Annotated in this window: 88 protein-coding genes, 1 tRNA gene, 3 pseudogenes and 1 riboswitch; of the genes and pseudogenes, 43 read left to right on the forward strand and 49 right to left on the reverse strand. The window is 43.7% G+C overall.

All coding sequences use genetic code 11. The annotated features are described in order from the left end of the window. The 3 genes and pseudogenes from ACH0AB_RS05330 to ACH0AB_RS05340 all read right to left on the reverse strand — a co-directional run. A pseudogene (locus tag ACH0AB_RS05330) lies at positions 1-140 on the reverse strand (IS701 family transposase); the annotation flags it as partial. A gap of 154 nt (positions 141-294) precedes the next feature. Further along, entirely contained in the window at positions 295-1,749 is a 1,455-nt protein-coding gene (locus ACH0AB_RS05335) for a phosphohexomutase domain-containing protein (protein ID WP_406877456.1), read from the reverse strand. 83 nt (positions 1,750-1,832) lie between these two features. Next, positions 1,833-3,032 carry a nucleotide sugar dehydrogenase gene (locus tag ACH0AB_RS05340; RefSeq protein WP_406877457.1) on the reverse strand — a complete coding sequence of 400 codons (1,200 nt, stop codon included), beginning with the start codon at positions 3,030-3,032 and terminating at the stop codon, positions 1,833-1,835. 329 nt (positions 3,033-3,361) lie between these two features. Between ACH0AB_RS05340 and mazG the strand changes: the two genes are divergently transcribed. The 10 genes from mazG to ACH0AB_RS05390 all read left to right on the forward strand — a co-directional run bounded on the left by mazG (position 3,362) and on the right by ACH0AB_RS05390 (position 13,229). Next, entirely contained in the window at positions 3,362-4,186 is an 825-nt protein-coding gene (gene mazG, locus ACH0AB_RS05345; protein WP_406877458.1) for a nucleoside triphosphate pyrophosphohydrolase, read from the forward strand. Between the two features lie 307 nt (positions 4,187-4,493). Further along, positions 4,494-4,793, forward strand: coding sequence for a hypothetical protein (locus tag ACH0AB_RS05350; RefSeq protein ID WP_406877459.1), 300 nt, complete (start codon positions 4,494-4,496; stop codon positions 4,791-4,793). 193 nt (positions 4,794-4,986) lie between these two features. After that, positions 4,987-5,334 (forward strand): ComEA family DNA-binding protein, encoded by a 348-nt coding sequence (locus ACH0AB_RS05355; RefSeq protein WP_406877460.1) that lies wholly within the window; start codon positions 4,987-4,989, stop codon positions 5,332-5,334. Positions 5,335-5,572: 238 nt separating this feature from the next. Beyond that, on the forward strand, positions 5,573-7,825 hold the full coding sequence (pcnB, locus tag ACH0AB_RS05360; protein WP_406877461.1) for a polynucleotide adenylyltransferase PcnB: 2,253 nt from the start codon (positions 5,573-5,575) through the stop codon (positions 7,823-7,825). After that, the gene (gene folK, locus ACH0AB_RS05365; protein WP_406877462.1) at positions 7,822-8,316 is read left to right on the forward strand and encodes a 2-amino-4-hydroxy-6-hydroxymethyldihydropteridine diphosphokinase; all 495 of its coding nucleotides are present in this window, start codon (positions 7,822-7,824) and stop codon (positions 8,314-8,316) included. Before pcnB ends, folK begins: the two co-directional genes overlap by 4 nt. 206 nt (positions 8,317-8,522) lie before the next feature. Next, entirely contained in the window at positions 8,523-9,392 is an 870-nt protein-coding gene (gene panB, locus ACH0AB_RS05370; protein WP_406877463.1) for a 3-methyl-2-oxobutanoate hydroxymethyltransferase, read from the forward strand. A gap of 19 nt (positions 9,393-9,411) precedes the next feature. Beyond that, a complete protein-coding gene (gene panC / locus ACH0AB_RS05375) occupies positions 9,412-10,380 on the forward strand; it encodes a pantoate--beta-alanine ligase (protein WP_406877464.1) in 969 nt (322 codons plus the stop codon). A 2-nt stretch (positions 10,381-10,382) separates the two neighbouring features. Continuing rightward, positions 10,383-11,258: an RNase adapter RapZ gene (gene rapZ, locus ACH0AB_RS05380; RefSeq protein ID WP_406877465.1), complete on the forward strand. Its 876-nt coding sequence runs from the start codon at positions 10,383-10,385 to the stop codon at positions 11,256-11,258. Between the two features lie 51 nt (positions 11,259-11,309). Continuing rightward, the gene (gene yjgA, locus ACH0AB_RS05385) at positions 11,310-11,819 is read left to right on the forward strand and encodes a ribosome biogenesis factor YjgA (RefSeq protein ID WP_065253902.1); all 510 of its coding nucleotides are present in this window, start codon (positions 11,310-11,312) and stop codon (positions 11,817-11,819) included. A gap of 177 nt (positions 11,820-11,996) precedes the next feature. Continuing rightward, positions 11,997-13,229, forward strand: a complete 1,233-nt coding sequence (locus tag ACH0AB_RS05390; RefSeq protein WP_406877466.1) for a sugar transporter — start codon at positions 11,997-11,999, stop codon at positions 13,227-13,229. Positions 13,230-13,314: 85 nt separating this feature from the next. On the opposite strand, the gene glnD is transcribed toward ACH0AB_RS05390, so the two are convergent. Both glnD and hemA read right to left on the reverse strand, forming a co-directional pair. Beyond that, complete coding sequence (gene glnD, locus ACH0AB_RS05395; protein ID WP_406877467.1) at positions 13,315-15,993, reverse strand: [protein-PII] uridylyltransferase; 2,679 nt, start codon at positions 15,991-15,993, stop codon at positions 13,315-13,317. 129 nt (positions 15,994-16,122) lie between these two features. After that, complete coding sequence (gene hemA / locus ACH0AB_RS05400) at positions 16,123-17,481, reverse strand: glutamyl-tRNA reductase (RefSeq protein ID WP_406877468.1); 1,359 nt, start codon at positions 17,479-17,481, stop codon at positions 16,123-16,125. A gap of 547 nt (positions 17,482-18,028) precedes the next feature. Between hemA and ACH0AB_RS05405 the strand changes: the two genes are divergently transcribed. Next, a complete protein-coding gene (locus ACH0AB_RS05405; RefSeq protein WP_406877469.1) occupies positions 18,029-19,900 on the forward strand; it encodes a tetratricopeptide repeat protein in 1,872 nt (623 codons plus the stop codon). Between the two features lie 263 nt (positions 19,901-20,163). After that, positions 20,164-20,844 (forward strand): lipoprotein insertase outer membrane protein LolB, encoded by a 681-nt coding sequence (gene lolB, locus ACH0AB_RS05410; RefSeq protein ID WP_406877470.1) that lies wholly within the window; start codon positions 20,164-20,166, stop codon positions 20,842-20,844. A 73-nt stretch (positions 20,845-20,917) separates the two neighbouring features. On the opposite strand, the gene ACH0AB_RS05415 is transcribed toward lolB, so the two are convergent. The 3 genes from ACH0AB_RS05415 to ACH0AB_RS05425 all read right to left on the reverse strand — a co-directional run bounded on the left by ACH0AB_RS05415 (position 20,918) and on the right by ACH0AB_RS05425 (position 24,137). After that, on the reverse strand, positions 20,918-21,679 hold the full coding sequence (locus ACH0AB_RS05415) for a PAP2 family lipid A phosphatase (RefSeq protein ID WP_406877472.1): 762 nt from the start codon (positions 21,677-21,679) through the stop codon (positions 20,918-20,920). Between the two features lie 110 nt (positions 21,680-21,789). Further along, positions 21,790-23,481, reverse strand: coding sequence for a phosphoethanolamine transferase (locus tag ACH0AB_RS05420; RefSeq protein ID WP_406877473.1), 1,692 nt, complete (start codon positions 23,479-23,481; stop codon positions 21,790-21,792). A gap of 191 nt (positions 23,482-23,672) precedes the next feature. After that, positions 23,673-24,137 carry a type IV secretion protein Rhs gene (locus ACH0AB_RS05425; RefSeq protein WP_314027295.1) on the reverse strand — a complete coding sequence of 155 codons (465 nt, stop codon included), beginning with the start codon at positions 24,135-24,137 and terminating at the stop codon, positions 23,673-23,675. Between the two features lie 210 nt (positions 24,138-24,347). Here ACH0AB_RS05425 and ACH0AB_RS05430 point away from each other — a divergent pair, with 210 nt between their 5' ends. Together ACH0AB_RS05430 and ACH0AB_RS05435 are read left to right on the forward strand one after the other, a co-directional pair. Then, a complete protein-coding gene (locus ACH0AB_RS05430) occupies positions 24,348-24,746 on the forward strand; it encodes a hypothetical protein (protein WP_406877475.1) in 399 nt (132 codons plus the stop codon). Between the two features lie 122 nt (positions 24,747-24,868). Then, positions 24,869-24,944 (forward strand) — tRNA-Phe (locus tag ACH0AB_RS05435). A 91-nt stretch (positions 24,945-25,035) separates the two neighbouring features. Here the strand turns inward: ACH0AB_RS05435 and ACH0AB_RS05440 are convergent. From ACH0AB_RS05440 to tyrS, 5 genes are read right to left on the reverse strand one after another with little or no spacing between them, the layout of a single operon-like run. Then, positions 25,036-25,257, reverse strand: coding sequence for a DUF1653 domain-containing protein (locus ACH0AB_RS05440; protein WP_406877532.1), 222 nt, complete (start codon positions 25,255-25,257; stop codon positions 25,036-25,038). Continuing rightward, positions 25,253-25,651 carry an FKBP-type peptidyl-prolyl cis-trans isomerase gene (locus tag ACH0AB_RS05445; protein WP_065253909.1) on the reverse strand — a complete coding sequence of 133 codons (399 nt, stop codon included), beginning with the start codon at positions 25,649-25,651 and terminating at the stop codon, positions 25,253-25,255. The genes ACH0AB_RS05440 and ACH0AB_RS05445 overlap by 5 nt, the downstream gene beginning before the upstream one ends. A 12-nt stretch (positions 25,652-25,663) precedes the next feature. Continuing rightward, positions 25,664-26,617 (reverse strand): D-2-hydroxyacid dehydrogenase, encoded by a 954-nt coding sequence (locus ACH0AB_RS05450; RefSeq protein ID WP_062333174.1) that lies wholly within the window; start codon positions 26,615-26,617, stop codon positions 25,664-25,666. Between the two features lie 5 nt (positions 26,618-26,622). Further along, positions 26,623-27,156 carry a hypothetical protein gene (locus ACH0AB_RS05455; RefSeq protein ID WP_406877476.1) on the reverse strand — a complete coding sequence of 178 codons (534 nt, stop codon included), beginning with the start codon at positions 27,154-27,156 and terminating at the stop codon, positions 26,623-26,625. 51 nt (positions 27,157-27,207) lie between these two features. Then, positions 27,208-28,428, reverse strand: coding sequence for a tyrosine--tRNA ligase (tyrS, locus tag ACH0AB_RS05460; RefSeq protein WP_406877478.1), 1,221 nt, complete (start codon positions 28,426-28,428; stop codon positions 27,208-27,210). 224 nt (positions 28,429-28,652) lie between these two features. On the opposite strand from tyrS, the gene ACH0AB_RS05465 reads away from it, so the two are divergent. The 3 genes from ACH0AB_RS05465 to ACH0AB_RS05475 all read left to right on the forward strand — a co-directional run bounded on the left by ACH0AB_RS05465 (position 28,653) and on the right by ACH0AB_RS05475 (position 32,556). Further along, positions 28,653-29,882, forward strand: coding sequence for an anhydro-N-acetylmuramic acid kinase (locus ACH0AB_RS05465; RefSeq protein ID WP_406877533.1), 1,230 nt, complete (start codon positions 28,653-28,655; stop codon positions 29,880-29,882). A gap of 269 nt (positions 29,883-30,151) precedes the next feature. Continuing rightward, complete coding sequence (fabF, locus tag ACH0AB_RS05470; protein WP_095356280.1) at positions 30,152-31,459, forward strand: beta-ketoacyl-ACP synthase II; 1,308 nt, start codon at positions 30,152-30,154, stop codon at positions 31,457-31,459. A gap of 128 nt (positions 31,460-31,587) precedes the next feature. Beyond that, complete coding sequence (locus ACH0AB_RS05475) at positions 31,588-32,556, forward strand: hypothetical protein (RefSeq protein WP_406877480.1); 969 nt, start codon at positions 31,588-31,590, stop codon at positions 32,554-32,556. On the opposite strand, the gene ACH0AB_RS05480 is transcribed toward ACH0AB_RS05475, so the two are convergent. From ACH0AB_RS05480 to ACH0AB_RS05495, 4 genes are all read right to left on the reverse strand, one after another. After that, positions 32,553-32,909: a YkgJ family cysteine cluster protein gene (locus ACH0AB_RS05480; protein WP_314027289.1), complete on the reverse strand. Its 357-nt coding sequence runs from the start codon at positions 32,907-32,909 to the stop codon at positions 32,553-32,555. The genes ACH0AB_RS05475 and ACH0AB_RS05480 overlap by 4 nt on opposite strands. Positions 32,910-32,976: 67 nt before the next feature. Beyond that, positions 32,977-34,815, reverse strand: coding sequence for an excinuclease ABC subunit UvrC (gene uvrC, locus ACH0AB_RS05485; protein WP_406877534.1), 1,839 nt, complete (start codon positions 34,813-34,815; stop codon positions 32,977-32,979). A gap of 206 nt (positions 34,816-35,021) precedes the next feature. After that, positions 35,022-35,378 carry a hypothetical protein gene (locus ACH0AB_RS05490; protein ID WP_040403802.1) on the reverse strand — a complete coding sequence of 119 codons (357 nt, stop codon included), beginning with the start codon at positions 35,376-35,378 and terminating at the stop codon, positions 35,022-35,024. A gap of 42 nt (positions 35,379-35,420) precedes the next feature. Then, positions 35,421-35,804, reverse strand: coding sequence for an HNH endonuclease (locus ACH0AB_RS05495; RefSeq protein ID WP_406877481.1), 384 nt, complete (start codon positions 35,802-35,804; stop codon positions 35,421-35,423). Between the two features lie 107 nt (positions 35,805-35,911). On the opposite strand from ACH0AB_RS05495, the gene ACH0AB_RS05500 reads away from it, so the two are divergent. Beyond that, on the forward strand, positions 35,912-36,475 hold the full coding sequence (locus ACH0AB_RS05500) for a DUF4442 domain-containing protein (RefSeq protein WP_406877482.1): 564 nt from the start codon (positions 35,912-35,914) through the stop codon (positions 36,473-36,475). Between the two features lie 10 nt (positions 36,476-36,485). Here the strand turns inward: ACH0AB_RS05500 and ACH0AB_RS05505 are convergent, their stop codons facing one another. Genes ACH0AB_RS05505 through hemN form a run of 3 tightly spaced genes read right to left on the reverse strand, consistent with a single transcriptional unit; the run spans position 36,486 to position 40,556 of the window. Then, positions 36,486-37,091, reverse strand: coding sequence for a class I SAM-dependent methyltransferase (locus tag ACH0AB_RS05505; protein WP_406877484.1), 606 nt, complete (start codon positions 37,089-37,091; stop codon positions 36,486-36,488). Positions 37,092-37,099: 8 nt separating this feature from the next. Then, positions 37,100-39,058 carry an AAA family ATPase gene (locus ACH0AB_RS05510; protein ID WP_406877486.1) on the reverse strand — a complete coding sequence of 653 codons (1,959 nt, stop codon included), beginning with the start codon at positions 39,056-39,058 and terminating at the stop codon, positions 37,100-37,102. A 19-nt stretch (positions 39,059-39,077) separates the two neighbouring features. Further along, positions 39,078-40,556, reverse strand: coding sequence for an oxygen-independent coproporphyrinogen III oxidase (gene hemN / locus ACH0AB_RS05515; protein ID WP_406877488.1), 1,479 nt, complete (start codon positions 40,554-40,556; stop codon positions 39,078-39,080). Between the two features lie 208 nt (positions 40,557-40,764). Here hemN and ACH0AB_RS05520 point away from each other — a divergent pair, with 208 nt between their 5' ends. Further along, positions 40,765-42,258, forward strand: coding sequence for a YifB family Mg chelatase-like AAA ATPase (locus ACH0AB_RS05520; RefSeq protein ID WP_406877490.1), 1,494 nt, complete (start codon positions 40,765-40,767; stop codon positions 42,256-42,258). A 39-nt stretch (positions 42,259-42,297) separates the two neighbouring features. Here the strand turns inward: ACH0AB_RS05520 and ACH0AB_RS05525 are convergent, their stop codons facing one another. From ACH0AB_RS05525 to phoU, 3 genes are all read right to left on the reverse strand, one after another. Beyond that, positions 42,298-42,858 carry a DUF4385 domain-containing protein gene (locus tag ACH0AB_RS05525; protein ID WP_406877491.1) on the reverse strand — a complete coding sequence of 187 codons (561 nt, stop codon included), beginning with the start codon at positions 42,856-42,858 and terminating at the stop codon, positions 42,298-42,300. Continuing rightward, positions 42,845-43,579 carry a phosphoglycolate phosphatase gene (locus tag ACH0AB_RS05530; protein ID WP_406877492.1) on the reverse strand — a complete coding sequence of 245 codons (735 nt, stop codon included), beginning with the start codon at positions 43,577-43,579 and terminating at the stop codon, positions 42,845-42,847. Before ACH0AB_RS05530 ends, ACH0AB_RS05525 begins: the two co-directional genes overlap by 14 nt. A 140-nt stretch (positions 43,580-43,719) precedes the next feature. Further along, complete coding sequence (gene phoU, locus ACH0AB_RS05535) at positions 43,720-44,490, reverse strand: phosphate signaling complex protein PhoU (RefSeq protein ID WP_406877494.1); 771 nt, start codon at positions 44,488-44,490, stop codon at positions 43,720-43,722. A 347-nt stretch (positions 44,491-44,837) separates the two neighbouring features. On the opposite strand from phoU, the gene pstS reads away from it, so the two are divergent. Further along, on the forward strand, positions 44,838-45,842 hold the full coding sequence (gene pstS / locus ACH0AB_RS05540) for a phosphate ABC transporter substrate-binding protein PstS (protein ID WP_406877495.1): 1,005 nt from the start codon (positions 44,838-44,840) through the stop codon (positions 45,840-45,842). An 80-nt stretch (positions 45,843-45,922) separates the two neighbouring features. Here the strand turns inward: pstS and ACH0AB_RS05545 are convergent, their stop codons facing one another. After that, positions 45,923-47,263, reverse strand: coding sequence for a TolC family protein (locus tag ACH0AB_RS05545; RefSeq protein WP_406877496.1), 1,341 nt, complete (start codon positions 47,261-47,263; stop codon positions 45,923-45,925). A 161-nt stretch (positions 47,264-47,424) separates the two neighbouring features. After that, positions 47,425-47,527, forward strand: a riboswitch (TPP riboswitch). A gap of 108 nt (positions 47,528-47,635) precedes the next feature. On the opposite strand from ACH0AB_RS05545, the gene thiC reads away from it, so the two are divergent. Then, on the forward strand, positions 47,636-49,654 hold the full coding sequence (gene thiC, locus ACH0AB_RS05550) for a phosphomethylpyrimidine synthase ThiC (protein ID WP_312116042.1): 2,019 nt from the start codon (positions 47,636-47,638) through the stop codon (positions 49,652-49,654). A 42-nt stretch (positions 49,655-49,696) separates the two neighbouring features. Here thiC and ACH0AB_RS05555 read toward each other — a convergent pair whose 3' ends face one another. From ACH0AB_RS05555 to dnaJ, 3 genes are all read right to left on the reverse strand, one after another. Beyond that, complete coding sequence (locus tag ACH0AB_RS05555; protein ID WP_007116600.1) at positions 49,697-50,836, reverse strand: restriction endonuclease; 1,140 nt, start codon at positions 50,834-50,836, stop codon at positions 49,697-49,699. 59 nt (positions 50,837-50,895) lie between these two features. After that, a complete protein-coding gene (gene dapB, locus ACH0AB_RS05560) occupies positions 50,896-51,702 on the reverse strand; it encodes a 4-hydroxy-tetrahydrodipicolinate reductase (RefSeq protein WP_406877498.1) in 807 nt (268 codons plus the stop codon). A 220-nt stretch (positions 51,703-51,922) separates the two neighbouring features. Further along, positions 51,923-53,089, reverse strand: a complete 1,167-nt coding sequence (gene dnaJ / locus ACH0AB_RS05565; RefSeq protein ID WP_406877499.1) for a molecular chaperone DnaJ — start codon at positions 53,087-53,089, stop codon at positions 51,923-51,925. A 253-nt stretch (positions 53,090-53,342) separates the two neighbouring features. Between dnaJ and ACH0AB_RS05570 the strand changes: the two genes are divergently transcribed. Then, positions 53,343-54,002, forward strand: coding sequence for a DUF2939 domain-containing protein (locus tag ACH0AB_RS05570; RefSeq protein WP_406877500.1), 660 nt, complete (start codon positions 53,343-53,345; stop codon positions 54,000-54,002). On the opposite strand, the gene ACH0AB_RS05575 is transcribed toward ACH0AB_RS05570, so the two are convergent. Continuing rightward, the gene (locus tag ACH0AB_RS05575; protein ID WP_076775626.1) at positions 53,999-54,703 is read right to left on the reverse strand and encodes a pseudouridine synthase; all 705 of its coding nucleotides are present in this window, start codon (positions 54,701-54,703) and stop codon (positions 53,999-54,001) included. The genes ACH0AB_RS05570 and ACH0AB_RS05575 overlap by 4 nt on opposite strands. Before the next feature lie 49 nt (positions 54,704-54,752). Between ACH0AB_RS05575 and ACH0AB_RS05580 the strand changes: the two genes are divergently transcribed. Both ACH0AB_RS05580 and ACH0AB_RS05585 read left to right on the forward strand, forming a co-directional pair. After that, positions 54,753-55,349: a YigZ family protein gene (locus ACH0AB_RS05580; protein ID WP_406877501.1), complete on the forward strand. Its 597-nt coding sequence runs from the start codon at positions 54,753-54,755 to the stop codon at positions 55,347-55,349. A 162-nt stretch (positions 55,350-55,511) separates the two neighbouring features. After that, positions 55,512-56,495: a YheT family hydrolase gene (locus ACH0AB_RS05585; protein ID WP_406877502.1), complete on the forward strand. Its 984-nt coding sequence runs from the start codon at positions 55,512-55,514 to the stop codon at positions 56,493-56,495. Positions 56,496-56,586: 91 nt separating this feature from the next. On the opposite strand, the gene gdhA is transcribed toward ACH0AB_RS05585, so the two are convergent. Further along, positions 56,587-57,921 (reverse strand): NADP-specific glutamate dehydrogenase, encoded by a 1,335-nt coding sequence (gene gdhA / locus ACH0AB_RS05590; protein WP_406877503.1) that lies wholly within the window; start codon positions 57,919-57,921, stop codon positions 56,587-56,589. Positions 57,922-58,214: 293 nt separating this feature from the next. Here gdhA and mpl point away from each other — a divergent pair, with 293 nt between their 5' ends. The 4 genes from mpl (at position 58,215) to ACH0AB_RS05610 (ending at position 62,094) form a co-directional block, all read left to right on the forward strand. Beyond that, on the forward strand, positions 58,215-59,648 hold the full coding sequence (gene mpl, locus ACH0AB_RS05595; protein WP_406877504.1) for a UDP-N-acetylmuramate:L-alanyl-gamma-D-glutamyl-meso-diaminopimelate ligase: 1,434 nt from the start codon (positions 58,215-58,217) through the stop codon (positions 59,646-59,648). Positions 59,649-59,732: 84 nt separating this feature from the next. Further along, positions 59,733-60,575, forward strand: coding sequence for a ParA family protein (locus tag ACH0AB_RS05600; protein ID WP_406877505.1), 843 nt, complete (start codon positions 59,733-59,735; stop codon positions 60,573-60,575). 259 nt (positions 60,576-60,834) lie between these two features. After that, the gene (locus ACH0AB_RS05605) at positions 60,835-61,092 is read left to right on the forward strand and encodes a GlsB/YeaQ/YmgE family stress response membrane protein (RefSeq protein ID WP_036601338.1); all 258 of its coding nucleotides are present in this window, start codon (positions 60,835-60,837) and stop codon (positions 61,090-61,092) included. Between the two features lie 255 nt (positions 61,093-61,347). Beyond that, positions 61,348-62,094, forward strand: a complete 747-nt coding sequence (locus tag ACH0AB_RS05610; protein WP_309596084.1) for an enoyl-CoA hydratase-related protein — start codon at positions 61,348-61,350, stop codon at positions 62,092-62,094. A gap of 95 nt (positions 62,095-62,189) precedes the next feature. On the opposite strand, the gene thrC is transcribed toward ACH0AB_RS05610, so the two are convergent. From thrC to fmt, 3 genes are all read right to left on the reverse strand, one after another. Next, positions 62,190-63,605, reverse strand: coding sequence for a threonine synthase (thrC, locus tag ACH0AB_RS05615; RefSeq protein ID WP_406877507.1), 1,416 nt, complete (start codon positions 63,603-63,605; stop codon positions 62,190-62,192). Between the two features lie 67 nt (positions 63,606-63,672). Further along, entirely contained in the window at positions 63,673-65,025 is a 1,353-nt protein-coding gene (rsmB, locus tag ACH0AB_RS05620; RefSeq protein WP_406877509.1) for a 16S rRNA (cytosine(967)-C(5))-methyltransferase RsmB, read from the reverse strand. A gap of 15 nt (positions 65,026-65,040) precedes the next feature. Beyond that, positions 65,041-66,057 carry a methionyl-tRNA formyltransferase gene (gene fmt / locus ACH0AB_RS05625; RefSeq protein ID WP_406877511.1) on the reverse strand — a complete coding sequence of 339 codons (1,017 nt, stop codon included), beginning with the start codon at positions 66,055-66,057 and terminating at the stop codon, positions 65,041-65,043. Between the two features lie 136 nt (positions 66,058-66,193). On the opposite strand from fmt, the gene ACH0AB_RS05630 reads away from it, so the two are divergent. Continuing rightward, complete coding sequence (locus ACH0AB_RS05630) at positions 66,194-69,016, forward strand: response regulator (protein WP_406877512.1); 2,823 nt, start codon at positions 66,194-66,196, stop codon at positions 69,014-69,016. A gap of 124 nt (positions 69,017-69,140) precedes the next feature. Here the strand turns inward: ACH0AB_RS05630 and ACH0AB_RS05635 are convergent, their stop codons facing one another. From ACH0AB_RS05635 to rpmH, 8 genes are all read right to left on the reverse strand, one after another. Beyond that, a complete protein-coding gene (locus ACH0AB_RS05635) occupies positions 69,141-69,809 on the reverse strand; it encodes a riboflavin synthase (RefSeq protein ID WP_312534330.1) in 669 nt (222 codons plus the stop codon). Between the two features lie 467 nt (positions 69,810-70,276). Continuing rightward, on the reverse strand, positions 70,277-71,356 hold the full coding sequence (gene ribD, locus ACH0AB_RS05640; protein ID WP_406877514.1) for a bifunctional diaminohydroxyphosphoribosylaminopyrimidine deaminase/5-amino-6-(5-phosphoribosylamino)uracil reductase RibD: 1,080 nt from the start codon (positions 71,354-71,356) through the stop codon (positions 70,277-70,279). 8 nt (positions 71,357-71,364) lie between these two features. Then, positions 71,365-71,889, reverse strand: coding sequence for a transcriptional regulator NrdR (gene nrdR, locus ACH0AB_RS05645; protein ID WP_406877515.1), 525 nt, complete (start codon positions 71,887-71,889; stop codon positions 71,365-71,367). Positions 71,890-71,921: 32 nt separating this feature from the next. Continuing rightward, positions 71,922-73,313, reverse strand: coding sequence for a tRNA uridine-5-carboxymethylaminomethyl(34) synthesis GTPase MnmE (mnmE, locus tag ACH0AB_RS05650; RefSeq protein ID WP_406877516.1), 1,392 nt, complete (start codon positions 73,311-73,313; stop codon positions 71,922-71,924). A 160-nt stretch (positions 73,314-73,473) separates the two neighbouring features. Continuing rightward, positions 73,474-75,165 carry a membrane protein insertase YidC gene (gene yidC / locus ACH0AB_RS05655; RefSeq protein ID WP_406877517.1) on the reverse strand — a complete coding sequence of 564 codons (1,692 nt, stop codon included), beginning with the start codon at positions 75,163-75,165 and terminating at the stop codon, positions 73,474-73,476. 181 nt (positions 75,166-75,346) lie between these two features. Further along, positions 75,347-75,646, reverse strand: coding sequence for a membrane protein insertion efficiency factor YidD (yidD, locus tag ACH0AB_RS05660; RefSeq protein WP_406877518.1), 300 nt, complete (start codon positions 75,644-75,646; stop codon positions 75,347-75,349). A 63-nt stretch (positions 75,647-75,709) separates the two neighbouring features. After that, a complete protein-coding gene (gene rnpA, locus ACH0AB_RS05665; protein ID WP_406877519.1) occupies positions 75,710-76,147 on the reverse strand; it encodes a ribonuclease P protein component in 438 nt (145 codons plus the stop codon). 227 nt (positions 76,148-76,374) lie between these two features. Beyond that, positions 76,375-76,509 (reverse strand): 50S ribosomal protein L34, encoded by a 135-nt coding sequence (rpmH, locus tag ACH0AB_RS05670; RefSeq protein ID WP_050326012.1) that lies wholly within the window; start codon positions 76,507-76,509, stop codon positions 76,375-76,377. Positions 76,510-77,010: 501 nt separating this feature from the next. On the opposite strand from rpmH, the gene dnaA reads away from it, so the two are divergent. The 5 genes from dnaA to ACH0AB_RS05695 all read left to right on the forward strand — a co-directional run bounded on the left by dnaA (position 77,011) and on the right by ACH0AB_RS05695 (position 84,296). Continuing rightward, positions 77,011-78,351, forward strand: coding sequence for a chromosomal replication initiator protein DnaA (dnaA, locus tag ACH0AB_RS05675; RefSeq protein WP_076776921.1), 1,341 nt, complete (start codon positions 77,011-77,013; stop codon positions 78,349-78,351). Between the two features lie 103 nt (positions 78,352-78,454). Next, positions 78,455-79,630: a DNA polymerase III subunit beta gene (gene dnaN / locus ACH0AB_RS05680; RefSeq protein WP_076776923.1), complete on the forward strand. Its 1,176-nt coding sequence runs from the start codon at positions 78,455-78,457 to the stop codon at positions 79,628-79,630. 52 nt (positions 79,631-79,682) lie between these two features. Next, positions 79,683-80,855: a DNA replication/repair protein RecF gene (recF, locus tag ACH0AB_RS05685; protein ID WP_099833301.1), complete on the forward strand. Its 1,173-nt coding sequence runs from the start codon at positions 79,683-79,685 to the stop codon at positions 80,853-80,855. Positions 80,856-81,117: 262 nt separating this feature from the next. After that, the gene (gene gyrB / locus ACH0AB_RS05690; protein WP_406877521.1) at positions 81,118-83,610 is read left to right on the forward strand and encodes a DNA topoisomerase (ATP-hydrolyzing) subunit B; all 2,493 of its coding nucleotides are present in this window, start codon (positions 81,118-81,120) and stop codon (positions 83,608-83,610) included. 95 nt (positions 83,611-83,705) lie between these two features. Continuing rightward, positions 83,706-84,296, forward strand: coding sequence for a manganese efflux pump MntP (locus ACH0AB_RS05695; protein WP_406877522.1), 591 nt, complete (start codon positions 83,706-83,708; stop codon positions 84,294-84,296). Between the two features lie 540 nt (positions 84,297-84,836). On the opposite strand, the pseudogene ACH0AB_RS05700 reads toward ACH0AB_RS05695, so the two are convergent. Beyond that, a pseudogene (locus ACH0AB_RS05700) lies at positions 84,837-85,199 on the reverse strand (glycine zipper domain-containing protein); the annotation flags it as partial. A 66-nt stretch (positions 85,200-85,265) separates the two neighbouring features. Continuing rightward, a pseudogene (locus ACH0AB_RS05705) lies at positions 85,266-85,730 on the reverse strand (hypothetical protein); the annotation flags it as partial. 488 nt (positions 85,731-86,218) lie between these two features. Between ACH0AB_RS05705 and guaA the strand changes: the two are divergent. Next, positions 86,219-87,802, forward strand: coding sequence for a glutamine-hydrolyzing GMP synthase (guaA, locus tag ACH0AB_RS05710; protein ID WP_406877523.1), 1,584 nt, complete (start codon positions 86,219-86,221; stop codon positions 87,800-87,802). 75 nt (positions 87,803-87,877) lie between these two features. On the opposite strand, the gene ACH0AB_RS05715 is transcribed toward guaA, so the two are convergent. Beyond that, entirely contained in the window at positions 87,878-88,402 is a 525-nt protein-coding gene (locus tag ACH0AB_RS05715) for a disulfide bond formation protein B (RefSeq protein WP_406877524.1), read from the reverse strand. A gap of 134 nt (positions 88,403-88,536) precedes the next feature. After that, a complete protein-coding gene (gshA, locus tag ACH0AB_RS05720) occupies positions 88,537-90,102 on the reverse strand; it encodes a glutamate--cysteine ligase (RefSeq protein ID WP_406877525.1) in 1,566 nt (521 codons plus the stop codon). 35 nt (positions 90,103-90,137) lie between these two features. Here gshA and ACH0AB_RS05725 point away from each other — a divergent pair, with 35 nt between their 5' ends. Next, positions 90,138-90,269 carry a hypothetical protein gene (locus ACH0AB_RS05725; protein WP_256999080.1) on the forward strand — a complete coding sequence of 44 codons (132 nt, stop codon included), beginning with the start codon at positions 90,138-90,140 and terminating at the stop codon, positions 90,267-90,269. Between the two features lie 48 nt (positions 90,270-90,317). On the opposite strand, the gene ACH0AB_RS05730 is transcribed toward ACH0AB_RS05725, so the two are convergent. After that, the gene (locus ACH0AB_RS05730; protein WP_050326054.1) at positions 90,318-90,674 is read right to left on the reverse strand and encodes a roadblock/LC7 domain-containing protein; all 357 of its coding nucleotides are present in this window, start codon (positions 90,672-90,674) and stop codon (positions 90,318-90,320) included. A 364-nt stretch (positions 90,675-91,038) separates the two neighbouring features. Then, the gene (gene erpA / locus ACH0AB_RS05735) at positions 91,039-91,371 is read right to left on the reverse strand and encodes an iron-sulfur cluster insertion protein ErpA (protein WP_065253985.1); all 333 of its coding nucleotides are present in this window, start codon (positions 91,369-91,371) and stop codon (positions 91,039-91,041) included. Between the two features lie 134 nt (positions 91,372-91,505). Between erpA and ACH0AB_RS05740 the strand changes: the two genes are divergently transcribed. After that, positions 91,506-93,479: an ATP-binding cassette domain-containing protein gene (locus tag ACH0AB_RS05740; RefSeq protein WP_406877526.1), complete on the forward strand. Its 1,974-nt coding sequence runs from the start codon at positions 91,506-91,508 to the stop codon at positions 93,477-93,479. 47 nt (positions 93,480-93,526) lie between these two features. On the opposite strand, the gene ACH0AB_RS05745 is transcribed toward ACH0AB_RS05740, so the two are convergent. Beyond that, positions 93,527-94,258, reverse strand: coding sequence for a glutathione peroxidase (locus ACH0AB_RS05745; RefSeq protein ID WP_406877527.1), 732 nt, complete (start codon positions 94,256-94,258; stop codon positions 93,527-93,529). A gap of 294 nt (positions 94,259-94,552) precedes the next feature. Between ACH0AB_RS05745 and ACH0AB_RS05750 the strand changes: the two genes are divergently transcribed. After that, positions 94,553-95,041: a YajQ family cyclic di-GMP-binding protein gene (locus tag ACH0AB_RS05750; protein WP_036591734.1), complete on the forward strand. Its 489-nt coding sequence runs from the start codon at positions 94,553-94,555 to the stop codon at positions 95,039-95,041. A 79-nt stretch (positions 95,042-95,120) separates the two neighbouring features. Here the strand turns inward: ACH0AB_RS05750 and hisB are convergent, their stop codons facing one another. After that, entirely contained in the window at positions 95,121-95,723 is a 603-nt protein-coding gene (hisB, locus tag ACH0AB_RS05755) for an imidazoleglycerol-phosphate dehydratase HisB (RefSeq protein WP_007117432.1), read from the reverse strand. 22 nt (positions 95,724-95,745) lie between these two features. Then, positions 95,746-96,276 (reverse strand): peptide deformylase, encoded by a 531-nt coding sequence (gene def, locus ACH0AB_RS05760; RefSeq protein WP_099807357.1) that lies wholly within the window; start codon positions 96,274-96,276, stop codon positions 95,746-95,748. A gap of 381 nt (positions 96,277-96,657) precedes the next feature. Between def and ACH0AB_RS05765 the strand changes: the two genes are divergently transcribed. The 5 genes from ACH0AB_RS05765 to dnaK all read left to right on the forward strand — a co-directional run bounded on the left by ACH0AB_RS05765 (position 96,658) and on the right by dnaK (position 102,693). After that, entirely contained in the window at positions 96,658-97,761 is a 1,104-nt protein-coding gene (locus ACH0AB_RS05765) for a LysM peptidoglycan-binding domain-containing protein (RefSeq protein WP_050326049.1), read from the forward strand. 169 nt (positions 97,762-97,930) lie between these two features. Further along, positions 97,931-99,160, forward strand: a complete 1,230-nt coding sequence (dprA, locus tag ACH0AB_RS05770; protein WP_406877528.1) for a DNA-processing protein DprA — start codon at positions 97,931-97,933, stop codon at positions 99,158-99,160. A gap of 49 nt (positions 99,161-99,209) precedes the next feature. Then, entirely contained in the window at positions 99,210-99,815 is a 606-nt protein-coding gene (locus tag ACH0AB_RS05775; protein ID WP_406877529.1) for an L-threonylcarbamoyladenylate synthase, read from the forward strand. A 212-nt stretch (positions 99,816-100,027) separates the two neighbouring features. Continuing rightward, a complete protein-coding gene (grpE, locus tag ACH0AB_RS05780) occupies positions 100,028-100,609 on the forward strand; it encodes a nucleotide exchange factor GrpE (protein WP_406877530.1) in 582 nt (193 codons plus the stop codon). Between the two features lie 161 nt (positions 100,610-100,770). Continuing rightward, on the forward strand, positions 100,771-102,693 hold the full coding sequence (dnaK, locus tag ACH0AB_RS05785) for a molecular chaperone DnaK (protein WP_406877531.1): 1,923 nt from the start codon (positions 100,771-100,773) through the stop codon (positions 102,691-102,693). Positions 102,694-103,099 lie beyond the last annotated feature (406 nt).

Consider the following 103,099-nt stretch of genomic DNA (forward strand, 5'->3'; position numbering starts at 1 on the left):
AGTGTTTCACTGTTTAGAAAGCGGGTGATGCTGTCATGGTAGATGCTCCCTTGTAGTAGATTGGCAAGTCCTGTGGCAGTGGTTTGCCCAAAACTTGCAATGAGGTAGTCGCTGTAGAGTTCTATCATGTCTTTGTTCATTTGTTTACTCTCTCTGACTGCTTTTTTTGTTATGATAGCGCTTTTTTAAAGGGCTGCGTAACTTCAGTTAAATAGTAAAAAAGCCGTTTCATTGAATTAGCATTGAAGCGGCTTTTTTTATAGGAGCGGCTTTTTTTATGGTAGTTAATAAAACCTAGTGGTCGGCTGGCGTGCCGCCTTGTGCCACAATCCAATTTTCTAGCTGTTTGGTTTTTTCATCCAATAGCATTTTATCACCGCTTGCTTCGACATTGAGACGAATCAGTGGCTCAGTGTTGGAAGCGCGGACATTAAAGCGCCAGCGTGGAAAATTGACCGACAAGCCATCGAGTTTATCAAGGGTCGCCGTTTGGCTATCAAATTGTGGGTAGATTTCTTCAAGTTTTGCCAACACCGCAGGCGCAGTGATACCGTCTAATTTAAAGTTAATCTCACCTGAGATGGGAAAAGCGGCAATCATCTCATCAACCAGTTGCGACAGTTTTTTTGGCGCTTCTGTTTTGCCTGATTTTGATAACAGCTCAATCACCAATAACCAAGGAATCATGCCACTATCACAGTAGTTAAAATCGCGAAAATAATGATGCGCAGACATCTCACCGCCATACACTGCATTGTTTTCACGCATGACTTGTTTGATAAAAGAATGCCCTGACTTACTGATGGTCGCTTTGCCACCGGCCGCCGCGATGACGCTTTCGGTATTTAAGATATTGCGCGGGTCATAGACAATCGCCTCGGCAGGATTTTTATCCAAGAAAGCTTTGGCAAGCACCCCCACTACATAAGTGCCTTCCAAGAATCGCGCGTTTTCATCAAAGAAAAAACAGCGGTCAAAATCGCCATCAAACGCAATCGCTAAGTCTGCTTTCTCTGCCAACAGCGTGTCTGCTGTCACTTTACGGTTGGCAATAATCATGGGATTGGGAATACCATTGGGAAAACTGCCATCAGGCACATGATTGATTTTGATAAATTTAATAGGCGCGTTGGCAGCTTGTAGACGCTGCTCAAGCAAATCAATCGTTGGCGCAGCACTACCGTTGCCACAGTTGACGACCACTGTCAAAGGTCGTAACGCGTTGACGTCAATATAGCTTATCAGATGGTCGATATAGGCGGTTTTGTCTTCTTTTAACTGGTACTCGCCTCTACTGGCTGCCGCTTTGAACGCGCCTTTTTCTGCGATTTGTTGAATGTCTGCCAAGCCGGTATCCGCGCTAATAGGTTTTGACTGTTCACGCACCAATTTTAGCCCGTTATAATTGATGGGGTTGTGACTGGCGGTCACTTCAATACCACCAATCGCGCCATAGTGGCTGGTGGCAAAATACACCTCTTCAGTGCCTGTCATGCCCAAATCAATCACATCGATGCCTGCATCTAATATACCTTGAATGGTGGCTTTTTTAAGGGCTTCACTACTGGGCCGAATGTCACAGCCAACCACAATCGCTGATTTTTGCTGATTTGATAGCGGTTCACTTAAAAATTGGGCGAAAGCACGTCCGATACGGTAGGCGATGTTCTCGTCAAGGTTGTTACCGAGTTCGCCGCGGATGTCATAGGCTTTAAAAGACGAAATTGTGATGGGAGAAAAATCATTCATATACGTGGCTCATTGGATTAAGAATTAAGAATGTCATTTAATTAACTGTTAATTATTCACAATCAGTTATTCACTAGCAATGATCAGCTATCACCAAACACATCGCGGCTATACACTTTTGTCTTGACGTGCGCTAATTCGGGATGTAATCGGTTCGCGACAATCACATCGCTCGTTTCCAAAAAACTCGCTAAATCATTGACTACGGGACAATCCATAAACTGCGGTGACGACAGACTGGGCTCATAGATTTTTACATCAATGGCATGTTGTTTGAGCAGTTCAATAATGTCCAAAATTGCAGAATCTCTAAAGTTATCGGCATCTTTTTTCATGCTCAAGCGGTACACACCCACGGTATTAGGCTGCTTGGCGATAATTTGACGGGCAACAAAGCGTTTGCGGGTATTGTTGGCATCCACCACCGCATGAATCACATTGGCAGGAATCCCTTCATAATTGGCTTTGAGCTGTTGAGTATCTTTGGGTAGACAATAGCCACCATACCCAAATGATGGGTTGTTGTAATGCATGCCAATCCGCGGGTCTAAGCTCACACCGGTGATAATCGACTCACTATCAAGCCCCATGCTTTCGGCAAAGCTATCTAACTCGTTAAAAAATGCAATGCGTGTGGCAAGGTAGCTATTGGCAAATAGTTTGACCGCCTCTGCCTCAGTAGGCGGCATGATTTGGCTTGGGGTGTGGTTTTGTTCGCTGGCAGTTTGGTATTGGACGATTAGTTGGTGACAAACATCTTGCAGCGCTGGCACATGGTTTATATCACAGCCAACGATAATACGTGATGGATGCAGGTTATCATATAACGCTTTGCCCTCCCGCAAAAACTCCGGCATAAATAAGATACGCGTATCAAATTTTGTTTGCATGTCACGGGTAAATCCAATCGGCACAGTCGATTTGATCACAATCGGTACTTGTGCGTTGTGAGCGCGTACGGTTTGGATACTGGCTTCCACCGATGAGGTATCGAATTTGCCCGTGGCGACATCGTAATTGGTCGGTGTGGCAATAATCACCAAATCTGCGGTTGAAAAATCCGCCTCACTTACCAACTGCGCCGCTAAATTCAGTGACTGGGTTGCCAAGAACTGCGCAATCAACGCATCGTCAATCGGCGACTCTTGCTGTTGTAATTGGGCAATCTTTTGGGCGTCGATATCGACCAAGGTGACTTGGTTAGCGAGTTTAGGTTGGGCTAATAAGACAGCATTGGACAGACCGACATAGCCTGCCCCAATGACAAAGATGGTTGTAATCATGGGTGATGGAACCTTACAAATCGCAGCAAAAATTAGCGAAGCCGTCGCGTATTTTTAGCCTTGATATTTCTTGTATTTATAAATTAAGTAAGTTTTTGCCAATATCACTATAGTTTGACAAAATGGCATAGCGATGACAACGATTATTTTGCAGCATCTGTATTTTAGGTATTTGTATTTGAAGCCTCTGTATTTTAGGCATCTAGACTGTCAAGGCAAATACTTACCAATGGACTTAGATTGCGACGTCAAATGCGCTAAAATAGCTAGGTCAATGTTATATTGTGAATTTTTCATCATTTACCATCAATCACCCTTCAGAGATAACGATGCAACCGACTTCCAATTTTGCTGACCTCATTGCTTTAATGGCACGACTGCGCCAAGACTGCCCTTGGGATAAAAAACAAACCAACGATAGCCTCATTCCTTACGCCCTAGAAGAAACCTATGAGCTTATCGAAGCCATACAATCAGGCGACATTGACGACATCAAGGGTGAGCTTGGCGATGTGCTGTTACAAGTGGTTTTTCACGCTTGTCTATATGAAGAACAGCAGCAACTTGATATCAGCGAGGTGATTTTCACCTTGCAACAAAAACTCATTCGCCGTCACCCGCATGTGTTTGACAAAGAAAATCTAAAAACCGATGAAGATGTCAAAAAACGCTGGGATGAAATCAAAGCCTTGGAAAATGCCGAAAAAGCCAAACAGGGTAAACTGGTAAACCATCGCCGCACCCTTGATGCGGTCAAGGCAGGCTCAGCGTTAATGCAAGCGCAAGAACTACAAAAAACTGCCAATAAAGTCGGTTTTGACTGGGATGTGGTGTCGGGTGCGGTGGACAAATTGGATGAAGAAGTGGCAGAGCTCAAAGAAATCTTACCAATCGATGGTCAAAAACCGACGCCTGAGCAAAAAGCGCTGCTAGAAAAAGAACTGGGTGATTGTTTTTTTGCCCTAGTCAATATTGCCCGCAAACTGGGCATTGATAGCGAAAAAGCGACTTTGACCACCGTACATAAATTTCGCTCTCGCTTTGGCTTTATTGAAGATGAGCTCGCCAAAATGGGTAAAACCCCTGAAACTGCGAGCTTAGAGGAAATGGATAACTTGTGGGATTTGGCAAAACAGCATGAAAAATTTGCATGAGGGTTTTTGAGCACGGGCTAGGTTTTAGGGTCTAGTGTTATTGACAGCTAATACCCTGTTTACATGCCGTGTACATTTTTTTGGTAAAACAGTTTTTTAGCTAAGTTTGTGCTAAGTTTGGGGTGGCATAATAGCTCACATCAACTCATTAAACCCATGTATTAAACCAATTTGGTTAATAACATTGATTTAATAGCTTTGATTTAACACAAGGTTTGATTCGTTTGTCATTGAATCTATCTTATTTATTCAATCTTGTTGATCCATTACATAAATAGGTATAACAATAATATTTTAAGAGACGACTATGAAAAAAACGCTATTTGCATCCGCCCTAGCCTTGGTATTTGCTTCAACAACCGCTTTTGCAGCACCGGCTGTACCAGCTGTACCTGCCCATAAAGCACATAGCAAAACTGTGACTCATAAAAACGTCACTCATAAAAAAGTGACGCATAAGAATGAGCTACGCCATAAACCTGTCAAAAAAATTGTCAAAAAACCTGTTAGAAAACAGGTGAAAAAACATTATGTCAAAAAACAGGTCAAAGTAAACCGTGGTCACCGTCATATAAAAGGAGAGCATGCAAAAGGTCAGCCAAGATAATTTCTCGTTATCGCCACAAGCCTTTAGTGCATAGTAAAAGCCGAAACCTAACTGGGTTTTGGCTTTTTTATTGCCCAAGATTGATTGTTCCAGAGGTGTTGGCAAGGTATACTGAGTCAACAGGGATTTGACCGTTAAAGCAATGATTTTTCGATTATTATTTGGCTTAGTTTTCGCTAGTATAGGGTTAGCCATGCTAGTTTTAGCCCTATGGGCAATGCCCGCACAGGCGCAAGTATGTACCCCAACCTTGACGCCCGAGCAGGCTTTTTTGGCAGTGACAAATTTGACTGGGACTAACGGTAGTACCACAAAACCCTCTGCAAATCTCCTTGCCAATTCACCCAAAGTGATTAATATCAATACAGCCAGTGAAGCCGAGCTTACACAGCTTGATGGTATCGGTGCCAAAAAAGCCCAGCAAATTATTTTATACCGGCAAATGATGGCACCGTTTGCCACAGCAGATGACCTAGCCAACGTCAAAGGTATCGGTAAAGCAACTGTCGATAAAAATCGCCACCGCATTACCACCCAATAGTGATAGCAAAGCATTGGCAATCATCGCAAGCCTATTGTCATGTTTTATACACGCTGTACTAGCAAGCAAACCGTCTCATCCTATACCGCTAACGTCCTACAAATAATCAATCAGTAGACAATATTTTTCGCTCACTGGATTTTTTGTAACCGTGAATTAATATCCCTAGTTAGGCAGAAATTTGGTACACTAACCGCTAATAAATTTCTGCCGTTTTCATGGATTTTGGTTACTATACATGGCAAAAAAAACTCGCAAATCACCTAGCACGGCAACCGCTGCTGGCAATACCCAAACTGATTATGTTTTAGATAGACAGTCGGCTCGCCGGGATGCCAAAAAACTGGGCTTAAACAAAGCTGATTTACCCAACTCTATCAAAGAAGTGATTAGCACACTGACGCAGGCGGGTTTTGAAGCCTACATCGTCGGTGGTGGGGTGCGTGATGCCTTGTTAGGCTTAAAGCCCAAAGATTTTGATGCTGTGACCAACGCCACCCCCAACCAAATCAAAGAAGTATTTGGCAAACGCTGCCGCATCATCGGACGGCGTTTTCAGCTGTGTCATGTGTATTCTGGTCGCGATATGATTGAAGTTGCGACCTTTCGCGCGCCACCTAAGGATAACAATCATCTCACCGAAGACGGCATGATTATGCGTGACAATGTGTGGGGTGATATCTATCAAGATGTGGTGCGCCGCGATTTTAGTATCAATGCCCTGTATTATCAGCCATTTGACGATATCGTTTATGATTTTTGTGGTGGGCTAAAAGATGTTGAAAACCGCACCATTCGTCTGCTCGGCGACACCCAAAAACGGGTGGAAGAAGACCCTGTACGTCTGCTACGAGCGCTGCGTTTTAAAGCAAAATTGCAGTTTGATTTTGACAATGCCTTAAACCAACAATTTAACGCGCAAAACTGGGCATTATTGGCGCAAGTATCCCCTCACCGCTTGTACGATGAAACGCAAAAAATGTTCACAGGCGGCTACTTGGTGCCGATGTTACCACTACTATTTGATTATGGTGCGTTTTCCCAGTTGTTGTTTTATCCACCGACAAGCGTGACACCGCTACTCAATCAAGTCACCATCAATACTGATAGGCGCATAGGTAGTGGTAAAAGCATTAACCCTGCGTTTTTTTATGCGACTATTTTGTGGGAAAACTATCTATATTTATTGGATAAGTTTAAAAAGAACACACCGTTTAGCGACGCGCAAAACCAAGCCGCCAATAAAGTCTTGGACAAGCAGCGCCGGCACACGGCCATGCCCAAGTTTGCCGAGCAGTTTATTAAAGATATTTGGCTCATGCAGCCAAGACTTGCCCAGCCGCGCAAAAAAAATCTGCAAAAGCTGTTTGAAAACCCGCGTTTTCGGGCCGCCTATGACTTTTTGATGATGCGTGAGCAGGTAGAAGCCAAAAACCAAGCGCTTGCCAAACAACATGGCGCAGCAATTACGTTGGATGATGAAAGCACCAACGGCATGGGACATTGGTGGGCGTGGTTTCAAACTCTAGGTGCTAAACAGCAGCAACAAGCGATTGATGAGTTTGACCTTGAATCAGTACGTTTGCGCTTTGCCAATATTGTCAATCAGACCAATTTTGAAGATGATAGTGTTGCTTACCAAACTAGCGATGCGGTGCATGATAATGAGGCAGGCAGGGGTAGCGATTTGAGTCATGGAAAGCGCCGCCGCGAACGACGTCGTTTGCCGTTTGCAGCAAATAGCCAAATCGAGCATGAACTGGTACAAGATACAGCGCTATCTACCAAAGCACACAAACTAACGCAGCAGCAGCAACTTGAAAAAGCCCAACTGCAGCAGTTATCGCTTGCCAGTCACACCAACTCAGCACCGGCTAAATCACTTATCGTAGCGCCAATCACAGCGCAAAAAAACGATGACCACCCTTATCAGCCGACAGTTTCTGCTTCAGTATCAGCTTATACTGAGACAAGTGCACGCCCAAATAGTTCACACTCAAATGATTCGAACCCAAATAATTCACACCCAAACGATTCGAACCTAGGTCGCTCACGCAAACGCGATAAAGCTTATTTATCGGTAGCCAGTGTACCTGCCAAACGTGCGCGACGCACCCCCAGCTCAAACTGGTCGATTTTGGAGCAACGCCAGCAAGCGGATATCACAATATCCGCTAGTGATTTGCGTGGCGAACCTGTCAGCCCAACACCCGTCAGACAAAGCACCGACAATCAGGCGGTGACTCATACCGATACTGATATTGGCACTGACATTCGCACTAACACTGACACCGTCAATCATTCGGCTTCCAATAAATTAATGATTGACAATGGCGTGGTACAGCCAAAGCCAAAGCGAGCGCCACGGACGCGTAAAAAAGCGGTTACTGATAGCAAAGTCTTAGCAGAAGCGGTGACTGATAGCGAGGCAGCGGCAGCGCCAAAACGCACCCGCAAACGCGCGGTCAAAATCGACGGTCATCAGCCATGATTACGTGCTATATCGGTTTGGGTGGCAATATCGCAAACGCGCTTGGTACGCCAAGGCAGCATATAGCCAACGCCATTGCGGCGTTTTACGCATCGCCACACTTTGCCAATGTTACAGCATCATCACTGTATCAATCCAAAGCCTTTGGGGTCACCGACCAGCCCGATTTTTTTAATGCGGCCGTAAAAGCTGATACCGATTTGGCACCCTTAGCCCTGTTGGATTTTTGCCAAAGTTTGGAGAGCGCTGCCAAGCGCACGCGTTTGCGCCACTGGGGTGAGCGTAGTTTGGATGTCGATGTGTTGTTGTATGGTGATGACACAATCAACAATGCGCGTTTAACAGTGCCACATGAAGGCTTATTTGCGCGTAATTTTGTGCTAATTCCGATGCTAGAGCTTGAGCCAACCCTGATGGTAAATGGACAAAAATTGGCAGATTTGCCGACCAGTCAAGATTGGCAAGGCTTGGAGAAATTAACCGTGCTTTAACCCATATCAGTTAACATGGATTTTTGTAAAAATTAACAAATTATGGGTGCTATGGATTTGAAATCGCAAAAAATTAAACCATTGATAAAGTAACGTTTTTTGTTTTCCCTATTTCTTGTTTTTGCCTGTTTCTTTTGCCCTTGCTTCTTTTAGTTTTACTTCTTTTACCCTTGATTCTTTTAACCTTGCTTTTTAAAGGAAACCGCATGAGCTACGTTAGTAACCTAGAATCTAACCCTGAGTCAACATCTGCCGCAGCGACGACCAAGCCTAAATTACCTGTCACCTTGTCCACCTTAAACAAACTCAAAGCCAATGGTGAGACGTTCTCGTGCTTGACATGTTATGACGCCAGTTTTGCAGCAGCCATGCAAGTTGCAGCGATTGATACGATTTTGATTGGCGATAGCCTTGGCATGGTGGTACAAGGACAAACCTCAACCTTGCCGGTGACAATCGCAGACATGGTATATCATACCCAAAACGTGGCTCGTGCCAACAGTCATGCACTGATTTTATGTGATTTACCTTTTATGAGCGTTGCCACGCTTGAGCGCGCACTCGATGCCAGCCAAGCGGTGATGCAAGCAGGCGCCCATGTGGTCAAAATCGAAGGCGGTGCCGAGCTTGCCAAAATCGTGTCAGTGCTTGCCAACAACGGCGTGCCGACCTGCGTGCATCTAGGCTTGACGCCGCAATCAGTGAATGTGTTTGGTGGCTACAAAGTACAAGGCAAAACCGATGCCCAAGCGGAAAAACTCATGGCTGACTGTCAAGCAGTGGTAGAAGCGGGCGCAGCCATTTTACTACTCGAATGTGTCCCTGCTGAGCTTGCCAAAAAAGTGCGTGACACTTTCCCCGTGCCAGTGATTGGTATCGGTGCGGGCGTGGATTGTGATGGTCAAGTGCTGGTCATGCACGATATGCTTGGGGTATATACCCGTAAACCTGCCAAGTTTGTCAAAGACTTTTTGACCGACGAGCATAACGAAACCAAAGATATCACCGGGGCGTTTAAAGCCTATCATAAAGCGGTCAAAGACCGTACGTTCCCAACGCCAGCCCATAGTTTTTAGTAATTATAAAGGCAAAAAAATGCAAGTATTTCATACCATCAGCGCATTACGTGACACCTTAAAACCTTTACGCCATCAAGCGGCTGTGCCAAAGATAGCGCTGGTTCCCACGATGGGCAATTTGCACAGCGGTCACGTGACCCTTGTCAAAAAAGCCAAAGAACTTGCCGATATCGTAGTCGTCAGTGTGTTTGTTAACCCAACCCAATTTGGTGTGGGTGAAGACTTTGATACCTACCCACGCACGCTAGAGGCTGATGTGGCAAAACTTACCGATGCGGGGGCAAATTTTGTATTTGCCCCAAGCGTGGAAGAAATGTACCCGACCTACCCTAACAACGTGCAAGTGCTATCAGGCGATATTAGCAAAATCTTGTGTGCCAACACTCGCCCCACCCACTTTGACGGTGTCGGCTTGGTGGTGAGTAAACTGTTTAATATCGTCCAACCTGACATCGCTGTTTTTGGCAAAAAAGACTATCAACAACTTGCCATTATCCGCCAGTTGGTCGCTGAGCTAAATTTCCCGATTGAGATTGTCGGGGTGGATATCGTGCGGGCTTATGACGGGTTGGCATTATCGTCTCGCAATCAATACCTAAGCGAAGCAGAACGTCAACTTGCCCCTACCTTACAAAAAAGCTTGCAACAGCTTGCCAATGAGTTAAAAACTGCCAATTTTGCCGATTTTGACAAAATTATTGCCGGCGCAATCGATAAGTTAAATCGCGTGACGGTGGCTGATTTAGGCTTTAAAGTGGATTATTTGGAAGTTAAAAATCGCTTATTACAACCGCCAAAGCCCACTGATAAAGATTTGGTAATTTTGACCGCCGCTTTTTTGGGCAAGAAAACACGGCTTTTAGATAACCTAGAATTTAGTCGGGAGTTAAATCAGGAATTTAGTCCGGAATTGAATCAGCAATTGGGTCAGCAATCGGCTAGCGATTTTAATCAACAACCTACCACCGCATCTGTAAAGGATTAACTATGTCAAAGCTGCAAGTTATCATTGTTTCAGGACGTTCAGGTTCGGGTAAGACATCGGTTCTCAATATCATGGAAGACTTTGGCTATTATCCAATTGATAATTTGCCACTCTCGCTAGTCCCTAGTGCCATTGATAAACTTGTACATGACAGCCAAATTTATAAAATCGCCATTGGTGTCGATGTACGCTCGCCACAAGCGGACTTATCGCGGTTTGCTGAGGTCTATCATAAGCTGATAGAAGCTTATAGCAAACCGGCGATTAAAATACTGTATGTGACTGCCCAAGAAAGCGTACTCGTGGCACGGTTTGACGCCACGCGCCGTCTGCATCCGTTAATGGCGGTATCGGGTAATCTACCCAATGCCATCAAAAAAGAAATCGATATTTTAGAGCCGATTGCCATCCGCGCTGATATCAAAATTGACACAAGCCTTCTTAATATCCACCAACTCAAAGAAGTCATCCGCGATCATTTGGGTGTGGATAATGCGGTAACCGTCAATATTTTATCCTTTGGGTTTAAATATGGGGCACCGATTGATGCTGATTTTATTTTTGATGTGCGTACCCTGCCAAACCCCCATTGGAAGATTGAACTGCGCAACCAGACAGGGTTAGACGATGATGTCAAAGCATTTTTTGATGACTATAGCGAAGTAGATGACATGACCAATGATATTATCGCTTTTTTTAAAAAATGGTTACCGCCTTTTTTGCACAACAATCGCCATACCGTGACCATCGCCATCGGCTGTACTGGAGGCAAACACCGCTCTGTATATATCGCAGAAAAGTTGGGCGAGTCACTGGCCCAGTCGCTACCCAAAGAAATGGTAGTACGTATCAAACACCGTGAAAAAAACCGCTGGTAGCACGTTCTGAATCAACTTTGTACTGATGATTGATAACTTTGAGATTGATAAATGATTAATTTTGCTGAAATGGATATGGCGGTTAGCCGTACCGAACTAAAAAAAGCCCATGAGCGCCTACAGCGACTGGCTGAGCCGCTTGCCAATTTGTCAAAAAAACAAATGAAGGCACTGCCTGCCAGTGAGTTTTTTTTGGATGACTTACTGCAGCTTGCCGATATCACCAGCCATGAAGCACGTAAACGTCATATCAAGCGTTTGGGCAAATTGCTGGCTGAAGAAGAACCGCATGCGATTGTCGAATTTTTATTTCGCCATACCTTTAGTCCTGAGCAACAAGCCAAAATTGAAAGTTGGCAAACGCGCCTAAATTTGCAAGATGACAATACCTTAAAACAATTTACCAAAACTTTTTTTGACAGTGAATTCAACACCATCAAGCAGCTGCTGATTTGGATTGCCTATGCTGAATACACCCAAGATGATGAATTGATGGAAGAAAGCGTGGCTGATTTACACACTTATATTCGCCAAGTGGCGATTTTGTCCAAAGGTAAATAGTCGGACTGATGGCCAGTTTTCTAGCCACTTATCCCTATATTGCTTGGCTAGTGGGTGTTGCTTTTTTGGTGAGTTGGGGTTATCGCGCTATCCTATGAGTCGATTTTTTACTGCCAAAGCTATTTTCATCATAATAATGTAAAATTGCTTTTATTTTATAGAGTGAGCCGCTAAGGTATGCCATCAGCCTTAGCCATCCTACCCGCAATGAGTCATTTTCACCAGTTACGCCAACACACCCAGTCCAATCCCAACTATCCCAACCAAATTCGCCAGTGGCGCGTGATTGTCATGGCGATTTCGGCATTTATTTTTAATACCACCGAATTTGTGCCGATTGCGCTGCTGTCCGACATTGGTCATAGCTTTGCCATGCCGGTAGAAACGGTGGGGCATATGATCACCATTTATGCTTGGATTGTGGCTATTTTGTCGCTCCCTGCCATGCTTGCTACTGCCCATATCGAACGGCGTAAGCTATTGATAGGGTTATTTGTTATCTTTATCGGGGGGCATGCGGTATCGGTGATGGCGCAAAGTTTTGCCATGCTGTTAATTGGGCGGGCTTTGATTGCGCTAGCGCATGCGGTGTTTTGGTCAATTACCGCAAGCCTTGTGGTGCGTGTGGCGCCCAAAGATCGTCAAACCAAAGCCTTGGGGCTATTGTCGATGGGTAGCGCGCTGGCGACGGTGCTTGGGTTGCCGTTGGGTCGGATGATTGGGCAGTGGCTTGGGTGGCGGATGACGTTTGGCACGATTGGCGCGGCTGCGCTCTTGGCAATGATTATGGTGTGGTGGATTTTGCCAAAACTGCCGAGCAAAGATGTCGGCTCAGCGGCAAGTTTACCCAGTATTTTTAATAACGTCCCATTGCTCACTGTCTATACACTCACTGTGCTATGTGTGACGGCACACTTTACGGCGTACAGTTATATTGAGCCTTATATGCTGACGATTAGTCAGTTTAGTCAACAATTTGCTACAGTGATTTTGCTGAGTTTTGGGGTAGCAGGGTTGCTAGCGAGCTGGCTATTTGGGCACTTTTATGACCGTTTCCCACGGGCGTTTTTGATTAGCGCGATGGCAACGCTGCTGTTTTCGTTGTTGGCATCCGCTTGGCTGCCTCATGTTCCAATCTTGTGGCTTGCCCTAGCGATGCTATGGGGCTTGGCAATTACGGCGATTAGCCTTGCTTTGCAGCTACGCGTATTGCAGCTTGCGCCAAATGCCACTGATGTAGCGATGTCAATTTTTTCAGGAATTTATAACATCGGTATCGGCGGCGGCGCGTTTGTCGGTGGATTGGTGATTGCAAGCCTAGGACTGGCTATGATGGGTTATGTGGGGGCAGGTATCGCGCTCATTGCCATGGTTTGTCTAATGATGTATTTGGCACGCACCCAAAAGTAATTAGACCCCGTAGCTTACTTGTAATTGGGCTTGCGCTTAGACTTACGATTGGGCTTGCTTGCAGCCGACTTTTCCCACTGACAAGTTAACTGACATTCAGCGTTTCTACCAATGCCTGTTTGAGTTTTTCTAGTCGCTCATCCGATAGCGGCTTGTCTTCATGGTCAGTGATAAAGAACATATCTTCGGCGCGCTCACCCAATGTGGTAATGCGGGCAAAATGCACTTCAATATCATGCGCCAAAAACACCTGCCCCACACGCGCAAGCAACGCTGGCTGGTCAAGGGTTTCCAAAATCATCATATGCTGATTGGATTGCGGGTTAAAACTAAAAGACACTTTGGTGGGCACATGAAAATGCTTGAGCTGTCTGGGCATGCGTCGCTGCGCCACTTCAGGCAACGTTGGACTCATAAAGGCTTGTTTTAAACGCTCTATGAGTTCAGTTTGGCGCTCGGTATCGGTGAGCAGCGTGCCATGTCTATCAAGCAGTACGTAAGAATCTAGGGCAAAATCTCGCGAGGCGGTGATAACGCGCGCATCGAGTACGTCCAAATCCATTTGGTCAAACACGGTCATGGTCACCGCAAATAAATTGGATTGGTCATGGGTGTAGATAAATACTTGCACGGCATCGAGTGCCAACTCGCGATGTTCACGCAAAATAATCAGCGGCTCAGGTTGCTCGCTCTCTGTGCGTTGTTTTTGTACCTCATCATGCGCCATGATGGCTTTAGAATGCCAAACAATATCGCTTGGGACTTCACGCAAAAAATACTCTTCCCCTAGCCCATCCCACAGGCTTTCAATGTCAGACAAGCCATTATCAGCTGCTAGCAAATCACGCGCGCTTTGCTTGTTGCTGGCAATCATGTCTTGGCGGTTCATCGGCGCGTCAATATCAGCCCTCAGGATACGGCGAGTTTGGGTATATAGTTGACGCATCAAGGTTGCGCGCCAACTGTTCCAAAGCTGCGGGTTGGTGGCATTCATATCGGCAACGGTAAGCACATACAAATAATTCAAATAAGTCACATTACCGACTTTATCGGCAAATGCTGCGACAACTTCGGGGTCAGAGATGTCTTTTTTCTGCGCGGTCATCGACATTAATAAATGCTGAGACACCAACCAGCCGACAAGCTCAGCATCGGCTTGGCTCAACCCATGTGACAAGCAAAACTTGATGGCATCCTGCTCGCCAAGTTCACTGTGGTCACCGCCCCGACCTTTGGCAATATCATGGAAAATCGCTGCCAACACCAGCATCTCTTTACGGTCAATACGGCGGTAGATACCGCTGACAAGGGGATAAGTATCAACATAATTGTCATCGGTAAAGCGGTGCAACATACGTATCAACATCAAAATATGGGCATCCACCGTATAACGGTGAAACAAGTCATATTGCATCAACCCAGTAATTTGCCCAAAAGCAGGCAAATAGCTACCTAGCACGCCATAGCGCTTCATGACTCGCAGTCGCCAAAATAGCAGATTTTGCTCTTTGAGATTGTCCATAAACATGGCTTTGTTGGCAGGGTCATTGCGAAAATGCTCATCAATGCCGCGCGCAGCGATTTTCAAAATCCGTAGCGTGCGGGTACGAATATGGCGAATATTTTGCTGACCCATCAACAAAAACATTTCTAAAATCGCGGTCGGATGCTGGGCAAACACCCGCGTATGCGTCACCGCAATGCGATCACCGACCAGTTTGAAGCGCTCATTAATCACCTTTCTCACCGGGCGCTGTTCATCGGGTAAGCGCGCCTCAATCAACGTTTCATAGTAGTGCTGGGTGAGCATTTCAGACAATGTTGAGTTTGACATGGCATAACGGTAATAATCGCGCATAAAATGCTCGACTGCGGCATTGGGATGCGAATTGTCACGGTAACCGATACGCTCAGCAATCAGGCGCTGATAGTCGAATAAAACACGGTTTTCATTGCGTTTGGCAATTTTGTGCAAATGATGGCGAATCAACCACAAAAAATCTTCCGCTTGTTGCAGCTCATCAAATTCTTTTTCGGTAATAAATTCTTGCTGCACCAGTCCAAACAAGTTTGTCACGCGAAAATAGCGCTTACTAATCCAGCCGACAGTATGAATATCTCGCAAGCCCCCAGGCGCGTTTTTCAGGTCAGGCTCTAGGTTATACTCCGTCGAATTATGTTTAACATAGCGCTCTTTAGCTTCTGCCATTTTGGCCTCATAAAACTTGGTTTGTGACCAGTTTTTATTGAGTAGCTGCATCGGCAACCCAGCTTGGGCAACGTTGCCCGCCAAAATTCGTGCTTCTAACAGACTTGTTGCGACCGTGATATCATCGTGACAAGCCTTATCACATTCTTCAACGGAGCGCACCACCAAAGCAGGATCAATCCCAATATCCCAGAGCTTAGCGACGAACGGGGAAATTTTTTGGTTCAAGGCCTCATCAATCGGGTTTGGACTTAACAGCAATAAATCCACATCGGAAAACGGGTGTAACTCCCCACGCCCATACCCCCCTGTGGCAAACAGCGTCAAATCGGTTTGATCAAGTTCATACAACTCAAATAAGGCTTCCATCATGCTATCAATCGCACAGCAGCGCCCCATGACGACTTGGCGAATCGGTATGCCAGATGCCAGCGCCTTATCCAAGTCCGCTTCCACTGCGGCTAACCAAGCGGGTATGCCAAGATTGGCTTCGCCTTGCAGGCTAAGCGCAGGCAGTGGGGTAAAATACGGTAGTATCGGTGGGCAAGTAAACATAGCAAATCCTAATCGACGCCATTGTTATCAGAGTTAGCAGAGCAATTTTAAGTATTACAAATTTGATGCAAAAAAGCTAGCCGCCGCTTGTAGCGAAAACTTGCGCTTAAAAGCTCAGCGATAGGAAAATTATTGATTGTCAAAAGACGGTGACGCTGGCTCATCATCAAGCAGGGTGTTGTTATGGGTGAGATAGGGGCATTTGTCTTTGCGAAAGGCATGGGTCAGATGTTGTGCCACAAAATTGACAGTTTCTACGGGCTGTTCGCTAGCCGTTTCTCGCAATAGTTTGGACGGTGCATGGGTTAACGTTTGGGTGAGTTTACGGGTCAGTTCGGTTAACACGGCTTCGGCTGCATGACCGTCGGCAAGCTGCTGTAAGGATTGGCTTAAAATCATATCCGCATGGTGTTTGGCTTGCTCACGGTACTGCTGAATATCCTGACCCACTTGGCGTACCAAGTATTTGCGCTCAATCGCCACCACGATTTGGCTCACCAATAATTCTGCTTCTACGGCAGCTTGGCGACGCTGTTCAAGGTTGCCTGCAATCACATGTTGTAAGTCATCGATTGAGTATAAATACACGTCATCTAGCTCACTGACGATAGGGTCAATATCGCGAGGCACGGCCAAATCAATCATTAACATGGGCTGATGACGGCGCTGTTTTAACGCCTGTTTTACCATGGTTTTATCAATCAAGGTATATAAGCTACCGCTACAGCTGGTTACAATATCCGCTTGCGGCAACACGCTCGGTAATTGATCAAGCGGGGTAATCTCAATGTGCGGCACAATCGTTTCAAGCTCAGAGGCAAGCAGCGCGGCACGCTCAGGACTACGATTACAGATGATGACTTTGCCGACACCTAAACCTGCGATATTGGTCGCAACCAACCGATTCATCTCACCTGCCGCGACAACAAGCAAAGTGTTGTTGCTAGGTTTTTGAAAAATTTGGGTAACCAATTTGGCAGCGGCAAAGCCTAACGATACCGCTTGTGAGCCTACCCGCGTTTCGTTACGCACTTGTTTGGCGGCGGCAAATACCTGCTGAATCACCCAGCTAAGCTTACTCGAGATAGCTTCTTTGGCACGGGATTGGCGCACCGCCTGTTTGATTTGTCCCAAAATCTGCGGCTCGCCCAAAATCATCGAGTCTAGCCCAGACGCTACCCGCACCCAATGTAGCAGTGCATGGTTATTTTGATATTGATACAGGTGTGGCGCGATTTTTTGCATGGGCGTGTTTTTAAAAGCCGCTAGCCATTCAATCACTTGTGACATCGTGCTAGTGAGGTTCTGTCCTTCGGGGGCTAGGGCATAGATTTCAGTGCGGTTGCAGGTCGATAAAATCACCGCGCCTTGGGTGATCGCTTTGAGCGAATCTAGGGCAATCGGCAAATCTTCAGCAGCAAACGCCAATTGCTCACGCATGGCAACTGGCGCTGTTTTATGATTTAACCCAATAACCAGAAGCTGCATATAACGTACTGACCTTAAAAATGACCGCGTTTATCAAAGCCGATTTTTGTGAACCTAACTGGTGCTAGCTAAGCGACATCCAGCCCATATCAGCCTATCGACATTTGTCATGTTTGATAACACAGGGGGAAAAGTGGCAATATAAAGAAACCTAAAGCAACTTAATAATAAACACTTAATAAAAGTAAAGTAGAAAAGTGGATTATTATACCATTGCTAATAACAAATGAAAAACATCCGGCTTTTTTGATTCAGGAAAATTCTTTAACCACGTTTTAAAGCATTACAATTTAAAGCATTACCTTATCTAGCATGCCTAGCATTTTGGACAGTCATTCGAGCTATCATCATATTTTTTTACTTAACTCTGCCACATCTGCTCGTTTGGTTGCTATTTACCCATACGATTTAACCATAATTCTACATAGTTTAATCCGTCGCAGCCTTATAATTCAATTTTATTTATGAACATTTTGTTACATCTTACTTGTCATTGACTGTAATACTGACTGTAATTTTTAGGTACGTTACTGTCCAAGCGAGCTAAATGCGAAAGTTGTTTCCAGCGGTTATTTCATCGGCTTGTTGCGCTGTGCGTGGTTGTCCCCTCAATCCACGCTTTTTTGCGTCGAAATATGTCAAGCCTTATTGTTTATCGATTTATTTACCGATGCATTTATCAACACCGCATCAGCTTTTTGTCAATCTAAAGCCTAACCTAAAGCCGCTTGATGTATTTAAACCTTTTATCGCTTTAGGCAAAAAGGTCGTCGCGACTACGCTCACGTTGGCAAGTTTATTGTTTAGCCCAGCAGTTTTTAGTGCGGAGGCAAATTTTGCATCCGCTAGTCAGTCTGTGAATCAGTCTCTTAGCCAGCCAAGCCTGTATGCGATTTTGATGGCAGAGTTTGCCGCAGATCGCGGTCGTATCGATCAGGCATTAGCGACCTATAAGCAGCAGTCTTTTTTGGCGGATGCTGCCCCGGTATTTGAACGCGCACTGGGTTTATCTTTACAAAATGAACCCCCACAATTATCACTCGCTTTTGCCAATGCGTGGCAACAGCAAAATCCTGACCATGTGCCGGCGATTTTTTATGTGACCCATCTGGCACTCAAAGCGCACGAGTATGAATTAGCCGGCGAAAAGCTTAATCAAATTTTGCAGTACGATCCTGACGCTGATTTAAGTCAGATTTTGATTGGGATTTATCCCACGGAAACCCGTGACCAAGCTGAACTGCTCGCTACGCTCAATCGATTAGATATCAAAAACAACCCTTCACTACTGGTCATGAAAGCGGGTCTGCTGCTACAGTTTCAACAGCCCAAAGCCGCGTTAGTGGCGATTAATCGGGCGCTTAAAACCAACCCCAAAAGCCCGGCTTTTTTGACGTTAAAAGCAGATATCCTACAAGCCTTATCGCCCAGTAATCAAGTGATTGCGTTTATTGCGCAGGCGCGTAAAGCCGTCCCTGACAATAAAGCGCTATTTGTTTATCAAATTCGCTATATGCTCAAACAAGGCAAAAGCGCGCAAGTATGGCAACAGCTCAATGCCCGTGCTAATCAGCAGTTTTTGGCAGATGAAGAAATCAAACTACTGGCCGCTTTGGTAGGTATTGATTTAAAAAAATACGCCGCAGCAGATCGCTTGCTCAAAGCGTTGATTGCCAGCCCCAACTTTAAGGACCAAGCCAATTATTACTTGGCTGTCAGCGCCGAACGCCAGAACCTACTCAATGATGCGATTGGCTACTATGGCAAAGTGATGCAACCTGACTTGGTGCTCAAAGCCAGACAGCAACAGATTGATTTGTTAATCTCGCAAAGTCGTTTTGATGAAGCGATTGCCAGTAGCATCAAATTACGGGAGCAATTTGACAGTTTTGCGCCGCAAAGCTACATCATGCAAGCCAATATTTTGCAAAAAAATAACCAAACCGCGCAAGCGTTAGCCTTGCTTAATAGCGCACAAACCAGTTTACCCAATAATACCGATATCTTATTTGCCAAGGTATTGTTACTGCCCGATGATGATGACGCCAGTAAACTGCGATTATTAAAAGAGTTGATTCGCCTTGCACCGGCAAACGTGGATTATCAACTCGAATATGCGCAAACCTTGGTCAATTTAAAACAAAATAATGAAGAAGTGACCGCCCTACTGACGGCATTAATTAATGATAAAGAAGTCGGTTTAAGGGCGCGTCAAATACTGTCGCAACAAGCGCTGCATCAGGCTAATAACGCCACCGTCATTAGTCTGTTATCAGATAATTTTGATATCGTACCCGATGTGATTAGCGGCCTGCTGCTGCAACAAGCCTACTTAAATTTGGGCAACCAAAAAGAAGCGGCTCGCATCAACCAAATCTTGGTCCATGAACTCGGTTATCAACCCAAAAATCTGCAATAGCGCTGCCTAAAATCGTCTCTAAGCGTGACGACTTGCGAGCAATAAAGGTTGTAAAGCAGATAGATGACAGGTAAATGGCAGATAAACAAACAACAGATAAATAATAACCGCTTTTTCACCAATTTGAGCAGTTAAGCAAAACAGGCTTAACAATGGCTATTTATAGTTTACCCATTAGTTTTTTAAACCATCATTCTTGAGCAAAACCAGTTAACACTTGATGAAAACTTGATTAACAAATTTGATTAACATTTGAGGATATTATGCATTTATTACCAGCGGTCAAAAGCAAAATCACGGGGTTAAGTATTGCCTGTTTGGGCATTAGTAGTATGCTGCTAACAGGCTGTCAGTCAGTACAGGCTACAACTAAGCCCATCACAGCCAAGCCTATCGCCACAGGGATGACGACCCCTGTGGTCAATACCCAAACAGCCACGGCGCCATCGACCACCACTACTGAGCAAGGGGCTCCAAGTACGCGACCAAGCGCGCAATTTACTATCAATGGTAAAATTGGCATGACCACGCCACAGCAGGCAGGTAGCGCGTTTTATATTTGGACACAGCAAGGTCAAAACTTTGCCATTGAGATTGCCGGTGCGATGAATGCGGGTCAAACCAAAATCAGCTACAATGGTCAATCTGCGACGTTAACTAATGAAAAAGGCACCATTAATGCCGCTACCCCTGAAGAATTGCTATTACGTGCAACCGGTTGGCAAGCGCCCATCTCACAGCTGCCTTACTGGATTCAAGGTCAGCCAGCACCCAGTGATGCCAATGGTAAAAAAGACAGCACTAATCGCCTAGTGAGTGCCCAAAATGGCGATTGGACAGCCACCTTTAGCTATAGCAACAGTAACGATAAACTGCCTTCTCGCTTAACTGCCAGTCATCCGGGTGGCTATAAAGTGGTGATGACCATCAATCGGTTAAGCTAGTCATGCAACCGAAAAGAAGCGTGGGGTGTTCCTCAACGCTTTTTTATAGCTTTATACCATGAAGTTATTAGCATTATGAATTTTTTGCGGACGTATTTTTAGCATACAACCGACACCAAGCCCATGCCACTGCCGCGCAAATCCCCCATGCCAAGCTCATAGATACCAGCGTATGACTGAAAAAATGGTCACCTATCAACATTTTATACCCACCCATTAGCCAAGCTATCACCGTCACCATCGCTGCGATTTGCCAGCGCTTGTGCCAAAGACTTGGGATAAATGCCCAAGCATACAGGGCAAACCCAGCACTGGCGTGCGCCGCAGGGAAGCATTTTGAGCGGGTTCCGGCTTGGATGTCTTCTAGTATCGTGAGATAAGGATATTCACCGCCAAAAATTTGCAAGTGATTGGGACACACCACATGCGTCACCCCTTTAAGTGATGCGATAATCAAAGGTACTAACACCATCACGAAGAATAGATAGCCTATTTCAGTCAGTGATAGTGGGCTAAAAGGCTTAAACCATGCCTGTTGCTTGGCAAGCCAGTGACTTGATAGATGGTGTTGTAATAAATAGCGTTGTAGCCATGCGATTGCCATATAGATTTCAAACGCAATTAATAGTCTTTTGGGAAGAGTATAAAAAATTAAGTTAGGGAGTAGTGATTCTTTGGCAAGCAGCCAGCCATCTTTGGGGGAATAAAAATACTGGCTGATGGCTACATCAATGGCGCTGTGCTCAAGCGTTAGCGTAAAGATAATCGCCAGCACCAGTCCGAGCACGGTCTGCCTACTGGCAAAATTTTTTAATTTAGCGATCTGTATACTCATCTATTTTGAACCATCTATCTTGCCGTCACTGTCGCTGGAGTTGGACGCACTTGTTATGTCTAACATTACTTAAATGGCTCTAATTACCCAAATAGCTTTACTGGATAACTTTACTTGATAAATAATGGTTTGCCTTGTACGGTTTGCGCACGCACATCAAACAGTTTTAACAAGGTTGGGGTAATGGCATCATGGGTGAGCTCAGTATTAGATGGCACTGCTTGAATGCCTGAGTGTTTACCTGCCCAAAACATCGATGCGACGTGTTTTTGCGCTTTAGGCGCGATTTTATAAGGCATACCATGTAAATAGATGCCGTTTTCGCCCAAACTTTCACCGTGGTCACTGACATACAGCATTGCCACTTGGTGGGTGCTGTCGTATTTGTCTAACCAGTTCACCGTTTTTGCCAAAAAGTCATCCGTGGCAAGTAGCGCATTGTCAAAGGCATTAATCACGCTTTGTGGGTCGCATTTGGCAAGTTCATTGCTTTGACAGACTGGGGTGAATTTTTCAAATTGCTTATCATATCGTTTAAAATACGCAGGTCCGTGATTACCCATTTGGTGCAGCACAATTAGGGTGTCCTGGTTAAGCGTATTCTGGTTGGCTTGTTGTTTGACGTAGTCATCTAAGCCTACTAGCATACCCACATCACGGCACTCGCCATAGGGGTTGGTATTACACATCGTATTGTTGCGCGCGGTTTTATAATCGACAAAATCCGCCGCGGGCAAACGATTAGTGACGCCTTTTGAGCTTGAGTTGTTATCACGCCACAAGATATTGACCTTTAGGCGATGTAAAGTATCAAGTACGTTTTCTTGGTAGTTGGCGGTATCCACATCGTAGTCTTTCATACCGACATAACTAAACATACAGGGCACCGAATAAGCGGTTGAGGTACCGCAGGCGATGACTTGGTTAAAATTAGTTACCCCAGCCGTCGCTGCCATCTGCGGGAAGGTGGCTCGGTTATAGCCATTTAGCTGCACATGGTCGCCGCGCGCGGTTTCTCCGACCACCAATACCACCAGCTTTGGCTTACGGGTGGTGGGATTGCTCACCTGCACCGCATCGGTGGCATGCATGATTTGGGTTTTGGGTGCCTGTGCTTGTTTGAGCTGTATACTGGCAAGTTTACCCATTGCATATACAGGGGTTGCAGGATTGGTATAGCTACGAAGCTGTTTATGTTCACGGAAAAAACTGGCGTAATTTTTACTCATCGCCAAAATCGGTAACACCACCAAGCCGAGGCTGACCAAATACGTCAAGCCGCGCTGCAATAGACTGCGCTTGATGGGGGGAAATGTGACCTTTTGCCACGCCACCCACGCACTAGGCAATACCCCAAGCAATAAAATGCGTAAGATAAAATTGACATTAAACAAATCAGCGCTTTCTGCTTTATCGGTTTGTAGCGCGTTTTGTAGCATATTGACATCATAGACAGTGCCATAAGTATCAGTAAAATATGCCGTGACTGCCGCGGTCAATAGCAAAAAAATCAATACCGCTTTAAGGGTGTAACGATAGCTAAGCAGCACAATAACCAGTAGCATCACACCGCATAGCACCAATGGCAATGAGCCTATAAACCCAATATGCTGGGCAAACGGATAGACGTCAGTGGCTTTATCAAAGAAAGTAACGTTAGCGGTCAGGGTCAAAAATAGCGCGACAATACCCATCATCACGTAAGCATTGATACCTTGAGTACTGACACTTTTAGTACTGACACCTTGAGTATTGCCACCTTGCTGACGCCATGCTACCCATCGAGAGTTATTCACTGACATACGATTACTCACCTTATCCAAATGCACCAAAAAATAGCCATTATATAATAACCAAATTTAGGATGAGGCTATCATACAGATTTAGCTTAACTGAACCTTAAGACACCCATCTATCAAGCAATTATGCCAAAAAAACCACCGCCATCGCTACAAACATTGGGTGGTGACAGCGACACAGAGAGTTGATAACGCTAAGCGGTGGCAGGCTGTAAACTGGCAAACGGAATAAAGGCGAGTAATGGCTCATAATCCTGTTTGAGCTCACGTTTTCGATAATAATCTTCCACCATACGCGCTTGCTGCTCTATGCCATAACGACCAAATGGCTTATTGGCTTGCAGCTCGTAGCTATAGCGCCGATTGAGCAAGGCGCGGCGAAACACCTTAATGCCTTGTTGGATTTGCCAGACATGGGTCAATTCATGCACCAGCCACGCGCGCAGATAAACATTTTGCTGACTAAAATCATCACAAAAATCTGCTGGATGAAAATATACATGACCATTGGGACTGACCGCATATCCCTTGAGCACCCACCATGCAGTTTTTAGGCGTATACTATCAAGCTGTAACGTATCACCAAATACGCTACCCGCGATGGCTTTTTCGCCCGCCGTTAGTGGACGGCATCGAGCAGGTTGTTTTGAAAAACACATTATCATTTCACAGAGTTTGTCCAAGATTTGGTTAAGCCAAAAAAGCCATCACGCCTTGCCAACGCCTTGCAAGCTTTTATTTTTAGCAAAAAACACGGAATAACAATTACAAGTTTGTCGGTATCCTAGTTACTATTTTATACTAAATCACCATGCGCTAATTAAAACGTGCGCTAATTAAAACGTGAGCTAATTAAAAAGGAGGGCTTTATGCCATTAGAATCCGTTGCCATCAATAACTTTGAAAACAACAGCATTGACGATCCTGAACTCAAATTGCGGGTCGAAAAATTGTACGACAGCTCGCCTGAGTTTACTACAGGTCGTGATGCTGTGGCGTTTTTTGAAAAGGCCTTCGCCAAAGGTGATATCCTGTATTTGGGGATGTTTAATGAAAAACCGATTGCCGCGATGGGCTGCTTTAATGAAGGCATCGAGTCTAGCCGCTTACTACAGTACATCGTACTACATCCTGCCAATCGCGGGCGCGGTCTTGCCCCCAAATTCGTCAAACAAGTCACCGATATTGAGCGCAAAAAAGGCAATACCAAGTTTGTACCTGGCTGCGGCGCAATTCATCGTATTTTAGCCATGTACGAGTTGATATAACTTCATATAACTTGGGATTTTGCCAGTTACTAGCAACTTTTTGCAAAAAGTTTGAAATAGTGCTTGACACCTTTGGCAATTTTTAGTTTAATAGCCGCTCAAATACTGATGCTGACAAACATGGCGCGGTAGCTCAGTCGGTAGAGCAACGGATTGAAAATCCGTGTGTCGGCAGTTCGATCCTGCCCCACGCCACCATTATTTGTCTTAGGTATAAATCGATTAACCCCAAGCTTATTAGTTTGGGGTTTTTTGTTGTCGGTTATTTTTATATCAATTACCGCCAAACTTAACTGTCTAGCGGTTTTATCAGCTTAAATCTTGGCACAGCTTCGCCATTGACTTCCACCGTTTCGGCAAACATCACAAGCGGTCGCACCCACACCCCATACGCTTGGTAGAGCGCACGGTAGACGACCAACTCCTCTTCAGTTTCGCTATGTTTGGCGATGTGCAGCACTTGATACAGATTGCCTTTGTAGTGCTGATAAATACCCAATGTAATCTCAATCACGAGTTTTAACATCCAATAATTCAATTTCAAAGGTTAAGTCTGAATTTGGCGGGATTTTACCGATTTGGCGCTCACCATACGCCAAGTGACTTGGCACGATGAGTTGGCGCTTACCACCGACTTGCATGGCTATGAGATTGGCAGGGTCTTCAACTTGGGCTTGATAGCCGATTTTTTGCGCGTATTCGCCACCCAAAACGCCCACGTCCCAACCTTTAATCACCCGCCCTGTGCCAATCACGGCTTCAAAGGGTTGTCCGCGGTGATGCGATGAGTCAAATACCGTGCCATCTGGCAAATAGCCTGTGTAATGCGCGGTAATCAGTGCCCCACGCTCGGCAGTTTTACCAGTGCCAATAGTTAGGTCCTGAAATTGCAGTTTACTTGTCATATTTATTGTCCGTTATTTTCCCTTATGGGATAGTTGGGTAAACTCTTGCACTTGCTGACACAATATATCCCATAGGTTAAGCTGGGCATTGACGCTGCCCCACGCATTATGGGGGGTAAAAATCACTCTTGGGTGGTCTTTAAGTGTGAGTAATGGGTCGTTGTCTTTAATTGGTTCATGTTCAAACACATCTGCCCCATAGCCTAATAATTTACCTTGTGTAACGGCATCAGCCACCGCCTGACTATCGACCACGCCACCGCGCGCGACATTGATAATCAATGGTTTTTTTGTCATCTTGGCAATGCTATTGGCATTCACTAAATGCTGCGTTTGCTCCGTCAATGGACAATGTAGGGTAATGACATCGGACTGAGCGAGGACATCATCAAACGCGCTATAGTCGCTATTTCTTGGCGGTTTGTTTTGGTGTTCGGCTATCAATACCGTCATACCAAAAACTTTGGCAATTTCCCCAACCCGTTTGCCAATTGTGCCATAGCCAATAATGCCCAGCGTTTTGCCTTCAAGGTCAATGAGTGGCGTGTCTAGCAGACAAAAGCGACCATCTTTTTGCCAGTCACCCTTGACTACTTCATGATGATAGTGGCGAGCCGCTCGCATGGCTGAGAGTATCAGCATAAAGGTATGTTCGGGGACGCTTTTGACCGCATAGCCTGCGACGTTTTTAACAGTAATGCCGTGTTTGTCACAAGCGTCTTTATCGACGTTGTTCATCCCTGTGGCGGTCAGTTGGATGAGTTTGAGTTTTGGGAGCTGCGCGATAATTTCGGCGGTAAGCTCAACTTTATTGGTGATAACAATATCCGCGTCTTGGCAACGCTCAATGATGATTTTGGGGTCATTGGGCGTTTGCGCATAGACTTGATAGTCGCTCAGTCCGTGTGGGGGTGTTAATGCTAAATCAGCGGAAAAGGTGGCTCGGTCGAGGAAGATGGCTTTCATAATTTTTATTTCTTAGTGGCTTTATTAAATTTTTGGTCTAACAATTTAAAAGACTTAGTTTTATCATCCCATAGCAAGTAATGGTCAAGATAAACGTCTGTATCATCTGTTCCGCAATATTCATGTTCAATCATTAAGCGACTATCTTTTTTTGATAAAAATTCACTTGTGGTGATATTTGAGCCCAATGCTAAGTCTGTACAGGTTAATTTTGCATTTTTTCTAGCACGGTAAGCTAAATCTGCTAACGCATAGACATTGCCTGTCCTTCTATCTATCATTGCATAATTCACGCAAGCTGTGCCACAACCCCATGAAACGGTGTTATAACTACCTGCAAAATCTGGATTTGGGCTTTGATAGCTCTGTTGAATTAACGTTTTAAACGCTTTTGCATATTGATGACTGTTATAGTTGATGGGAGATTTTTTACCGGTATAAAGTTTAACAGTGTAATCTTTAAAGGTAACTTCTTTGGCATGGGCTTGGAGCGCTAATAGACTAGTGAGCCCAACCAATACGTAGTTTATCGATTTCATTTTAATCTCCCTACCAACAAGGCTAAGTGGAAAACTTAGCCTCAAATTTAGTTACGCCACCGTCACTTTGGCATACGCTTTTTTGCCTGCTTGAATCACCACCGTTTGTCCTGCAGTGAGGGCAAATCCTGCATCCACCACCTGCCCATCCACTTTCACCGATTGGTTTTTCAAAAAGTCTTTCGCTTGCGCTGAGTTTTTTACCAAATTGGCTTGGTTTAACACTTGGGTGATAAATAACTGCGCTTGCCCATCAAGGCTAATCGTCACTTCTGGCAAATCCACTGGCAACTCACCTTCTACCAAGCGATTGCCTGCTGATTTGTGAGCATTTTCGGCGGCTTCTTTGTCATGGAAACGCTCAATCAGCTCTAGTGCCAAAATACGTTTGACTTCTTGCGGATTGCGCCCGTTTTCGATGTCTTTTAGCAAGGCTTCGACTTCATCCATGGGTTTGAAGCTAAGTAACTCAAAATAACGCGCAATTAAAGTGTCTGGCATGGACAAGATTTTTTGGTACATGGAGCCTGCGCTGTCATAAATGCCGATGTAATTGCCAAGCGATTTACTCATTTTTTGTACGCCGTCTAAGCCTTCCAAAATCGGCACGGTGATACAGACTTGTGGCACTTGACCGTAGCGAGATTGCAAGGTACGACCCATGAGTAGGTTAAAGGTTTGGTCAGTACCACCTAGCTCAACATCGGCTTGCATGGCGACTGAGTCATAACCTTGCACCAGTGGGTACAAAAATTCATGAATCGAAATCGGCGTTTGTGAGGCATAGCGTTTTGAGAAGTCATCGCGCTCGAGCATACGCGACACGGTTTGCTGGCTTGCCAAACCAATCATGTCGCCTGCTGACATTTTACTAAACCAATCGGAGTTAAACATCACTTGGGTTTTGGCAGGGTCAAGGATTTTAAATACTTGCTCTTTATAAGTTTGGGCATTCTCCAGGATTTTTTCTTCAGACAATGGCGGACGCGTGGTATTTTTACCCGTTGGGTCGCCAATGCGCGCGGTATAATCCCCAATCAAAAACAACACTTGGTGTCCCAAATCTTGAAAATGCTTGAGCTTATTGATTAAAACCGTATGACCCAAGTGCAAATCGGGTGCGGTCGGGTCAAACCCTGCTTTGACTCGCAGTGGGCGGTTCTCTTTAAGTTTTTTAATTAAATCGTCTTGCGAAATAATTTCGTGCGTACCACGTTGGATGAGTTTGAGTTGTTCTTCTGCTGCTAAAAATCTATGAGTAGACTCGGTCATGCTTACCTCGAAAAAAGCGCGGGTTAAAACGGCTGAAAAAAAGTGAAGTTTAGCCATTATAGCAAATTTGCAGATAAAATAAGGCAGGCTTTTAGTATGCTATAATCAAGGCACTCTCTACTTTGACAGCCCGAACGAGAATAATTATGAGCCAAACGTTGCCGACTGGACTACCTGCAAACCTGCCTTTTGATGAAGGATTTTTTAGCCATTTTACCGACATCATGGATGATATGATGACCAGCAAAGAAAACCCGCTTGCCGACTCGCCGTATGTGATTGGCATGATGGGTGGCACGAGCCTTGACGGACTCGATGCGGTGCTGTGCCAGTTTTATGAGATTGACGAAGACAATGATGAGCCTGTCGAGATTTTGGCGACGGTGAGCGAGCCGTTTCCTGATGATTTACGCGTCGTGTTGTTAGCACTCACCCAACCAAACGGAGTGGCACAACTCATCGCTGATGATAATTTGGCGTTCCAGAGCGAACTTGATGTATTTGGTTGGGCGAGCGTGTTTTATGCTGAGTTTGCCGCAAATTTGGTCAATCAATTGCTCGACAAAGCGCAGGTCACCCCTGATGAAGTAACCGCGATTGGTTGTCATGGGCAAACTGTGCGTCATCGCCCGCAGTGGTCATTTAGCTTGCAACTGCTTGACCCGAATGTACTCGCTGAGCGCACAGGCATTGCAGTGGTGAGTGATTTTCGGCGCCGTGATATGGCAGTGGGTGGGCAAGGCGCGCCACTAGTGCCTGCGTTTCACCAAGCCATGTTTGCTACACCGCCTTATCATGCCGATAAAGTTATGCCAAAAGTGATTTTAAATTTAGGCGGTATCGCCAATATCACGGTACTTGATGGCAGCGATGAGGTGATTGGATTTGATACAGGGGTGGCAAATTTGCTCATTGATGCTTGGTGTCAGCGTCATACCGAGCAAAGCTATGATCACAATGGCGATTGGGGGAAATCGGGGCAAGTGCTTGAGCCGCTATTAAATTTGCTTTTGACCCACCCATTTTTTGCCAAGCCGTTCCCAAAAAGCACTGGGCGAGAGGAGTTTAATTTGGCTTGGCTTGACGCTATGCTAGAACAATTGGGTCAGCAATTCCCCAATTTGGCGTATTCACCTGCCGATGTGCAAGCGACGTTGGTGGCGCTTACGGCTAAATCCGTCAGCGATGCCATTGTGTCCGTCACTGATGGTGCGCAAGGCGAGTTGTTTGTCTGTGGTGGTGGGGCGTTAAATGCCTATTTAATGAGCCGTTTACAAGATAATTTAGCCACTTGGAACATACAAACTACCGACAAAATTGGGCTATCGCCGTTGTGGGTCGAAGCCGTGGCGTTTGCGTGGCTGGCTCAGCAGACGATTTTGAACGTACCGAGTAACTTGCCCAGTGTCACAGGGGCAAATAAAAAAGTGGTATTGGGACAGGTGTGTTTTTAACACGGCGTGTATTTTTTATGTCGACAATGATATTGATAGCACTTACTTATAGCATTGGCATATAGCGCTTATCTTATAGCACTTAACTTATAGCCTTTATACTGGGCTTCGGTCATCTTTGGGTGAGGGCTAATGTTGTTCAATGGGCTAAAGATATATACAATCAACCTAAAGACGTTAAAGTTATTGTGTTTACACTCGTACACTATTTTTGCTAAACTTTCATAAAATGTTATTCAAAAAATATTATTCAAAAATTCGAGCATAAAATGACCACAAAAATTAGACCAAAAAAGCCCCGCTACGACGAACGCCCTGACCATGAGCGTATTGTTATCACAGGCATGGGAGCCATTACCCCGCTAGGACTGGATGTAGAGAGCACTTGGCAACGGCTCATTAATGGCGAAAGCGGTATCAAAGCGATTAGCCATTTTGACGCCACTGACTACCGCGCGCAAATCGCAGGTACAGTGGATGGGTTTGATATCGGCTTGTACATGAACGCCAAAGACGCGCGTCGGTATGACACCTTTGTACAATATGGCGTTGCCGCAGCAGCACAAGCCTTGAAGCAAGCAGGCTTTATCAGTGAGTTGCAAGCCGCGCCTGTACAGCAGGTTGACCCCGACCGTATCGGGGTGATTATCGGCTCAGGGATTGGCGGTATTACCACCATTGAAGATACAGCGGTAAAACTTAATAGCGAAGGTCCGCGTAAAATCTCGCCGTTCTTTGTGCCCTCAGCCATTGTGAATATGGCAGCTGGGCAAGTGGCGATTCGTCATGGCATTAAAGGGTTAAATCTTGCCACTTCTACCGCTTGTACCACAGCGACTCATGCGATTGGCTTGGCAGCACGATTGATTGCGTATGGCGATGCCGATGTGATTGTAGCGGGCGGCTGTGAAAAAGCCTCAAGCCAGCTCGGTATTGGTGGCTTCTCAGCAATGCAAGCGTTATCAACGCGCAACGATGCACCGACCAAAGCCAGTCGTCCATTTGACAAAGACCGTGATGGTTTTGTGCTGGGTGATGGTGCAGGGGTGCTAGTAATGGAAAGCCTTGCCCACGCCAAAGCACGCGGTGCGACGATTCTGGCAGAGTTTGTCGGCTTTGGCATGAGTGATGATGCCAGTCATATCACTGCGCCACCGGAAAATGGTGAAGGTGCGGCTATGGCGATGCGTCACGCCTTGAGTGATGCTGGCATTGCCCCCAGTGACGTTGGCTACATCAATACCCATGGCACCAGTACCCCAGCGGGTGATGTGGCAGAAAGCCGCGCGATTGCGGGTATCTTTGGGGAGAACATGGTAGTAAGTTCCACCAAATCGATGACCGGTCATCTATTGGGCGCTGCAGGCGGTATCGAAGCGATTTTCACCGTTAAGGCGCTACAACAACAAATATTGCCACCGACCATCAATTTGGATCATCAAGACCCTGAGTGCAAGCTTGACTATGTACCGCATACTGCCCGTAAAGTTGACCACTTAACCCATGCGATTTCTAACAGCTTTGGGTTTGGTGGTACCAACGGCTCGCTGCTGTTTGCCAAATGGCAGTCACGATAAATGGTAATCACTGCGATGATAGCATTAATATTTTAACGGTGTGAATTTTGAAAACGGCTATTGAAATTATAGCCGTTTTTTCGTTAAATGAAGCTATCCTATTTCATCCTTAACGCTGGACACCATTCATGTCAGGATTTGCCTTCTCCCACCAATTTTCAAAGCGCTGGCTTGCCACCCCTACCCCTGTCAAACACGCCATTATTCAAGAACTTGATGATATCGTTACCTTGCTTTATCCCGATACCGACCTTGATGAGTATCAATTTAGCGTGCCCAATCTGCATGATAAAGTCGAGGAATTGCTGGCTATCGAGCGTGACCACCAAGAAAAATTACAAGCGCAACTACGTGAGCGCGAGCTTGAAGAACAACGCCTAGAACAAGAAAGATTGGAAAAACACAGGCTAGAACAAGAACGCTTAGAAAACAAACGCCTAGAAACCGAGCGCTTGGAAAAAGAGCGCCTTGAGCAACAACGACTTGAACAACAGCATCTTGAACAAATACAGTTAACACAAGAAAACGAAAAAGAACGTCAAGCGCAAGAGGAACGTCTACAACGCGAACGCCAAGCACAAGATGACGCAGCCATTGCGCTACTCGAGCAAGAACGCGCCATTGCCAAACAAGCGCATCTGGCAAAACAGGCAAATCCTCCCCAACCAGCGAAGCAACTATCAACTGGCTCAATCGAGGGTGCAAATCACCAGCTAGATGAACAAGCGCAGTCCACGGATACCGCAACCAGCGATGTCACGATTGAGCGCCATCGCAGTGAGATGGTCTATGCCATTGATCACACTGACACCGCTGATAACACTGATAACATTGCTGAGCCATTAGCTGATGACCCAACAGTGGCCGTGATGACCCATGAAACGAGCGTTACTGACCCACTTGTTGATATTGCCAACCCATCTATCGCCACCACGCCCGCTATTGAACAAATCAAACAAGATATCGTCAAACAGCTGCAAGGCTATATCGACAACTATTTGCTCGAATCAATGACGCTGATGAATGAGGATTTGAATCAATGGCTCAAAACCGAAGTGGAAAAACAGCTGACTGTTCGTTTATCACAAAGCCATTAAACAGGCACTTGACTAAAGATATCGTTAGATAACTCATAATGATGACGGGCTTTGATACATTGCTCGTCACCGACTTGTACCGATTGGCAGGTGCTTGAACGTTTATCATAGATTTGGCAAGCCACCGAGTTACCAACTTCGCCCGCTAATGCAATACATCTGACCGGCTTTGTTTCGGTACCTTTCATACAGGTATAAAAATCATTGACTTTGACCGTCATATCCTCGGGGATACCGAGTGTCTCGCCTTCTGCCCAATAAAAAGACACCCGATAGTTAGCGCAACATGCGCCACAGTGCATGCAGGTATCGCTATCCGAAGCTGCGCTTGATTTAAAAAAAATTTCTGCCATTGTTACAATGCCATGTCATTATCATTGTTAACTACCCATTTCAGCCAAAACGGCTAAAAATTTAATATCAGCCATGCAACACTTTATAAATGGTATTGGCCATCACCTTGCCAATGCCATTTACTTGCCCAATTTCATCTTGTGACGCACCAAGCAGCTGCTGCAAGCCGCCAAAATGATTGAGTAACTCTCGGCGCCTTTTTTCCCCCAACCCAGGGATGGCTTCTAGCACTGAGCTTGAGCGGCGTTTATCGCGTTTTTTGCGGTGTGCGGTAATGGCAAAGCGGTGCGCTTCATCACGGATATGCATAATCAAATGCAGTGCTTTGCTATCAGCCGGCAAATCGAGTGGCTCACGGTCAATAAAATGCAGTACCTCAAGCCCAGCCTTGCGACCTTCGCCTTTTGCCACCCCGACGAGCAAAGTTTGGGTTAAAATCCCCAGCTCGCTTAGTACGTCTTTTGCCATATTAAGCTGCCCTTTACCACCATCAATCAGCAATAAATCTGGCAGCGGCTGTTTGCTATAGCGGCGGTTTAGTACTTGCTTCATGGCGGCATAGTCGTCACCGCCCGTGATGCCATGAATAGCATATTGGCGATAGTCGCGTTTGCGAAGTCCACCTTGGTCAGCGACAACGCAGCTGGCGATGGTGGCCTCACCCATGGTGTGGGAGATATCAAAACATTCGATACGGTCGAGCGATTTGCCTTGTAGCGCCTCTTTTAATACCTCATTGAGCGCGTTAAAGCGAGATTTGACTTCCAAATAATCGCCCAATTTGGTTTGCAGGGCGTTGTTGGCATTCATTTGGGCAAGGGTGAGCCATTCGCTCCGCTGTTCACGGACTTTGGTTTTTAGCGTCACCTTTTTGCCAAAGGTTTCAGTTAAGGCTTCTGTCATCGCGGTTTGGTCGGGCAACTCATGACTTATAATCAGCTCTTCGGGTAAATCATCACTGACTTGAAAATAAAACGAGCTGACAAACTCAGACAAGTTATCCGCTATGTCATTTTCGCTATCCACATCAGGAAAATAATTGTTACCACCCAAAACCTGCCCATTACGCACATTCATGACATGCACACAGGTAATGCCTGCTTGACTGGCGATGGCGATGATATCAGCTTCACCTTTGACCGTATATACCGCTTGTTTGGCTTGTACTTCGCGTAGCATCGAGAGTTGGTCTCGATACAAGGCGGCTTGCTCAAAGTTCATGTCTTCAGCCGCTTGCTCCATTTTACCCACCAATTTGACTTGCAAATCCGTGCCTTCCCCTTTTAAAAATCGAATGGTATTGTTGACGTCATCGGCATACTCTTCGGGCGATACCAGTCCGACACACGGCGCTTTACAGCGTTTGATTTGGTACTCTAGGCAAGGGCGTTGACGCTGGGCAAAAAATGCATTGGTACATTGGCGCACCATAAACATTTTTTGCATCATTAACAAGGTTTGCTTGGCGGCATGCGCCGAAGGAAAAGGTCCAAAAAATCTGCCTTTTTGGTGCTGCCCTTTACCGCGCCCATAGGCAAGTCTTGGATAAGGTTTATCGGCTGAGATAAACACGTACAGATAAGATTTATCATCACGCAGTAGCACGTTGTAGGGTGGGCGATGGAGCTTGATGAGGTTTTGTTCAAGCAGCAGCGCTTCGGTCTCAGAGCGGGTTATGATGGTTTCGATATTGTCGATACGTTGCACCAGCGCCCGCGTTTTGGGATGGTCGATGGTTTTGGCAAAGTAGCTATTGACGCGACTTTTGAGCGATTTGGCTTTGCCCACATAGATGATGTCGCCATTTTTGCCCAGCATTTTGTACACGCCTGGCAAGTTGGGCAGGCGCTTAATCAAGTGATCCAATCGCGCTTTGCGGTCGGCAGTCGCTGCAGCAATTTCAATGGTTGCAGGGTCGATGGCTGGATTCACGCTGCTTTTTCTTTCTTTGGGCATTTGATTTAGTTTACTTTTATATGGTTTTGCTACTATATTTAGTTGTTTTCATTGATTTTCAATCTATATTATAAAATAGTAGCTGAATGTAGAATTCACTGTACTTATAAGAATAACATTTTAAGTAACCCTTTCTACTATAGTTCAACTCACTATTAGTCAATTGCAAAACCCATTAAACAAAAGTCTGTTATAAAACACTCTCTATCTTCGCCTTCTAATTGATTCATTAGATGTCTTAAGTTAAATGGGATACTCTGTGTGATATCAGATTTCAATAATTTCGATACATAAGCATCCTGAAATAAATTTTCGGCTAGAACGAAAATACAAAAATTAATAAGTAATCTTTGTGCTTTCGAATAATTAGATTCAAAATCATATATTAGATAATCAAGAGAGCTTCTTGAAATTTGGTCATTATTCGCATTTTGAATCAAATGTATGTATAAACTATCCAAAATCTCTAGTCTAGTTTCTTCATAACTTAAAGGCATTTGATTTATACTCATATATCACTGTTTTGACTTTTAAGTAATTTCAATCTTAAACTACTAATCCGAACCGCCACTTTTGACACGAATAGTTTGTCCTGCAGGGCGTTTTTTTACCCAATTGATAAATTTTTGCATCTCGCTATGCTCGGCAAGTCGCTCAACCGTATGGTAGTAGCTGGATAATTCTTGGTTGCTAAACACTTCATGCACCTGCGCATGACAAGCAGTACACAGCATGGCGATGTCGTTTTTCATTTCATCACGGCTAAATTCGCGTTTGGTACGGGCTTTGTCGTGGCGGGATTTGGGAATCAGATGATGCTGGGTTAATTCAACTTCATCACGTCCACACAATTCACAAGGTGGCGATGGCGCTTTTTCAGCCAAAATCGCCTCCCAGAATGCTGCATCTTCGTTATTTTTTGCTTTACCTTTTGCCATTAGTTTGTCACGCTTTGCTATCAGTTGTATCCATCATACAATAGCATTGTTGCCTTGCCAATGGCGTGTTGTACCATATCTTTTTTCATGTTAAAAACGAGTCTGCCATGTTATCCAATTTACCCAATTTATCCAAGCTATCTAAGCTAAGCCAAACCTTTCAATCTCAAGCCAAAGACTACCTTAATCCTTTTAATAACCCCAAGTTGTTAAAGCAGTTTTTTAACTTTTATCCGCCATATTTTGGGGCGGGTATCCGTGTTGAAAGCCTTGATTTCGCCACCCATCATATTCGCGTGCGTTTACCCTTAAACAAACTCAATCAAAACATCGTCGGCACCCAGTTTGGGGGCAGTTTGTATTCGATGACTGACCCATTTTTGATGATTTTGTTGATGCAAGCGTTGGGCAATGCGTACGTGGTATGGGATAAGTCGGCGAGCATTGATTTTGTTAAAGCGGGCAAAAGCGATGTGTTTGCCGATTTTCACCTGGATGACACCGAAATCGATACCATCAAAGCCTTAGCAAAGGCTGGTAAAGCGGTATTCCGCAACTATGAGGTACAGGTGGTTGATGACCAAAATGAGGTGGTCGCCACTGTCACCAAGACCCTATACATCCGGTTACGAGCCTACAGTAAATCAAAAACCCAAACGGTGAGAATTTAGCTGAAGGGCGTTAGTCTTTGACCGCCATGGTGATGGTATAAGTTTTACCTTGCTTGATTTTATCTGAGTTACCAAAAACTTCGGTAAATGAGCGTTTCATAAAGTCTCGCAAGCCGTTGATGGTTACCACGTAAAACCGTGCGCCACTCTCCATCGCATTGTAGGCATCGAGCAAATACAGATAATGCTGTTCTTTACTGGCTTTGGCAGGTAAGTTACTCATCACTAGGCTAAATTTTTTGTCTTTTTCAACATCCCGAAAGCCATTGGATAGCTGAACTTGGGCATTATTTAAATGATTTTTTTGGCAGTTTATTTTGGCATATTCCACCGCCACAAAGTCTTTGTCGATGAGCAAGTGCTGTCCGTTTGGGCATTCACGGGCGGCAGTCATCCCCAGTATACCATAGCCACAGCCTAGGTCGATTGAGTTATCATCGTCTTTGAACTCGATATAGTCAAGCAGCATAAGACTACCCTCATCGAGTTTTTCGGGCGAGAAAATACCCCAAGTGCTGGTAAAGTGGAACGGCTTACCGAGTACGTCTTGGGTGAACTGGATGTCTTCGCGCCAGTGGGCAGATTTTTTGAGTAAGTCGGTGGGGATTTGGTGCATTATTTTTCTCATGAAGTTGGATTTAAAATAGTTTGGATAATGTCAAAAATTTTTCTAAAGTTTTCAAAGTCGATATCCTCAAAACCTTCTTTTTTATGAAGTATATTTTCTGCAAAATCGTTTTTCGATAAAGCTATAGAATTCTTATCTTCGCTTTCAGCTATTAAATAAACATCACAATCAATAATTCTTAGTTTTCCTGCATCATTTTTAATAGAAGTTATATACTGCTTATCATTGCTAATAGCTAACTTACTATCGAACTCTAGCCCATCAAAGAGCCTTCTTCCGTTAGTATCAACTCTTTTTAGATCATCATTCTTGTAATAATACTCTGTCGAAATTTTATCTAAATCCTCACTTATAGCAGGAATACAGAAAACAAATAAATTTTCATTTAATCTTTTGAATTTTTCATTACTATACTTTTTGTTAATACTCTCATCATCTCTATCAAAAATGGCAATAATTTTTCTATTACTTGGGACTTTTGAATAGCTATCAATGATTTGAGATAAAGCTTGGTTACCCATATTTAAATTCTCGAATTCGTGAAACTCAAAATCTAAATTAGGATAATCATTTTTCAACTGCTCAAAAGCAGCTTTCAAATGCTTCCAATCTGTCTTACCTTCAGTAATAATTAGCGGTCTAGTTGAATCTTCTATTCTCTTTCTTAATTCTTTTAGCTCTTTAATATGACTTTCTGTTAGCTCAGTAAATAGTTCATAAGATTTTGTAAATTCTTCAAAATCATCTATTTTTTCAATTGGATTCCCATTGGGCATATTTAACATCAAATAATCATCTTCATTGAATGCTTTAGTTATACCTGCGAGGAAAAAGGGTGAGTGAGAACTAACAATGAATTGAACTTTAGGGAATAGTTTAATTAGCTGCGGCAAAACATCATGTTGTAATTCAATGTGTAAATGCAAATCAACCTCATCAATGATTACTACACCTTCAATGTCATGAAGATTAATACTCTTATTTAAATCACCTTTGTCTGAATACTGGATTATTGTCGCAAAAATCCCTAGTAATGTACTCTGCCCAGCGGATAAATTATCTAAAGTTGGAACGATTTCCTGTTGATTTTGAGAGTCAATGATTCTGATTCTTGAATGTCCGTAATTTCTGAAATTTAGAGTAATTCGAGCATCTTGTTTTAAAATACTGGATAAAATGCTCTCTATATTTTGTATAGCTATTCCAAATAATATATTTGCTGGTAAAGGTTCTTGATTATCAGCAGTTCTTCCAATTAGCTGACCAATATTTCTGAAATCAACCTTACTATCAAGATAAACATCTAGAATCCAATTTTTAACTTCTTTCAAAGATTTTCTTACCAAGATTTCTCTATCTAATTGACCACTAAATTTTTGATTATCTTTAAATTGTTCGTTACTTAAAATTGTACTTTCATTCATCCAATATGGTAGTTCATACCTGTCAGAGGGGAAATAACAATAAGAATTTGAAGAAAAATTATTCATAAACTCATCATCATTTTGTGTAGGTGTTATCTGTTTAGAATTTTTATTTTCACTTAAATTTGATTGAGATACTAATTGAAGATTAGCTATCTCTCCAATTTTAGAATTACTATTATTGGTATCAATAACTCCACTTTTATCAAAATACTCATAATTTTTAACATTTTGAGAGAATTTAAGATAGTTAAAGCCATAACTAGCATTAGAACGGATATTTCTTGAGCCTGATACTTTGAAATATTTATGACCAAATCCTTCTTTTGGCAATATGTCACTAAAGGCTGAATTAGATAGCTCATACAGAGCATCCACAATTCCAGACATTAACGTAGTTTTACCAGTGCCATTTTTACCAACTAAAACAATAACTCTAGGTGTACCATCTGCCTTGATAAGTTGTTCTTTATCAAGATAGAATTTTTCAATTGCACCCATATTTTCAATCATTATTTTGTTCAGATACATATAATTTCCTTTTCTATTTTTAAATCACCTTACTAAAGCGATTGCCTTCTTTACTCGCCAAATAAGTATCAAACACCATCGCCACATTGCGTCCGAGCAGTCGCCCTTTTGGTAGCACCCGAATGCCTTTGGCGTCCATATCCACCAGTTTATCCGCCTGCATCTCGCCCAGTTGGCGGATTTCATCAATAAAATAGGTCATCGGGTCAATACTAAAGCGCGCATTCACATCTTTAAAATCAATATAATCATGGCATAGCAGATTCATAATCACATAACGGCGCAGCAAGTCAGGCAAGCGCGCAGAAATCACCTTCACCGCAGGCAATTTTCCCGCATTGATGAGATTTTGATAATCATTCAAATCCGTTGGATTTTGCAAAATATGAAGACCAATTTGGCTAATCGACGACACCCCAAACCCCAATAAATCACAATTGCCATGTGTGGTATACCCTTGAAAATTGCGGTGCAATTTGCCCTCACGTTGCGCAATCGCAAGCTCATCATCAGGCTTGGCAAAGTGGTCAATGCCGATATATTGATAGCCTGCGTCAGTCAGTGCATGGATGGTATTACCGAGCATGGTCAATTTGTCGGCAGGGCTTGGTAAATCCGCTTCATTGATTTGACGCTGACCTTTAAATCGCTCGGGCAAATGCGCATAGTTAAAAACAGACAGACGGTCTGGCGATATATCGATGATGCGCTCAACCGTATTGCGCATGCTATCCACCGTCTGGTGCGGCAACCCATAAATCAAGTCAATATTGATAGAATGAAACCCAAGGCGGCGAGCTTCCGTCATCACGCCTTGAATCATTTCTTCTGACTGCACGCGATTGACGGCAATTTGCACTTTTTCTTGCAAATCCTGCACACCAAAACTCACCCGATTAAACCCAAGTCCACGCAATATCTCAAGCGTGGTCGGGCGCAATTCTCGCGGGTCAATTTCAATCGAATAATCAGCGGTAGGTTTATCGCTAAAAGTAAATTGGGTTTGCAAAAAGTTCCACAATTTGACCAGCTCATCATCGGTCAAAAAGGTCGGTGTGCCGCCGCCAAAATGCACTTGTTCGACGATAGGGTCCCCTTGCATCAAGCTGCGTTTATGCCGAATTTCGGCAAAAAGATACGCTAAATAGTCGCCTGAATCACTGTTTTTCTTGGTGATGATTTTATTGCAGCCGCAGTAATAGCACAGATGGCGACAAAATGGGATGTGAAAATATAAGGACACTGGCACCCGTGGGTCTTTTTCTGCCAAAACGCGGGCTTCCATACCGTCAGCAATCGGGGTAAATTCTAGCGCGGTTGGGTACGAGGTATAACGGGGACCTGAGCGGTTGTATTTATTGATGATAGCTTCATTAAACAAATGGGTTTGGGTCGTGTAGCTACGATTGGCATTGGCATACGGATTTTCGATGATTTCGACAGGACGATCAAAGGTGGGCAGTTCGCTGTCAGATAAAGGGCGAGTTTGGTCTGTCATAATAGTCTCGTATAGCGTGTAGCATAAAATTCTCGGAATATTGGTTGTGATTATAACATAGTCATCCTAGATAGCAGATGATGAGAAAGCAGATGAATTATGCTATGATTTAGCCGTTTTTTATCAAAAATTTTCTAGTTGCTGCCATAAAAAAACGGCCTGCCGTGTATCAAGGTAGCCGCCAAGTTGTTGGAAAAGGATTTTAAAAATGTCGTTTGCTCAAGTATATACGCGCTCGGTGGTAGGTTTAAACGCGCCAAGTGTGATGGTTGAAGTACATTTATCGCAAGGATTGCCTGCAGTCACCATGGTCGGCTTACCTGAAGCAGCGGTACGCGAGAGTAAAGACCGTGTGCGCTCTGCCATTATCAACTCGGGTTTTCAATTTCCCAATCGCAGATTAACTATCAACCTTGCGCCCGCGGATTTACCCAAAGATGGCGCACGGCTTGATTTGCCCATTGCCATAGGTATCTTGGCAGCGAGTGGTCAAATTGATGAAACCGTGCTTGCGCAGTACGAATTTATTGGCGAATTGGCGCTCAATGGCGATTTACGAGCCATTGCTGGGGCGTTGGCCGTATCACGTGCGCTCAAGGCAGACCAGCGCACCTTGATTGTTCCCAAAGACAATGCCGATGAAGCGGTCAAAGTCGAGGGCGTGAGGGTGTTGCAAGCCGATACCCTCAAAGCCGTGTGCCAACACTTGATGAACGAGCAGCAACTCAGCCAAGCCGAGCATAAGACATCTTACCAATCAGCCAATTACATGCTTGATTTAGCCGATGTCAAAGGACAACACCAAGCCAGACGCGCGCTAGAGATTGCGGCAGCAGGCGGACATTCGCTATTATTTTGTGGCTCACCTGGGACAGGCAAGACCTTGATGGCATCTCGCCTACCCACCATTTTGCCACCGCTCAATGACCATGAAGCGCTTGAAGTTGCCAGTATTTACTCGATTGCCAACAGTGATTATGACTACGGCACACGCCCTTTTCGCCAAGTCCATCATACCACCTCAGCAGTGGCGCTCGTGGGCGGTGGCTCATCCCCCAAACCTGGTGAAATCACGCTCGCCAATCGGGGGGTGTTATTTTTGGATGAGATTCCAGAGTTTGATCGCAAGGTGCTTGAGGTACTCAGACAGCCCATCGAGAACAAAGAAATTGTCATCAGCCGTGCCAACTCTCAAGTGCGATTTCCCGCCAATTTTCAGCTAGTAGCAGCGATGAATCCCTGCCCCTGTGGCTACTATGGGGATAAATCAGGTCGCTGCCAGTGTCGACCTGAGCAAATCAAACGCTATCAAGAAAAGCTATCAGGACCTTTGCTGGACCGTATTGATTTGCATATTACCGTGCCTGCCCTACCTGCCAGTGATTTGCAGTCAGCACAGAGGGGTGAGTCTTCTGTAGTAGTGCGTGAGCGGGTGATACAAGCCTATCAGCGTCAGCAAGCCAGACAGGGCAAAGCCAATAATGAACTCTCCCCCAGTGAACTTGACCAATTTGCGCCGCTTGGCGATGCAGAAAGTCGTATTTTGGCAATGGCACAAAGTCGGTTGAATCTGTCCGCGCGCGGCTATCATCGCGTCCTTCGCGTCGCCCGCACGATTGCGGACTTGGCAGGTAGTGAAGCTATCCAAACCGCGCATTTAACCGAGGCACTCAGTTACCGTAGTCAATTAACGAATGCCTAATTTTCGTGCTAACTCATCATAGCGCAAGATATAGCAAGGCTATAAAAACGGATGTTCGCGAAAAAATGTGGGCGGCAGGTTATCGTATTGGGTGTCGTTGACGTATTTGGCTTCAAACTGTTTCTTTAGCGCTTTGTAGTCCGCATTGGCTCGGCACTCATCCCATTTTTGCTTAAAAATTTGCGCGGCTTGGGCTTTGATTTGCGCGGATTCAAGCTGCTGTGATTGCTGTGGCAATTGCTCACGCCCATGCGCGCCACTTTGTCCTTTTTTAGCGTCAGGGACAGCGCCGTCATATTTTTTGCCCCCTTTGTGATTGGCATAACGACGCGAGCGCGTATAACCCATTTGGATAAATTTACGCGCCATATCAGCACCGACAAAATCCCCTTGAGCAAGGTAGTCCAAAAACATCGCATAGATGGTATCACTGCTCTCGCGCGCAAGTTCTGGCGTAGCAAATCGCCAATGCGGCAAAATCTCAGATTTATACGGCTCTACCAATAACACCCCTTGCTCACCGCGCCCCACCCGATACAACGCTGGATGCTCGCGAAAATTCAGCGTGTCAAAGTTAAGATGATAGTTAAACTCGTGCATGACTCAAAAACTCGGTCAGCGTGGCAAAGTCATCAAAGGTATGGGTCGGGTGATAGTCACGAATATCCTGCCCATAGTTATAGCCGTACGACAACCCAAGCGTATCCATGCCCGCGTTTTGCCCTGCCAAAATATCGTTTTTGGAATCACCAATCATATAGCTTTGAGCGATGCTAAAGCCTAATTGGTCACAGACGTGCAGTAGCGGCATCGGGTCGGGTTTTTTGGCAGGCAAGCTATCACCTCCCAAAATATAGGCAAAAAGGTCTTGCCAACCCAATTTTTCGACAATCGCAGGCACAAAATCAATAGGTTTATTGGTGGCAATAGCGAGGGTATAGCCTTGCTCTTTAAGCTGACGCAACCCTTCGCTCACCCTGGCATAGGGCTGGGTTCTGACACAGGTGTTTTGATGGTAGTAGTCAAAAAAGAGGGCAAGCGCCTGATTGGTATCGTCTTCAGTGAAATTGGGGTCAATGGTTTGTGAGCCTGATAAGGCACGTTGCACCAGTACTTTGCCGCCATTGCCCACCCAGTTACGGATGACATTTTCGCTAAAGTTAGCTTTGCCAAGCGTGGTTAGCATCGCATTGACGGCGTCAGCCAAATCTGGCACGCTATCAATCAACGTACCGTCCAAGTCAAAAATAAGTAACGATTTTTGGGTGATACTTTCCCCAGTGGATGTGGGGGTTGGGGTGTTAAGTGATTCGCTAGACATGGTGTTTCCTATCGTTTTTTCACCAAAAGTTGATAGGCTACAGTGTAGCAGAATCACTTAAAAATACCATGCAACCGTCCATTAAAATAACCTAACCCTGACAACCAATTCCGCCTAAGAGCAGGTTTGACTAAAAAACGTTAGTTTTCGCCAGTGCTCGGTTGATAATCTAGTGAGGCATCATTGATTTCATGGCTAGCTGCCGGATTCAGCGCGCTGTCCTTTTTGGCACCCAGTTTTTGATAACGCACATCTTCACCGGTGATACAAAAAATCAATTGCTCAGCGATATTACGCGCATGCGCACCAATACGCTCTATCGAACGTAGCACCCATAAAATATCAATGACTTTTGCTACATAGCGACCATCTTCCATGATGTAGGTCATCATCGCGCGTGACGCAGATTTGTACATCGCATCAATTTCACTATCTTGCTCTATTACTCGGTAAGCACCTGTTGCATCAAACTTGGCAAAAGCTTCTAGCGCATTTTTTAGCATCATCTGCACAAAATTACCCATTTGATGCGCTTCATGATACCCAATCGGTGATTGACCTTCACGGGTGGCACGGCGCGCCATCTTGGCGATTTTTTTGGCTTCATCACCAATACGCTCAATGTCAGCGCCGCATTTACTCACTGCCATGATTAGGCGTAAGTCGGTTGCGGCAGGTTGACGACGTGCCAATACTTTGACCACCGAATCATCAAGCTGCTGCTCAGTAAAGTTGATTTCTTTATCACCATCAATGACATCTTCGGCGAGCTCTACATCACTTTTTACCAAAGATTCAATTGCTTTGGTGAGATTGGCTTCTGCCATGCCACCCATTTTTAAAAATAAATTGACCAAGTTTTGTAAATCTTGGTCATAACTTTTTGATAAATGTTCACCAATTAAATTCATGTTTCCCTTCCTAACTCATGGATTGTGACTCATGGACTGTGCAAAATTGTGATTAAAAAAGACGTTAAAGAAAAGCTAACTATAACTAAAAATTACGACAAAATGATGAAAAATAGCGCGCCTATTCGCTGATATTGCATCATATAAACCGAGCAAAAAACCTAACAAACATTTCAATGTCATCAAACTTTAACATAACCGTAATAGATTTGACATTTTGTTACATTAACATGGCAACAATTTTTCAGCGTTGGGTGATTTAAAACGCGACACATTAGTTGGCGACGCCCTAAGCTAAGTTACCATCTTCCCTGACAATCATCTCATTTGTCCATCAAGGAATTATTATGAAACTATCACATTTAATCGTCAGTGTGGCATTCGCTGCTGTAGGCGTACAAGCCAATGCTGTCAACATCACAGGTGCTGGTGCAACCTTCCCACAACCTGTTTACTCAAAATGGGCAAGCGATTATCAAAAAGCAACAGGCAACCAAGTAAACTACCAAGGTATCGGCTCTTCAGGCGGTATCAAACAAATCCAAGCAAAAACGGTTGATTTTGGTGCCACTGATGCGCCAATGAGCCCAGCAGAGCTAAATGCCAGCGGCTTAATCCAATTCCCCGCAGTCATTGGTGGTATCGTACCTGTGGTAAACATCGCTGGCGTCAAACCCGGTCAATTAAAACTATCGGGCGCCGTCCTTGCTGACATCTATATGGGCAAAATCACTACTTGGAACGATGCACGTATCCAAGCATTAAACCCAGGCGTTGCCCTACCTGCCGCTAAGATTACCACTGTTAATCGCTCAGACGGTTCAGGTACTACTTTCGTATTTACTAACTACCTAAGCCAAGTATCAAGCGATTGGAAAGCAAAAGTAGGCGCGGACAAAACCGTTAAATGGCCCAATGCTTCAGCAAGCGTAGGCGGTAAAGGTAACGAAGGCGTATCAAGCAACGTACAACGTGTTGCAAACTCCATCGGTTATGTTGAGTATGCTTACGCAAAACAAAACCGTTTAGCTTATACCCAACTTCAAAACCGCGCCGGTAAATTTGTGATGCCAGACGATTCAACGTTTGCCGCAGCATCAAACATTAACTGGGCGCAATACCCTGGTTTTGCGGTGACTATCACTAACATGCCAGCAGCCAACGCTTGGCCAATCTCTGCAGCGACGTTCATCCTCGTACCCCGTACGGGTGGTGCAAAAGCCAAAGAAGCGCTTAAATTCTTTGACTGGGCATTTACTAACGGCAATGCACAAGCAACCGCACTCGACTACGTTCCGCTACCTGCCGACACCAAAGCTGCGGTTCGTAAAGAATGGACGAAAGTTAAATAGTCATTTGCGTCAGCTTACTACGCAAATTAACCCTGCCGATTGGTGGGGTTTTTTAGCTTAAAATTTTGCCAAAAAAAGCATTACATCAGCTGATTATCTAACACTTTGACCGTCTCATCGGTCAGATTGCCCGCAGCTTTTTGTAGGTCAATGTAGGCATTTAAATAATCAAAATACGCATTAATCAAATCGCGTTTGGCAGCGTGATATTGGCGTTCTGCCAGTAGTGTATCTACCATCGAGCGCACCCCCAAATCATAGCCTGTTTTTGACGCTTGGGCGACGCGGCGATTAGCCTCCACGGCAACTTGCTGGGCTTTAATCGTGGCACGCTGTGCGATCAAATTTAGATAGGCTTGGCTAGTTTGAGTCATCGCAGCTTGGTACGCATAGGCGAGGCGACTTTTTGCCGCTTGCGCCTGCAGAGTGCCTTGCTCTACGCCTGCCCGCGTCCGCCCACCGGTATAAAACGGAAAATCCACTTCCACCCCAAAGCTATAATTGGTGCCATCAATAGCGCTAACATTATTATGGGTATAATCTTGCCACCCCACATTGCCTACCAAATCGACACGGGGATAGGTATTGGCTTTGAGATAATCGACTTGTTTGTTGGCAATCGCCACTTGGGTTTGTGCTAGCTGAATATCGAGATTATTATTTTGTGACTGCTGCATCCAGTTTTCGATACTTTGACTGGCCACAAGATTTAAATCAGGCGGTAATTTGATAGCGTCTAGCTGATTGATTGGTTGACCGGTGAGCAGTGATAACTGCTGTTTGGCATTTACGATTGCCACGTCATTATTGGCAATAGAGGCGCTGACGCTTTCAAGCCTGGCACGGCTTTCTTCGGTATCTACCCGCGCCGCTACCCCTTGCGCGAGTCTCGCTTGCATCATGTCATTTTGTGCTTTGAGTGCGGTGAACTCGGCATTGAGGCTATCTGTCATCGCTTCGGCGCGCAATACATTGAGATAGGCTTTGCTGATTTGCTCGATGAGTTGTTGGTGCTGCTGTAATAGCTGGATGTCATTGGCTTGACTGGCGAGCACGGCTTTTTCATAGTTTGCCCATTTATCAGCACGAAACAAGGCTTGGCGCAGTCCGATACCAATTTGGCTTGCGGTATTACCCGTGTCCGGGATGTTATCGTCTTTGGGATAAAACTGGTTATGTTTGACACTGCCTTGCAGCCCCACTTGCGGCAGCATATCGCCAAACGCTAGCTGCACATTTTTTTGCGTTGCTAAATAGTCATATTGCTGCCCTGCCCAATTGCCATTGGTGCGCTGGGCTGCATTATACAATTCCCACAAATCCTTTGCCATCACGGCTGAGCTGAGAGACATCGACCCTATCAATGACACTGCCATCGCCCCTAACCGCCATCGGGCGCCAGGCGCTTTACGATTCCACAAACAGATGCATTCCATATCAGTAATTACAACATTTTCAACAACCAAGGAGCCTCTATCATACCGATAGTTGTCAAAAAAATCAGTAATTTAGTTGAGTAAATCATCGTCACAAAATGGCTAAAAATCTATTAGGTAAACCTGTGAGTTTTTGTTAATATGGAGGTATTGACTCGGGGTGCAGTTGGATGACATACCAACGGCTGAGACATACCCGTCGAACCTGACACGGTTAATACCGTCGTAGGGAAGTCGTCTATTAGGTTAGTTAGACCAGTTTTTTCTAGAATCAGCCTTTTACTAGAAACAGTCCTACTCACCTATCTTCGCCCGAGTCCAGCAAACCATCACTTCATAACATAACATGGACTCGCTATGAACCAACTTACCAACGTTACCCACAAAACCCCTGCCCACCGTGACCCTACCGACGACCGCTTTGAAGAAGAAGCGCGTGATTTGACGCGCGCCTTGCCGGCATCTCGCAAAGTCTACATCCAAGGCTCACGCCCTGACATCCAAGTACCGATGCGGGAAATCACCTTGACCGATACCCCGGTGGGTGGTTTTGGCAAGGCAGAAGGCGAAAAAAACCCACCGTTTTATGTGTATGACACCTCAGGAGTATATACTGACCCCAACGTCGAAATTGACCTGACTAAAGGCTTACCAAAACTGCGTCAAGCTTGGATAGAAGCGCGCGGCGACACCGAGCAGCTTGCCAAACTGTCAAGCCAATACGGCAATGAGCGTGCCAATGACATCGCCACGGCTAACCTGCGCTTTGGGCATATTGACAAGCCAAGACGGGCAATCAATGGCAAAAACGTCACCCAAATGCACTACGCCAAACAAGGCATCATCACCCCAGAGATGGAATACATCGCCATCCGTGAAACCCAAAAGCAGCATGACCTAACTGATATGCGTCAGCACGCTGGTAACAACTTTGGTGCCAATACCCCCAAACTCATCACCCCAGAATTTGTGCGTGCCGAAGTCGCTGCGGGACGGGCGATTATCCCCAATAACATTAATCACCCCGAATCAGAGCCGATGATTATTGGTCGTAATTTTTTGGTTAAAATCAATGCCAATATCGGTAATTCAGCCCTGGGCTCTAGCATTGACGAAGAAGTTGCCAAGATGACTTGGGCTACCCGTTGGGGCGCGGACACCATCATGGACTTATCAACCGGTAAGCATATCCATGAAACCCGTGAATGGATTATCCGTAACTCCCCCGTGCCCATCGGTACCGTACCGATTTATCAAGCCCTAGAAAAAGTGGATGGCGTTGCCGAAGATTTGACATGGGACATCTTTAAAGACACCTTGATTGAACAAGCCGAGCAAGGTGTTGATTATTTTACCATTCACGCGGGCGTACTGCTGCGCTACGTACCGGTGACCGCCAATCGTTTGACGGGTATCGTGTCACGCGGCGGCTCGATTATGGCACAGTGGTGTCTTGCCCATCATAAAGAGAATTTTCTTTATACCCACTTTGAAGAAATTTGCGAGATTATGAAAGCCTACGATGTGGCGTTTAGTCTGGGTGATGGTTTGCGTCCCGGTTGCCTACAAGACGCCAACGATGATGCGCAGTTTGGTGAGCTCAAAACCTTGGGTGAGCTGACCCAAGTGGCATGGCAACATGATGTACAAGTTATGATTGAAGGTCCAGGACACGTTGCCATGAACCGTATCAAAGAAAACATGGACTTACAGCTTGAAGTCTGTAAAGAAGCGCCTTTTTACACACTCGGACCTTTGACGACCGATATCGCCCCAGGCTACGACCACATCACATCCGCCATTGGTGCGGCGATGATTGGTTGGTACGGCACGGCCATGCTGTGCTATGTCACGCCAAAAGAGCATTTAGGTCTGCCGAACAAAAAGGATGTCAAAGACGGTATCATCACTTATAAAATCGCAGCGCACGCGGCAGATTTGGCAAAAGGACACCCAGGTGCCCAAGCGCGGGATAACGCCTTGTCAAAAGCACGCTTTGAGTTTCGCTGGGATGACCAGTTTAATCTCAGCCTAGACCCAGACACGGCACGTGAATTTCATGATGAAACCTTGCCAAAAGAAGCGCATAAATCGGCGCATTTTTGCTCGATGTGCGGTCCAAAATTCTGCTCAATGAAAATCACCCAAAACGTGCGGGATTATGCAGCAGGGCTTGAGTTTAATAAACCACAGCTTGGGCAAGACATCACCCCTGATACAGGCGAGTTATCGGATGCCAGCCACGCTATCAAGCAGGTGGATACTGAATTGGTCGGGCAAGTCGGTGAAGCGTCTGCCGATGAAGTCCGCCTAGGCATGGAGCAGATGAAGCAAAAATTTATTGAGGAAGGTAAGCAGTTATATAAAGAAGTTTAAATTTTTTGGTAAAAAATAGGGTAGTTAATCTACCTTATTTTTTTAATACCGCTTAATTTTTTCAAAAAAATCATTGTCCAGTACAAGCTTTGGCTTAGAATCTACTTGCTTTAACCCCACTTCATGCTCCATCATCAGCTCAATTAGTGCCATTTGGTCAATCAAGATTAAACTATGCGACTCAAGGTTTTCGAAATAATCGAGCGCGGGTTTGGTAAAGCTAGTTGTGGTAATAAAAATACCATGATGGCTGTCTTTCTGCGGTGGATAGCCGCCCACAAAGTTTCTTAATTCGCGATTTGAAATATTATTACCTTGGGAGTAAAGTTTTGCTTGAATATAGTACGTATGCCGTTCTTCATTAGAAAATATTTGAGTAATCATACCGTCAATACCGCCGTCATTGGCTTTTCCTGTATGGTGCGAACTTAAGTTACTTTCTGGACTTTCATTCTCTAGTGAACGCTCTACCAATTTCACGCAAAACCATTCAAATTGTAATGGTGTTAAATTATCAAGTTGGGTCAATATCATGTCTGGGGTAACTTTTACATTGCCATCGCTGACCATGGCATCTTGATAGTTATTCATAAATAATGACGTGCGGCGCGTTGTCTCATTGATAAAATAGTTAATCAATGGGTCACCACGTTTGCCATATGCCACTTGATTAACTTTTTTAAGATCTTGAAAAGACTTTTCATCAAAGCGTTTTAAGTTTGCGATATAATCATTATTTGGGATACCTTTCATAAGATATTGTGAAAAATTTTCATTGGCTAACCAAAAAAATATCTTGCCAAGTGGATCTATCCTAACGAGATTTTTTATGGTTACTTTTTCATCAAAGGTAATTAAGCTTGCAAACTCTTTACCAATATTTGGCTGCAAACTAAAACAGTTCTCTTTGATAACACCCATGGCAGATAAGCACATTAATATCAAATTAGTCAGTGGCTCGTAACAAGGTGTCCCTTCCTCATATTCATTTTGAATGTCAAATTGGCTTAAGTAGCTAATACTTTTTTGATCGTCACTTAATTGGGCAACCTTATCAAACTCACGAAAAAATAAGTTTTGACTAATACTGCTACGCCCACTAAGATTCTTTAGCGTTTGAATCCCTGAATTTAGTAAATCACCAAATGGGGGTAATTTGGTGATATTTGCTGTTTCGCCCATTATTGTTTCCTTCAATACATTAGCCTTATCTAGTAAGCATCGAACCCATATGCGTTAATTTAGTCTTTCAGCCCAAGCACATCTTGCATATCAAACTGTCCTGTTTGCTGCTCATTGACCCACACCGCAGCACGCACCGCCCCTGCGGCAAAGGTCATACGCTCACGCGCCTTATGGGTGATTTCAACAATTTCACCATCAGCAATAAACATCACGGTATGGTCGCCGACAATCTCGCCACCGCGAATGGCATGGATACCAATCTCACCTGCTTTGCGCGCGCCAGTTTGACCTTCGCGACCATAAATCGCCACGTCTTTTAGGTTTTGACCGCGTCCTTTGGCAACCGCTTCAGCCATCATATAAGCGGTGCCCGATGGTGCATCAATTTTGTGTTTATGGTGGGCTTCGATGACTTCGACATCAGCGCTGTCACCAAATGCTTTGGCAGCCATTTCAAGCAGCTTAAGGGTTAAATTCACCCCAGTTGAATAATTACCTGCATATACGATGGCGATTTTTTCACTTGCCTGTTTTAAGTTGGCGTTTTGCTCATCATTTAGACCTGTTGTCCCAATGACCATATTGACGCCTTTGGCAGCACAAAGTTGTAAGTTTTTGGCAGTCGACTCAGGCAAGCTAAAATCTATGAGCACGTCAATATCATGAATAACCCCTGCCAAGTCATCGACCAAAGCGACATTAATTTTGTCAAGATTAACTAGCTCTCCCGCATCCACGCCCAACAAGCTTGAGCCTTGACGCTCTATCGCCCCTGCAAGGGTAGTTTGTGGATTTTGTGCCACTGCTTGAATCAGCATACGTCCCATGCGCCCACCTGCGCCTATGACCCCGATTTTTACCATTTGCTTATCCTTTATCTCGCCCAATTACCTAGTGTAACTTTCTGATTTGATTTTCTAGCCTGATTTTCTAGTATAACTTTCTAAGTTCAAATCATAACAGCTTGTCTCGCTGAATCCTAGCTTAGCTCAATATTGCCTTATACAAAAAAACCCTTGCAATCATTACAAGGGTTCGATGTTTCACGTGAAACATCTATCAAACACTATAAACCAATAAAACCTAGTCAAACAAGTCTTTGACATCTTCTTTGAGTTTATCAAAGAAAGATTTTTTCTGGGGCGATTGTTGATGATCACCCATGGATGATTGTAGCTGACGAAGTAGCTCTTTTTGTTTGTTGTTAAGGTTGGTCGGTGTCTCTACCACCACACGGCATAACAAGTCACCTTTCATCGTCGTGCGCACGGGGGTAACGCCTTTGCCTTTGATACGGAATACTTTGTGGCTTTGGGTGCCTTCGGGAATGCGTAAATTGATACGTCCTTCAAGCGTTGGTACTTCCACCTCACGACCTAAGGCTGCATCCGCAAAGCTGATTGGCACATCCATGTATAAATCAGCGCCTTCACGGGTAAAAATAGGGTGCTGTGCCACACGGATTTCAACATACAAGTCGCCGCTTTCACCGCCTGCAATCGCTTCACCTTCGCCCGTTAAACGTATCCGATCGCCATTGTCGATGCCGGCAGGAATGGTTACTTCAAGGGTGCGTGATTTTTCTTTAACACCCGAGCCATGACAATCATTGCAAGGATTTTTGATTTGTTTACCTGAGCCGCCACAGTTGGGGCAGGTTTGTTGCACAGCAAAAAATCCTTGCTGCATACGTACCACACCCGCACCACCACAAGTTGCGCAGGTCACGATATCGCTGCTGTCTTTGGCGCCCTTACCATCACAAGTTTCACAAGGGGCAGGTGCGGTAAAGGTAATTTCTTTTTTTGTCCCTTGCACCGCTTCTTCAAGTGTCAAATCGAGCATATAGCGTAAATCTGAGCCGCGTCTGCTACGTCCACCCCCTGTGCGACCCCCAAAAATGTCGCCAAAAATGTCCTGGAAGCCGCCGGCGCTGCCACCACGGCCGCCGCCCATGCCGCCAAAAATATCGCCAAAAATGTCTTGGAAGTTTCCACCGCCAAAGCCGCCACCGCCCATGCCATTCTCAAACGCTGCATGACCCATACGGTCATACGCTGAACGTTTGCTATCATCGCTTAGCACTTCGTATGCCATCGAGGCTTCTTTGAATTTTTCTTCGGCGGCAGGGTCATCAGGGTTACGGTCTGGATGATATTTCATCGCAAGTTTGCGGTAGGCTATTTTGATTTCTTGTTCATTAGCGGTTTTATCTACCCCTAATACTTCATAAAAATCGCGTTTTGACATAGTAACTCCTTTGGCAGCATAGTGTTGACAGTACGGAAGAGTGGGTTCGACCAGTAGCAACGTTTAACAGCTGCCAAACCTTTGAAAGACTAAAATTTAAAAATATGCAATATAGTGGCGATTTTTGTTAAATAATCAAGCAAATAATCGGCTATCAGCGCAAAAATATTTTCCTTTTTTTGCAAGAAAAATACGCAATAGCCTAGCCCGTTGTTTTAAACTAATTAGCAAACTCTAACTCTAATAGTCATTTATGAAAAAAGTATTATCTTTGCTAATCATCCTTGCACTGATTGTCGTCGCATGGGTATTCGCCTCCCCTTATTGGGCAGTGTACCAACTGAAAAAAGCCTATGATGCACAACAAGCAGACACTATCAGTGCAGCAATTGAATTTACGCAACTGCAGCAAAGTATCAAATCACAGTTAACCCCTGTATTAATAGAAAAAGCCAGTCATATCGCAAAATCCCCTATTTTGCAGATGCTCAATATCGCGCTAAACCCTAATGACCTAGTGAATAAAATGGTTAATCAAGCCGTGGATAATACCGTCACGCCAGAGGGCGTACAGTATGCGCTGACAGGACAAGCGACCAGCGAGCCGCTCAAAACAAATGTCAAACTGCTAGGAGGCTTGGTGGCAGTAGCGATGGATAAGATTGATATCAAAGACTTGATTTTGGCGCGCAATTCAGCTGAGCTTAACCAAAAAATCAAACAACAACTGCAATCGCCTAATCCCAATGCTCCCACAGCAACGTCACAAACCCGACCGACCACACACTATTGTGGTGTTAACTGTTTTGAAGTCACCGGACAACTGCGTGGCTATCCCTTAACGCTCCGCTTGCAGCGCCAACGGCTTATTCATTGGAAAATCGTGGGTGTGACACTGCCGCTAAATCCTTAAAACTGGTCAATTTCTTCAGCGGTCAAAAATCGGCTTTCGCCTTTTTCTAATCCTGCTAAGGTAATGTTACCGATGCTGGCACGGTGTAGCTCAATGACTTTATTGCCAAAGTAGCCCATCATGCGTTTGACTTGGTGGTATTTGCCTTCCGTGAGTACCAGCTTGGCATGGGTAGCATCAGAAAAACTTAACTCAGCGGGTTTGGTTTTATCATACTCGTCTTCAAGCATGATGCCTTTTGCCAATTCTTTAATCGCAAATGCCTGTTGTGCTTCAGTCATTGGGTCGGCAAGTGTCAACTCATACACCTTTGCCACATGATGTTTGGGGCTGGTGACGCGGTGCAAAAAGCCACCATCATCACTGAGTAGTAGCGCACCTGTGGTATCGACATCGAGTCGCCCTGCAATCCGCAAACTACCTAGCTGGGGTACATCAATCAAGTCTGTAACAATCGGCCATTCTTTTGGCTTTAGGGTGCATTCAAAGCCTTCTGGCTTATATAACAGTAAGTAGCGATTGCCCATCGCGACCGATAATGGCTCACCCGCCCATTCGATATCGTCACCCACTTCATCGATGTGTAGGCTTGAATCTTTGACCACCTCGCCATTGACAGTGACTTCGCCTGCGTGCAAGATTTTTTTGCAGTCTTTACGCGATAGCTCGGTGGCTTTGCTTAAAAATTTGTCTAAACGCATTTTTTTGTTATCCTAGTGCTTGTTTTGTTTATTGTAACATAGATTAACCATGACCTATTACACGCTTAGCGACCCATGTACTGCCACACTTGAGATTAAAAAAAGCCAATTTTTGGGCTTTGGCTTTGCCATTGATAGCCGCGAGCAATTAATGTTTCACGTGGAACAATTACGCAACCAGTATCCCGATGCACGCCATTTCTGCTATGGCTATATTATTGGCGACCCGCACAACACCACCTCAGCCGGCTTTGATGACGATGGTGAGCCCAGTGGTACGGCAGGTAAGCCGATTTTAAACGTGTTACAACACAAGGGAATTGGTAACTGCGTGGTGATTGTGGTGCGTTACTTTGGCGGTATCAAACTTGGTGCAGGCGGTCTGACACGTGCCTATAGCAGCACCGCACAAGCCGTGGTTGATAACATGAATTTGCACGCGTTTGTGCCATTAAGCGTGATACTGATTGAAACCGATTTTGCCAATGAGTCCTTTGTCAGACATACATTAGACGGCTTTAAAGCCACGATTTTAAAGGTTGATTATGGTAAAAATGTCGTTTTGACGGTGGAGCTTGCGCAAAAGTCGGTTCAAGCACTCAGCGAAAAAATCGGCTTTTACGGGACTGTGAAAGCCAGTGAATAACCAAAAGCAAATAACCACAGCAGTAGCGTAAAAGTGATAGCCTAGGAAAATTGTTCTCAAAAAAACCTACAAAATACCCCAAACTTAGCTCATAAGTCGCCATGAAAAAACTGTCAAAAAGCCGTAAAATAGTCAAAAATCATAACAATCACTAGGTATATTATGAACATTCATCAACTACCCCTAACGCCATTTCGCACCCCGTTTTTTTTAGCCAACCCCCACGTTCAAACCATTTTACCCAAGTTTATCAAACTGCCAAAACCTAACTATCAGCGACACCTTCACCCTGACCGCACCGGCACCACCCAAGTGGCTTATGACTTTGTATTTGCCAATACCGACAATCAGCCAAACCTTGATAAGCCATTGGCGGTGATGTTTCATGGGCTTGAAGGCAGTAGCGACAGCCATTATGCCATTGCCTTTGCCCACCAAGCGCACCGATTGGGGTATGATGCGGTTATCGTCCATTTTCGCGGCTGCGGCGGGGTGGATAATACCTCAGAATTGGACTATAACGCGGGTGATACTGCCGAAGCGGTACATATGTTTGACCTGCTAAAAACTCAGTACGGCTATAGCCGAATTGTAGCCAGTGGCGTGTCGCTCGGCGCCAATATGCTGGCGCGTTATATGGGCGAGCAAGGCGATGCAGCTGCCTGTGAAGCAGCAGTGGTGATTTCTGCGCCCGTCGATTTGACGACTTCGGCAAAAGCCATGCATCGTTTTGTCGCCAAACGGGTGTATACGCCTTATTTGCTCAATCCTTTATTGCAAAAAGCCTTAAAAAAGGTAGACGAGCCAGCATTAATCAACGCCTTAAAAAATATCAAGATGATTGATGAGTTTGATGAGTTATATACCGCGCCGCGTCATGGTTTTGGTACAGGGGCGAATTATTACATCCAGGCCTCTGCCCTACCTGTACTCAAAAACATCACTAAACCCACGCTGATTATCACTGCCAAAGACGACCCATTTTTGGGCATTCTTGCCACCCAAGCCGATGTGTCACCTTGCGTGCGCTTACTGTACAGCCAGCATGGGGGACATGTGGGCTTTGTACAATTACAAAACAAGAAACTCAATGTAAATTGGCTGCCTAGCACCAGCTTTAAATTTTTTCAGGCTTGTGCTGACTGATTGCTATTGCTTCAATAAAAAACGCCATCACAATGACGGCGCTTTTTATTTAGTAAAGTTAATGAGGGGTTTTTTAAGATTACTTCTAACATTATAAAATGCCGTAATTCACCATGGCTTTAGCAATCTTGTTAAAGCCTGCTAGATTGGCGCCTTTTTTATAATCAATGCTCCCATCCGCTTGTTTACCATGGTTAAAACAATCGTCATGGATATTTTTCATGATGGTTTTTAATTGCTCATCAAGCACCGCAAAGGTTGCGTATTGACGTACCGAGTTTTGTGACATCTCAAGACCTGATACCGCAACCCCACCGGCATTCGAGGCTTTTCCCAGCGCATAAATGACGCCATTACTTTGGAAGATGGCGATGGCATCGGCATCACTGGGCATGTTGGCACCTTCTGCCACGTATTTAACGCCATGATTGACCAGATTTTGCGCATCTTGCCCGTTGATTTCGTTTTGGGTGGCGCAAGGTAGGGCAATATCGGCTTTGATATGCCATGGACGGCTACCGTCGATCCATTCTGCGTCATCACTGGTGCCGACGAAGTCTTTTAAACGTTTGCCTTGCGCTTTATAAGTTTTGAGCGCTTCAATTTGCTCTAAGGTAAAGCCATGCTTGAGATATAAGGTACCTTTTGAGTCTGATAATGTCAGTACCTGTGCGCCAAGCTCAATACATTTTTGTGCCGCATGTAGCGATACATTGCCCGCACCTGAGACCAAAACAGTCTTAGCCATCAAGCCGTCTTGATGGGCTTCTAGCATGTTTTGTAAAAAATACACAAGACCAAACCCCGTTGCCTCGGTACGAATCAAGCTACCACCTTGTCCCACCGTCTTACCGGTTAATACCCCGGTAAACTCCCGATTAAGCGTCTTATACATGGCGAACATATAATTAATTTCGCGGCCGCCGACACCGATATCACCCGCAGGTACGTCTATATCTGCACCAATATAAGGCGCTAATTCGCGCATAAAGGCATAGCAAAATCGACGGATTTCGGCGTCTGATTTACCTTTTGGGTCAAAGTCTGAACCGCCTTTACCCCCACCCATAGGCAAACCGGTCAATGCGTTTTTAAAGATTTGTTCAAACCCTAAAAATTTTAGTACCGAAAGATTCACACTGGGATGAAAACGGATACCGCCTTTGTAAGGGCCTAATGCATTGTTAAATTGCACACGCCAACCGCGGTTGACTTGAACATTGCCTTGGTCATCTTCCCAGTTGATACGAAATTGAATAACACGGTCAGGGTTGGTTAAGCGGTCAAATAGATTAAGGTGTTGATAAACAGTGGATTGGTCATAAACCGCTGCGATATCTTCCCAGAATTCTTCGACCGCTTGGATAAACTCTGGCTCATTGCTATGACACTGCTTTAAAGTGCTTAATAACTCACTGCTTTTCATACCACTCCTCAATTCTTTAACTTCATAAAAATAGTGCAAAAACACTATTTTGGTGAATTTATAGTAACTTAGCACTGTCATAGTAATTTGTAAAACTATTTTTCTGTACCCCTTTGGCACGGTTTTGGCACGGTGGGTTGCCGAAAACTAGACATGGGTGTTTGTGAGTAAGTTAACCTGCAACTGGATTTAATAGCTGACAAAGCATGATTTGTCCTTTAAAATTGTTAATTTTTAGCAAGGTTTAGCGGCTTTGGTTAGCCGCTAATGCGTATTTGACCTAAGGCAAACTTATGCACATTCATATTCTTGGTATTTGTGGTACCTTCATGGGTTCGTTGGCGCTGCTTGCGCGTGACCTTGGACATACCGTGACAGGCTCGGACGCCAATGTCTATCCACCAATGTCCACCCAGCTTAAAAATGCGGGTGTTGAGATTATGCAAGGGTATGCCGCTAGTCATTTACAACCTGCACCTGATTTGGTGATTGTCGGCAATGCCATGAAGCGCGGCATCGAAGCGGTTGAATATATGCTCAATGAGCGTATTCCTTATACCTCAGGTCCGCAGTTTTTGGCAGAGCAGGTATTGCAATACCGTCATGTATTAGCTGTCGCAGGCACGCATGGCAAAACTACCACTACCACGATGCTGGCGTGGATTTTACACTATGCAGGCATTGATGCCGGCTTTTTGATTGGTGGCGTGCCACTTGTTGATACCCAAGATGAACGCCTACAACAAGCGTTTGCCCACAGTAGCCATTTGGGTAGTGATAAAACTGCGGATCATGAAGGTTACTTTGTCATCGAAGCGGATGAGTATGACAGTGCTTTTTTTGATAAACGCTCTAAGTTTGTTCACTATCGCCCAACCACCGCAATTTTAAACAACCTTGAATACGACCACGCCGATATCTTCCCAAACCTTGCCGCCATCCAAACCCAGTTCCATCACATGGTACGCGTGATACCGTCAAATGGCAAAATCGTCATGCCAGCAGATACCGAAAGCTTGGAAGAAACCCTGAAAAAAGGCTGTTGGACACCGATTTGGCGGACAGCGCTTTCTGCCACTAATCCTCAAGCGGATTGGCAAGCCAAGCTAGTGAAACAAGACGGAAGCCAATACGAAGTCATGTTTGATGGTAACACGGGACAAGTCAATTGGCAGATGAGCGGGCTACATAGCGTCAATAATGGTTTAGTGGCAATTGCGGCAGCCTACAATGTTGGCGTATCGGTTGCACAAGCCTGTGAAGCCTTATCCAATTTTGCGGGCATCAAACGCCGTATGGAACTGGTCGGCATAATCGATAACAACGGCAAACAGATAGAAGTTTACGACGACTTTGCCCACCACCCAACCGCCATTGAAACCACGCTTGATGGTGCCAAAAAACGTTTTGCGGATAACCCAAACCGTAAAATCTGGGCAGTGATTGAACCGCGTTCAAACACCATGAAACTCGGTACCCACCAAGGTTTGCTTGCGCCGTCAGCGAGTATCGCCGACCAAGTCATTTGGTATCAACCTGCCAATCTAGATTGGTCAGTTGCCGATGCGATTGGCAATGCTGCCAACCAACAAGTGATGACATCGACCGATGCGATTATTAAGCATATTGCAGCGCACATTGGCGATGACGATGCGGTGATTGTGATGTCAAATGGCGGCTTTGAAGGCATTCATGGTCGACTGGTGAAGGCACTGCAGCAAGGCTAACTGTTTTAACCTTGTAATTTTGCTAGCAAAAATCGTGATTTTTTAGCATACTCATGATTATTTGTACAATTATTAGGTTACACAATGCTTACCCGAGTCATTTTTAATCAAAAAGGCGGTGTTGGTAAATCCAGCATTGCTGTCAATCTTGCCGCGATAAGTGCCCATCAAGGTTTGCGTACCTTACTCATCGACCTTGATCCACAGTGCAACGCTACCCAATATATCATCGGCGATGCGGCCACAGACATTCATCCCGCTCATATCACAGAGCCCAATATTGAAAATTTCTTTTCGCAAACCCTGCAAGCGACGTCTAGCCCTATGCCGATGATGTTTGCATTTCCGTTTGGCGGTATGACGGGTAGTCGCAATCAAGGGTTGGATCACTGTATTCACACAACCCGATTTGATAATTTATCACTGATTCCAGCCAGCCCCATGCTTGCCGATATTTTGCAGCCCCTTGAAAGCAAACATAAAATTTATAAATTAAAAGACGGCTTAAATCTTTTAAGTCAGCAGTTTGATCGGGTCTACATTGATACACCACCGGCGTTTAATTTTTTTACTTTGTCGGCATTGATCGCAGCTGATCGTGTCATCGTTCCGTTTGATTGTGATATTTTCTCCAAACGCGCGCTACAAACCTTGGTGCAAAATATCTTAGAAACGCGCCAAGACCATAATAGTGACTTGTTAATTGAAGGTATTATCGTCAATCAGTTTGACCCACGTGCCAATTTACCCAACGAAGTGGTACAAACGTTGGTCAATGAAGGCTATCCTGTGTATGAGACCAAACTTAGCCCTTCGATTATCATGAAACAATCCCACCATCAAAGCTTACCGCTGATTTATTTGGACGCTAAACATAAACTCACCCAGCAGTACGCTGCGCTTTATCAAGAAATCGAATCTAGATAACGGAACTTACATTTAATCGTGTCTACTGACATAGCATTACATTAAATAAAAAATTCTCTTAATACTTCAAAGAGAACTTACACAATTAACAAACCAACATTTTAACTGCGGGTAGCTTGTCTATAAAATGACAGTCATCAGAGAGGCAGTTATTAGTTAAAACTATAAATATAACAATTTAGCCCTGTAACGCCTGCCAATCGATTAGGCAACAAGATAAGTTAAAAATTAGACAAGTTAAAAAATGAGGAGTGTTAAAATGAGCTTTATTTATATGATTATCATGGGTCTTATCGTTGGTGTTATCGCCCGTGCTATCAAGCCAGGTGCCGACGCAATGGGTTGGATTCTTACCATTGTACTGGGTATTATCGGTGCATTAGTGGGCGGTTTCTTAGCAGGTATGCTAGGTATGAATGCCAATGGTGGCTTTACTGGTCTAATTTTCTCAGTCATTGGTGCAATTATTGTGCTATTCGTCTATGAGTTAGCGACGGGTAAACGCCGTATTGGTTAATATTGTATTAGTTAGTTAAGCAATCAATTTAAAAAATCAATTAAAAAAAGGCATTTAAATTAAATGCCTTTTTTATTGGCTAAAATTCTTTGAACAGTTGGTATGTTGGCTTTAAATTTTTTTCAGTTTGATTTTTTTGCGGTCATTGTCTCACTAAGTTTAGAATCTCAGCTTAGAATAATGCTATATTGTTGACTTGGTTTCTAGTACCAAATATCTACTAGACACTGATAAGATACTAAGGTAAACACTTTCATGGAACAACTTGTCAATTTTCACACGCAAAATGGCGTTTTAGAAATCCAGTTTAATCGTGCTGATAAAAAAAATGCCCTAACCAATGCCATGTACCAAGCCGTACAAACCGCGATGGAACAGGCAAAAAGTGACGATAATATTCGAGTGATTTTATTTACGTCAACCGGTGATTTTTTTACCGCAGGTAATGATCTTGTCGATTTTTTAAACAAAGCAGAAAACGATGATGCTGAGCTTAACGCGTTAGATTTCGTGCAGTTTTTGGGCGATTATCCCAAACCCATCGTGGCAGCGGTGACAGGCTCAGGCGTTGGCATTGGCTTGACGCTGCTACTTCATTGTGATTTGGTGTATATCGTAGAAAACGCTAAATTATTAGCCCCATTTGTGGATTTATCTTTGGTGCCAGAAGCAGGTTCGACCCTTTTGCTGACGCAAAGAATTGGTTATCAGCGTGCCTTTGAGGTGTTTGTGATGGGTGAAAAAATTACAGGTAAACAGGCGGTTGAATTGGGCTTAGCCAACCAAGCTTTTGCTAATAGTGATGAGGTACTAAGCACGGCGCGCCAAAAAGCAGAAATACTTGCCAAAAAATCGGTGTCATCGGTACGACAAACCAAAGACTTGATGCGTAATGCCACAGAAATCCTAGCGCGTATCCAACAAGAAAATGTTCACTTTAGTAACCGTCTGCAGACGGATGAAGTCAAAGCGATACTGCGCAAATTTGTCCATAAACAATAAGGCAAAAGAGAACACTAATGCAAAAAAGCCTTTTAACTAGAAAATTAAAAGGCTTTTATTTAATTCAATTTATTAGCCAATTTATTAGATAGCCATTATTTGGCTACCACAAACTGTTCAATTTGCGCACGCACCAAATTTGCATCATTATCAAGCACAGTCACATACTGCGCCAAGCTTTCGATATTATCGGTATGTTTGGGACGGGGAATGTCAAGTTGACCGACAGCTTCGGTGATGGTCTCGGCAAATTTGGCTGGCAAGGCGGTTTCGGCGCAGACAATGACCTCACCCTTTTTGCGTACTTCACGAGCCACTTTTATCCCATCAGCGGTGTGCGGGTCAATTAACTGGTTGTCTTCGGCATACACTTGTTTGATTGTGGCGATACGGTCGGCATGGGTTGATTTTCCCGATGCAAAGCCATATTTGCCATTGATATTTGCCATCAAATCCGACATATCAAAGCCTTTACCTGCGTTGACATCCTGCCAAAGCGTATTAATTTTTTCGCCATTTTTCTCAGCGAGCAGGTACACAAAACGCTCAAAATTCGACGCTTTTGAAATATCCATCGATGGACTTGATGTCACATAAGTCTTGTCAGCAGTACGGGGGCTATATTTGCCAGTAGTAAAAAAGTCGTGCAGAACGTCGTTTTCGTTGGTGGCAACGATTAACCGCTCGATGGGTAATCCCATTTCACGGGCAATATGTCCCGCGCAGATATTACCAAAGTTACCCGATGGCACGCAGAAACTCACCTTTTGGCTGTTGTCGGTGGTGCTGGCAAAGTAACCTTTAAAATAGTAGACGATTTGCGCGAGGATACGACCCCAGTTAATGGAGTTGACAGTCCCAAGGCTGTATTTGGCTTTAAATTCGGCATCTTGCTGCAGGGCTTTTACGATGTCTTGGCAGTCATCAAACATACCTTTGATGGCGATGTTATGGATATTTTTGTCATCAAGGCTATACATTTGTGCGCGCTGGAATTCACTCATTTTGCCATGGGGTGACATCATGAACACTTCGATATTGTCTTTGCCACGCAGCGCATATTCAGCAGCTGAGCCTGTATCGCCTGATGTTGCACCGATGATGGTCAGACGCTCATTTTTTTTCTTTAACACATATTCAAAAGCATTGCCCAAAAACTGCATGGCGATGTCTTTAAATGCCAGTGTTGGACCGTTTGATAGCTCGATGATTTTGATGCCATCTTTGAGTGTACGAACAGGGGTAATATCGGGATTGCCAAATGCCTGCACGGTGTAAGTTTTATCAATCAGTGTTTTTAAATCATCTTTTGGAATATCGGTGGCAAATAATTGCATGATTTCAAAGGCAAGCTCAGGGTAGCTTAAAGTGCGCCATTGGGTGAGGGTTGCTTCATCAATCTGTGGGTATTCTTCGGGTAGCATTAAGCCGCCGTCTGGGGCAAGCCCCATCAGTAACACATCACTAAATTGCATAGGGACTGTTTTGCCACGGGTGCTGATATAGTTCATCTTTCCATCCATTTAATCAATTTGATGCAGTTTAGCATAAACCTAGCATTGCGATGAATGCCAATTTTTACCCACGTTTTTGCAGTAAGGCATAATAAAAACCATCGCCATCGTTTTGATGAAGCGGCAAGCATTGATAACCGATGTCCCGTTTGATTTGGTTGGATAAATTAAGGCTAAAATCCACGATTTGCGCCTCTTTGTGTGTGGCTAAAAACGCTTGTAACTGGTCTTCATTCTCTGCTTTTAACATCGAGCAGGTGATGTAGAGTAGATAACCATCATCGGCTAAATTATGCCAGCAGTTGGCTAAAATATTGGCTTGTAACGCGGCAGTTTGCCCCACATCTTCCTCGGTGCGTAGCAGTGCGATATCAGGGTGGCGGCGAATTACCCCTGTTGCGGTACAAGGTGCGTCAAGCACTATCACATCAAATTGGGTATCGGCTTGAAACGTTGTGGCATCCTCACATACCAATTGTACATTTTCTTGATTTAACTGCAAACGCTCAAGGTTTTGGCTCACCCGTTGTAAACGTTTTTCATCGTTGTCCAAAGCGATTACATGCGCGATATTTTGATGTTTCACGTGAAACGTTTTTGACTCATCAAGCTCCAATAAATGCGCCAGTTTACCCCCGGGCGCAGTACAAGCATCTAGTACCGTCAAAGATTTATCCAAGGCGAGGCTTGTCAAAATATGCGCTGATAACTGGGCATGTTTGTCTTGCACACTGACCCATCCTTCGGCAAATTTAGGCAAATCGGTGATTCTTATAGCGTCAGTGAGTTGAATGGTTTGCACCTCCTCAAAGCCAATGGACACTAGGTCAAAACCGATACCTTGTTGGGTTAATATATCGGTATAATCCTCTACACTACAAAATTTGCGATTGACGCGTAAGAATATGGGCGCAGCTTGGCGAAGCGCTTGCCCAAGCTCGGCATAGTATTCACCCCAATCCTGTTTGAGCTGTTTGGCAAGCCAATTAGGTAGACTGTGATTTTTCTCAATTTTTTTGGCAAATTTGGCAGGGTTTTTTTGCACCTTTCGCAGTATGGCATTGATAAGTCCAGCACCATAACCTTTATCCAGTTGTTTGACTGCTTCGACCGTTTCACCAATTGCCGCGTAATCTGGCGTGTCCATATACAGCAGTTGGTACAGTCCGATATTGAGTGCTGCCCATACGCCTTTGTCAGTGACTTCATGCTCAATCAAGCTTTCACCAATACGAGCGAGTGCCCACCATTGACGCAGTGTGCCAAGCAATAATTCATGGGCAAAGCCTTTGTCTTTGTCGCTCACTTGGTTGAGTAGTGGCTCAAGCAAGCTAGCTAATGACTCACCTTGTTGGATACGCTCAAGGGTGGCGACAACTTTGGCGCGAGTGTTAAGCTGAGAATGTAATTGGGTCATGATGTGCCTAATTGGTTATGAGTGAAAAATATCACCATCGTTGAGTTTATCTCCATTGGCAATTTGCTCAGCGGTTAACGGCTTACCACCAGGCCACTGCATTTGGGTGATATTAATCAAATGTTGTGCACCCTGATGTTGGTGGTTGGTCGCGTTTTTACCACAGGCGACCAAAATCGCGTTACGACCCACACTGACGATTTTACCTGCGGGTTCATGGGTTTGTTGGTCGAGTTTAATGGGCGCTGCTTCTATTATTTTGATACGCTGATTGGGGTCTTTATGTTCATCAAGATAGGTAAAGGCATTTAACGCACGGATTTGACGTTGAATACTGATGGCATCATTTTGCCAGTTAATCTCACCCTCTGCCGTGGTGATTTTCTCGGCATAATTAGCCAAAGCGTCGTCTTGTTTTTCGGCTTTTTGTTGATAATTTTCTAAATCAGACAACACCGTCACAATGGCTTCACCGCCTAATTTGGCTAATTTATCATGCAATAGTTGGGTAGTATCTGTGTCAGTGATGGGGCAAGCTATCTTATACAGCATATCGCCCGTATCGAGTCCCTGCGCCATTTGCATAATGGTAATGCCTGTAGTGTTATCACCTGCCAAAATCGCACGTTGAATGGGCGCTGCACCGCGCCAGCGTGGCAATAATGAGCCATGAATATTGATACAGCCAAATTTTGGGGTATGCAGTACGCCAAGTGGTAAAATCAATCCATAAGCTGCCACTATCATCACATCGGGTCGATATTTTTTGAGTGTTTCACGTGAAACATTGCCATCGGCTGATTTTAAGCTAAAACTTTCGGGTTGTTCCACAGCAATGTTATTCGCTAAGGCAAGTGCTTTCACGGGCGATGCGCTAATTTTTTGCCCACGACCAGATTTGCGGTCAGGTTGTGTATAAACTGCCACAATGTCAATATTAAGGGCTTTTTGGTGACTGATGAGTGCTTGTAAGGCGACTTTAGCAAATTCGGGCGTACCAGCAAATACTACCCTAAGCGGGGTTTGAGACATGATAAATTTCGTCTTAAATACAATAAATTTCTGCTATTATAATATGAATTGGCACAATACTTAAATCTAGCATTGTGATGATGGGTTTTTTTCTTTTACCTTCATTGACCGTTTTCTCTATTGGGTATATCACGCTGTGTCAAACCAGTTTTCTCTCTACAATCGCCCGGCAGCTCGGCGACTCATCGTAACCTTAGTGGCTATCGAACTGATACTGATAGTGGCAGGTTATGGGTTGCTAGGTTTTTATGCGTTGCAGCAGCAACAGCAGCTCGGTGAAAGTTGCCTCGTTGAGCTGGTTGATAAACTCAATCATAAAATTAGCCATCATGAGTACGATTGGAGCCAAGTCACTTTAGATCACCATGCGGCGATTAAAAATTATCAGTTGATTATCGTTGAGCCGACGGGTGCTACTACCGTTGTCAAAAACAACCATGACGATTTTTCTGTCCCCTTACCCAATTGGACGCTATCTAACAAACAAAGCAATAAAATGTTTTATGATATTCATGGCTTTGAAGTTTGGCAGAATCTGGCAGCGGGTTACCGCTTATACGTTAAAGTACAATATTTGCCACTTTGGCGTAATTTTGCCAACCCTATCTATTTGCTGCCGCTGCTATTGGGGTTTTGCCTATTTTTATATATGATGATTCAGCTGCGAAAAGTTTATGATGTTTGGGATAAATTTCTCGATAATGCCCAAAATTTGCAATTGCAAATTAGTCAAGGTTATCAGCCTGCCAAGCTTCATGAGTTTCGTGACCACCCTGAATTACGCTATTTATCTCAGCTGTTTAATCGTCATGCTTATAAGATGGGGCAATATTATGATAAGGTTCGCGAGTTAACCTATCGACAAAATATTTTGATTGATACTTCACCAATTTTGCTGTTTATCATGAGCAGAAATGGTCGGATTGTATACTTTAATCATAAATTTTCACAAGTGTTTTATACCCCGTTTCAACCGGGGTCGATGTATATTCTCAGTGACTTTATCACCGGTGCCAATAAAACCACGCAGCAGTTACTAAATTCGCTCGAGAATATTCAGACTTATGCGACCTTACCCGTGACCAATCTACAGCGAAATCTGTATTTTGATTTACGCATTACCCCGTATTATAACCGTTTCGGTCAACTACAAGGTTATAGCTGTGGCTTACAAGATACCACCGATTATCACGATAAGCTGCAAAAAGCGTGGGTCGAGGATAAATTTACTACTGATAAACTAACCAATTTTAATAAAATGTGGGCGGTAGTGGGGCATGAATTGCGTACTCCACTCAGTGGTCTAGTCGGCATGATAGATCTACTTGCTGAAGATAAAGCACAGTTTAATAGCGAGCAACAAGAAACCATCGCCACGCTACAACAATCTAGCTATACTATGATTCAACTGCTCAATGATATGCTTGATGTGGCCAAATTAGACGCAGGCAGGCTACAAACCAATGTCACGTCTATTGATCTCTTGCAGTTACTACGCCAAACCACTGGACTGATGGTTGGTAACGCCCGACGTCAAAAAATTAGTCTGTATATTTTTGTGGACCCCTTTACCCCACGTTTTATTGATTGTGATGAAGGCAAATTACGGCAAATTATTTTAAACTTATTGACCAATGCGGTAAAATTTACCAAAGAGGGCTACGTGGCTATCACGGTTGATAAAACCGATAGCCGTCACCCATTAATCGCGGCTAAAACCAGCCAAAATACCACTGTCAGCAAAGATTGGTTAAAAATAACGGTAAAAGATACCGGTTTAGGTATTAGCGAAAAAGACCAACAAAAATTATTTTCCTACTTTGAACAAGCCAATGATTCCATTAGTCGGCAGTTTGGCGGTACAGGACTTGGTTTAGCTATTTCCAATAGTTTTTCACATTTATTGGGTGGCTTTATTCATTTAGAAAGTCAATTTGGTCAAGGCAGTGAATTCCAACTATTTTTACCGATTCCAAAGTTTAGTCTGCAACCTGTTTACCAACATAAAACCAGGAATTTAAGGGTAACACTCATTCTTATCTCGCCATTTTCTATCTTTGAGCGAGCGAATAAAGTTTTAAGTTATGTGGAATTATCGCACCATATCTTCACAACTATTGATGAAACCGTTATCAATACGATTAATAACCTTAACTTGCAAGGCTTGATCCCTGTCTTTGTGATTGATGATGCAGCACTCAAAGCCAACAACCATTTATTAAATAATATTCATTTTTATAATGATGCGATTAAAATTATTTTAAGTATTGAATCACCTAAAACTCTGCCACCCGAGCTGCAATTACAATTTGATGGGTATTTGCAAAAACCTGCGTCTTTAAGCCTGTTGATTGCTGAGGTGAATCATCTATATGAGTTAAAAATCAAAAAAGAAAAAACCAATACCCATCTGCCCGTACAACTGGCATTTAAGCAATTTTTGCAGCAGTACCCCAGCCCCTCTAATTCTAGCGTTAGCGTAGCATCCGCAACGCCCCCCGTTAATAACCCTAATCTGTTATTGGATGGACCAATTCAAGTGGTTGATGAGGGCCACACCAATCTTGAGAGCCCAAACGATGCGCATCCTTCTAGCCAAAAATTGATATTGATAGCAGAAGACAACCCGGTTAATCAAAAAATTGCCAAAAAGCATTTGGAAGCCTTGGGTTATCGCTATCTTGTAGCATCCGATGGCGAGCAAGCAGTTAAGTTACTCAGTGAAAATCGTCAGCAAATCGGACTTGTGTTGATGGACTGTCGCATGCCAATTCTAGATGGTATTGAAGCGACGCGTATTATTCGCCTCAATAAAGATAGTGTGCCGATTGTTGCCTTAACCGCCAATGATTCTGATGATGATAGGAATATCTGTTTAGAAGCGGGCATGGACAGTTTTTTGACCAAACCTATCAACAAGCAAAAACTCATCGAAGCCATCAATCATTACATGGTCTGAAACAATAAAAAAAAGACCAGGTTAACTTGGTCTTTTTTTGTTTGAAGTAAAACGTTATGAGGGTCGAGTTTTAAAAGTAAATTGATTGGTGGTTTTTTGTCCATCATTATAAAGCAGTTGCGCTCTATTTGCTAAACCCATTTTGTTGTAGGAAGCTTAATGTAATGCCTTCATGGTTAGAATTTGAGAGGTTGTCTGGTGTTGACATAAGAAGTTTTTCTAAATATCTGGCTACCACATCCACCTCGATGTTGACTTTTGTTGCCACTTTCCAATGTCTGCTTATGTTGGTGACCTGCGCTGTATGGGGGATGATATTTAAACTAATCACATTACCTTCTACCAAATTACTGGTCAGGCTAATACCATCGACTGTTACAGAACCCTTGGTAGCGACATATTTGGTAAACTCGCTTGGAATCTCAATTTCTATATAAATCGAGCGCGAATCATTTTTTATCAGTTTAACCGTACCCGTGGTATCAACATGACCGGTGACAATGTGCCCGCCAAATCGTGTAGTAGGCAACATGGCTTTTTCAAGGTTTACTACATCGCCAACTTGCCATTGTTGCATCGCTGTTTTATTGAGTGTTTCACGTGAAACATCAACAGCGTACCAGTCTTTACCTTGCTCTACAACAGTGAGACAAATCCCATTACTTGCAATCGAGTCACCCAATTTAACATCAGCAAAGTCTAAATAGTCAGATTGAATTTTTAAGCGCACATCACCTTGCGTCGGCGTAATGGCAACAATTTTTCCAGTCGCTTCAATAATACCTGTGAACATGGTTTATCCTAGTTTTTTATCATAATAATGCATTTTAATGTACTTTTACAACTATCACAAACATAAAATATTATTTAGAATAATTAAATTATAATCAGCGATAAACTCTAATTCAAATCGAACATAAAGCGTTCAAAAAATTAAAATGATAGAGGTAGCTTTTGGTGGATAACTTACCATCATAGACTACTTATGACCTTGTTTATCTACTTATCCACTGGTCATAATTGTCATAGGTAACGGGTTTGTTGCGCAATGTTTCATGTGGAACAACGCTTATAATCTAGTATTACAGTAAAATTTGACTCTAATTATTGTTTCATGTGAAACACTTATCCACAAAAGAAATGCTGGTTTTAACGTATTTATTAAATTTAGCTAACAATGTGGATAAGTTTTAAAAAGCGAAAAATATAATAATTTAACTATTTATTTTCAGCGAGATTTATCCAACCCATTATGTGGATTTACTTATCAAAACGATAGGTTAATTTGATATCAGTTCCCATTGTTTCATGTGAAACTAACGAAGCGATAATTTGCTGGTGGACATGCTGTGCATTAAAGTTAATCATGGGCTTAGCACTGTTACCCAAAAAGCATGGCGCTTGATACACGACTAATTCATCTACCAGACCTTGTTGCAAGAAACTAGCAGCGACCGTTGCACCTGCTTCAACTAGCACATCGTTAATTTGGTAATTGTCTTTTAAAGTGTTGAGTAGTGTGGTTAAACTCATAGTTGAATCTTGGATAAGCAAGACGGGACGATGGGTGATTTGGCTTTGATACCATGCATCCGTCATTTGGATGCGTTGACGACGGTCAAGCACTACCAATAGCGGCTGTGGTATATCTTCTAAATTTGCCCCTAATTGCTGACTACGGATATTTAGCGCAGGATGGTCTTGTAGGATGGTTTCGCTACCCGTGATAATCGCCCCTGCTTGCGCTCGTAAAAGCTGTACATCCTCGCGTGATTGGTCGCTGGTTATCCATTTTGACTCACCATTTGCCATCGCGGTGCGTCCATCCAGACTTGTCGCTATCTTTAAGCGCACAAAAGGCAAGCCGCCACGCATGACCTTAAAAAAGCCTTCATTTAATTGATAAGCCGCTTGCTCACAAATACCGGTAATGACTTCGATACCTGCCTGCTGCAGTTTGGCAATACCACCACCATCAACTTTAGGATTAGGATCGACAACAGCAATCACCACACGGCTAATACCCGCTTGGATTAGCGCATCAGCACAGGGCGGGGTACGTCCATGATGGCTACAAGGTTCAAGGGTGACATATGCTGTTGCACCTTGCAAATGCTTAGCATAACGCTCATACGCTTGGCGAAGGGCAAACACTTCGGCGTGGGGTTGTCCTGCTTGATAGTGAAAACCTTCGCCAATAATTTGATTATCTTTGACAATGACACAGCCGACACTAGGATTGGGACGGGTGGTGAAACGTCCTTTTTTAGCCAGCTCAATGGCGCGTGACATGTAGTATTGGTGCTGATAGCGCTCAGCAGGGGATAAAGTTGCCGTCATAATAAAACTTAGGATTGTAGATGTTTGAGCTTGTGTGGGTGAGTCAAATCTTCGATACGTTGATTGATTTCTTGTTTGTTGGTGTCCGTGGTAAGGTTTGACACCATGTGTTTAAACGCTTCAATATCTTGAAAATCTCGATACACGCTAGCAAATCGAACGTAGGCGACATCATCAATTTGGCTCAACTCTTTCATGACGACTTCACCTAAAATTTTACTTGGCACCTCACGCTCACCGAGCTGTCTGAGCTGCTTTTCAATCCGGCTAATCATAGCTTCAATGTTGTCAGTCGATATTGGACGTTTTTGTAACGGTAGTTGCACTGAGCGACGCAGTTTTTGCCCATCATACGGCTCAATACGACCATTGGATTTGATGATACGAGGCATGACCGCTTCGATAATTTCAAAGGTGGTAAATCGCTCTTGGCACGCGGCACACTGACGACGACGGCGTACCTGCGCACCCTCTGCCGCGAGTCTTGAATCAATGACTTTGGTATCTTCAGCATTACAAAATGGACAGTGCATGCGATTTCCTAGCTAAGTTTAAACCTTTTAATTTATTTACCAATACAAAAACTGCCAAAAATCTTACCCAATAAATCATCGGCGGTAAATTCACCGGTGATTTCGTTGAGGCTAATCTGTGCTTGGCGTAGGCTTTCCGCCACCAATTCACCGGCATGAAACAAATGCAGTTGTTCATCGGCTTCTTGCAGCGCCATTTGGGTACGGCGTAGCGCATCAAGATGGCGGGTTCGTGCAATCAAGCTGTTTTCAGGGGGATGAAAACCGACTTTATCACAGATTTGATTGGCCAATTCCTCAAGCCCGGTATCATATTTACAAGACACATAGACGGGGTGGTAAATTTGATCTTGTGATTGAAATTGCTTGGGCAAATTTTGGTGATTGTCGGATAAATCAATTTTATTGGCAATCATTAATATTGAATTGGCATTGGGCAGGCTACCAAATAATTCGGTCGCTAATCGTAATGGCTCATGCTCACGGTGCGCATCATACACCATAAGCAGTAAATCAGCTTGGGTGATGGCTTGTCGTGCTCGCTCAATGCCCGCCTGTTCCACAATATCATCGGTGTGGCGCAGCCCAGCAGTATCGGTCAAATTCAGCGTTAGGCCGTTTAACACAATGGTTTCTTGTAGGATGTCGCGCGTTGTTCCTGCAATATCGGTCACAATGGCACGCTCTTGCCCTGCTAAGCGATTGAGCAAGCTAGATTTTCCCGCATTGGGTCGCCCGGCAATCACAACTGAGACACCATCTCGCAGCAGCTGCCCTTGTTTGGCAGTGGCTAATACATTGTTTAGTTGCTCACAAACTTGGCGCAATTGTTTGGCGATGTGTTCATCTGCCAAAAAATCAACACCTTCTTCATCCGGGAAATCAATAGCGGCTTCAACATACAGCCGTAGCTGAATTAACTGCTCAAGCAGCGCATTAATTTTTTGTGAAAACTCGCCGGTCAATGAGCGCATGGCACTTTTTGCGGCAGCCACACTGGTGGCATCAATGGCATCAGCAATCGCTTCTGCTTGTACCAAATCAAGCTTATCATTATCAAAAGCCCGCGCTGAAAACTCGCCCGCTACCGCTTGATTTGCACCCAATTCAAACACACGGGTCAAAAGCTGCTGCTGCAAAATCATACCACCGTGACCTTGCAACTCAATCACATCTTCACCTGTAAAAGAATGGGGAGCAGGGAAATACAACACCAACCCCTCATCAATCACCGTATCATCACTATCATAAAATCGGCAAAAATGGGCAAATCGCGGTTTCAAAGCTTGACGACCTGTTAACGCCAAGGCAATTTGGTAACTGTTTGGACCTGATAGGCGTATCACACCAACCCCGCCACGACCCATTGGCGTTGCAATGGCGGCAATGGTTGAAGTAAGCACTGTTTGAGAGTTATTTAACATAGTTTTTTACAATCTAACATTTTGGGTAGTCAGCATTGACTCGATACTGATATTTTAACATCCGTTCACTGATTACAACATGATTATTTTTTGCCAATAAAAAACCCTTTAAACAACGGTTTAAAGGGCGGTTAAAGTATTAAATTGAGGTTCGATAGATTTAAACCACGTTACGTGCTGCCTCTTTTGCTGCTTGCTCACGCTCAACTTTTTTATTGATAAAGTATTGCTGTGCCATGCTAAACAAGTTGTTGACTGTCCAATAAAGCACTAGACCCGCTGGGAAAAATAGCATAAACACGGTGAAAATAATCGGCATAAATTTCATCACACGAGCCTGCATAGGATCTTGCGGCTGCGGGTTTAGCATCTGCTGAAAAAACATCGCAGCGCCCATAATCAGTGGCAAGATAAACAATGGATCCATGGATGATAAGTCGCGAATCCAACCAATCCAAGGGGCATGGCGTAATTGTACTGATTCCACCAGTACCCAATACAACGCCAAGAAAATCGGCATTTGCAGTAATACAGGTAAACAACCTGCCATTGGGTTGACTTGCTCTTCTTTGTAGATGCGCATCATCTCTTGTGACATACGCATACGGTCATCACCATATTCTTCTTTTAAGGCTTGCAATCGTGGTGCCACTGCACGCATTTTTGCCATCGAGTGATAGCTTTTATTGGCAATTGGCATCAATGCGATTTTAACCAATAAAGTGAGTACAATAATTGACCAACCCCAGTTGCCCAATACTTTATGCACATTATCCAAAATCCAAAATAGCACTTTTGAAATCGGCCATAAGATACCGTAATCAACAGTTTTATCTAACCCCTCTGCCAAAGGTTTTAAGTTGGTTTGAATTTTTGGACCTGCATACAAGGCAGACGTTAATGTCACTTGTTTGTTGGGAGCAACTGACACAGGGTTACTGGTAAACCCGATGATGTGATCTTTGCCAGCTTCACGGCTATAAAAATTTGCTGTGTAATCCTTTGGCATCCAGGCGGTGACAAAATAGTGCTGTACCATGCCAATCCAGCCTTTATCACTGCTGGCTTTTAAACCCTCATTGAAATTACCAAACTTGAGTTTGTTATAAGGCTGCTCTGGTGTACCCCATGCGCCCCCTAGATAAGTCGATAGGCTAATTGCGCCTTTGTCACCTTTACCCGGGTCTTCACTATTATCACGTTTTAACTGCGCATACATTTGTCCTTGCCAAGGCTGCGTGCCGTTATTGGTGATGTTATAGCTAACGTTGATAGGATATTGACCTTTGGTAAACTTATAGGATTTGATGATAGTTACACCATCTTTTTGATAAGTTAAAGGAACGACCAATTCGGCTTGATTGGGCTGCATGACAAATTGGTTACTAGGCGCGGTAAAAGTCGCACGACCATTGCTATTATCAATACCATTGGCGCCAATCAACCCTGACTGAGCCACATATACGCGATTACTATCTTCTTCAAGGAGTACAAATGGCTGTTTGCTATCTAATGTCTGGGTCTGCTCTCGAAGCGCGGCGTACACCACATCGCCACCGACTGGATTAATACGAATATCGTATTTATCCGTCATCACACTAATGAGCTGTGCGCCCGTTTGCTGGGTAGTGGGAGTTGGGGTTGACGTGGTTGCTGTTGCCGTGGGAATATCGCCCGTTGGCGTACTTGAAGCCCCCGCCACGGGCACATCATTGCTACTGACCGCTGTGGTTGTTGGGGTTATCGCCACGGGTTTATTTACATTGGTATAATCATCCCGCCATGCCAGAATCAGCAAATAACCCGTAATTAACATTGCGATAATAATCAATGTCCGTAAAATTTTTTGCATATATAGCTATCCTATCTAATGATATTGCTTGAAATCACTAGTTGCTAATAAAGGAAAAACAATTAAAAAATAGAAGACATTCTACTAAAAAAAAGTTAAAAAAGATATTCCATAAATAGTTGACTCAATTACGCTATTTGAGACTGGCGACAAGTTTTTATAATTTCATCAACCCAATAAATTAATGATAGTGATAAGCATATACCAAAAAGTAAGACGGCAATGTGTCAATATAATGATAACGGTAGCGATATAATGGCTTAGGGACAAAATCAATGCCATGCCCACCCCAAGGATGACAACGTGCGATACGCTTGGCTGTTAATAATCCACCCTGGTACCCGCCATGTAATCTTATCGCCTCTAAACCATAACTAGAACACGTTGGATAAAACCGGCAACGAGGTGCCAACCAGGGACTAATCAAACGCTGATAAAATATAATCATCAACAGCAAAAATTTTGCTAATAATTTATCCATGGATTAAACCCAGATTTTTTATTACCTTCATTGGAGTAAAGATATTACGAATTGCCGCTAAAATTAATTCCGCTTCAACTTTCCAATCTTATCATTGATTAAGTTAAAGCCCATCGCTAATTGCTGGACAATTGCTTGATTTTGCATATCATCGGAAAACTGCTTGATAGTTAATAAAATATCAACTTGAGCATTTAGCTGGTGCTGATGCAACCGAAAATACTCTCGCGTTAATCGCTTAATACGATTTCGTTCATGGGCACGTTTGACTTTCTTTTTAGTAATCGCAAGACCCAGCCGATTTACTGCAGCTTGTCTTTGGCTATCAGCTAAAACCACTTTGACGAATAACAACAGATTAGGTTGATGAATTTTAAAAACGACAACATGCTGTGACTGATCTTCACCAGTTTTGGTATGACGACCCGACATCGCTTTAAAATCTTTGGGCGTTAGCAGCCGCTGTGATTTATCAAATTTAAAAGGTTTGTCTACAGTCATGAGGATAAGTCCAAATCAATACCAAAGCACCATTAAAAGCTATCAAGATTTGATGGATAGGGTAAAAATAGGCTGAAATAATAGAGTAGGGGAGTACGCTAAGCGTAGGTTACAAACAACGGACTTCTAGGATAACAATAAAAAAAGCGATATAAGAAGTATATCGCTTTTTACTATAACCTGTTTTAATGTCAACATTATCATTAAATCAAGTTAACAAATAGACATTACACCGTTAAACGATGACGGCCTTTAGCGCGACGACGAGCTAAAACTTGACGGCCATTCTTAGTAGCCATACGAGCACGGAAACCGTGAGTACGTTTACGTTTGATTACGCTTGGTTGGAAAGTGCGTTTCATGCGATTCACCTTGGCTAAATTTACGTGATATTTAACCGATAGCGGTTAAAATACAAAATTTCAAAACAGTTAATCTAGTATTATCCTTAATTTTAACCAATAGGTCAAGGATAACTAAGATTATTGGTTAATTTCTTTCTTTAAATCCCAGACACAATCAATTATTTTATTTATTTAAAATAACATTTTTGTATAACAAATACCATTCAACAAAAGTTATCCACAAAAAATTATTTTATTATTATATATTCAATAAGTATTATTTATTATTATTAAGCAGGTCTATTTCTGTGGATATTTAACTAAAAATCATAAAAAAACAAATATTTGCCATGTTGATAAGTATGTATATAAACCGTTGATAGCTTGTTAGTAATTTCCTGTTTTTACTTATCAACAATTATATCCACATTGTTATCCACAATAATTTTATTTGTAAAATCGCTGTTTTATGATACATTACACCAAATTTGAAGATGCTTGGATTAGGAAAGCAAAGTTATGGCTGATGCATTATGGCTTAAGTGCGTTGACGAATTAAAATATCAAGTACCTGATAATATTTTTACCATGTGGATTCGCCCATTATCCGCCTCGATGCATAATAACACGATGGTTGTCAATGTACCTAACCAGTACTTTGCCAGTTATGTTGAAAAAAATCATTTAAGTCAAATTCAAACGATTTTACAACAGCTTGAGCCAACCTTACCGATTCAGGTGCAAATTCAAATTGATAAGGGTAACGCAATCACCGACGCCGTTAGTAAACAAGAGTTTGGTGAGCAAAAAGTGACACTGGTAAAAACTGAGCAGCAACGCTCCTTTCAGTATATCGATCCGCATTTTACGTTTGACCAATTCGTAACCGCAAAATCCAATCAAATTGCTTATAGTATTTGCCGAGAGACTGCTAACAACTTGGGTCAATCTAAAAATAATCCGCTGTTTATTTATGGTGCGACAGGTTTGGGAAAAACCCATTTGATGCAAGCAATTGCCCATGAGATTTTAAAGCAAGGCAAAAGTTTTTATTACTTTACTTCCGATAAGTTTGTCAACCAGCTGGTGCATTCATTAAGAACACAAAAAATCGATGAGTTCAAAGATAAAATTAAAAAAGCCGATTTGTTGATTATTGATGATATTCATGTGATTGCCGGCAAGCAAAAAAGTAGCGAGCAGTTTTTGCTATTGCTCAATGACTTTATGAGCAAAAATAAACAGGTGATTTTGGCATCCGATAAACACCCGAGTGCACTGACTGATTTTGACGAGCGTTTAAAGTCACGTCTAGCTTGGGGGGTGGCCGTGGCGTTAGAGCCGCCAGAGCTAGAAACCCGTATTCAAATTTTGCAAAAAAAATCCAAGGCGCAAGAGGTGATTTTGCCAAAAGAGTGCGCTATTTTTATCGCTCAGCATATCATCGCCAATGTGCGAGAATTGGAAGGTGCGCTGAACAAAGTTTTAGCTATTTCCCGTCTGCTCAATCAGCCTATCCATTTAGAATTGGTACAAATGGCGTTAAAAGATTTGATTGCGATTCGTGTACAAGCGGTCAGTATGGATAATATTCGTAAAGTCGTTGCTGAGTTTTATGATATATCGGTCAAAGACCTGATGGGTAAAAAGCGTTTACGTCATATCGCTCGTCCACGTCAGGTGGCTATGAGTTTAGCCCGTGAATTAACCAATAACAGTTTTACAGAAATTGGGCAGTCATTTGGCGGTCGCGACCATACCACGGTCATGCACGCCTGTGAGAAAGTACAAGAACTTTGTGTCAGCGATTTGATGTTTGACAAGGATTATCGCTCATTAAAATTAATGTTACAGACTTAGTATTTTGTTAACTCGATTAAAAAGATTTTTAGTTAATTACCCCGTATAATAGATTGTAATTTTTCCATTTGTTAAACCATTCATTTTGATTTGAGGCGGTGCCATGCAATTAGTAATCTCTCGCGATTTGTTACTACAAGCGATTAATTTAATTTCAAAAGCCGCTGACAAACGCCATAACATGGTGATTTTGGGAAATATGAAATTGGCGTTAACCGACTCTCAATTGGTGATGGTAGCGTCAGATTTGGAGCTTGAATTACAAGCCACCCTTAATTTGCCAGCATCGGCGTGCAAACAACCAGGTGAAATCACCGTTCCTGCCAACAAATTCAAAGATATCATAAAATTATTGCCAGACGGCTTACCGGTCTCTATCACTGTCGCTAATGACAATCAGTGTTTAATTGTCTGCGGTAGTAGTCGTTTTAAACTCAGCACCTTGCCTGCCCAAGACTTTCCCCTATTGGGTGAGCCCGAGCAAGTCACGCCTATTCAATTGGGCCGTGAAGACCTCGTCGATTTGCTGGATAAAACGCATTTCGCGATGGCGGTGCAAGATGTGCGTTATTATCTTACCGGTATGCTGTTTGAAGTCAAAGAGCGGCAATTGGCAACGGTATCAACCGATGGTCACCGCTTGGCATTGGCTCGTACGGTGATAGCGTGTGATGAGAGTGTGGCTCTTGCTGCAATTTTACCAAGAAAAGCCGTACTTGAATTACAGCGTTTGTTAGCAGAGCTTAAACGCATGCTACCGAATCAAGACAATAAAATCACCCTCAATGTCGGTCGTGAATTTTTACAAGTCTTACTACCCTTTGGGGAAGTCGATAGCACAGGTCAGCTAAAAAATGCCATCATGGTGGCTTTTACCGCACGCTTAATTGATGGTAAGTTTCCCGATTATCGCCGCGTCATGCCGTCGTCAACCAACAAACTTGCCCGTATCAGCCAAGAGCAATTAGCGAATGTGCTTCGCCGCGTGGCTATTTTGAGTAATGAGAAATCGCGTGGCGTGATTTTTGATTTTTCAGGTGATAACAATTTGATGGTGCGTGCTAGCAATGCTGAGCAAGATGAAGCGAGTGAGCAGCTTGAGGTTAAGTATCAAGGTGAGCCATTAGAAATATCATTCAATGTGGCTTATTTGCTAGATGTACTTAATGTATTGCAAGGGGAAATTGACTTTCATATGAGCCAAGCCAATGCTTCGGTATTGGTACAGCAAGTCAACGATAGCAAACACGAGTTTGTGGTTATGCCAATGCGTATTTAGTCAGCGGGCATATTTTTTTCAATTTAGTGATGAGTAGTCAAGTAGATAAATCATGCAAATTATTGAATTAACTATTCATCATTTTCGCAATCTTCACACGATTGCATTACAACCCAGCAGTTGTAATGTGGTCTTGGGTCAAAATGGCAGCGGGAAAACGTCGCTATTAGAAAGCATCTATTTATTATCGCGCGGCAAAAGTTTTCGCCATCATCAACCGAGGCATTATATTGAGCATGGTTTTAGCGATACGACGGTTTTTGCTAGGCTCAATCATGAGCAAACCGTCGCTATTGCCAAATCCCAAGACGCTACCACGCAATTGCGACTCAATGGGCAGTCGCTTGTCACCCAAAGCCCACTTGCGCAGCTGCTACCCACACTATTACTCGAGCCTGTGAGCCTTGCCCAACTAGAAGACGGTAGTCAAGCAAGGCGTGAAATGTTAGATTGGTTAGGGTTTCACGTGGAACCATCGTTTCATCCCAATTGGCTGTCTTATCAGCGTCTATTAAAACAGCGCAATAGCTTATTAAAGCAAAATTTTGGTAATGCCTCATTGACTAGCCTGCAACAGCAAGAGCTATCCGCTTGGGATTACCAGCTCAGTCAACATGCAGAAAAAATTCACCAAGCAAGGGCCGACATCATTGAACAATGGCATCCCCATTTTTTGGCGCAAGTGCAAAAATTTTTACCCCAATATGCCGAAAAATTACGATTGCGGTATACCCCGGGGTTTGATACTGAAGTTGGCTTAGCAACGACCTTAGCCAATCGTTTAGCGTCTGACATTGAGCTTGGCTATACGCGTATGGGATGTCATCGGGCTGATATCAATGTCGTGCTAGATTTAGTGCATACTGATGCAGCAGGGCATAAACACAAGCAGACATTGCTTGCCACCGATATGCTATCACGGGGTGAAAAAAAACTATTAGTTATGGCACTTCGCTTATCGCAGTTGCCGTTACTCAATCAGGTCGATAAAGTACCCTTGGTATTGGTGGACGATATCACAGCGGAATTGGATAATGACGCGCTTATGTTGCTATTAACTGGCTTACAACAAGTGAATTCACAGCTGTTTATCACCAGTCTTACCCAAGATATCGTCGAGAGTATTCAAAAGATTTGGCAGGATAATGTTAAACTGTTTCACGTGGAACAGGGAAGTATTAGACAATTATCACTTGAAGCAAAAGCTATTCAAAACGACCTATAAAAACCAATAACATTTTTAGGTGACTAAGGTTAGATGATTAAGTATTTTTTCAAACTGATGTAACTTAAACCCTCTCTTTTCTAGCTCAGCTAAATCACTATTTTGCCTCTCATAAGCAGGGATATTCAGTGACTTTTCCCCTAAAATTTGCTACAATAAACCCTTTATTTTTCGCCAAAAAACTAAGAAAAAAATCAAAGATTTTGACCATAAAATCGAGTATGTTCTGACGTTTTTGCCATGCAAAACTTATGGAGTCATCATGACTGATACATCTGCGAATGTAGCCGATCAGACACAACAATCTATTACCCAATCAAGTCATCAAGAAAATAAAGCCTATGGTTCTGACAGTATCCGCGTACTTCGTGGCTTAGAAGCCGTCCGTGTACGCCCTGGTATGTACATTGGCGACACCGACGATGGCACAGGTTTGCATCATATGGTGTTTGAAGTGGTAGATAACGCCATTGATGAAGCCTTGGCGGGTCACTGTGATCAAATTGACATCATCATCCACGAAGATGAATCGGTCAGCGTCAAAGACAATGGACGCGGTATTCCTGTCGATATTCACCCAGAAGAAGGGGTGTCAGCCGCGCAGGTTATTATGACGGTCCTGCATGCGGGCGGTAAATTTGACGACAACAGTTATAAAGTATCAGGTGGTTTGCACGGTGTTGGTGTGTCAGTGGTTAATGCCTTATCAAAAAAACTGGTGCTCGATATCTGGCGTGATGGCTACCACTATAGCCAAACGTATGCCGATGGTGAGCCCGTAACCCCTATTGAGCAGCTTGAAGCCACCCAGCAAACAGGTACACAAGTGCGTTTTTATCCAAGCGATGATATTTTTACAGGCACGATTTTTGATTTTGAAATTCTTGCCAAGCGTTTACGCGAATTGTCGTTTTTAAACTCGGGTGTGCGCATCGTATTGACGGATGAGCGCGATGACAAACGCCATGAGTTTGAACACGTTGGCGGTCTATCTGAGTTCGTTCATTACATCAATGCAGGCAAAACTGGGCTAAATGAGGTGTTTCATTTTACCAGTGAAGAAAATGACGGTATCAGCGTCGAAGTGGCATTGCAATGGACAGATAGCTACAACGAAAAAGTATTATGCTTTACCAACAATATCCCGCAAAAAGATGGCGGTACCCATCTTTCTGGTTTTCGTTCGGCATTAACACGCTGCCTAAATAGCTATATGGATAGCGAAAACTTGATGAAAAAAGAAAAAGTTGCGGTAACAGGTGACGATGCGCGGGAAGGTTTAACCGCGATTATTTCTGTCAAAGTACCTGACCCAAAATTCTCAAGCCAAACCAAAGACAAACTGGTATCAAGTGAAGTCAAACCCGCGGTTGAATCAGCCATGCACGATAAGTTTAGCGCTTACTTGCTTGAAAATCCCAATGCTGCCAAAGGGATTGCTGGTAAAATAATCGATGCCGCCCGTGCGCGAGAAGCGGCGCGTAAAGCTCGTGAAATGACTCGCCGTAAAACGACACTTGATATCGCAGGTCTGCCAGGCAAACTTGCTGATTGCCAAGAAAAAGACCCTGCGATGTCAGAGCTGTACATTGTGGAAGGGGACTCGGCAGGCGGTTCTGCCAAACAAGGGCGTAACCGTAAGATGCAGGCGATTTTGCCGCTGAAAGGTAAAATTCTAAACGTAGAACGTGCGCGTTTTGATAAGATGCTATCGTCGCAAGAAGTGGGTACCTTGATTACCGCATTGGGTACAGGCATCGGGCCTGATGAGTACAATCCTGATAAATTACGCTATCACAAAATTATCATCATGACCGATGCGGACGTGGATGGTTCACATATTCGCACCTTGCTGCTGACATTCTTTTTCCGTCAAACCCCAGAGCTATTAGAACGTGGTCATATTTATATTGCGCAGCCACCGCTGTACAAAGTGAAAAAAGGTCGTCAAGAATTGTATGTCAAAGACGATGAAGCGTTAAAGGCCTATTTGTTGTCGTCAACCATTGACGATACCCAGTTGCATTTGAGTGAAGGTACGCCTGCGGTCACAGGCCAAGCGCTAGAAACCTTGCTCAATGATTATAACCAAACTCAGACCATCAAAAACCGTTTGCAAATCAAATATCCAAGCGCCGTATTGGATGCGTTGGCAATCACCAGCAAGCTTAGCATACCGATGATTGAAGATGAAGCGCAAATGCGAAATTGGGTAGAAGCGTTAGCGCAGAATTTAGCAGTGACGGCAGACGGATTAGACCCACAAATTGAATTAGAGTCCTTTAGCAAACAAGAAGGCGATCATCAAAAAACCTATTATCTACCGCGCGTGACGATTTTTATCCATCAGTTGCCACACGCATACTTGTTAGATACCGCATTTATTGGTTCAGGTGAGTATAGCCGTTTGCATCGCTTGACCAGCCAGTGGAAAGACATGTTGTCAGATACCGCTTATATCGCTAAAGGTGATAAAAAACTGCCGATCAAAGACATGGGTTATCTATGGCAATTTATCATGAGTGATGCGCGCCGTGGTTTAGCGATTCAGCGTTATAAAGGGTTGGGCGAGATGAATGCTGACCAATTGTGGGAAACCACGATGGATCCAGAAAACCGCCATATGCTAAAAGTCACCATTGAAGATGCGATTGCTGCTGACCATTTGTTCTCGTGTCTGATGGGGGATGATGTAGAGCCGCGTCGTGCCTTTATTGAGGAGAACGCGTTAACGGTGACTAACTTAGATATTTAACCCAATTTTAGAGTCGTGTTTTAATACAATGGAAACCACCTTATGTTGTAATAAGGTGGTTTTATTTGAGCTTGAATTTTTAAAAGAGATATCACATGATTGCTTTATTACTGCTAGCGATAGCCTTATCGATGGATGCCTTTGCTGTGGCGATTGGACTCGGTGCCAAACACCGCCAAGATACGACCAAAATTGCACTTATGGCAGGCGTATATTTTGGCGTCTTTCAAGGCTTAATGCCATTGATTGGTTATCTCGGTGGACGTTCAATCTTAGGATTTATCGCAAATTGGGCGCCTTGGATCGCGTGCATTATTTTAGTCGGGCTTGGTGGAAAAATGCTGTATGAAGCCTTATCTAGCGATGATGAAGATGCCACATCACAAGAAACAACGCCTCATAATGTTGCTTTAGACATCGCTAATGATGCCAATGTCGCTATCACCCATAAAACCATGACTACTTTAGCGATTGCAACCAGTATTGATGCAATGGCAGCCGGATTTACCTTAAATTTAATCCCAGTCAATCCTTATGTATCCTGTGCAGTAATTGCGATAGTAACAGGGATTTTTAGCTTTATTGGCGTATTTATGGGCAAGCAATCAGGCACGTGGCTAAAGAGTAAGGCTGAAATTTTTGGTGGGCTAGTGTTAATCGGTATTGGCATCAAAATGGTAATTTAATAGACCAGCTTATTTGTCTTTGATTTTAATGGTTTAAATAAAAAAGACTTTCAAATTAATGAAAGTCTTTTTTATTGTTAAGCTAACTTAATCGAAAGATTAACGTTCAATACGATACCAGGCATCACGTGCTGCTAGGCGAGCTTGGTCCCAAGTCAAACGTGAATTACCTTTGAATTGTTCCCAATCATTGCGTAAATCATTTTCAACACTTTCAAACTCATTAGCAGTATTAAAATGATGACGTGCACGGTAACCATAATCATACGCTGAGCGATAGTCAGTATCGTAATCATAGCCTTGGCTATAGTAAGTCGTCGTATTGTAGTTATTGCGCCAGTAGGTATCTTCTTCAGTATTACCTTCAAGCGTATTTGCTACAGCGTTACCCGTGGCTGCGCCTGCTACAGCACCAATTGCACCACCCACCACTGAACCTACGGGACCACCTACTGCACCAATTGCTGCGCCTGTAGCAGCACCGGCTGCCATACCTGTACCACTGGCAACAGGGTTAGCTTCTTTACGCTGTTCACCTGCTTCAGTTGGATTAACTGCTTCACCGACTTCATGACCTGCTGCACCGCCGGCTACAGCGCCAATCGCGCCACCCACTAAGGTACCAACAGGACCCGCTACTGAACCAACGGCTGCACCGGCTGCGGCGCCACCTAGTGCTCCAGAACCACTGGCAACTGGATGAGGTTTTTCGTAAGCATCTTCAGCGGTGGTAGGGTTGACTGCTTCACCGACTTCATGACCTGCTGCGCTACCCGCTACAGCGCCAATAGCACCACCCACTAAGGTACCAACAGGACCGGCTACTGAACCAACGGCTGCACCTGCTGCGGCACCACCTAAAGCGCCTGTACCAGTAGCAACAGGATGACCTTTTTCTTCACCTTCTGCATAGCCATCCACTGTACGTAAACGTGGTGAATATTCCTGACCAGAAATACGAGCATCTGTTCTATCCCAACCATCACGAATCGCTTCTTTGGCATCTTGCCATGCAAGACGTGAACTACCTTTTACTTCATGCCAACTACGTTCAAGATCCGATTCTACACTGTCAAACGTGGTACCGGCTGGGTATTTTGCGCGGTTTGCATAGCCGACGGCATAAGCTGGTTGATAGTCAGTGGTATAATCATAACCATCTTTATAGTAGGTTGTTTGTGAATAGGTATCGTTCCAATAAGTATCTTCGATAGTTGGATCAATCGCTTCACCTGCGGCATGACCTGCAGCACCACCAGCAATTGCACCAATTGCGCCGCCGATTAACATACCTAATGGACCACCAATAGCACCGATAGCTGCACCTGCAGCAGCACCACCCATACCGCCTACTGCAGTACCGATTGGATGTGAGCCTGGTTCACCAGTGATAGGGTCGCGGTTTAAGTCTGAATTATTAATATTATCTACCATGATTGTATCCTCATTTGAAGTTTTTTTATCCAAGCCATACTAGTATTTAGAAAAAATTTTTAATACGGCTGTTATTTTTATTGTCGAAAAACGATTAAACGTGACGTTAAATTAAAATCAATTAAAATCAATTTTTCGTAAAACCGTTTCCGGTTATTACTGTTTCATAATAATAAATTTTTGCGTCTAATCTGTAGCAGTATGAGCAATTTTTTCGTAGAGTTTGGTAAACCTAAAGCCTATTAGATGATGTTTGTGTAACAAAGATAATCAATTGGTGAAAGAGATACAAAAAAACGCAAGTAAAGACTGTTTATCAGAGAAATTTTTTAAGAAAAATTTTTACTTAAAACATTCATATAGCTATTCTTCACCCTATAAAAATCAGCAAATAAAGCCATTAATTGATACAATAACCAACCATGAATTTTTGAAACCTTTTAGCATCGGTTCAGTTAAGCTATTTACCTAAATTTAAAGAGGCTTGTATGTCAACATCCAACAACTCAATCAAACAAGACCGTATTTTGGTATTGGATTATGGTTCACAGTACAGTCAACTGATTGCGCGCCGCGTGCGTGAAGCAGGGGTATTCTGTGAAATGTACCCATACGATATTGACGCACAGCGTATCCGCGACTTTGGTGCAAAAGGGGTTATTTTATCGGGCGGTCCAGAAAGCGTGTATGCAGAAAATAGCCCAAAAATTAATGACGCCGTATTTGATATCAATGTGCCTGTGCTAGGCATTTGCTATGGTATGCAAGCGATGGCAGACCGTTTCGGTGGCAAGATTGAAGCCAGTAGCCACCAAGAATTTGGCGCTGCTATCATTGAAAAAACCGCTCAAGATAGCTTTTTTAAAGGCATTGAAGATGAGCCTAACAAATTACACGTTTGGATGAGTCATGGCGATAAAGTCGTTGAGTTACCTGCAGGCTTTGAAGTGACTGCCAGAACCCCAAGCTGCCCAATTGCTGCGATGGCAAATGAAAGCAAGCATTATTATGGGGTGCAGTTTCATCCAGAAGTGACCCATACGCTGCAAGGTGAAGCATTGATTAGCCGATTTGTGCACCAAATCTGTGGCTGTGCCAATGCGTGGACGCCTGACAATATCATTGAGATGCGTGTGGCGCAGTTAAAAGAACAAATTGGCGATGAGCAAGTATTGTTGGGACTTTCGGGCGGCGTAGATAGCTCGGTGGTAGCCGCACTGCTTCACAAAGCGATTGGTGAGCAGCTAACCTGTGTGTTTGTTGATAATGGTTTGTTACGGCTCCATGAAGGTGACCAAGTGATGCAAATCTTTGCTGAAAACATGGGCGTTAAAGTCATTCGCGTCGATGCTGAGGAACGTTTTTTGACTGCATTAGCCGGCGTTAGCGATCCAGAAGCCAAACGTAAAATCATTGGCAAAACCTTTATCGATGTGTTTGCCGATACCGCACGTGAACTGTCGGCTGAGGGCAAAGGTATTCAATTCTTGGCACAAGGGACCATTTACCCCGATGTCATTGAATCTGCAAAAAGTCACCAAGGCAAAGCGCATGTAATCAAGTCTCACCACAATGTCGGTGGCTTGCCAGACGATTTGCAGTTCAAACTCATTGAACCCTTACGTGACTTGTTTAAAGATGAGGTGCGTAAGCTCGGTGTGACATTAGGGCTACCTGAAAAAATGATTTATCGTCATCCTTTCCCAGGTCCAGGGCTAGGCGTGCGTATCTTAGGTGAAGTGAAAAAAGAATATGCCGATATTTTGCGTCAAGCCGATGCCATCTTTATGCAAGAGTTGGAAAAATCTGGTTGGTATGATAAAACCGCACAAGCGTTTGCCGTGTTCCAACCGGTAAAATCAGTGGGCGTGGTCGGTGATGGTCGCCGCTATGCGTGGGTGATTGCGTTACGGGCGGTTGAAACCATCGACTTTATGACAGCGCGTTTTGCCCATTTGCCGTATGATTTGATTGAAACAGTGTCCAATCGCATCATGAATGAAATCAAAGAAGTATCACGTGTGACCTACGATATCTCAAGTAAGCCACCAGCGACCATTGAATGGGAATAAAGCGACTAAAAAAGCTCATAAAAAAAGGCGATTAATTATCGCCTTTTTTATGGGTTTAACCCACGACCGATAGCGTTATCGAGTATTGCTTTGACGTATCGCCAAAATAATCATTACCAATAAAATGCTAAAAAACCCCAAGGATAATTCTGGGATGCTAAAGCCTAAAAACGTCCAGTCAATCACCGCACACTCGCCAGAACCTTTAAATACTTCTTTCAACACTTGGGCAATCGGCAACGTATCCATCCAATAGTCTAACCCAGGACCACATGAGGGGACTTGGTCAGGTGGCAAATGTTGTATCCATACATGGCGAATCGCCACAGCAATTGACCACAAAATGCCGAGCAGCGCGCCAGACATCAACAAAATCTTTGCCCAAGCTTGTTTTGGATTGAGCAAAAAGGCGATAAATGCAAAAACCCCCATCACAATCAAACCCACTCGCTGAAAGATACACAGCGGACACGGGTCTAATTTTACCACCCCTTGCAAATAAAAATAGGCGAAACTCATGCCTATAATGCTGGCTAACGTCAATAGTCCTGTCAGTCCCCGATAACTTAACAAGCTGTGGGTCAATGAAGCATCACGCATAAAAAAACCATCAAACAATTTAGTGAAAAAAAATAAGCCAAACCATAGCGCTTAGAATTTTAGAAATTTAACCCTATAAAATAATCAGCGCAACGATACCTGCTAACTGGCACCTGATTACTAGCACCTACTAACTAGCGAAACTGACCCACATACGCATAAAAATCTTGTGTGTCATTCTGCTCAATATCGGCTTGCTCACGCACAGAATCTTTGGCAAGCTGCTCAAAGTAAGTCATTTGCTCAGGGACCAATCCTTGATGTCTTAAGCGATTGGCATGCATTTGCGCCAGTGACTTACCAAACTGCCAGCTACTATCAAAGCGTTCAGTATCGGCTAATACTTGCGCTGATAGGGTATTGTCGGGATTTTGCGCTTTTGCCATCATCGATTGCCACGCGTTGCGGTAATCATTGCTACCATAAGTGACATCCATGAGTTCTGATAGCTTACGCATACCTAGCAAATGCTGTAGTAGCCAGTCTTTAAATGCGACTTGCCCGGCCATTGTATCAATCATTAAGTTTGGCTCGCGCCCTTGATTGACGATTTTTTCTTGGTTTTGAGCAAGTAGGGCATCTTCATCGGGCAATAAGTCAGGACTGTCCAGCAATAGACAGTACAATGCTAAAATTTCCATAAAACAGGCGGTATTTAAGCTGATACCGATTTCGCTGTACGGATCTAAGTCAATCGCTCGCAGTTCCACATAAGCGATACCGCGTTTGGCTAAGGCATCACTGGGGTTTTCACCAGGTTGGGTTATTTGTTTGGGTCGAATCGGGCTGTAGTACTCGTTCTCAATCTGTAAAATATGGTCATTGATTTGAATGGGATAGCCATTGTCATCATCAAGTCCCAACGCGGTAAAATTAGGATGGGGCGTGTGGATGGCATTACGCAAACCTGCGACATATTCATCAAGGCTGTTGTAGCGGATATCTAAATCATCTTGTACGCTATTTTGGTAACCCAGTTTCCCCATACGCAGAGAGGTAGCGTTGGGTAAATAGTAAGTTGATGCGTTCATTGGCTTTAGCGGATGCTCGCGACCCTTTAAAAAACACGCGCACACGGCAGGACTTGCACCAACCAAGTACAGTACCATACCACTTAGACGCTTGAAGTTACGAATCAGACCCAAATATTTTTCATTTTTAAAGTCAGTTAATGGCTGGGTATCACCTAACTGCTGTTGCCAAGCGGTGAATAAATTATCCCCAAACGATAAATTATAATGCAATCCAGCAATGGTCTGCATACGGCGACCATAGCGAATACCCAAACCGTGACGATAGAGGGTTTTTAGTCTACCTGAGTTTGAGGTGCCATAGTCTGCCAGCAAAATATCTTCATCGTCCGAAATCATACAAGGCATCGACATCGACCAAAACAGCTCGTCATCGGTCAAAGCATTTTGTACCACAATATGCAAATCACGCAGCATATCAAGCGCTTCTTTCACCGTGGGTTTTGGCTCAGTAATTAGCTCTAACAAGCTTTCGGCATAGTCAGTAGTAATAAAAGGGTGAGTGAGTTTTGAGCCGAGCTTGGCAGGGTGTGGGGTAGTGGCAATATATCCCTCAGGGCTCATACGTAAGCCTTCTTTTTCAATACCCCGAAGCATGCCATGAATGTTTTCAGCGGTCAGCCAAGTAGGTAGCTGCAAAGAAGTACAAGTTTGAGGCGCTTGGGTCATAGTTATCCTAATATTATTTTTAATTGTGTGAAATTATGCCACCAAATTTAGGCAAACACTATCAAAATATCGTGATGACGAAATTACCAATTGCGATATTCGCCAAACGTAAAAAACCCACAGTAAATACCGTGGGTATGATAAAAACTATCGTATTACTCGATTAACTGGTAATTTTTACTTGACATCTGTCACTTGTAATTAAGAGCAAGGCATTAAGAGAAATCCAATTCAGTCTCAAACCCTTTTAATTCATGACGCGCCATGGCTAAGTTTGATTTTTGACGATCAAGTACTAGGTACAAGAATAGGTTTTCGTTACGGACTAGCGGACGGATTAAGTGATATTGTTTACTTAATGTGATTAGGATGTCTTCGATATTATCATTAAGGTTTAAAGCTTTAGAAGCTTTACGTTTTGCACGTACTACTTCAGTGTTTCCCGCTGCTGCAACTTCAAGGTCGATACCATTACCCGTTGTGGCAAGGGCTAGACCTGATTCGCTGTCAACCAATGCAGCTGCAATAAAACCATCGATGTTATTGAGTGAATCTAAAGATAATTTAGCCATGATAAGCTCCTTGGTATTATTAAATTAATAATAAAGATTGCTTAATAATCATTGCTTAGCTAACAAACTTAAATCATTAACACATTTAACGTTAAGTAATTAACAAGAATAAATTAATGTCAACCTATATTAGGGTACTTGATGATAACACTTAGGTGTTATTACGCTGTAGATCACACCATTATTATGGATAAAGGCTAACGATACAAATAAAATCTGATAAACGCTAAAAAAATGTAGATGATTTTGTTCGAAAGTAACCAATAACGGAAAGGCTAAACTTAATCATGACTGACTATATTTAAGGCAAAGCTCTTTCATCATCAAACAAACTAAACAAGCCAAGCAAACAAACCAGGTCAAATTAGATAGAAAATGACGAACCACAACCACAAGTCGTGGTGGCGTTTGGATTGTTGACGGTAAAACGCGAGCCTTCTAATCCTTCCACATAATCAATGGTTGAGCCATGTAGGTATTGGTAGCTCAAACTATCCACGACCAATGCTACATCATCGTTACTAAAGGTAGCATCATCATCGCCCAAGTTTTCTTCAAAATTAAAACCATACGAAAAACCCGAACAGCCACCACCCGTCACATATACTCGCAGCATCAAGTCGTTATTGCCTTCTGAATCACGTAGGTTACGCACTTTTTTAGCAGCATTATCGGTTAAAGTCATGCCATCAACCATACTATCAGTTACGGTATCGCTCATCGGGGGTATTCCTTATAAAAACTTTTTTATTATTATGGGGTGCTTGCTTTATACTATCAAGAATTTTTCCCATTTAATTTTAGTCAAATTTTTTGAGTTTTGAGCCGATTATGATAGAACTAAAAGATGCCAGTATTCGCCGTGATGGGCGGGTATTATTTAAAGATGTTAATTTGCAAATCCATCCAGGTTGGAAAATCGGGTTAACAGGCAACAATGGCACAGGTAAATCCAGTTTTTTTGCGACGCTATTGACCCAAAAGGGCGAAGGCGAATTGGCACTCGACACAGGCAGTCTATCGGTTCCAAACAGTTGGCAAATCGGTCATATGGCGCAAGAGATTGAAAGTACTGACCAATCGGCAATAGATTTTGTGCTCAGTGGCGACAAAGAATACTTTGAGCTGCAAGATAAGATTAACCACCCGGATACCTTGTCAGAAGATGAGCTTGCCCATGTGCACGCCCGCTTTGATGATATCCATGCTTATAGTATCCCTGCAAAAGCGTCCCAAATCATGACAGGACTTGGCTTTAATGTCGCCCAAGAAAGCCAACCTGTGAGTAGTTTTTCAGGGGGCTGGCGTATGCGCCTAAACCTTGCCAAAACATTAATGAGCCGAGCGGATTTATTGTTGCTTGATGAACCGACCAATCACTTGGATTTAGATGCCATCTTGTGGCTTGAAGAATGGCTCAAAGCCTATGACGGCACGTTACTCATGATTTCGCATGACCAAGCGTTTTTGGATAATGTGGTGAGCAATATCTTGCACATTGAAAACCAACAAATGACCCTTTATACAGGCAATTACAGTACCTTTGTGCGTACCCGTAGTGAGCGCTTAGCCCAGCAGCAGCAACAGTTTGAAAAACAACAAGAAACCCGCGCCCACCTTGAAGATTTTATCCGCCGTTTTAAAGCCAAGGCCTCCAAAGCCAAACAAGCGCAAGCCCGTGTCAAACAGCTGGAACGGATGACTGAATTGGCGCCCATCATGGCCGACAATCCGTTTCAATTTCGGTTCAAATCCCCTGTGCAATTAACATCGCCATTATTGGTGCTAGATAATGCCAGTGTCGGCTACAACGGTGTAGCACTCATCGAGAACATTCGCCTACAAATTACCCCTGACAGCCGCATCGGTCTGCTAGGGATGAATGGCGCAGGCAAATCAACGGTCATTAAAGGCTTGGTGGGTGAGTTGCCTACCTTGTCTGGGACGCGTAAAGCCGCGGATAGTTTGGTACTAGGGTATTTTAACCAACACCAAATGGATAGCCTCGATGGCGAAGCATCACCCATGTTGATGCTACAGCGTCTCGCAGGCAAAACCTCAGACGCTGATTTACGCGCGTTTTTAGGGAGTTTTGACTTTCGCGGTGAGCGCATTGATACCAAAAGCAAGTTGTTCTCTGGCGGCGAGCGGGCAAGACTCACCCTTGCGCTCATCGTATGGCAGCGTCCCAATGTTTTGGTATTAGACGAGCCGACCAACCACCTAGATTTGGAGATGCGGCAAGCATTGAGCATGGCCTTACAAGAATTTGAAGGGGCAGTCATTCTGGTGTCACATGACCGAGAAATGATAGCGAATGTTTGCGATGAGCTATATTTGGTGCATGACGGGCAATGTAATATCTTTGACAATGACATCGCTCATTATAGTCAGTGGTTATCACAGACCCGTAAACAGCAAGCCAAACAAGCGAACGACAATAAAAAGCTCGAAGACAAAAAATTAGCCGACCATAAAACAGATGTTTCACGTGAAACGTCTAGCGTAACTAATGCATTATCCAAAGAAGAACAACGCAAAAAATCCGCTGAACAGCGTAAACTCACCGCGCCCATCCGTAAAAAAATCGAAAACGAGGAAAAACAACTAGAAAAATTCATGGCGCAGCTAGGTGAAATTGAAGAAAAGCTGGGTGATACAGGTCTGTATGAGGATAGCCGAAAAGCCGATTTGTTAACGTTGCTCGATGAGCAGACGGCATTAAAAAGTGACATTGAAGCAGTCGAAGAGCAGGTGATGAATTTAATGATGGCACTTGAAGAGATGGAAAATAATTTTAACTAGCCAATAAAAAAGACAGCCTAGACTGTCTTTTTTTATTTAATCAAACATTATTTTGCATCAGCAAAGTATTTTTGTAAATCATCATTACCACCGATGTGTTTGCCACCGATAAACACCTGTGGGGTGGTTTCACGACCAGTAATGGCTCGCACTGAGGTAATACTGGCATCTTTACCAAGTACAATTTCTTCAAACTGAAAGCCTTTTTGTGTTAACGTTTCTTTGGCTTTGGCACAATGTGGGCAACCAGGCTTGGTAAAAATTGAGACAGAGGGTTTGTCTTGCCAGTTTGGGTCAATGTATTTAATCATGGTATCAGCATCTGATACTTCGTATGGGTCATCACTACCGCTGTCTTGGGGTTCGTCAAAGATTTTGACGATTTTGCCATCATCGACCAGCATCGAATAACGCCATGAACGTTTGCCAAACCCAATCGCTGAGTCATCAATTAAGCGTCCCATCGCTTCAGTAAACTCACCGTTACCATCTGGCATCACGGTCACATTGCTACAGTCTTGGTCTTTTGCCCAAGCATTCATAACAAAGGTATCGTTGACCGAGACACACACGATGTCATCAACGCCTAGTTTGGCAAATTCAGTTGCCAATTCATTGTAACGCGGTAAATGCAGTGATGAACACGTTGGTGTAAACGCCCCTGGTAAGGCGAATAATACGACTTTTTTGCCCTTAAATAATTCATCCGTACTAACATCTACCCATTTGCCTTGCTGCTGGGTATGAAAAGTCACGCTTGGCACTTGTTTGCCAATCATATCGCTAAACGCAATGTCCTACTCCTTATTATCGTAAATTGTTATACTACATTTTTTAGTAAATGACCTATTTGCTTAATCATTATACAAACAAATAAGGTAAAAAACTGTAATCAGCGTTATCAAAAAGTTAATCATTTTAATTAATATTTTGAATCATAATGAAATATATGATTTATTTTATACAATTATCTTTTGAGTAAATATTGGGTCGATTGTTAAAAATTGACAAAATCAGTTATGATAGGGCAGATTTTTTAGATTTTATTCAACAAATTTGATAAGGAAAACCTCATGCCATCATTTGACGTGGTTTCAGAATTACAGTTATTTGAAGTTAAACATGCGGTGCAAAATACCGAGAAAGAAATCGCCACCCGTTTTGACTTTAAAGGCAGCGATATTAAAGTCGAACTCAATGAGAAAGACAAAAAAATCACCATCACCGCAGACAATGAGTTGCAGATGGAAAACGTGTATGCCATGCTTGAGAAAAACATGATTAAACGTGGGGTGGATTTGCAGTCGCTCGACCCACAGGATAATCAAGGCTCGGGCAAACAAATGAAAAAGGTGGTCAATCTCAAAGATGGACTTGATGGCGATACCGCCAAAAAAATCAGTAAGGCATTAAAAGAGTCGGATTTGAAAGTATCGGCAGCGATTCAAGGCGATAAAGTACGAGTCAATGATAAGAAAAAAGACACGCTACAGCAAGCGATGGCGTTTTTGAAAGAAAAGCAATTTGGTGTGCCCCTGCAATTTAATAATTTTAAGGACTAACACCCGAAAATTAGTACAAAACAACTAGCATAAAAAAAGCCCTCGTCTCAAACAGGGCTTTTATTTTTACAGTTTGCTATTAAAGACTTTCTTTTGTACTCGGCAATCTATCGAGTGCGCGTTCATCATATTCCACCGCCATCCGCAGCGCACGAGCAAAGGCTTTAAACGTACTTTCAATTTGGTGATGGCTGTTTTTGCCTTTCAAGTTATCCAAATGAATAGTTATCATGGCATGATTGACAAAGCCATAAAAAAATTCACTGAACAAATCCACATCAAACCCACCAATCATCGCACGAGTAAACGGGATATCCATGTGCAGTCCAGGGCGACCTGAAATATCCACTACCGCACGGCTAAGGCTTTCATCAAGTGGGGCATAAAAATGTCCATAACGCACGATGCCTTTTTTATCGCCAATCGCTTGTTTGAAGGCTTGACCTAGCGTAATACCGACATCTTCGACGCTATGATGGTCGTCAATGTGGGTGTCGCCGTTACAGGTAATATCCATGTCAATTAAGCCATGACGTTTGATTTGGTCAAGCATATGGTCAAGAAATGGCACACCCGTGTCAATGCTGCCTTGACCGGTACCGTCAAGGTTGATAGATACGGTGATTTGGGTTTCGGCAGTATTTCGTGTGACGGTGGCGATACGTGATGGGCGAGTGGTCATGGTTTTCCCTTACAGTTAAAAATCACAGTCTTTTATGTTCAGCATCTTTTTCACGTTGTTTGACAACTTTACGTACTTTATCACGCGCACGGTCTTGTTTGAGCTTGGATAGATAATCCACAAAAACTTTACCATTTAAGTGGTCAATTTCATGTTGGATACATACGGCAAGTAGGCCTTGTGCTTCTTCAACAAACGGGTTGCCCTGCGCGTCGACAGCCTCAATTCTGACATATTTGGGTCTATCGACTTTGTCATAATACTCTGGCACAGACAAACACCCTTCTTCGTAGCTATATAATTCATCGGCTAATGGGGTGATAACAGGGTTGATAAACACCCGAGGCTGACTGCCATCTTCAGATAAGTCCATCACCACCAATTGAATGTGCTCATCCACTTGCGTTGCCGCCAGACCTATACCCTTGGCGGCATACATGGTTTCGAACATATCATCAATCAAGGATTTTAGATCATCATCAAAGTGGGTAACGGGCTTGGCAAGGGTACGAAGCCTCGGGTCTGGGTAGTTTAAAATAGTACGTAAAGCCATAATGGGTCAACTTTTAATTTGGTTAATCTGGCAAAAATTCTCTAAAAAAATTGGCATAGGGTAACGCAAACGCTAAAGTTTGGCTACTATAACCTATATATAGGTGCAATCCAATCGCTTCACAATAGCAAATAATCAATGATAATCATTGAGTGATTAAAATCCACCAAAACCAATTATTTAAAAAAACTATTTAAAGAGAATCAAAGAGAAAATTTATGAAGCTCCAATAATTTTATGCTATGCTAACCAAAATTTACATAGTGCAAATTATGGGTGATTTTGCGACACATAACACAACATTCGGCTATGATTTTTATAAGTGATGGTAAAGCATATGCCATTTTAAAGCGTTAAGCCGTTGACCTTGAGTATTGGGCTATGACAAACTATAACACCACGACAATGAAAAAATTATCCTTCGCTTTGTTGGCAACCCTTGGTATGACAGTGACTTCGCTAGCCGCTGCTAATAATCCGCCGCCTCGTATCAAAGCCGATGCGCCCAACCGTTATGTGGTAAAAAAAGGTGATACGCTTTGGGATATCTCCGGTAAATTTTTAGAAAGTCCTTGGCGCTGGAAAGAAATTTGGGCGACCAATAAGCAGATTCGTAATCCGCATCTGATTTATCCAAAAGATGTGATTATCTTATGTGTGATTAAAGGGCAAAAATTGGTCGGTGTAGACACGGGGGAAGGCTGTGCAGGCATTGAAAAAGCCATGAGCGCGCCAACCACTACAACCACGGTGGTGAGTGCCGCAGGTAGTATCCCTGCGATTCCTTTGACTGCCATTGAAACATGGCTTGAACGCAATATCATCGTATCGCCTGATGATTTTAAAAATACCCCCTATGTCCTTGCTTCAAAAGATAAAAACATTATCACAGGTGTCGGTAACAAAATCTATGCCAAAGGCGTACCACTCATTGTGGGACAACGCTATGGTGTGTATCGTGAGGGCGAACCGTATGTTGACCCAACCACCCGTAAAGTCATCGGTCTTGAAGTCACCCAAGTTGCCGCAGGTATCGTCACTAGCGTAGCATCAAACGGTGTTTCTAGTATCGAGCTTAAAAAATCGTATGGTCAAGAAGTGCGCGAAGGTGACCGTGTGTTTGTCGAAGTCGGTCAGTACTTGCCACCCGCTTTTTATCCAAAACCTGCCAGCGTTACCCGTGGCGGTCGCGTGATTCGTATTTTAAACTCAATTAGTAGTGCCGGTCGAGATGGGGTGATTGCCATTAATTTGGGCACCAGCCAAGGCGCTGAGCCAGGCGATGTGCTGACGGTTTATCAAAAAGGCGCTTTAGTCTTGGACGACTATGCATCCGTGAAAGGTGGGGCAGTAAGGTTGCCAAGTGAGCAAATCGGTCATGTGATGGTATTTAAAGCATTTAACGATATTAGCTACGCTTATGTACTCGATGCTGAATCACCAATTCATGAGCAAGATTTCTTATTGCCTGCGGTCGGCAACTAGCGCTTTCGCTTACCTTTGCTTGCTTGCCCTTGCTTATGCTTGATTAGTAAGCGATTGTTCAAAAGCCAGTCACCTTGACTGGCTTTGCTGTCTTTAAAGTTTTTATGGTGAGAAAAATTTATAATAGCAAACATTCATAAGCCCTATACATGCTCAAGGAATATACGTGATGCAGGATTATCAGCCTAACCTAAACCCGGCAGAGCAGGCTGCCTTATTGTTATGGCATTTAGTGAACTTATCGGTACCTGTTTATAATAAGCTTGTAGCGCGTTTTGGTAGCGCTGAACAAGCGATTCAAGCCAAGTTGGCAGATTGGCAAGCGCTGGGCTTGCATGATAATCACCATAAACGCTTTGCTGAGTTTATCAGCGCCAGTCGAACCAGCCAATTTTTGCATGATACGCTATTAGAACTATCACAAGGGCAGTATGGTGTGGTGTTTGATAATGACCCTTTATATCCGAATCAGTTAAAAAACATCTATGACCCACCCCCTTTGCTATTGTATCAAGGCAACTTATCTGCCTTGAGCCAACCACAATTGGCGATTGTTGGAAGCCGTAAACCTAGCCCACACGCCGAAAAAATTGCCTTTGATATGGCGCAATATTTGGCGCACGAAGGCTTATGGATCACCAGTGGCATGGCAGAAGGCATTGATAAACAAGCGCATTTAGGTGCGTTAAGTCTACAGATGACGGACACACAAGGTGGTACTATTGCGGTACTGGGCAATGGTATTAAACATTGTTATCCAAAAAATCACGCCAGCCTTAAAGCCCATATTATTGCGTCAGGTGGCTGCGTCATTAGTGAATTATTGCCCGATATGCCGAGCAATCGCTACCATTTTCCAAGGCGCAATCGTCTCGTCGCTGGGCTAAGTTTAGCAACTTTGGTTGTAGAAGCGGCTGCCAAAAGCGGCTCGCTCATCACTGCCAGAGAAGCCAACGAGCAAGGCAAACAAGTCTTTGCTATTCCTAGTCATATTGAAAACCTCAACGCCAAAGGTTGCCACCAATTGATTCGTGAGGGTGCGACCTTGGTCGATCATCCATCACAAATTTTGGAAGATTTATCAATTTTTAAATCACCGATTGTCAAAGCCACCGAGGTTGAACCAGCGCCAATAGTTGCACAGTCAGTCATCAGTAGTCCTCAATTACTGTCCGAATCAGCACCGAACACCCAGCCGCACCAAGCGCCATTGGCGATGGATGTGGTGCCGCATTTGCAGACACTACTTAATCAACTCGATTGGGTCGGGCAAGATTTAGACAGCTTGGTCGATAAGACCCGCACCGATATTGCGACCCTCATGGGCTGGCTGATCGAGCTTGAACTCATGGGACTGGTGATGCAGCGCGGCGGTCTATATATGCGCTGCCGCCCTTAATTTTGATAAGCGATGAGCAAAAAAAACTACAAAATAATCGAGGTATATAATGCAATTTAATGACACCCAGCTCGATGCAGTTCAGCAATTTTTACAAGCCGGCAATCTGCTCGCTTATCCAACCGAAGCGGTGTGGGGAATCGGCTGTGATCCATTTAACGAAACCGCAGTGAAACAGATTTTAGCGATTAAACAACGTCCAATTGAAAAAGGCATGATTGTTATCACAGGCGACATCGCGCATATTCAGCCATTCTTACAGCCGTTACCACAGCAAGTAGTCGATAGCATTGCGGCAAGTTGGCAGTCTAGCGATGCACAAGCCACCACTTGGTTGTTACCGATTCCTGCATTATTGCAAGGCAAAATCCCCGAGTGGGTCACAGGTGGACGAGATAGCTTAGCCATACGAGTGATTAGCCATCCGATGATTGCCAAACTATGCAATCACATCGCCCACGCAGACAACAATAACCCGTTTGGATTTTTGGTATCAACGAGTTGTAACCTATCGGGTTTAACGCCTGCTACTGATTTTGCGGCTGCTTATCATTATTTTGGTGATGCCATCGGTTATTTACTCGGCGACACCCTTGGATTTGTTCGACCTAGCCAAATTTTTGATGCACTAACCCAACAACAAGTACGCGCTTAACACTTTGTTTTTAGCAATTTTTATCTTCTCATGTCATAAATACGCAAATTTAGTGTGGATTTCATAGGAAAAACGCCATTTTGACCCGTAAATAATGCGACTCACTCTTGAAATTAAAGGGATTCACCATTATCAAAGCCAATAGCTTTAGACGTTTTAACATGTAACCGTTGCCTTGGTGACGGTTACTTTGATAATAGGAGTAATGATTGATGAATTCAGCTGATAATAACCAAAATACGCAACCGCATAACCAAACTGACGCCACGTCAAATGTATTAGGCGAAGCAATAAGCGAATCTGAGCCAACTAGCGAACCAAAAATTATTGACAGTCAAGTGGATTTGACTACTTACCAAAATCGCATTGCCGAGCTTGAAGGTCAAGTCAAAGAAGCTAGAGAAGCCCATGCCCGTGCCAATGCTGAAGCCTACAATGCGCGCAACCGCATGGAGCAAGAAACCGAAAAAACCAAAAAATTTGCTTTAGAAAAATTTGCCAAAGACCTATTAGACACTGTTGATAACCTTGAACGTGCGATTGAAAATAGCCAATCCGACAATGATCCTGTGCTTGAAGGCGTCAAACTTACCCACAAATCGCTGATTGCGGTGCTAGAAAAATACGGCGTTAAAGTCGTCAATCCCCAAGGCGAAACATTCAATGCCGACCTGCATGAAGCCGTAGGTATCGACCCAGAAGCGAGCGCCAACCAAGTCGGTCAAGTACTACAAAAAGGTTATACGCTACATGAGCGTTTATTGCGTCCAGCCATGGTTCGCGTAGGTAGCTAGTAGGCAAGCAGTAAACAACGGATTGACCGATTGGTAACAAGCGTAGCAAAAAATTTTTGCTAACTGCTTGAAAAAAACCATCGTTAAACCGATATAAAAATACAAGACAACGTGGTGTTCATCACCACTTATTATCAAAATAAAAAATGGAGAATTTAGTTATGGCTAAAATTATTGGTATTGACTTAGGTACAACCAACTCATGTGTTGCAGTGATGGAAGGTGACAAAGTTAAAGTCATCGACAATGCTGAAGGCGCACGTACCACCCCATCAATCGTTGCTTATAAAGATGACGGCGAAATCCTAGTCGGTCAATCAGCCAAACGCCAAGCGGTAACCAACCCACAAAATACCTTATTTGCTATCAAGCGTTTGATTGGTCGCAAGTTTGAAGACAAAGTCGTGCAAAAAGACATCGGCATGGTGCCATACAAAATTGTCAAAGCTGACAATGGCGACGCTTGGGTTGAAGTCAACGGTAAAAAATTAGCACCACCTCAAATCTCTGCTGAAATTTTGAAAAAAATGAAAAAAACTGCAGAAGATTATTTGGGTGAAAACGTGATTGAAGCGGTAGTAACTGTACCTGCTTATTTTAATGACAGCCAACGTCAAGCCACTAAAGACGCAGGTAAAATCGCAGGTCTTGATGTCAAACGTATCATCAACGAACCTACAGCGGCGGCTTTAGCTTATGGTATGGACAAAAAAGGCGGTGCAGACCGTAAAATTGCGGTTTATGACTTAGGTGGTGGTACTTTCGATATTTCAATCATCGAAATCGCAGACGTTGATGGCGAGCAGCAATTTGAAGTGCTTTCAACCAATGGTGATACCTTCTTAGGCGGTGAAGACTTTGACTTAACCTTAATCGACTACTTGGTTGAAGAATTCAAAAAAGAAAACAGTGTGAACCTAAAAGGTGACCCACTGGCAATGCAGCGCCTAAAAGAAGCGGCAGAGAAAGCTAAAATCGAGCTTTCAAGCTCACAAAGCACGGATATTAACTTACCGTACATCACTGCCGATGCCACAGGTCCAAAACACTTAGTGGTAAACGTAACCCGTGCCAAGTTAGAAAGCTTAACTGAAGCGCTTGTCAACCGTACCATTGAGCCCTGTAAAATCGCACTGAGCGACGCGGGCTTAAAAGCGTCTGATATTGATGACGTTATCTTGGTAGGTGGTCAAAGCCGTATGCCATTGGTACAACAACGTGTTCAAGAATTCTTTGGTAAAGAGCCTCGTAAAGATGTGAACCCTGATGAAGCCGTAGCGATGGGTGCAGCGATTCAAGGTGCGGTACTGTCTGGTGACAAAACTGACGTACTACTGCTTGACGTAACACCGTTAACGCTAGGTATCGAAACCATGGGCGGTGTGTTGACACCAATCATCGAGAAAAACACCATGATTCCAACCAAGAAATCACAAGTGTTCTCTACAGCGGATGACAACCAACCTGCGGTAACTATTCAGGTCTATCAAGGTGAGCGTAAAATTGCCGCACAGAACAAATTGCTTGGACGTTTCGATTTGACCGATATTCCACCCGCACCGCGTGGCGTACCACAAATTGAAGTTACCTTTGACATCAACGCTGACGGCATCATGAATATCTCAGCTAAAGACAAAGGGACTGGTAAAGCGCAAAGTATCCAAATTAAAGCCGATTCAGGTCTATCAGATGCTGAAATTGAGCAAATGGTTCGTGATGCTGAAGCCCATGCCGCTGAAGATGCCAAATTTGCTGAACTTGCGCAAGTACGTAACGAAGCAGATGGTCGTATTCATGGGGTACAAAAAGCTATGAAAGATGCCGCTGATAAAGTAAGCGATAGCGACAAAACCGCAGTAGAAGACGCTATCAAAGCGCTAGAGTTGGCGGTTAAAGAAGATAATCTAGATGACATCAAGTCAAAACTTGAAGCCCTAGATAATGCCTTCCTACCAGTTAGTCAAAAAATCTACGCTGACGCAGGCGCTACTGCAGAAGCGGGTGATGCACAGCCACAACAAACCCAGCAAGATGATGGGGTTGTCGATGCAGAATTCACCGAAGTAAAAGATGACAATAAATAATCATTTCACTGATTACAGCATCAATAAAAATACCGCCGCAAGGCGGTATTTTTATTTTATTTGAAAATTTTTAAGAAAAAGGTGTTGACACCCATTCAAATTCACGTATAATACGCCACCACTGAGCGACGAAGAGTTTACAAATAAGTAAAACAAGTTACGAAGCTTAGAAAGAATTAAAATAAAGCTTGACAGAGTAAAACAAAACGTATTACAATATCAAGCTCACCAGATGATAGACGATATCTTTGGTACATTAAATAACAACAAACACAAGAACAACTTGTGTGGATTTTCACTTAGGGCGATAAAATTAAGACTTTAATTAATTGTATTGTCAGAGTGAAGATACTCGTAAGTTTATTTGAGCAAAGACAGTATAAATAATTGAGTCAACAAATTAAAT

This window comes from Moraxella sp. 179-F 1C4 NHS (assembly GCF_045370505.1).
In the GTDB taxonomy this organism is placed as follows: domain Bacteria; phylum Pseudomonadota; class Gammaproteobacteria; order Pseudomonadales; family Moraxellaceae; genus Faucicola; species Faucicola tetraodonis.

Excerpts from the sequence above, each read along its gene's own strand:
- ACH0AB_RS05335 (WP_406877456.1), bottom strand. The coding sequence starts at position 1,749 with ATGAATGATTTTTCTCCCATCACAATTTCGTCTTTTAAAGCCTATGAC.
- ACH0AB_RS05340 (WP_406877457.1), bottom strand. The coding sequence starts at position 3,032 with ATGATTACAACCATCTTTGTCATTGGGGCAGGCTATGTCGGTCTGTCC.
- mazG (WP_406877458.1), top strand. The coding sequence starts at position 3,362 with ATGCAACCGACTTCCAATTTTGCTGACCTCATTGCTTTAATGGCACGA.
- ACH0AB_RS05350 (WP_406877459.1), top strand. The coding sequence starts at position 4,494 with ATGAAAAAAACGCTATTTGCATCCGCCCTAGCCTTGGTATTTGCTTCA.
- ACH0AB_RS05355 (WP_406877460.1), top strand. The coding sequence starts at position 4,987 with ATGCTAGTTTTAGCCCTATGGGCAATGCCCGCACAGGCGCAAGTATGT.
- pcnB (WP_406877461.1), top strand. The coding sequence starts at position 5,573 with ATGGCAAAAAAAACTCGCAAATCACCTAGCACGGCAACCGCTGCTGGC.
- folK (WP_406877462.1), top strand. The coding sequence starts at position 7,822 with ATGATTACGTGCTATATCGGTTTGGGTGGCAATATCGCAAACGCGCTT.
- panB (WP_406877463.1), top strand. The coding sequence starts at position 8,523 with ATGAGCTACGTTAGTAACCTAGAATCTAACCCTGAGTCAACATCTGCC.
- panC (WP_406877464.1), top strand. The coding sequence starts at position 9,412 with ATGCAAGTATTTCATACCATCAGCGCATTACGTGACACCTTAAAACCT.
- rapZ (WP_406877465.1), top strand. The coding sequence starts at position 10,383 with ATGTCAAAGCTGCAAGTTATCATTGTTTCAGGACGTTCAGGTTCGGGT.
- yjgA (WP_065253902.1), top strand. The coding sequence starts at position 11,310 with ATGATTAATTTTGCTGAAATGGATATGGCGGTTAGCCGTACCGAACTA.
- ACH0AB_RS05390 (WP_406877466.1), top strand. The coding sequence starts at position 11,997 with ATGCCATCAGCCTTAGCCATCCTACCCGCAATGAGTCATTTTCACCAG.
- glnD (WP_406877467.1), bottom strand. The coding sequence starts at position 15,993 with ATGTTTACTTGCCCACCGATACTACCGTATTTTACCCCACTGCCTGCG.
- hemA (WP_406877468.1), bottom strand. The coding sequence starts at position 17,481 with ATGCAGCTTCTGGTTATTGGGTTAAATCATAAAACAGCGCCAGTTGCC.
- ACH0AB_RS05405 (WP_406877469.1), top strand. The coding sequence starts at position 18,029 with ATGCGAAAGTTGTTTCCAGCGGTTATTTCATCGGCTTGTTGCGCTGTG.
- lolB (WP_406877470.1), top strand. The coding sequence starts at position 20,164 with ATGCATTTATTACCAGCGGTCAAAAGCAAAATCACGGGGTTAAGTATT.
- ACH0AB_RS05415 (WP_406877472.1), bottom strand. The coding sequence starts at position 21,679 with ATGAGTATACAGATCGCTAAATTAAAAAATTTTGCCAGTAGGCAGACC.
- ACH0AB_RS05420 (WP_406877473.1), bottom strand. The coding sequence starts at position 23,481 with ATGTCAGTGAATAACTCTCGATGGGTAGCATGGCGTCAGCAAGGTGGC.
- ACH0AB_RS05425 (WP_314027295.1), bottom strand. The coding sequence starts at position 24,137 with ATGTGTTTTTCAAAACAACCTGCTCGATGCCGTCCACTAACGGCGGGC.
- ACH0AB_RS05430 (WP_406877475.1), top strand. The coding sequence starts at position 24,348 with ATGCCATTAGAATCCGTTGCCATCAATAACTTTGAAAACAACAGCATT.
- ACH0AB_RS05445 (WP_065253909.1), bottom strand. The coding sequence starts at position 25,651 with ATGACAAGTAAACTGCAATTTCAGGACCTAACTATTGGCACTGGTAAA.
- ACH0AB_RS05450 (WP_062333174.1), bottom strand. The coding sequence starts at position 26,617 with ATGAAAGCCATCTTCCTCGACCGAGCCACCTTTTCCGCTGATTTAGCA.
- ACH0AB_RS05455 (WP_406877476.1), bottom strand. The coding sequence starts at position 27,156 with ATGAAATCGATAAACTACGTATTGGTTGGGCTCACTAGTCTATTAGCG.
- tyrS (WP_406877478.1), bottom strand. The coding sequence starts at position 28,428 with ATGACCGAGTCTACTCATAGATTTTTAGCAGCAGAAGAACAACTCAAA.
- ACH0AB_RS05465 (WP_406877533.1), top strand. The coding sequence starts at position 28,653 with ATGGATGATATGATGACCAGCAAAGAAAACCCGCTTGCCGACTCGCCG.
- fabF (WP_095356280.1), top strand. The coding sequence starts at position 30,152 with ATGACCACAAAAATTAGACCAAAAAAGCCCCGCTACGACGAACGCCCT.
- ACH0AB_RS05475 (WP_406877480.1), top strand. The coding sequence starts at position 31,588 with ATGTCAGGATTTGCCTTCTCCCACCAATTTTCAAAGCGCTGGCTTGCC.
- ACH0AB_RS05480 (WP_314027289.1), bottom strand. The coding sequence starts at position 32,909 with ATGGCAGAAATTTTTTTTAAATCAAGCGCAGCTTCGGATAGCGATACC.
- ACH0AB_RS05490 (WP_040403802.1), bottom strand. The coding sequence starts at position 35,378 with ATGAGTATAAATCAAATGCCTTTAAGTTATGAAGAAACTAGACTAGAG.
- ACH0AB_RS05495 (WP_406877481.1), bottom strand. The coding sequence starts at position 35,804 with ATGGCAAAAGGTAAAGCAAAAAATAACGAAGATGCAGCATTCTGGGAG.
- ACH0AB_RS05500 (WP_406877482.1), top strand. The coding sequence starts at position 35,912 with ATGTTATCCAATTTACCCAATTTATCCAAGCTATCTAAGCTAAGCCAA.
- ACH0AB_RS05505 (WP_406877484.1), bottom strand. The coding sequence starts at position 37,091 with ATGCACCAAATCCCCACCGACTTACTCAAAAAATCTGCCCACTGGCGC.
- ACH0AB_RS05510 (WP_406877486.1), bottom strand. The coding sequence starts at position 39,058 with ATGTATCTGAACAAAATAATGATTGAAAATATGGGTGCAATTGAAAAA.
- hemN (WP_406877488.1), bottom strand. The coding sequence starts at position 40,556 with ATGACAGACCAAACTCGCCCTTTATCTGACAGCGAACTGCCCACCTTT.
- ACH0AB_RS05520 (WP_406877490.1), top strand. The coding sequence starts at position 40,765 with ATGTCGTTTGCTCAAGTATATACGCGCTCGGTGGTAGGTTTAAACGCG.
- ACH0AB_RS05525 (WP_406877491.1), bottom strand. The coding sequence starts at position 42,858 with ATGCACGAGTTTAACTATCATCTTAACTTTGACACGCTGAATTTTCGC.
- ACH0AB_RS05530 (WP_406877492.1), bottom strand. The coding sequence starts at position 43,579 with ATGTCTAGCGAATCACTTAACACCCCAACCCCCACATCCACTGGGGAA.
- phoU (WP_406877494.1), bottom strand. The coding sequence starts at position 44,490 with ATGAATTTAATTGGTGAACATTTATCAAAAAGTTATGACCAAGATTTA.
- pstS (WP_406877495.1), top strand. The coding sequence starts at position 44,838 with ATGAAACTATCACATTTAATCGTCAGTGTGGCATTCGCTGCTGTAGGC.
- thiC (WP_312116042.1), top strand. The coding sequence starts at position 47,636 with ATGAACCAACTTACCAACGTTACCCACAAAACCCCTGCCCACCGTGAC.
- ACH0AB_RS05555 (WP_007116600.1), bottom strand. The coding sequence starts at position 50,836 with ATGGGCGAAACAGCAAATATCACCAAATTACCCCCATTTGGTGATTTA.
- dapB (WP_406877498.1), bottom strand. The coding sequence starts at position 51,702 with ATGGTAAAAATCGGGGTCATAGGCGCAGGTGGGCGCATGGGACGTATG.
- dnaJ (WP_406877499.1), bottom strand. The coding sequence starts at position 53,089 with ATGTCAAAACGCGATTTTTATGAAGTATTAGGGGTAGATAAAACCGCT.
- ACH0AB_RS05570 (WP_406877500.1), top strand. The coding sequence starts at position 53,343 with ATGAAAAAAGTATTATCTTTGCTAATCATCCTTGCACTGATTGTCGTC.
- ACH0AB_RS05575 (WP_076775626.1), bottom strand. The coding sequence starts at position 54,703 with ATGCGTTTAGACAAATTTTTAAGCAAAGCCACCGAGCTATCGCGTAAA.
- ACH0AB_RS05580 (WP_406877501.1), top strand. The coding sequence starts at position 54,753 with ATGACCTATTACACGCTTAGCGACCCATGTACTGCCACACTTGAGATT.
- ACH0AB_RS05585 (WP_406877502.1), top strand. The coding sequence starts at position 55,512 with ATGAACATTCATCAACTACCCCTAACGCCATTTCGCACCCCGTTTTTT.
- gdhA (WP_406877503.1), bottom strand. The coding sequence starts at position 57,921 with ATGAAAAGCAGTGAGTTATTAAGCACTTTAAAGCAGTGTCATAGCAAT.
- mpl (WP_406877504.1), top strand. The coding sequence starts at position 58,215 with ATGCACATTCATATTCTTGGTATTTGTGGTACCTTCATGGGTTCGTTG.
- ACH0AB_RS05600 (WP_406877505.1), top strand. The coding sequence starts at position 59,733 with ATGCTTACCCGAGTCATTTTTAATCAAAAAGGCGGTGTTGGTAAATCC.
- ACH0AB_RS05605 (WP_036601338.1), top strand. The coding sequence starts at position 60,835 with ATGAGCTTTATTTATATGATTATCATGGGTCTTATCGTTGGTGTTATC.
- ACH0AB_RS05610 (WP_309596084.1), top strand. The coding sequence starts at position 61,348 with ATGGAACAACTTGTCAATTTTCACACGCAAAATGGCGTTTTAGAAATC.
- thrC (WP_406877507.1), bottom strand. The coding sequence starts at position 63,605 with ATGAACTATATCAGCACCCGTGGCAAAACAGTCCCTATGCAATTTAGT.
- rsmB (WP_406877509.1), bottom strand. The coding sequence starts at position 65,025 with ATGACCCAATTACATTCTCAGCTTAACACTCGCGCCAAAGTTGTCGCC.
- fmt (WP_406877511.1), bottom strand. The coding sequence starts at position 66,057 with ATGTCTCAAACCCCGCTTAGGGTAGTATTTGCTGGTACGCCCGAATTT.
- ACH0AB_RS05635 (WP_312534330.1), bottom strand. The coding sequence starts at position 69,809 with ATGTTCACAGGTATTATTGAAGCGACTGGAAAAATTGTTGCCATTACG.
- ribD (WP_406877514.1), bottom strand. The coding sequence starts at position 71,356 with ATGACGGCAACTTTATCCCCTGCTGAGCGCTATCAGCACCAATACTAC.
- nrdR (WP_406877515.1), bottom strand. The coding sequence starts at position 71,889 with ATGCACTGTCCATTTTGTAATGCTGAAGATACCAAAGTCATTGATTCA.
- mnmE (WP_406877516.1), bottom strand. The coding sequence starts at position 73,313 with ATGTTAAATAACTCTCAAACAGTGCTTACTTCAACCATTGCCGCCATT.
- yidC (WP_406877517.1), bottom strand. The coding sequence starts at position 75,165 with ATGCAAAAAATTTTACGGACATTGATTATTATCGCAATGTTAATTACG.
- yidD (WP_406877518.1), bottom strand. The coding sequence starts at position 75,646 with ATGGATAAATTATTAGCAAAATTTTTGCTGTTGATGATTATATTTTAT.
- rnpA (WP_406877519.1), bottom strand. The coding sequence starts at position 76,147 with ATGACTGTAGACAAACCTTTTAAATTTGATAAATCACAGCGGCTGCTA.
- rpmH (WP_050326012.1), bottom strand. The coding sequence starts at position 76,509 with ATGAAACGCACTTTCCAACCAAGCGTAATCAAACGTAAACGTACTCAC.
- dnaA (WP_076776921.1), top strand. The coding sequence starts at position 77,011 with ATGGCTGATGCATTATGGCTTAAGTGCGTTGACGAATTAAAATATCAA.
- dnaN (WP_076776923.1), top strand. The coding sequence starts at position 78,455 with ATGCAATTAGTAATCTCTCGCGATTTGTTACTACAAGCGATTAATTTA.
- recF (WP_099833301.1), top strand. The coding sequence starts at position 79,683 with ATGCAAATTATTGAATTAACTATTCATCATTTTCGCAATCTTCACACG.
- gyrB (WP_406877521.1), top strand. The coding sequence starts at position 81,118 with ATGACTGATACATCTGCGAATGTAGCCGATCAGACACAACAATCTATT.
- ACH0AB_RS05695 (WP_406877522.1), top strand. The coding sequence starts at position 83,706 with ATGATTGCTTTATTACTGCTAGCGATAGCCTTATCGATGGATGCCTTT.
- guaA (WP_406877523.1), top strand. The coding sequence starts at position 86,219 with ATGTCAACATCCAACAACTCAATCAAACAAGACCGTATTTTGGTATTG.
- ACH0AB_RS05715 (WP_406877524.1), bottom strand. The coding sequence starts at position 88,402 with ATGCGTGATGCTTCATTGACCCACAGCTTGTTAAGTTATCGGGGACTG.
- gshA (WP_406877525.1), bottom strand. The coding sequence starts at position 90,102 with ATGACCCAAGCGCCTCAAACTTGTACTTCTTTGCAGCTACCTACTTGG.
- ACH0AB_RS05725 (WP_256999080.1), top strand. The coding sequence starts at position 90,138 with ATGCCACCAAATTTAGGCAAACACTATCAAAATATCGTGATGACGAAA.
- ACH0AB_RS05730 (WP_050326054.1), bottom strand. The coding sequence starts at position 90,674 with ATGGCTAAATTATCTTTAGATTCACTCAATAACATCGATGGTTTTATT.
- erpA (WP_065253985.1), bottom strand. The coding sequence starts at position 91,371 with ATGGTTGATGGCATGACTTTAACCGATAATGCTGCTAAAAAAGTGCGT.
- ACH0AB_RS05740 (WP_406877526.1), top strand. The coding sequence starts at position 91,506 with ATGATAGAACTAAAAGATGCCAGTATTCGCCGTGATGGGCGGGTATTA.
- ACH0AB_RS05745 (WP_406877527.1), bottom strand. The coding sequence starts at position 94,258 with ATGATTGGCAAACAAGTGCCAAGCGTGACTTTTCATACCCAGCAGCAA.
- ACH0AB_RS05750 (WP_036591734.1), top strand. The coding sequence starts at position 94,553 with ATGCCATCATTTGACGTGGTTTCAGAATTACAGTTATTTGAAGTTAAA.
- hisB (WP_007117432.1), bottom strand. The coding sequence starts at position 95,723 with ATGACCACTCGCCCATCACGTATCGCCACCGTCACACGAAATACTGCC.
- def (WP_099807357.1), bottom strand. The coding sequence starts at position 96,276 with ATGGCTTTACGTACTATTTTAAACTACCCAGACCCGAGGCTTCGTACC.
- ACH0AB_RS05765 (WP_050326049.1), top strand. The coding sequence starts at position 96,658 with ATGACAAACTATAACACCACGACAATGAAAAAATTATCCTTCGCTTTG.
- dprA (WP_406877528.1), top strand. The coding sequence starts at position 97,931 with ATGCAGGATTATCAGCCTAACCTAAACCCGGCAGAGCAGGCTGCCTTA.
- ACH0AB_RS05775 (WP_406877529.1), top strand. The coding sequence starts at position 99,210 with ATGCAATTTAATGACACCCAGCTCGATGCAGTTCAGCAATTTTTACAA.
- grpE (WP_406877530.1), top strand. The coding sequence starts at position 100,028 with ATGAATTCAGCTGATAATAACCAAAATACGCAACCGCATAACCAAACT.
- dnaK (WP_406877531.1), top strand. The coding sequence starts at position 100,771 with ATGGCTAAAATTATTGGTATTGACTTAGGTACAACCAACTCATGTGTT.